Here is a 96,276-nt window from a genome sequence, read left to right as displayed (position 1 = left end):
AAGATCATCATCTCTTGTGTAATTCCCTGCGTAACAACCTATACAGTTTAAATTACATCTCATAGTAGGACTTATTAATATGGTATAGGGAACTGGGATTTGTAACTTTTTTTTGTTTAATTTATCAAAATTAACCCAAAAAAAGGCAACATTTATAAGAAGAATTTTCAATATTCTACCAGTATAAACAGGATCATAATAAGTAAAAATTTTATGAAGTAATCTTTGTACATCAGGATTGGTTTTAAACATATCTTCTACTGCAATTACAATATTTTTTGTTTCTTCATCGGGACTAAATCTCTTTGCTATATTTAAAAGTTTAGGAATTCTTTTCTCATAATCCTTAGCAGAATAATGAAAAACCCTCTCAAATATCCAACCTGCAAGATGCATCTTTGATTTGGTTAATTCATACATAATTTATACCCCCTAGTAAAAAATACTTAAGGGAATTATAATGCTTTTGATAGTTAATGTCAAAAAAGAGTATTTTTATCTTGGTGCAGGACCTGTAGAATTTCTAACTACTAAATACGTCTGTATATAACTTACCATTTTTTCTCCTTTTTCCATAAATCTCAAAAGAAGTTCTGCAGCTCTACTTCCTACTTCATGTTGAGGAAATACGACAGTAGTTAAGGGAGGATTAACATAAGAAGCTATAATTATATCATCTAAACCAACAATAGATATATCCTGCGGCACTTTTAATCCTTGGTTAATAGCTTCTCTTAGAGCTCCTATTGCCATCATATCATTTGATGCAAATACTGCGGTTGGTCTTGGATTCATATTTAGTATTTTTTTCATTGCTTCTTCTCCACTTCTCATTTTAAAATCTCCCTCAATAATCCTGTCTTTTCTTAGGGGAATATGATAGCGATTCAATGCAATTCTAAAGGCTCTTAATCTTGCTTGTGCTGTTTCAAGATCTTGAGGACCTGTTATTATAGCAATATCGGTATGCCCTAAATTCACAAGATGAGTTACCGCTTCTGAAATTCCTGATTGAAAATCTACAAGTAAACCACTTACATCCAAACCCTCAATACTTCTATCGAAAACCACAACAGGTATCTCATGAAGTTTAAGAAGATCTATAACAGAATCGTCTAATCTATTGGTCATTATTATTACTCCATCTACATGTCTATCAATAAATCTTTTGACTGATGTACATCCTAAATCAGGATCATAATCGGTATTACATAAAAATATACTGTATCCATGTTTTAGCATAACACTTTCAACACCTCTAATTACTGCTGGATAGAAGGGATTTGTAACATCACTTATTACTAATCCAATAGTATAAGATTTTTTTGAAAACCTCTTAGATTCAGGAATATATCCTAATTTTTGAGCAATTTTTAAAATTTTAGATTTTGTTTTTGGATTTAGAGCTCCTTTGTTATTGAGAGCAAAAGAAACAGCAGAAATAGAGACTCCTGCTTCTCTTGCAATATCTTTTAAAGTTACTCTCTTTTCAGTTTTTGTTTTTTCTTCTCTCATAGTTTATATCTCCTGTTAAATTAGATTTTTTACTAAATAGTATAAGAAGATTTTTTTAAAATTACAATATATATGATTGACTTTTTAGAGAAAATGGTTTAATATTTTAAGTAAAGATTTTAGTAAAAGGAGGCAATAAATAAGAGTATTATAATTCAAGCGATAATATTCTCCTTCTCAGGATTAACCTTTGTAACTACAAAATATTAAAATTATAAAATGGAGGTGCAAAATGGGAAAATATGCTATTGGTTTAGATTTTGGAACAAATTCGGTAAGAGCATTAGTAGTAGATATTTCAACTGGAGAAGAATTAGGGACTTATGTTTTTAATTATGAGCATGGAGAAGATGGGGTGATTTTGGATCCTAAAAATCCTAACGTAGCAAGACAACATCCGGCAGATTATGTAAAGGGCTTAGAGATTTCTATAGAAGAAGCCTTGAAAGAAGCAGAGAAAAAAGTAAAAGAATTTAATAGAAAAGATGTGATTGGAATAGGAGTAGATACTACAGGAAGTACTCCTATTCCTGTTGATAAAGAAGGAATACCTTTAGCTTTTCATGAAGAGTTTAAAGATAATATAAATGCATTGGCTTGGCTATGGAAGGATCATTCTAGTCATGAGGAAGCAGAAGAAATAACAGAACTTGCAAAAAAAAGAGGAGAACCTTATTTAAAAAAATATGGTGGGGTATATTCTTCTGAGTGGTTTTTTTCCAAAATTTTGCATTGCCTTCGAGTAGATCCTAAGGTATTTGAATCAGCATATAGTTGGGTGGAATTAGCAGATTATATTCCTGCTCTTTTAACTGGAAAAACGAAACCTGAAGAAATAAAAAGAAGTGTATGCGCTGCAGGACATAAAGCAATGTACAATCCAATTTGGGGAGGACTTCCTAGTAAGGAATTTTTAAGAGAATTAGATCCAAAACTTGCAGAATTAAGAGATCGACTTTATGATAAAGCATATACTGCTGATGTTCCTGCAGGAAAGATCTCTTCTTATTATGCAAAGAGATTTAATCTGTCAGAGGATGTAATTATAAGTGTTGGAGCCTTTGATGCTCATATGGGAGCAGTAGGTGCAGGAATAAAACCTGGAATATTAGTAAAAGTTATTGGCACATCTACATGTGATATGATGATAGTACCCAATACAGAAGATCTTCCTGATATTCCTGGATTATGCGGAATAGTAGACGGATCAATAACTCCAGGATACTTTGGATTAGAAGCAGGACAATCAGCAGTAGGAGATATATTTAATTGGTTTGTAAAATATTTCACTCCTATAGAATATAGTGATGAAATAACAAAGATCTCTGATGCTCACCAAATATTTACTGAAAAGGCTTCAAAATTAAAACCCGGAGAATCAGGTCTTCTTGCTTTAGATTGGAATAACGGAAATAGAACTATATTGGTAGATGCAAAATTAACAGGACTTCTAATAGGACAAACTCTTCATACAAAACCCGAAGAGATTTATAGAACATTAATAGAAGCAACTGCCTTTGGAGCAAGGGTAATTATGGAAAGATTTGAAGAATATGGAGTAAAAGTAAAAGAGATTATTGCTTGCGGAGGAATAGCAGAAAAGAATCCTTTTGTAATGCAAATTTATGCGGATATTCTTGGAAGAAACATTAAAATATCAAGATCTTCCCAAACTCCTGCCTTAGGTGCTGCAATTTTTGGAGCAGTAGCAGCAGGAAAAGAAAGAGGAGGCTATTCTAAAGTTGAAGAGGCTCAAGATATAATGTGTGGTGTAAAACCTTTTATATATAAACCTAATCCTCAAAATCATGAAATCTATAATAGACTTTATAAATTATACAGAGAATTACATGATATTTTTGGAACAAAAGAGGCAAGTTATAATTTATACCATATAATGAAAGAATTGATAAAAATAAGAGACGAAGTTAGAGATAAATATGCATAAACTACTCCTCTTGCCATAGAAATTAAAATATTTTATAATTAATGTTCAGAAAGGTTGGGCCCGTAGCTCAACGGCAGAGCAGCCGGCTCATAACCGGTTGGTTCTAGGTTCGAATCCTGGCGGGCCCACCATTTTTTTTATTAAGAAGGGGGCGGATAGCTCAGTGGTTAGAGCGCCTGCTTCACACGCAGGAGGTCGCAGGTTCAAATCCTGCTCCGCCCACCATAAACAAGATAAATTTTTAAAAATCCTTGACATAACATTAAATATATAGTATAAAATTTTACGTATTAAGTGAGCCGCTAGCTCAGTCGGTAGAGCACCTGACTTTTAATCAGGGGGTCACAGGTTCGATTCCTGTGCGGCTCACCAGAGAAAGGGCCCTCATCGTCTAGCCCGGCCTAGGACACCGCTCTTTCAAGGCGGTGACGGGGGTTCGAATCCCCCTGAGGGCGCCATGTGGGCGGATAGCTCAGTGGTTAGAGCGCCTGCCTTACAAGCAGGAGGTCGTAGGTTCAAGTCCTGCTCCGCCCACCATAAAATATGATATAATTATTAACAAGCGGGGTCGTGGTGTAGCCCGGTTTAACACACCTGCCTGTCACGCAGGAGATCGCGGGTTCGAATCCCGTCGACCCCGCCAAGTTTTTATATAAAGATTACCCCAAAAATTTTGTATTACCCCTTTTAAATTTGACTTACATAGTTTTTGAAAGTTATAATTTATTAAGAATTTTAAAGCCGGTGTAGCTCAGCAGGTTAGAGCAGCCGATTCGTAATCGGCAGGTCGCCGGTTCGAATCCGGCCTCCGGCTCCATAAAATTAAGAAAATGAAAGAAATAGGCAAAGTGATAGATAAAAAAGAAAACATAGTTGTTGTTGAATTGACTCCTTCATCGTTGTGTTCTTCATGCTCCTTATGTCAGAGAGGAAAGAACAGTAAATTTCTTTTAAATGCAATAGATGAATGTTCTGCTGAGATAGGAGATATAGTTTCTCTAGAAATTCCGAGAGCTTCCTACTATAAAGCTACTCTACTAATTTATATTATTCCTCTATTCTTTTTTCTTCTTGGTGTTTTTATTGGATATTTCATCTTTGGAAATAGCCTAAATAATGATCCTCAACTATCAGGTTTAATATTAGGAAGCTTTGGATTAATTCTTAGTTTCTTTATTGTTAAACATTTAGATAAAAAAATACAAAAAAAATCTCCTCATAAATATATTCCCATAGTGAGAGAAATTGTTCAAAGATAAGTTTGTTCCTCCTGATGGTTGGAGATTAGTTAAAGTTTTACCTAATTATATAATAGGTGAATTAGTAAAAGAATTTTTAAAATCTGAAGGATTTCATCCAAGACTTGTTTCTTCACCAATTCCATATACTGATCCTGTATATATGGGAAGAGGAGTTTCTGTTTATTTAATAGTTCCTGAGGAAGAATATATAGAAGTAATAAAAGTTTTGGAAGAATCTGAATTTGAATAAGTGAGGTGAGAGTTTATGGAAAATATTATAGAGAAATTAGTAAAAGCGAAATTAGCAAGTTATTCTTTAGGTTTAGCAAGTACCAAGGAAAAGAATAAAGCTTTAGAAAAAATTGCAGAAAACATAGAAAGAAATATCGATAAAATCCTCGAAGAGAATACAAAGGACATGGAAAGAGGAAAACAAAGAGGATTAAGTAAAGCTTTACTCGATAGAATCTTTCTAAATGAAAAAAGAATAAAGGATATAATTAGAAGTATTGAGGATGTTATTAGATTACCTGACCCTGTAGGAGAAATTATCTCAATACAAAAGAGACCTAATGGAATATTAGTAGGACAAATGAGAGTTCCTCTCGGAGTAATCGCTTTAATATATGAAGCAAGACCAAATGTAACTGTAGATGGGGCTATTTTGGCAATAAAATCTGGTAATTCTATAGTACTAAGAGGAAGTGCTGATGCACTATTTTCTAACATTATTCTTGGAAAGATAATGAGAGATGCCTTAAGAGAAACAACAATTTCTGAAGATGTAATTCAGATTATTGAATCACCTGAGCACGAAATTGTAGAGGAAATTCTTAAAATGCGAGATTATATTGATGTTGTTATTCCAAGAGGAAGTGCTAATTTTATTAAATACGTTATTGAGAAATCAAAGGTTCCTGTAATTGAAACTGGAGCAGGAAATAACCATATTTATGTAGATGATGAGGCAGATTTTAATATGGCAGAAGAAATAATATATAACGCAAAGGTTCAAAGACCCTCAGTTTGTAATGCTATAGAAAAAATTCTTGTCCATAAAAATATTGCTGAAAGTTTTCTTCCAAAGATATTTCATAGATTAAAGTCTGCAGGAGTAGAAATTAGAGGGTGTCCTGAAACAAGAAAAATATTACCTGAAGTCAAAGAAGCAACAGAAGAAGATTGGTATACTGAATATCTAGATCTTATTGTTGCTATAAAAATTGTCGATTCTATAGATTCTGCTATTGAGCATATAAATAAATACAATACTAAACATTCTGAAGGAATTATTACGAATAACTATCAAAAGGCTTTGACTTTCTTAAGAAAAGTAGATGCTGCTGCAGTCTATGTAAATGCCTCAACAAGATTTACCGATGGAGGAGAGTTTGGTTTAGGAGCAGAAATTGGAATTTCTACCCAGAAACTTCATGCGCGAGGACCCATGGGACTAAAGGAACTTACAACCACAAAATATATTATTTTTGGAGAAGGGCAAATAAGAGAATAAGAGGTGATTTTTATGCTAGGAATTATTGGCGGAGGCATGATGGGAGAAGCAATAATCTCTGGAATTCTAGATTCTCATATATATTCTTCTTCTCAAGTATTTGTTTCAGAACCAATTAAAGAAAGAAGAGAATATCTAAAAACTAAATATGGGATAAATACTACAGAAAATAATTTAGAGGTTATTAATAACTGTAGGATAATAATTCTTGCTGTCAAGCCTCAAAATATTGAAGAAGTTTTAAAAGAAATTTCCTTAAACGTAAGAGAAGATCAGATATACGTATCTATTGCTGCTGGGGTACCATTAAAGTATTTAGAAAAATATCTAAATAGAGCAAGAAGTATTTTTAGAATTATGCCTAATTTGCCTTTAATTGTGAAAAAAGGAATAATTACTATTACAAGTAATAAATATACAGAGGAAGATTTAAAAAGGGTTAAAGAAATTTTTGAAAATTTAGGGAAAATATGGGAGATTCCAGAAAAATACTTCAATATTATTACTGCCTTAACGGGTAGTGGACCTGCCTTTGCTTCATTAATACTTCAGGGTTTTACATTAGCTGGAGTTAAAAAAGGACTTTCTTATGATTTAGCTAAAGAATTAACTCTTCAACTTTTTTCAGGAATAGTTACACTTATCGAAGAGAAAAATTATTCTTTTGAAGATTTAATTAAAAAAACAAGTTCTCCTGGGGGTACAACTATAATGGGCTTAGAAAAATTTTATTCCGAAGGAATAATAGGAGTAATTATGGAGTCTATATCTAAAGCTGAAGAAAGATCAAAAGAAATAGAAGAAATTTTTAAGGAGGTGTAAATTATGAAAAGAGAGAAAGGAGTATGGCAAGTACTATTAGCAATATTTATTATTGGAGCATTATTAGGAGGGCTTATTGGTACCCTAGGAGGATATTATTTAATTAAAAAAGAGAATCCACAAGAAAAGTTATCTTCTAATTCTATACTACAAACTCAAGAAGTTTATATTCCCAAGAGTTTAGATGCTTTTGAAAGAGATATTGTTTCTATGGTAAATAAAGTAATGCCAGCAGTAGTGAATATAAGTACTGTAACATTAGTTGAAGACTTCTTCTTTGGAGTTACCCCTGTACCTGGGGTAGGATCAGGATTTATTATCGATCCAAAGGGGTATATAATAACTAATTACCATGTCGTAGAAAAAGCCCGAAAAATAGACGTAACCCTTGCTGAAGGAAAAAAATATCAAGGAAGATTAATAGGATATGATAAAAGATCAGATCTAGCAGTAATAAAGATTGAAGGAGAAAATTTTCCATATTTACCCCTTGGAAACTCGGATAATCTTCAACCAGGACAATTTGCTATTGCTATTGGAAATCCTTATGGACTTAATAGAACAGTAACTCTTGGAATAATAAGTGCTTTAAATAGAACAATAGTAGAGCCAAACGGAGTAAGATTGGAAAATCTAATTCAAACTGATGCAGCAATTAATCCAGGGAATAGTGGAGGTCCCTTGCTAAATATTAAAGGAGAAGTGATCGGAATAAATACTGCAATTCAAAGTAATGCACAAGGCATAGGATTTGCAATACCAATAAATAAGGCTAAAGAAATCGCAGATAAACTAATTAAAGAAGGAAAAGTTACCTATCCCTGGATTGGGATAAGAGGCTATGCTATAGAAAAAGAATATCTTAATTACATTAAATTTCCTGTAGATAAAGGAGTTGTAGTAGTAGAAGTTGTACCTGGAAGTCCTGCTGAAAAGGCAGGAATAAGAGGTGGTTATAGACAGATCTACATAGATAATACACCTTTAGTAGTGGGAGGCGATATTATTATTAAAATCGATGGAAAATCCGTGGAAACTATGGAAGAATTGAGAGCAGAGGTACAAAAAAGAAAAGTTGGAGATTGGGTAACTCTAACTTATATTAGAGATGGAAAAGAATATGTTGTAAGATTACAACTCGCTCCTATGCCTGAAAATATATATTGATGTGGTTATAAAAGTCTTATTAGTAGGTAAAATAAGAAATGATTTTATTATAAATGGGGTCCAAGAATATGTAAAAAGAATTAAAGCTTATTCTAAGATAGAGATTATAAATATTACAAATTTTACCAATCTTCCTCCCCCTCAAGCTCTATTGAGGGAGGAGGAATTAATTAAAAAACATATTAGGTCCTCCTATACTATAGTATTAGATAAAGATGGTATTTTATTAAACTCTTATGAATTAGCAGATAAATTAAAAGATTTTTACACGAATTTAAAAGACTCTTGTTTATCTTTTATAATTGGTGGTATCTTTGGTATTTCGGAAAATCTTAAGAAAAACGCAAATCTACTCTTATCTTTGTCAAAGCTTACCTTTACCCATGAATTTGCTCTTCTGATATTATTGGAGCAGATTTATAGAAGCTTTAAAATCATTAAGAATGAGCCCTATCATTATTAGAGTTTTCTTCTCAAGAATATAAGAGAAACAAATAAAAAAATAATATTTCCAAGCCATGCTCCTAAAATTGGAGAAAGAATTCCTCCTCGTGCTAATGATCTTCCAATAGAGAATATTATATAATAGATAAAAATTGTAATAACACTTAGACCAAAGCTTAAAGATCTTCCTCCTTTTTTAGTTTGTAATCCTAAGCCTAAAGCTAAAAGAGCAAAAATAGGACAAGTGAAAGGTAATGCAAACCTAATATATAATTCTGTCCAAAGGTTTATTAAATTTATACCACTTCCGTGAAATAGTCTTATTTGATCGATTATTTCCCATATAGACATTTCATTTATAGGTTTTGTTGAAGGAATAATTTGACTTGGATTTCTATTTAAAATTATCCTTTTTTCTTTAAATCCTCCCTGTAAAATCATATCTCCAAAAGAATTCAATACATAAATCTTTCCCTCATAAAATATCCATCCTTGATTAGGATACCATTTAGCTCTTTTTGCTGTAATAATTTCTTTTATATCATCCTTTATTATTTGAATTAAAAGAGCATCTTTAATTTCCTGATTTTGAGGAGAAAATTTTCTAAAAAAATAAAAATTATTATTATCTCTAAAGAATACATTTTCTCTATCAGGAATAGGAGCCGATTTTAATATTGCTCTTTGATAAAGATTTTTTTCTTGTTCTATAGCCTTGGGAGATATTATTTCATTAAAATAGAACATAATAAATAAAACCCCAAAAGAAAAAATAAGTAAAGAAGGAAGAAAATTGGACAGGCTTGCTCCTGAGGCTTTCATCGCTGTTATCTCTCCTCTTTCAATGAACTGTCCAATTATATAAATAACTGCTAAGAAAATTGCCATAGGAAAAGTATAAGTAAGATAAGGAGGTATTTTAAGAATAAAAATCCTTAATGCGATTCCTATGTCTATAGATCTACTTATAATAAGATCCATAATCTCAAATAGAGGAGAGACTATAAGAATAGAAGTGAATAAAAAAATTCCAAAAATAAAAACAGGTATAAAACTTTTAAGAAAATATTTATTTATAATTCTCAAATTATGAGGGCTTATCTAAAATAACAATAGTAGCCCCTTCACCTCCTTCTAAAAGATCAGCAGTATAGAATTCTTTAACATAATTAAGAGTAGATAGATATTCATGAACTGCTTTCTTTAATTTTCCAGTACCCTTACCATGAACAATCCTTACTCGAGGAAGACCTGCCAAGAAAGCATCTTCTAGATACTTTTTTAATATCTCTAATCCTTCATCTACATTTAATTGTCTAATGTTAATTTCCATAGGAACATATTTTTTTCTTTCTACTTTAATAAAGTTTGGAATTATGTCATCCTTCTCTTCAGTTATTTTTTCTAAATCTCTAAAAGCTATATTTAATCTTAGTATTCCTACTTGCACCAATGCAGTCTTTTTATCTGTATCTACATCTAATACAATTCCCTCTTTACTAGAATCTTTAATTTTAACTTTCTCACCAATATGAGGAATATATATTTCCTCCTTTTTCTCTCTTTTTTCTCGAACTTGTAAAGAAAGATCTCTAATTTCTCTTTGGATTTTTTGAGCAGTTTGCATAGATAAAGATTCTTCTTGAAGTTTTTTTATAATTTCTTTGACTCTTTCTTCTAACTGACTAAGTTCCTTTAATAATTTATTTGTCTCTTTATTTTTTAAGAGTTCTTTTTCTTCTAAAATTTTCCTCTTCTCTTCTTCTAATTTCTTCTTCTCAATCTCTAAATCTTTTTTTATTTTATTCAATTCCTCATATTCTCTTTGAAGTTTTTGTTTTTCTCTCTGAAGTTCGCCAATAAGATCTTCAACTTTTACCTCATTATCTGAGAGAAAACTATATGCTCTATCTATTATTTTTTGAGCTAATCCTAATCTCTTTGCAATTTTTAATGCATTACTTTTTCCAGGAATTCCTAAGCTAATTCTATATAAAGGTCTTAGACTTTCATCGTCAAAATCCATAGAAGCATTTTCCATTCCCTCATACTTGGTTGCAATGATTTTAAGTTGTGGATAATGAGTAGCAATAATATTTATTGTTCCCTTCAAATGAAAGTACTCAAGAAGTGCTAAGGCAAGAGCTGATCCTTCTTGAGGATCGGTACCTGCTCCAAGTTCATCCAAAAGAATTAGAATATTTTCATGTTTATCATTTTTTTCTAAATATTCTACCATTTCAATGATATTTGTGAGATGAGAAGAAAAAGTACTCAGATTTTGCTCAATACTTTGTTCATCTCCTATATCTAAAAAAATCTTATCGAATATTCCTAAAAGAGTCCCTTCCTTTGCAGGAACAGGAATTCCTGCCTGATTTAGAAGAGTAAAAAGTCCAATAGTTTTTAATGTAACAGTCTTTCCTCCTGTGTTTGGACCAGTAATTACTAAGGTATTAAATTTTCTGCCTATTTCCAAAGATATAGGGACTGCTCTTTCTCCTAAAAAAGGATGCCTTGCATCTCTTAGAATTATTACTGGTCTAGTTTCTAACTCAGGTATGATACATTTATATTTTTCCGCCCAATGAATTTTTGCATAAACGAAATCAAGATAAGATGTATTTTCAAGATTTTCTAAAATTTCTTTTTCATATGAAATCACTAAATTAGTTAATCTTTTTAAAATTCTTTCTATTTCTTTTTTTTCTTCTATTTCTAAAAGATTTAATTGATTATTAAGTTCCACTAAAGGTAAAGGTTCTATATAAAAAGTAAGTCCTGACGCAGATTGGTCATGAACAATTCCGTTAAGACGATTTCTAAATTCTTGTTTAACAGGAAGAACATATCTTCCATGCCTTACAGTGATTATTGGTTCTTGGAGAAAATTTTTCCATTCCTTTTGGAGAAAATGCTCTGCAGTTTCTTTTATTTTTTGATGAGTCTTAAATATTTTGTTTCTTATATTCTTCAATTCAGAAGAAGCACTATCTAATATCTCCCCATTTTGAATACATTTTTTTATTTCTAATAAAAGGTTAGAAAGAACATGTATATTTTTTCCCCACAAATCCTTTGCTATATTTTTAGCCTTTTCCTGATAGTCTCTTAACTTTTTCCATGCCTCCAAAGTAGATATAATCTCTTCGAATTCTTCTGGAAAAATTATTCCCCCAATTTTTCCTTTTTCAAGATATTTTCTTATATCTTTAATACCTGAAAAAGAAGGAAATCCTAATTCATAAATAGTCCTATATGCTTCTTTATTTTCTCTATGCCATTTTTCAATTAACAAATATTCATTCGTCGGCAAAAGAGAAAGAATTTTTTCCCTTCCAAGAGAAGTTTCGGCATATTCTGAAATTTCCTTAATTATTTTTTCCCATTCTAATATCTTTAGAGACTTTTTCATTTCATTCTTAAAAAGATTCCTATTTCTCTTAATTTTAGAAGTATCTTTTCAATTATTGAATCTACTTCTTCATCGGTAAGGGTATGATCTAGAGAGACAAAGAAAAGAGAAAATGCTAAACTTTTATATCCTTCTTCTATCTTTTCGCCTTTATATAAATCAAATAGTTTTATTGAATAAAGAAGTTCTCCTGAAGATTCTTTGATCAATTTCTCTACTTCTTTTGCTTGAATGTTTTCTGGAACTAGAAGAGCTAAATCTCTCTTTACTCCAGGATATAAAGGTAAAGGTTTAAATTTTGGTTTTTCTTTAATATTAGGTATTAGATCTAAATTAACTTCTCCGTAGTATATTCTTTCTCTTAAATCATAATTTTGCGTAATTAAAGGATTTACTTCTCCCATAAAACCAATAATTTTGTTTTCAAGAACAATAATCCCTTGTCTTACTGGATGTAAAAAGGGAAAATCGCTCTTTTCTAAATTTAGCTCCATTCCCCATATCTCCTCGAAAATATTTTCGAAAATTCCTTTTAAGTCATAAAAATCTGCTTTCAAAATATTCGAAGAAATATTCCACGAGGAGATAAACCACTCGCCACCTAAAAGAATTCCTAAATGTTTTTCTTCTCTGTATTTGTTATTATCCCTTAAGAAAATTTTTCCAATTTCGAATATAAAAACATCTTTCCTCTGTTTATTTGTATTTGTTTGAGCAACTTTTAAAAGACTTGGAAGTAGAGATGTCCTTAAAATACTAATTTCCTCACTTAATGGATTTGTAAGAGATATATAATTATTAAAAGGTTCCATAGTCATAATTCCTGAGTTTTCAAAATCTTTTCGAGAAATAAAACTGTAATTAATCACTTCCGTCAATCCAAGAGAAGTTAATATACTCTTTAGCTTTTTTTCAATTATCTCCTCTTCTAAAGGCGGTTCTACAACTATTCCTTTTTGCATCGGTAATGTGGGAATATTGTCATATCCAAAAAATCTTGCAATTTCTTCTATTAAATCAATCTCTTCTTTTATATCTTGCCTATAAGAGGGAATTTTTATTTCTAATATAGGATTATGAGAAATCACTTGGAATCCTATTCTTAAAAGTTGATTTACTATCTCTTCCTCTTTTAATTCTGTCCCTAAAATCTTATTTACTCTTGAAGGTCTTAAAAAGACCTTATTTTCTACAGGAAGTTCTTTATGTATATCAATTTTTCCCCCAATAAGTCTCCCACCTGCAACAGCATTAATAAGCTGCCCTGCCCTATCTAAAATTTTAGGGGTTTGGAGTATATCTACTCCTCTTTCAAATCTCAAAGATGCTTCTGTTCTTAATCCTAATTTTCTGGCACTTCTTCTTATATTTATAGGATTAAAATTAGCAGCTTCTAATAAAACATTTCTGGTTTCCTTTGAAATCTCAGTTTCCTTTCCCCCCATAATTCCGCCAATCCCTACTGGTCTCTCAGTATCTGCGATTACTAATATACTTTCATCGAGAACTTTCTCTTCATCATTTATTAACACAATTTTTTCTCCTGGTTTTGCTCTTCTTGCAATTAATTTATTTCCTTTTAATAAATCAAAATCATAAGCATGAAGTGGCTGTCCTGTTTCGAGCATGAGGAAATTTGTTACATCTACAACATTATTAATAGATCTAATCCCTACTCTTTCTAATCTCCACCTAAGCCAGAATGGTGATTTTTCAACTTTTACATCTTTAATGAGTCTTAAAGTTAATCTTGGACATAACTCGAAGTCTAAAATTTCTCCTTTAACAAAATTTTCAATATAATCCTTTTCCTCTTTTATTTCTATTTCTGGAATTTTCAGAGGAATATTAAAGTATGCTGATAACTCTCTTGCAATACCTAAATAACTTAAACAATCCCCTCTATTAGATGGGATTTCTACTTCTATAAGAAAATCACCATCTCCTAGATATTCGCTTAATTTTTTTCCAACCTCAAATTCTTCTGGTAAAATCATTATTCCTTCAGCATCATTAGATATTTCTAATTCCCATTCAGAACAAAGCATTCCTTGAGATGGAATATCATCAAAATATTTTAAAGTTATTTCTTCCCCCATAATTTTAGTTCCTATGGGAGCTACGGGAACTTTTGCTCCTATAAATAAATTCTTTGCACCAGTAACAATATTCAACACTTCTTTGCCATCAAAAACTTTACATATAATAAGTCCTTCTTTTGTAGGATGAGTTTTCAATTCTCTCACTTCTCCAATTAAAACTTTAGACCATACTTCCCCGATTTTTAATTTTCCATTCTTATACTGATAAGATGCGTATAAACCTAAATTTCTTAATGCTTTAATAACATCATCAGAATCTATAGGTTCTAGATAATCTATAAGCCATCTATATGAAATTAACATTGGATAATTCCTCCTTTAAAATTGTGTTAAAAATCTAAGATCATTTTCATAAAAAAGTCGTATGTCTTCTATTCCATAAATTTGCATAGCAATTCTGTCAGGTCCCATCCCAAAAGCAAAACCTGTGTATATTTCTGGATCTATTCCTACCTCCCTAAAAACTTGAGGATGTACCATACCACATCCTAAAATTTCTAAAACTCCTGAATTACCACAAGCCTTGCATCCTTCTCCTTTACAAATTCCACATTCTACATACATTTCCGCACTGGGTTCTGTAAAAGGAAAATAACTAGGGATAAAATATACTTTTCTATCTTTACCAAAAAGACGATGAGCAAAAATTGTTAGTACTCCTTTTAATTCCGCAAAAGAAACTTCATAATCAACAGCTAATCCTTCTATTTGAAAGAACATCGGACTATGAGTTGCATCAGGAAAATCTCTTCTATAACATTTTCCAGGAGCAACGATTCTTAAAGGAGGTTTTTTGTTTTCCATTACTCTTATTTGAACAGGAGAAGTTTGAGTTCTTAATAGATATTCCTTGTCAACATAAAAGGAATCATGAGATTCTCTAACAGGATGATCTTGTGGAATATTTAAAGCTGTGAAATTATAATAATCTGTTTCTAATTCAGGTCCATAAACTACTTGAAATCCCATTTCTTTAAAGACTGAGATTATCTCTTCAATAACTTGAGTCAAAGGATGATACTTTCCGATGGGTCTTCTTCTGCCAGGTAATGTTATATCGATTTCTTCTTCTCTTAATCTTTTTTGTATAGTATTAATTTTTATTCTCTTTTCTGCTTCCTCCCAAAGAGCTTCAAGTTCATCTTTCCACTGATTTGCCAATTTTCCCCAATAAACTCTTTCTTGGGGAGACATCTTACCTAAGGATCTTAGAATTTGAGCCAAAAAACTATTTTTTCCTAGATACTCTCTTTTTATTTCTTCTAATTCCTTCAAATTTTCGGCTTTTTTTAATCTTTCCTTTGCATGTTCAACTTTTAAGACATATTCCTCTTCTCTCATAATCTCTCCTCCATATATCTTTGTCGTTGGGCTTCAAAAAGAAAAGCAGAGCCTGCTATCGCAACATTCAATGATTCTACTTCTTTTTTTAATGGAATTCGAAGTTTTATAGGATTTAATTCTCTATATTTTTCTATATTTATTCCCCATGCTTCATTTCCTAATATCAATAGAAAAGCTTCTTTGTAATTATACTTAAAATAAACCTCTTCTCCATGTGGATCTGCAATAATTACTGGAAATCCTTTAAAAAATTCTATTATTTCTTTTATCGAAGATATCCATATAGGAAGACGAAAAATAGAACCTGATGATGCTCTAATAACTTTATAATTATAAGGATCTACAGTATTTTCAGATAAAATTAGGGCAGAAACATTTAAGCCTTCTGATAATCTGATAAGAGTCCCAAGATTTCCAGGATCTTGAATTCCATCAGAATAAATTACTATAGAATTCTTTTCTTTAGATATTACTTCCCATCTGGGTTCTAAAAATAAAGGTAACACCCCCAAAATTCCTGGGGGTGTTTCTAATAGAGAAATTTTATTCATTAATGAATCTTCAACAATAGCATAGGGAATAGTAGAAAGAAGATCTTCTACCTCTTTATCCTTTTTCTCCCAAAAAGATTTTGATATAAAAACCTTTTGTATATAAACCCCACTTTTCCACGCATCCTTTAATAATCGCCAACCTTCAACAATACATTTTCCTTTTTCTTTTCTTTGTCTTTTATCTTTAAGTTCTAATATTTCCTGTATATCAGCATTTCTACGACTTTGGATGATCTCCATTATACAACTTGCTGTACTATCTGTTTAAAAGTCTCTGGTTCCGAAACTGCAAGTTCTGCAAGAATCTTTCTGTTTAACTTAATATTATTCTTTTTGAGCTTAGAAATAAAATTACTATATGAAAGACCAAATTCTCTAACTGCAGCATTTATTCTTATAATCCAAAGACGTCTAAATTCTCTTTTCTTTCTTCTCCTATCTATATAAGCATCATATAGGGCTTTTATTACTGACTGATTAGCAATTTTAAAAATCTTGCTTCTTCTTCCTCTAAATCCTTTGGCTAATTTTAGAATTTTCTTATGTCTTCTTCTTGTTATATATCCACCTTTAACTCTCATTTTTCATCCTCTCCTACATTCATAAATTATAGGGAATCATTTTTTTAATGTGCCATTCTTCTTTAATACTTCCAGGAATACTAAGTCTTCTTTTTCTCGAACCACTCTTCTTTCCTAAATTATGTCTCATTCCTGCTTTTTTATGCAGAATTTTTCCTGTTGCAGTCACTTTAAATCTTTTAGCAGCTGATGATCTTGTTTTTAATTTATTACTCATTTTTAGCCTCCTCCAATACCACTTTTTTAATAAACTTTTTGGGAGCAAGCATTATAAGCATTGAAGTTCCTATTAATGGACCTTTCTTTTCTGCTCCTCCTAAATCCTCAATGTCTTTTAGAATTCTTTCTAAAAGTTTATCACCCCATTCTTTATATATCAACTGTCTTCCCCTAAAAAGAATTACCAATCTTACTTTATATCCTTTTTCGAGAAATTCTCTAATTTTTCTTAATTTCACTTGGTAATCATGTTCTTCAATATTTGGCCTTATTTTAATTTCTTTAACTTCTATTGCCTTTTGACTCTTTTTATTTTCTTTTTCCTTTCTTGCCTGTTCATATTTAAATTTTCCATAGTCCATAATTTTACAAACAGGTGGATTAGCATTTGGAGCTACCTCGACTAAATCTAAATTTCTTTCTCTTGCAATTCTTAATGCTTGTTCTATAGGCATAATTCCTAATTGTCTTCCATCTTCTCCTACAACTCTCACCTCTCTTACCCTTATTCTCTCATTAACCCTGTACTCCCTATCTATTTAAAACACCTCCCTAAAAATTTAGAATTAATCTTCTAAGTAATCCTTTATTTTCTTACTTCTGCTTGGATGACGTAACCTCCTTAAAGCTTTTGCTTCAATTTGCCTTATTCGTTCTCTAGTAACATTAAATAATTTACCTACTTCTTCAAGAGTTCTTGGTTGATTATCAACAAGACCAAATCTTAATTTTAAAATTTCTCTTTCTCTTTCAGACAACTCGTTTAGAATCTCATTTATGTCCTTCTTTAAAGAGTTCTGGACAGCAATATCTGCTGGACTAAGACCTTTATGCTCAACAAAATCTGCTAGTCTATTATCTTCGTCTTCCCCCACAGGCATTTCCAGAGAAAGAGGTTCCTGTCCCATAAGACTTATTTCTCTTACTCTTTCTACAGGTAATCCGACTCTTTCTGCAATTTCCTCATCAGTAGGTTTTCTTCCAAGTTCTTGAGTTAATTGTCTTGTTATTTTATGAATTTTATTCATAGTCTCAACCATATGAACAGGAATACGAATTGTTCTTGCCTGATCAGCAATTGCCCGTGTAATAGCTTGCCTTATCCACCAAGTTGCATATGTGCTAAATTTAAATCCTTTTCGATAATCAAATTTTTCAACTGCTTTAATCAAACCAAGATTACCTTCTTGAATAAGATCTAAAAATAAAAGACCTCTCCCAATGTATCTTTTTGCTACACTCACCACAAGTCTTAAATTTGCTTCTATTAACCTCTTCTTAGCTTCCTCATCCCCTTCCGATGCTCTTTTCGCAAGTTCTACTTCCTCCTCAGGAGTAAGAAGAGGTATTTTACCTATTTCTTTAAGATACATTTTTACGGGATCGTCTAACTCTATTTCCTCAGGAATTTCTAGCTCTTCTTCAATAGTCTCTGAAATTTCTTCTTGTCTATATTCTCTAAACTCACTTTCATCAACTAATTCGTGCTCTGCAAGAAGATCCTCTATTTCGTCTAAATTATCTTCTGGATAAGGATAATCCATTAGAACCTCTTCAGGAGTTATTTTCTCGGGATATTTTTTATTTTTCATAAAAATCCTCTCCTTTCATCGATAATCATACAGCCTTTTCTAATTGACTTTTTAGCCATTGAATTTCTTTCATTAACTCCTCAATTTTTTCTTTTTCGACCCCTTCTTTTTCTCTTAGAAATAGTTCTTCCTTTTTCAGTCTTATTTGTCTTCTTATTTTCTCTTTTCTATATTCCTCCCATAAGAAAGAAATTTCCTTTTCATTTATATGTCTTTCTCCCATTTTTATAGCTCTTTCTAAGAATATTCTCTTATCTTCCTCCCACGAATTGATAAACTCCTCTAAACCCTTTTCTTTATTCCATAATCTCCATTTCTTCAATACCTCTTGATAAAAGGGAAAGGTAAAGTCATCAGGACTCAAACTCTGAATATTTCTATTATCAACCCCTAAAAGTATTAAACCCAATAATATCTCTTCTAACTGTGAAGTGATAAAAATTTTCGTGATTCCAAGTTTTTTATTATTTAATCTATCTTTCCATTGGGAAACACGTATCTTTATTTCTCTTTGTAATCCTTCTTCAGGAATATTTAACTTTTTACTTACATATGGCAGAAAACTTTTCACCTTCTCTTGCTGAACAAGTATATTTTTACTACGAAGAATCGAAGATGTCAATATTTCCAAAATACCTTCTAGTTTTTCCTGAAAGTTTGTTTCTTGAGATAAAATATAATCAATTAAAAACTCTAAAGGATCTTTACTCTCTTCTACCAATTTTAAGAACTCTTCTTTTCCTTTTTCTCTTATGAACTCATCAGGATCCTTAAAAGATGAAGGGAGACTAAGCCACAAAACCTTAAAGTCTTCCAATTCTAAAATAGACAGAGCCCTCTTTCCCGCTTGTATTCCAGCAGGATCTTGATCATAACTAATTATAACATTTGAAGTAAAACTCCTAAGAAGTCTTGCCTGAGAAGAAGTGAGAGATGTACCTAAAGATGCTACTACAAAATCAATTCCTTCTTGATGAAGAGAAATTGCATCCATATAACCTTCAACTAATAAGACTTTGTTTTCTTTTTTAATTTTTTCCTTTCCATGATAAAGAGCATAAAGGATTTCTCTTTTATTAAAAATTTCACTTTCAGAAGAGTTTATATACTTAGGCTCTTCATTAGATAAAGTTCTTGCACCAAAACCTATAATTTTTCCTTTATGATTTATTATAGGAAAAATTAATCTTCCCGAGAAGGGATCTTTCCATTCTTGTTTAATTTTATATAAAACTTTGCTCTTTATGATATCTTCTTCAGAAAATCCCTTTTTTATAAGATATCTATATAAAAGCATAGGATTCTTTGGAGAAAGTCCCAAAAGAAATTTATCCTGAGTTTGAGGTTTTATATTTCTCTTTCTTAAATATTCTCTTCCTTCAATTCCATATTTACTTTTTAAATAAATTGAGTAAAAATTGGCTGTCTCTTTAATTATCTCCAAAAGGATATTAAATTCTTGGGTTTCTTTCTTACTAATCTTAGGTAACTCTAATCCTACTTCTTGAGCCAATTCTTCCAAAGCAGTCATAAAAGATATATTTCTATAATTCATTATGAAGGAAAAAACATCACCACTAGCTCCACATCCAAAACAATGATACAATCCTTTCTCAGGACTCACATAAAAAGATGGAGTTCTTTCCGAATGAAAAGGACAGAGACCAACAAAATTTTTACCAGATTTTTTAAGGTTTACATAGCGTCCTATTATATCAACAATATTTATTCTCTGCTTTACATCGTCAACAAACTCCTCTAAGGAGAAGACCATTAGAAAAACCTCCAAGGTTTTGGAATGTGAATTTCTTCAAATAATTCTATTGCATATCTATCTGTCATTCCTGCTATATAATCAATAATTCCAGTAATTTTATCCTCTTTTAAAAAAAGAGAAGGAATTTTTGAAGGATTTTTATAAAAGTATTCAAACAACCCTGTTATTAAAAATTCAACCCTTTGATTCTCTGATTTAACCTGCGGATTAATGTATAAAATTTCGTAAAGAAATTTCCTCAATTCTTCCATAGCCTCTAAAATTATAGCATCAAACTTTAAAACAGGAGAGTTTATGCTATTATATACTAAATTCTGTACCATAGTATTTATTCTCTCTCTATGAGTTTTCCCTAAGATTGATAAAACTTTTTCTGGAATTTCTTCTTCCCTTATTATTTTTGCTCTTAAAGCATCATCTAAATCATGATTAAGATAAGCAATTACATCAGAAATTCTAACAATTTCACCTTCAAGGGTTTCTGAAACTCTTTTGGAGTAACAAAATCTTAAGTCCACTTGTCCCTTTGTATGTTGAAGTATACCCTCTCTAACTTCATATGTTAAATTTAATCCTTTTCCCTCTCTTTCAATTTTATCTACAACCTTTAAACTTTGTTCTGCATGAGAGAAACCTTTTAATCCATAAGACTTTGCTAATTCATCTAATATTTTTTCTCCCATGTGTCCAAAAGGAGTATGACCTAAATCATGTCCCAAAGCTATAGCTTCTGTTAAATCTTCATTTAAAAATAAGGCTCTTGCAATAGTCCTTGCTATTTGTGACACTTCCAATGTATGGGTAAGTCTTGTTCTATAATGATCTCCCTCAGGAGCAAGAAAAACTTGAGTTTTATGTTTTAATCTTCTAAAAGCTTTGGAATGAATTATTCTATCTCTATCTCTTTGAAAACAAGTTCTTATAGAACATTCTTCTTCAGGAAATATTCTTCCTTTTGAATTGATACTTAGAGTAGCGTATGGGGAAAGAAAACTTTTTTCTCTCTCTTCTATTTGTTCACGAATTAACATCTTTAAGGGGGGAGAAAACTTTTCTCCCCCCTTTCTTTTCACCTCTTTAAACTGTTCTATCTACAAAAGCCATTTGTTTCTGATGTTTTAATGTAGCATGAGCAGCAGCAAGTCTTGCAATGGGAACTCTAAATGGTGAACAGCTCACATAATCTAATCCAATTAGATAACAAAATTCTATTGACTCTGGATCTCCTCCATGTTCTCCACATATACCGATTTTTAGATCTGGTCTTACTTTTCTCCCTCTTTCCACAGTCATTTTCATTAATTCTCCAACACCTTCTCTATCTAAGTGTTCAAAGGGATCATATTCCAAGTATCCTTTTTCTCTATAGAAACCTAAGAATTTTCCTTCTGCATCATCTCTACTGTAAGCAAAGGTCATTTGAGTTAAGTCATTGGTTCCAAAAGAGAAAAATTCTGCGGTTTTTGCTAATTTGTCTGCAATAATAGCTGCTCTTGGAACTTCTATCATTGTACCAACTTTATAATCTATCTTTATATTATTTTCCTCTAAAACTTTTCTTGCAACCCTATGAATAAGATCTGCTAATTTTTCCATTTCAGTTTCTAAACCAACAACAGGAATCATAATCTCTGGTTTTACAGGTAAACCTTCTTTTGCTACTGCTACTGCGGCCTCCATTATAGCTCTTGTTTGCATTTCAAATATCTCAGGATAAACTACTCCTAATCTGCATCCCCTAAATCCCATCATAGGATTGAATTCATGAAGTCTTCTTACTACAGAAAGTAGCTTCTCTTTTTCTTCTAATTCTTTTCCAGTAATACCCTTTGCCTTCATTAATTCTACTTCTACTGTAAGATCAATTAAAGGAGGTAAGAATTCATGAAGAGGTGGATCAATAAGTCTTATAGTAACTGGTTTTCCTTGCATTGCCCTGAATAGTCCTATAAAATCTTCTCTTTGTACGGGAAGAAGTTTATCAAGAGCTTTTCTTCTTTCTTCTTCTGTTTCCGCAAGAATCATCTCTTGAACTAATGGGAGTCTATTTCCTAAGAACATATGTTCTGTTCTTGCAAGTCCAATACCTTCCGCTCCATATTCAAAGGCTTTTTGAGCATCAGCAGGAGTATCTGCGTTAGCCCTTACTCCGATTTTTCTTATTTCATCAGCCCAAGAAAGTAATTCCTTTAATTCTTCACTTAGTGTGGGTGGAATCATTGGTACCTCTCCTAAAATTACCTCTCCTGTAGAACCATCAATAGTTATTATATCCTCTTTCTTTATTACCACATCTCCTACTCTGAATTCTTCCTTAGCAAGGTCAATTCTAATAACCTCACATCCAACTACTGCAGGTTTTCCCATACCCCTTGCTACCACTGCAGCATGACTCGTCATTCCTCCTCTGCTAGTTAAAACTCCTTGAGCAGCAGCCAATCCACCAATGTCATCAGGAGTTGTCTCAGGTCTTACAAGAATAATTTTTTCTCCTTCTTTTCCTCTTTTTTCTGCTTCTTTTGAAGAAAATACTACTTTCCCACAGGCAGCCCCAGGAGATGCAGGAAGTCCCTTAGCTATAACTTTTTTAGGAGCTTCAGGATCAATTTGAGCATGTAATAATTGATTTATTTGTTCTGGAGAAACTCTTAATATAGCTTCTTCTTTGGTTATTAATCCTTCTTTTGCCATATCCACAGCAATTTTCACTGCTGCCCTTGCCGTTCTCTTTCCATTTCTTGTTTGAAGCATATAAAGTTTGCCTCTCTCGATAGTAAATTCAATATCCTGCATATCTCTATAATATTTTTCTAATAAATCTCTAACCTCTAATAGTTGTTTATAAACTTCGGGCATTTCTTGTGCTAATTTGGAAATAGGCTGAGGAGTTCTAATACCAGCTACTACATCTTCTCCTTGAGCATTAGTTAAGTATTCTCCATAAAATTCTTTTTCTCCAGTAGAAGGATTTCTTGTAAAGGCTACTCCTGTTCCACTATCATCTCCCATATTTCCAAAAACCATAGTTACAATATTTACTGCAGTTCCAAGAGTATCCGGAATATTATGAATTTCTCGATATTTTATAGCTCTTTCATTATTCCAAGAATCGAATACTGCTCTTATAGCAAGCTCTAATTGAGTATATGGATCTTGAGGAAAATCTTTCCCCGTTTCTTTCTTTACCAAAGCCTTATAATCTTTTACAACCTTCTTTAAAGACTCAGCAGTAAGTTCACTGTCTAATTTAACTCCTTGTTCCTTCTTGTAATGATCTAAAATCTCCTCAAATTTTTCGTGAGGTATACCTAATACTACATTTCCAAACATTTGAATAAATCTACGATACGAGTCATAAGCAAATCTTTCATTATTACTAGCTTTTGCTAATCCCTCAACAGTCTCATCATTTAGTCCAAGATTAAGAATAGTATCCATCATTCCAGGCATAGAAATAGGAGCTCCAGAACGGACTGATACTAAGAGAGGATTAGAGGGATCAGCAAATTTCTTTCCAACTTTTTCTTCTATCTTTTTCATAGCCTGAAGAACTTCATCCATGAGACCAGCAGGTAAATTTCTACCAAGCTCTTGATACTCTTTACAAACTTCAGTGGTAATAATAAATCCAGGTGGAACAGGAAGTCCAGCTTTAGTCATGTCTGCAAGACCTGCACCTTTTCCACCAAAAAGATTTCTATTTTTACCATCTGCTTCTTCAAACAAATATACTCTCTTTTTTTCCATCCTTTCTCCTCCCAACATTTTAATTTTTTAATATCTCTTCAGATTATATCATAAAGATAGTTAATTTTACTTTAACAAAATTTTAAACTTTTACAATCTTACTCCAATCAACAAGTTCCCAAAAAAGATTTTTAAGATAAGAGATCAAAGATAGTCTATTATCTCTCTCTTCTTTTTTGGGAGACATAACTAATACTTTATCAAAAAAAACGTTAATATTTTCCACTAAATCTAATATCTCTTCACTCTTAAAAATCTTTAAATAATTTCCTTCTTTAAGGTCTTCTGCATATTTATCTTTAATATTTAAAAATTTATAGTAAAGTTTCTTCTCCTCATCTGTAATTAAATATTCTTCTTTAAGACTTTCTAAGGGAACAAAATTGCTAGGAATAATTCTTACTAATCTATTAGCAGAAGTATAGAGTTTAGAATATAATTCATTATCTTTTTGTAATTCTACTAATGTTTCTAACCTTTTCTTTACTTTCCAAATAGGGTCAAACCCTAGAGATAAAACTCCATTTATCAAATCTATAGGATAGTTCTTCTCTATGAGAAAGTTTCTCAATCTTTGAGATAAAAAATCTTCTGCTTTTTTCCATATATTGTCTTTATTATTTTTAAATCCATATATATTCCAAGAGTAATCAAATAGATCTTTAATCTTTATGTCATACTCTTTTTCCCAAAGAATTTTTAAAAGACCATTAGTTAACCTTCTGAGACCAATAGGATCTTCAGAACCTGTAGGAAAAAGCTCTAAACTGAAATATCCTGTTAAGCTATCAATTCTATCTGCAATTCCTAATATGTTAGATAATAAATTAGAAGAAACATTATCCTCTAAGGTTTTTGGTAAAAAATATTCACCTAAAATTTTTGCAACTTCCTCATCTTCTCCAGAATTTTTTGCATAGATTTCTCCTATAACTCCATGTAATTCTGGATATTCGCTAACCATGAGAGTTCCTAAATCTGCTTTATATAATTCTACCGCCCTTTCCAAAATAATTTTTCTTTCATCTTCTAGATTAAAATCTTGTTCTAATAAAAAGATAATTTTCTTGACCCTTTCTACCTTATCTCTCATTGATCCTAATTTTTCATGAAATATTATTCCATCAAGCTTTTTTAGGTAATTTTGTAAAGGTTCTTTTTTATCCTCATTATAGTAATACTCAGCATCAGACAATCTTGCTTTTAATACCTTTTCATTCCCTTCCCTAATTATATCTATATTTTTTTCTGTTCCATTTCTAATTCCAATAAAATAATTTACAAGTTTTCCTTTATTATCTCTTAGAGGAAAATATCTTTGTTTCTTTTCCATGGTGACTTTCAGTACTATTTCTGGAAGATTGAGATATCTTTTATCAAACTCCCCTAAGAAAGCGGTAGGATATTCTACAAGAAAGGTTAGTTCTTCCAATAATTCTGGAGAATAATCTAAATAAAAACCTCTCTCCATTGCTAGGTTTTCTGCTTGTCTTAAAATTTCATTTTTTCTTTCTTCTTGATCCAAGAGAATATAATTTTCTTTCATTGTATAAAAATATTCTTGAGAACTTTTTATTTGTAGCTTTTTTTCTGACAAGAATCTTGGAGCACAAGAAAAATTAGATGACTTTATCCTTGCTATTTCCAAATCAATAGATTCTTCTCCATAGAGAATTAATAACCATTTTATTGGTCTTCCAAAAACAAAGTCTACATCTCCCCATCTCATCATTTTAGGAAATTTAATTGTTGTTATAATTTCTTTAATTATATTAGGCAATAAGTCTTTTGTAAGTTTTCCTTGAATTTTTCTTTTTAAGAAAACATAAGACCCCTTCTCAGTATTCTTGATAAAAAGATCTTCAAGTTTCACACCATATTGTTGAGAAAATTTTATTGCAGGCTCAAGCCATTGACCATCTTTATACGCAATTTTTTCTGCAGGCCCTCTTATTTCTTCCTCCTGAGATCTTTGATATTCGTCTAAATCCTCAACATAAACTACTAATCTCCTTGGAGTAGCATATACTTTTATATCTTTATAAAAAAGAAAATTAGAATCTAAAACTTCTTTTGTTATTTCCTCCATTTGTAAAAGAGCAGGTCTTAAAAAACTTGCAGGCATCTCTTCTGTTCCAATCTCAACCAAAAGATCTTTACCCAACTTTTTCTTCCTCCCTCCAGAAAGTCTTTTTCATTAGAGGAAAACCTAACTTCTCTCGACTCTTTAAATAATTTTCTGCTGATTTATATGCAAGTTTTCTTATTCGTGATATATATTCTGTTCTTTGTACGACACTTATTGCTCCCCTTGCATCTAAAAGATTAAATACGTGAGAACATTTTAATACATAATCATATGCTGGAAAAACTAGAGAAAGATTTAGTAGTCTTTCTGCCTCTTTTTCGTATTCATTAAACAGTAATCTTAGTCTTTCTACATCTGCTAAAGAAAAATTGTAATGACAATGTTCTACCTCTCCTTGAAGATGTATATCTCCATAGGTAACATCTCCTTGCCATATGATATCTCTGAAATCATCTACTCCTTGAATATACATAGCAATTCTTTCAAGCCCATAGGTGATTTCTGCAGAGACTGGAAATAGATCATAACCTCCACACTGTTGAAAATATGTAAATTGTGTAATCTCCATTCCATCTAACCAAACCTCCCAACCAATACCCCAGGCTCCAAGAGTTGGAGACTCCCAATTATCTTCAACAAATCGAATATCATGTTTTTCAATATCTATTCCTAAATATCTTAAACTATCAAGATAAATTTCTTGAACATCATAAGGCGAGGGTTTTAATATTACTTGATATTGGTAATAATGTTGCCATCTATTAGGATTCTCTCCATATCTTCCATCGGTAGGTCTTCGAGAAGGTTCAACATAGGCTACTTTCCAAGGTTCTGGACCTAAAACTCTAAAAAAAGTTGCAGGATTCATAGTTCCAGCGCCTACCTCTATATCATAAGGTTGTTGAATTATACACCCTTGATTATGCCAGAACTCATTTAATTTAAAGATAATTTCTTGGAAGGTAAGCATAAAAAATCCTCCTTCTCTATTCTATAGTTTTTTCGTATTCTCTCATCAAATTTTCAAATTCAATTTTTGATAAATTTAAATTTATACTCTCCTCTAATGGCAGATCCAATATTTTATTAAGATTTTGCAAAGTCTCTAAGGAAATAGCTACTCCCGAAAAGGAACAATTTTTACAATAGACTTTGTTTTCTATGATATTTATTCTAACAATTTCATTCTTAAAAACCTTGCCACATTTATTACAACTTGTAGAAAATTTATCAATAAGTCCTTGAGATTGAATGTACCTTATAAAAAAAATTTCCTTAAAAAACTCAGAATTATTTTCTTTTATCAATTTTAATATATTTATGACTATATTAAACAAGTTTTCATCTGGATTTTCCCACGGAGTATTCCTTTCTACAATACTTATAATACTTAAAGCAGAATTTAACTTTTCAAAATTTGTTCTTATATTCCAAAAGATATCTTTGATTTCCCAATTAATCAACCAATCCAAACTTTTTCTTTTAATAAAATATCCTTTTCCCCAAGAGAAAAGTTCTATTTTACCTCTTAATCTATTTTTAAACTTTAAAGCTCCAGGAGCTATAACATTATATTTCCCCTTGCTTCTTCCATATATAGTTAGAAGAAGATCCGAATCTCTTATTCTTTGATTTTTTAAAACAATAGCTTCTTCAAAATAATATCTATTCATTTAACTCTTTTAAAATCTTAATACTTTGCGAAGTTCCTAGACGATCTGCACCAGCATTTATAAAAGAAAGAGCCTGTTCTAAGGTTCTAATACCCCCTGACGCTTTAATTTTTAATTTGTTTTCTGCAATTTTTTTAAGGAGTATTATGTCTCGTATTTCTGCACCTTTGGGACCAAAACCTGTAGAAGTTTTTACAAAATGAGCTCCTTCTTCTTTTATAATATTAGTAATATAAACCTTTTCATCATCGGTAAGATAACATGTTTCAATAATAATTTTAACGATTTTTCCCGAAGCAGTTTCTACTGCTTTTTTTATTTCCTCTCTCAATACTTTCTCATTTCTGTCTTTTATTGCTGAAATATTAACAACTATATCAAATTCTTCTGCTCCCTTCTTAAGAAGTTCTTCTATTTGAAACGCCTTTGCAGAAGGAGAATTTGATCCATGTGGAAAATCTATTACTGTACAAATTTTTATCTCCGAATCTTTCAGAAGTTTGTATACTAAAGGAACAAAATAAGGTTGAACACAAACTGACATAAAATTATATTCTAAAGCCTCTTTGCAGAATTCTTCGATATCCTTTGATGAAGCATCAGGTCTTAATAACGTATGATCGATCATTTTAGCTAAGGTTTTTTTATCCATTCAAAAATATTCCTCCTTTATTGGTATCCCAATTCTCTCAAAACCTCTGGTTTCTTTCGCCATTTTTCTTTAACTTTTACCCAGAGATCTAAATAAACTTGCTTTTTAAAATATTCTTCTAATTCCATACGTGCAAGAGTTCCAATTTTCTTTAACATACTCCCATCTTTTCCTATAATTATAGATTTTTGAGTAGGTTTTTCTACTAAGATTGTTGCTCGAATATAAATCAAGTTTCCGTTCTTTCTCTCTGCAATTTCATCTACATATACTGCCGTAGAGTGAGGTACTTCTTGATAGGTTAAATGTATTATTTTTTCTCTAATTATCTCAGAGATAAAGAATTTATCTGTTTGATCTGAAACCATATCAGGAGGATAAAGAAACTCTCCATATGGAGAAATCTCTATAATTTTATCTAAAAGCTCCTCTTTATTTGTTCCATATAGTGCAGAAATTTTGACTATTTTTTCTTCAGAAAAGCCAAATTCTTTCAATTCTTTTACTTTCTCTTCCAATTTTTCTTTTGACACTAAATCTATCTTGTTTAAGATAATTAAGTGAGGTTTTTCCTCTTTTTTTAAGATATTTAATAGAATCAAATCTTCTTTTTCCAAGTCTAAAGAAGAATCTAGAAGCATTAAAAGTACATCAGAATTTTTAATAGTATCCTTTATAACATTTAGCATGTATTCTCCTAAAAGATGTTTTGGTTCATACCAACCTGGAGTGTCAAGAAAAATTAGTTGAGCTTTATTCTCCAAAGTCAGTATTCCTAAAATTCTTTGTCTAGTAGTTTGAGGCTTCTCAGCAATAATTGAAACCTTTTCTCCCACCAAAAGATTAATAAGAGTTGATTTGCCTACATTTGGTTTTCCTATTATACCTACATATGCTAATTTTGTTAGAATCTTCATAATAATTTTAACCTCGCTTTAAGGTAAAATTTAATGGTAAAAGTTCTCTTACTTTCCAAGAGGCAAATTCTCCTTTCTTTAAATCATATAAAATAACTTCTAAATCTAAAGAAAATTCTGCCATTACTTGCCTACAACTCCCACAAGGAAAAAGACCTTGACCTTCTTTTCCAACTATTACAATTTTTAAAAATTCTCTTTCACCTTCACTAACTGCTTTGAAAATAGCAACCCTTTCTGCACAAATAGTTAATCCGTAAGAAGCATTCTCAATATTTGTACCTAAGTATACTTTACCTGATTTCGTTAGAAGAGCAGCCCCTACTGGAAAATTTGAGTAAGGTGAATAAGAAAACTCTAAAACTTTTCTGGCCATTTCCCAAAGCTCTCTATTATCCATATTTTTTCTCCTTTAAAATTGCTTTAACAAATCCTAAAAATAACGGATGGGGGTTTAAAGGTCTTGACTTATATTCAGGATGGAATTGGGTAGCTATAAAAAATGGGTGATCTTTGAGTTCTATAATTTCAATTAACTCACCATCAGGAGAAAGACCAGAAAATTTCAATCCATGTTTTTCAAGTATACCTCTAAAATTATTATTTACCTCATATCTATGTCTATGTCTTTCATAAACTAATTCCTTTTGATAACACTGATATGCTAAAGAATTTTTATCTATAACACATGGATATGCACCTAATCTCATAGTTCCACCTTTTGCTTTTACCTCTCTCTGATTAGGCATTAAATCAATCACAGGATATAAAGTATTCTCATCAAACTCTTTACTATTTGCATCTTTTAATCCAATACTTCTTGCAAATTCTATAACTGCACACTGAAGTCCGAGGCATAGTCCTAGAAATGGAATATTATTTTTTCTTGCCCATCTAATACCTTCAATCATACCCTCAATTCCTCTTGCTCCGAACCCACCAGGAACAAGTAAACCTTCGGTATCTCTTAGAATTTCATCTACATTATTAGAATTAACTCTATCAGATTCTACCCATTTAAGATTTAATTTAACTCCAAAATACCTTGTAGAATGCTTTAAAGCCTGAACAACACTAAGATAAGCATCAGGAAGAGTAGTATACTTACCTAAGATAGTAACATTTATCTCTCCCTCTAAAGGTTTATTTATCATCTTTTTCCACTCTTCCAAATCACTTTTTCTGTTGTCTAAACCTAATAGATTACAAACCAAATCTCCCATTCCTTCTTCTTCAAAATGTAAAGGAATACTATAAATATCATCCACATCTACCCCAGAAATTACTGCTTCAGGTTCTACATCAGTAAAAAGAGCTATTTTCTCTCTTATATTTTTAGGAAGTTTTTCCTTAGCTCTACAAAGTATGATATCTGGTTGAATACCAATACTTCTAAGTTCTTTAACACTATGTTGAGTTGGTTTTGTCTTAAGCTCACCAGTAGGAAATAAAGAAGGGACTAATGTAACGTGAATATATATTAAATTCTGTCTTCCAACATTTTTTCTAAATTGCCTTACTGCCTCCAAAAAAGGAAGTCCTTCTATATCTCCCACAGTACCCCCTATCTCTACTAACACAATATCTGCTTTAGTCTCTTCCGCCACTCTTAGGATGCTTAACTTAATTTCTTCAGTAATATGAGGGATAATCTGGACTGTAGAACCTAAGTATTTTCCTTCTCTTTCTTTATTTATAACATTAGAATAAATTTTTCCAGTAGTAACATTGTTAATAGAACTAAGATTAACATCTAAAAATCTCTCATAATGCCCCAAATCTAAATCTGTTTCTGCACCATCTTCAGTTACAAATACCTCACCATGTTGGTAAGGATTCATAGTTCCAGCATCAACATTTATATATGGATCAAATTTTAATGCGGTAACTGAAAATCCTTTACTTTTTAAAATCCTACCAAGGGAAGCAGTAGTTAAACCTTTACCTAAAGAAGATATAACTCCACCCGTAATAATAATATACTTAGTCATTCGTCACCTCAGAACTTTTATTTTCTTTTTCTTCATTATATGTAATTCTAACCTTTTCTATTCTTTGTCTTCTCATACTCTCTATTTTAATATTTAAATTTCCCAATTTTATTTCTTCTCCTCTTACAGGAACTCTTCCTAATATATCTAGAACTAAACCTCCAACGGTATCATATTCTGTCTCGGGAAGTCTTTCCTTCCAATATTCTTCTAGAAGTTCGTTTAACTCGTAGATATTCATTTTTGCATCTACCAAAATAGTATTATTATCTATAAAAGAAACCATTCTTTCTTCTCTATCATACTCATCTTCAATTTCTCCTACAAGCTCTTCTAAGAGATCTTCTAATGTCACCAGTCCTGCTGTTCCCCCATATTCATCTACAACAATAGCCATATGGGCTTTTCTCTTTCTCATCTCATTAAATAAGTCATTTATCTTCATATTCTCAGGAATATACATTACTTCTCTCATTATATCCTTTAAATTCTTATTACCTTCTTCAGCCAAAGCTTTTAGAACGTCTTTGGCATGAATTATCCCCACAATATTATCTATAGTCCCCTCGTAAACAGGCAATCTCGAATGTCCTTCTTCAATTATCTTTTTCCAAGCATTTTGTAAAGAGTCATCAATACTTACACATACCATGTCAATTCTTGGAACCATAACTTCATGAACTTCTGTATCTGTAAATTCTATTACATTATTAATAAATTCTTTTTCTTCCTTTTCAATTATACCTTCTTTTTCTCCCATATTTACTAGGGTTATAAATTCCTCGACAGTAGCAAAAGGAGAAATACTTTCTGATGTTTTTCCTAAGACATGATAAAAAATACTACTAAAAAATAGGAAAATACGAGTTATAGGTTTAAAAATAATATAGATAGGATAAAAAAGATAAAAAAAGGCTAATGAAAACCTTTCTTTATATTTAAGTCCGAAAGTTTTAGGAATCATTTCTCCAAATATTACAATAAAAAACGTAGAAAAACCAGTAGCAACTGAAATACCATAACTCTGAGTATAACTAAGGGTAATTTTTGTAACAATAGATGCAATAAGAATATTAACAAGATTATTAGCAATTAAGATAGTAGCTAAGACTTCTTGAGTGTTTTGAAGTAAATTAAGAAGCTTTTCTGCTCTCTTATTACCCTCAAGAGCTAAATGATGAAGTTTAATCTTTGTAGAAGAAACTAACGAGGTTTCTAAAGCAGAGAAAAAAGCTGAAAGAGATAGGAGAATCAAAAGGAGAATAAAATTCAGATACCTTCACACTCCTCTGAATATTATTATTTTTAAAAAAGAAATTAAACGAGGAAGAAAAATTATAAGTCCTGAAATTGTAGCAAACAAAGCTAGAATAAAAACTGCAGATGCACATAAATCTTTTATAATCTTTATAGATGGAGAAAAATTCTCATCATAAGAATCTAAAGCCTTTTCTATAGCAGTATTAAAAAATTCTGCACTTATTACTAATCCAGTCCATAATAAAATTAATAACAGTTCTAATTCTGTAAGTTTAAAAATTAATCCAGCAATTACAGTTAATAACCCTATAAAAAACTGAATCTTTATATTCCTTTCATATTTCAAACCCCAAATTATTCCCTCAATAGAAAATCTCAAACTTTCACTAAAATTTCTTGTCTTCATCTTTTATACCCAATACTTTAACAGATTTTGTGTTTCTTTATCCATTTTTTCTCTCTCAGATAAATTTTCATGATCATATCCTAATATGTGTAATAAACCGTGTAGCGAGAGAAAAGCTATTTCATCTAATAGAGATCTATTATTTTCCAAACATTGCTTCTCTGCTGTAGATATAGAGATATATATCTCTCCTATAATTCTACCTTTAGGATCTTTTCCCAAGTTAAAAGATAGAACATCAGTAGGTTTATCTTTATTTCTATATTTTTTGTTTAATTCCCTTATTTTTTCATCATCTACAAAAACGACAGAAATATCGTAATTTTTTGGTAACAACCCTTTTTTTCTTAAAATCTCTTTTAAGAACATTTTTAATTTATCATTATCCTTCTTAGTCAATCCCTCTTTAAGATTATAAATCTCTAAGCTCACCTTTCTCTTTCTCCCATTTATCATAGGCTTTAACTATCTTTTTTACTAAATCATGCCTTACAATATCCTCTTCGGTAAGTTCTACAAATCCTATATCATTGATATCTTTTAATATTTTCCATGCATGAAGTAATCCAGATTTTTGATTTTTTTCTAAATCGATCTGGGTTACGTCTCCTGTAATCACCATTTTGCTTCCAGACCCAAACCTTGTAAGAAACATTTTCATCTGTAAAGGAGTAGTATTCTGAGCCTCATCTAACAATATAAACGAATCCTTAAAAGTTCTCCCTCTCATATAGGCAAGAGGAACAACCTCTAACAATTTCTTTTCCATAAGCCTTTCTACTCTTTCATATCCTAGAAACTCTTCAAGAAAATCATATAAGGGCTTTAAATATGGATTTATTTTCTGCTGTAGATCACCTGGCAAAAAACCTAATTTTTCTCCCGCCTCTACAACAGGTCGAGTTAGAATTATTTTTTTAACTTTTCCCTCCTTTAAGAATATAAGTCCTGCTACAATTGCTAAATAACTTTTACCTGTTCCTGCTGGGCCAATAACAAATACAATATCTTTTTTCTCCAGCTCTTCAATGTATCTTTTTTGTCCTGGAGACGAAACTCTTATTAATTTTTTTTCTAATACTAAAACTTTACTTCTTGCTTTATTATCAGTCTTTGTATGATCACTAATATATTCTGTTATATAATCCACAACTTTATTAACTAATTCTGCAATTCCTTGAATTACTACTTTATCTTCATCCCAGAATATTTCTAACTCATATTCTCCTTGCCAAGCTTTTACTTCTTCTAATAATCTTTTTCCTCTTTCTATAATAAGGAAGCCCTTAGGTAAAATAATCTCCGCTCTTGTTAGAGGTTGTTCCATCTTAAATTTATTTTAGGCTTTATTTTTTCTTTTTTGCTTGAGCTCTTTTTCTATTTCTTTTCTCACTAGGTTTTTCATAATATTCATGTCTTCTAATATCTGCCAAAACTCCATCTTCTTGAAGTTTCTTTTTAAATCGCTTTAATGCACTATCTAAGCTTTCATCTTTTCCTACTCTTACTTCTGTCACAACTTTCCCTCCTTTCTTATAAATAATTAAGAATTAACATAAATCATATTCTTTACTTTCTCGCCAAGAATTTTTTCTTCGCAAATTTCTTTTAAAAAGACTTTTACAAAATCACCTTTATTAACTGAATTATCATTAAAAACCACTTTCAAATAATTATCTGTTAATCCATCTACCACTCCATTTTGAACTTCTTCTACTAAAACTTCCATTTCTTTTCCTAAGAACTTTTCTGCATACTTTTTCCATAAATCTTTACTTAAATTAATCAATATTCTTTTTCTTTCTTCAATTACAGAAGGAGGCAAAGGAGATAATTTTTCTGCAAAAGTTCCAGGTCTAGAAGAAAAGGGAAATACGTGTAGTTTCATAAAGCCTACTTTCTTTATAAAATTAACAGTATTTTCAAAATTAACATCTTTTTCTTCTGGATAACCCACAATAACATCTGTGGTAATTGCAATATCCCTCACTCTTTTTCTTAATTCTTGAATTATATCATAATAATAAGAGGTATCATATCTTCTATTCATCTTTCTCAATATTTCATCATCTCCACTCTGGAGAGGAATATGCCAATGTCTACATATCTTTTCTTCTCCTGCTAATTCTATCAGAGAAGGAGTAATATCCAAGGGTTCAATAGAACTTAAACGAATTCTTTTTATTTCAGGATATTTAATAATTCTTTTAAGAAGTTTAGAAAGAGCATCTTTATCCTGGAAATCATGTCCATAAGCTCCTAGCCTTATTCCAGTAAGAACAATTTCTTTATATCCTAATTTTATAAGGTTTTCTATCTCTTGTATAACTAATTCTTGAGGCTTACTCCTTTCCCTTCCTCTTAAGTAAGGAACAATACAATAATTACAAAACTGCCTACATCCATCTTGAATCTTTACTAAAGCCCTTGTTCTCTCTTGGGGAACAGAGAGAATAAAAGAAGTTTCTTCGCCTTTAAAAAACTCCCATTTCTCCTTATTATCCAAAAGAATATCTACATCAATAGAAAGATTATAATTTTTAAGTCTCTCTGGATAGCATCCTGCAAGGATTATCTTAGAGTTTGGAAATTTTTTTCTTAAAAATTTTATAAGTCTTCTTGCTTTTCTTTCTGCTATATGGGTAACAGCACAACTATGTATAAAAATATAATCAGTTTCTTCTTCTAAAGATTTTATCCTCCAGCCCTCTTTTTGAGCTAAACTTTTTAATTTTTCTGTTTCATATTGGTTTACTTTACATCCAAAAGTGTAAAAACTTATACTTCTAGTATCCAAGGATTTACTCTAAACCTAAACCTCCCTTCTCATATAAAACCAGAGAAAGGGCTACTATAGACGCAGTCTCTACCTTTAGTATTCTTGGTCCCATATTAAAAAAAATACCTCCATTTTTTTTCAGTATTTCAATTTCCTCTTCTGAAAAACTTCCTTCGGGTCCTATAAATAAATATATTTTCTCCCTAATATTACTAATTACCTTTTTTAGACTCAAATCTGCCTTTTCCCACGCCACCAAAATATTTCCTTTTTCCTTCATTATTATATCTAAACACTTTTCCAATCTCAAAATAGGAAATAAATCTGGAACTCTTTTCCTTTCACTCTGCTTCACTGCTTCATTTATGATCTTTCTCCATCTTTCATACTTTTTTTCTAATTTCTCCTTTTCTAAGTTTACAATACTTCTCTCTGTTTGTAAAGGAAAAAAGCCACTAACTCCTAATTCTGTTGCTTTTTCTAGAATCCATTCCCATTTATCAAGTTTTGGTAAACTTTGACACAAATAAATTTCGAAATTTATTTCAGGATTTCTTTCTATTTTTGTTATTATTTCAAATATTACTTGATTTCTTTGGATTTCAATTATTTTTGATAAATATAAGTTCCCATCTAAAGCTTTTAAAACTAAATCTTCTCCTTTTCTATATCTTAAGACTTTTATTAAATGAAAAATTTCTTCGGGTTTTTTAAGTATTAGGAATCTCGGAGGTTTAAATTCATCTGCAAAAAAAAGAGGAGACATCGATTATTTATCAAAAAATTCACTCAATTTCTCTGAAAGAACTTTACCCATTAACTCTACAAGAGTTAACATTCTCTCATACTTCATTCTCTTGGGTCCTATCATGCCAAGGGTACCAATAACATTATTTTTAAGAGAATAGACAGTAGTGATAATACTGCAATCACTTAACTCAGAAATTCCAATTTCATTCCCAATAAGAATTGTCAATCCATGATTTAAAAAGGCAGAGAATAATAAAGAAGTTAAGGTTTTCTCTTCTTCTAAGACACTTAATAAATCCTTAACCTTATTTATATCTTGAAACTCCAAGTGTCTAAATATACGAGAAATTCCTGCTATAAATACCCCTTCTTCTTTTTCTTTCTCTAAAACTTCCCATAATAATTGCTCTAAGCCTTGGTATATTTCTACAGGTATATCTTTAGGAATTTTCTTATCTAATAATAACCAGTAGACTTTTTGAAGCTCTTCATTTGAAAAACTTCTATTAAGACTTTCTTTAATAGAGTAAAGTTCAAATTCTTGAAGAGGATCAGATAACTTGATTATTCTTTCTTTAACTATACCAGTAGATGTGGTCATAATTAAAGAAATTACATTTTCATTCAATTCAACTAATTCTATTTTCTTAAGAAAAGAAGAATTTAATTGTGGAAATAGTACTACTCCAATAAAAGCAGTTCTTTGAGATAATACCTCAGCTACTTGCTGAAGTAGATTTTCCCAGCTTAATGGGCAAAGAAAGGAATAATTTATGTATTCAACATCTTCTTGAGTTGGTGGTTCTAAGTCCATAAGAAAATCCACATAAAACCTATAACCTCTATCTGAGGGAATTCTTCCTGCAGAAGTATGAGGTTGTATTAGATATCCTGCTTCTTCTAAATCTGCCATTTCATTACGAATAGTAGCAGGACTCCATCCTAAATGATATTTTTTTGCCAATACTCTAGAACTCACAGGCTGAGCAGATTCTATATAGTCTTTAACTGTTATCCTTAAAATTTTCTGTTTCCTTTCATCTAACATTTTTTAGCACTCCTTATTAGGGACTGCTAAACCGTTTATAGATTATCACTTAAAAATTTTTATGTCAAGTTTGTTTACTCCTATAAGGAACAGGGATATATTGAACTGATGGTCTTCCTACATGAGTTTGGGGATACAAACTCATTAGTGCATAAATCTCAGGAGGTAATCCAACCCTCACAGGAAGTCCAATTTTTTGAGCTTCCTCTACAGTTATAGGATAATCATGGGTCCATTTACCACTTGCTAATGTTTCAGCTATTTCCATTGCCTTGTCTTCAGGCATGTTATCTTTTAAAAGCTCAAAAACTGCGTTTTTTACTTGTTGAACTGCTTTTTTAGCAATATCTCCTAAAATTAATGTTTTATCATCTACCTTTTCTACCCCTTTTCTTTCAATAGCTGCTAAAATAGAAACAGCAGGATATTCTCCAATCTGGGGATCTACCGGTCCTAAAACTGCATTCTCATCCATAACGATTTCGTCTGCTGCAAGAGCAATGAAAGTTCCACCAGACATAGCATAATGAGGGATAAAAACTGTAACTTTTCCTTTGTGTTGATTAAGAGCATGGGCAATTTGTTCAGCAGCTAAGACCAATCCTCCAGGAGTATGTAAGACCAAATCTATAGGCATGTCATCAGGGGTAAGCCTAATAGCACGAAGTACTTCTTCAGAGTCTTCAATATTTATGTATCTTGCAATAGGGACTCCTAAAAAATTCATTGCTTCTTGTCTATGAATTAAAGTAATTACTCGTGATCCTCTCTTTTTTTCTAAAGATTGAATAATCCTATATCTTTCTGCTTCAATAATTTTCTGTCTAATCACAGGAGAAATTGCTGAGATTAGGAATATTAGCAAAAAGATATCCCAAAAACTCATAAATATTCCTCCTTTTAAAAATAGTAAAAGTAATACCTTCTATATTTTCTTAAAAAGGGAGCAATAATTATTCCAAAAAGAAAACCACCAATATGAGCCCACCAAGCTATACCACCAGTTATTTCATAAAGAGCCAAAGAAGCCATTCCTGAGAAAAATTGTACTAAGAACCAAAGAACTAGAAAAAAACTTGCTGGAATATAGATGAATTCAATAAAAAACCCTAAAAAAACTAAAGTAAGAATTTTAGCTCCTGGAAAGTAAACTAAGTATGCTCCCAAAACCCCTGCTATTGCCCCACTGGCCCCAATTGTAGGAATAAGTTTATTGAAACTAAAAAATCCTTGAATAATATTAGCAACTATACCTGCACTTAGATAAAATAATAAGTATCTGAAATGCCCCATACTCCCTTCCACATTATCTCCAAAAATCCATAAAAAAAGCATATTTCCTAAAATATGTGCCCAACCACCATGAAGAAATAACGAAGAAATCAAAGTAAAAAGATTTGAAGGAAGAAAATTTAATTCTAAGAATCTTTGAGGAATAAATCCAAATTTCCAAAATATATACTCTCGATAATTTCCTGGTAATCCTAACTCCCAAAAGAATATAATAAAGTTAATAATAATTAAAGTTTTATTTACTAATGGATATCTTTTTGGAGGAATATTATCCCTTAAAGGAATCATCTTTTCCTCTAGATTATAGCAATAGCTTCAATTTCTATGCTTACTCCTTTTGGAAGTTTTGATACCTCAATAGTTGATCTTGCAGGTGGATTTTCAGGAAAATAAGTTGCATATATTTCGTTCATAGCAGAGAAATCATCAAGATTTTTAAGAAAAACTGTGGTTTTAACCACATTATTTAAAGAACAGGAAACACTTTCTAATATTCCTTTTATATTTTCTAACACTCTTTTTGTTTGTTCTTTTATATCCCCATCTATAACCTCTCCAGTATCTGGATCTATAGGAATCTGTCCTGATATAAAGATAAAATTTCCCACTTTGACAGCTTGAGAGTAAGGACCAATAGCTTTTGGAGCTTTATTAGTAATAAGAACTTCTTTTGTCATTTAAATTTCCCCCTTTACAATTTTTTTTAAAATATCTCCTGCTTTCAGAAAGGCCTTTGCTCTATGACTAATTTTGTTCTTTTCTTGTAATGTTAATTCTCCAAAGGTACATTTATATTCTGGATAATAAAATATGGGATCATATCCAAATCCATTATCTCCTTTTGGTTCCCAATATATATATCCCTTTACTCTACCTTCTATAAAGATTGGTTCTTTTTTCTTTTCTGGAAGAACAATAGCTAGAGTACAAACAAATTCAGCAGTTCTTTCCTCCCAAGGGACATTTTTCATTTTTTCTAAGATAATTTTCATTTTCTCTGAAAAAGAAATGTTTCCACCAAATCTTGCAGAATATATACCTGGGGCTCCTCCCAGAAAATCAATTTCAAGTCCTGAATCTTCTCCTATAGAAGGAAGATTTGTTTTTTCACAAACAAATAAGGCTTTTATATAGGCATTTTCTTTATAATCTTTTCCTGTTTCTTCTGGAAAAGAAAATATAGAAAATTCTTGTGGAGAAACAAAAAAATCCTTTAAATCAGGTAAAATTTCTTTTATCTCCTTTATTTTATTTTCATTTAATGTAGCTAAAATAATCTTTTTCATTGTATGCCTAAAGCCTTCTTTTGTATCTCAATAATTTGAGATATTCCTTTTTGTGCTAATTTTAACATTTTTTGTAATTGTTCCATAGTAAAAGGAACTTTTTCTGCCGTACCCTGAATTTCCACAATTTTAAAACTTTCAGTCATAACAACATTAAAATCAACTTCTGCTCTCATATCTTCCTGAGCAACAAGATCTAAAAGTATCTCCCCATTAACAATTCCCACAGAAACAGCAGCCAAGAACTCTTTTATGGGAATTTCTTTAATAATGCCATCTTTCTTTAATTTACTTAAGGCATCAACCAAAGCCACAAAAGCTCCTGAAATTGCAGCAGTTCTTGTTCCTCCATCTGCTTGAATTACATCTGCATCAATCCAAAGGGTTCTTTCACCAATTTTTGTTAAATCTACAACAGCTCTTAAGGCTCTACCAATAAGTCTCTGAATTTCTTGAGATCTTCCATTAAGAACACCCTTTGTTATATCTCTAACCTTTCTTTCAGGTGTTGACCCAGGAAGCATTCCATACTCTGCTGTAAGCCATCCTTGATTTGTTCCTTTTAAAAATGGTGGAACTTTATCTTCTAAAGACACAGAACATATAACTTTTGTTTCTCCCATTTCTATTAAAACAGACCCTAAGGGATATTTAAGATAATTTCTTATAATTTTAATAGGTCTTAAATCTTCATTTGTTCTCTTATCTGCCCTTATCATAGTTCTTCCTTTTTCTTATTGAATTTAATAAGTATTTTATTATACTCTTCTCTATTTACAAAACCAACTAATAAATAACAATTCTCAGAAGAAGAATATATGTATTCTGGAAATAGATAAAATTCTTTAATTTCTTCAGTATTTTTCACGTGAAGTCTTGGTCCTGTGCATTTAACTATTTTTTCTCCAATTTTAATATGCTGATGATCATGATAAGAGACATCTAAATTTTTTCTTAGGTATTTTCTAACTTCTTCCTCAATGAAGGGAATATCTAATAAAGGTTTTTCTTTTAGAGTAATAACAAAACCATGTTTAATATCACTATGGGCCTCTATTAACCTTGAATATCCATATTCTTCTAAAACTAAGCCAGTTATATCTTCTGCAGTATGGGCTTGTAAGCGGTAAGGCAAGGATTTAAAAACAATTTCTACAATTTCTTGAGGTTCGGGGCCAAATATATTAGGACGAACCACTATAACTTCTTCTCCTATTCCAATTAAAATATCTGCATTTCTTTTTATATAGGGATAAATAATCTCAAAGTGCTCCACTACAACTTTCTTATCTCTTTCTAAAGCCTTTAAAATTGCCTCTCCTAAAAGATAAATAGGAGTAAAAGCCATTTCAAAGCGTATATCTACATGATATATATACTCATAAAAATTATTTCTCTCAAAATCTTCAAGTAAAGGTAAAGGTCTTCTATAAATACCTTCATCATCGTTAGTCAAATTCAACCCTGGAAAAATTCCCTTTATAAGTAAAGATTTTCCCGAACCGCTATCTCCAACTATTCCAATTAACTTGTCAAAAGGAGAAAGAAAATTATGAGAAATAACATTTCCTAATAGAATTAATCTTACTTCCCCTCTTGGTGCATAGTATATAGCCTTATTTAGAAGGACTTTTTCTAGTTTCATTTGTCAAAGAAATCTCTCCCATAAGAATCTATTGCTACCATCACAGGAAAATGAAAAAGCTCAAGATAATATATTGCTTCAGGTCCTAAATCCTCGTAAGCTACTAACTCTATTTTTTTAATTTTTTCTGAAAGATACGCACCTGCTCCACCTATAGTTACAAAATAAATACCTTTAAAATTTTTAATAGCATCTCTTACTTCTATATTTCTTTTCCCTTTTCCTATAAATCCTTTAACTCCAAGGGAGAGAAGCTTCGGAGTAAAAGGATCCATCCTTTTGCTCGTTGTAGGCCCACAAGAACCAATAATTCTTCCAGGAGGTGCAGGTGAAGGTCCCATATAGTAAATAGTGATTCCTTTTAAATCTATAGGAAGCTTCTCCCCCTTTTCTAATGCTTCACAAATTCTTCTATGAGCAGAATCTCTTGCAGAATAGCAAGGACCATTTAATTCGACCCATTCTCCTACTTTTAAATTTAAAATATCCTCTTCTTTTAAAGGTAATTCTATTTTTTTCATATCTCTATTTCCTTAAATCTTACAGCATAACATTGAAGATTAATGGCTAAAGGCAAACCTGCAATATGAGTAGGATACTCTTCAATATGAACATCTAGAGCTGTAGTTTTTCCTCCTAATCCTCCTGGTCCAATATTTAAAGCGTTAACTTTATAAAGAAGCTCCTCTTCAAGTTCCCTTAGATGAGATTTTTTGTTTCTACTATATATAGGTCTTAATATAGCCTTCTTAGAAAGATAAATAGCTTTTTCCATAGTCCCACCAATTCCTAAACCTACAATTAATGGAGGACAAGTATTTGGTCCATATTCTTTAACATGATCTACAACTTCACTTATTATCTCATCTTTACTTAAAGTAGGATTTAGCATTTTTACTGTACTTGCATTTTCGCTTCCAAATCCTTTTATCATAACTGATATTCTAATTTTTTTTCCAGGAACACAGTTCCAATGAATAATTGGTGGAGTATTATCTTTAGTATTTTCCCTTAGAAGGGGATCTTTAACTACAGAACTTCTAAGATAGTTATCTAAATAAGCTTCACTCACCGCTTTATTTAGGAATTCTTCTATAGGGCCATCTATAAAGACTTCCTCTCCCTTTTCTATGAATATTACAACCATTCCACAATCTTGACATATAGGAATTCTTTTTTCTTTAGCTATCTTTGCGTTTTCTATTAAAATATCTAAAGCTATTCTGGCATTTATATTTTCTTCTAATTCTTTTGCCCTCATTAGAGCAGTAAGAACATCTGAAGGTAATTCAAAATTAGCATCTTCTATAAGTTTTTTTACTAATTTGTATATCTCCTCTCCTTTAACAATTCTCATCTATTTCCACCTCTAATAAAGGAGCATGCTGTTGAGCTCCATACACATCAGTATCTCCAAAATCTCCCGAGGATACAAATCTTCTTATATTTGCTTTTACTGCACAAACTGGATCAAAATAAACTATAGATAATACATCTTCTATATCTATATTATAAGTTTTTGCCCACCATTCTCTAGAAAAATAGTTTTTCTTTTTTAATCTTTCATAGATTTCCTTGTCTTTTAAAATTATATCAATGGTTAAAACAAAAGGCCCACTATTTTTTGTTCTTATAATTTTTGCTAAATTAATAAGTTTACTCATATTTTAAAGACTTCCATAGGAAATTCTAATTCTTCATTAATTAGATGATAAACACTAAATCTATAAGCCTCTCCCCATATACTTTCTGCTGGAGAGAAGGGAAAGGCTAAATTTCCTGCAGTAGAAATTCTTCCTTCATACCCAAAATGAAGAAGAGAAGATCTTATAAATCCCAATATAGTTTTTGTTATTTTCCTATTTTTACTTAAAACTTCTATTACCAATCCAAGTTCATGGGAAGTTCTCTTTTCCTTTTCCCATGGTCCCATTACTCCATTTTTACCATATATATGAAAACTTATTTTATATTGTCCTAACAATTTAGGAAAATTCTCTTCCAGAATCTTATACTGAGCTTTTAATATTTCATCTATTTTAGAAATCATAATAGGATCCCTTATACCAGCTATGCAAACCCCCCTATAACCTAAAAATTCCGCACCTTCAATCTTTATCCATTTTTTGACCGATGGAATAAATTTTGAACCTTTAACTATTACTGTTCTTTCATCTTTTTGTAAAAATACTGTATCTTCTAGATTAATCATCCCATCAGGACCATACAAATGATAAGGATCACTTTTTTCATACAAAGTATGAGATGCAACAGATAAAACAGTACATTTTTTTCTTTCATCTAAAGGAAAAACTTCAAATCGGTCTTCAAAGATTACTCCCATTAAACCATCCCTTCCACTTCCAGGTTCACAAGCTATAGCACCACATTCTAAAATCTTTCCCAAATGAAAAGAAAGGCCTCTATCATATCCCTTCATTAAAGGCAAAGCTGAGAATGGATTGGGATCATAACTTCTTCCTGCTATGATTATTTGACTATTTTTTTCTAAAGCATCGATAAAAGGTTTTACTCCTATTTGAGCAACGATATTTGTTGAATTTAATACATCATTTTCTTTTAATTCATGAGAACCGTCTAAACTTTTAATTTTTCCCTTCCTTAATGCTTGCAATACCCTTTCTTTTGAAACATCAGAAAAAATAAGAGCTATATTAAAATGCATTTTTTCCTTTTTACAAATTTCCTTTACAATATTTAAAGTCCATTCTACTGAAGTTTTTGTGCCACAGCCTCCAGCGCTTCCAATAATTAGGGGAATATCTTTCTTTTTTGCCATTTCCAATAATAAAGAAAGATCTCTTTTAGTTGCTTCTTTTTCTACAAAAGAAATTCCCTTTCCAAGATAATATGGACCTGGATCTGTAGAGCCTGCATCCACTGCAATAACATCTGGATTTAACTCTAAAGCTTTTTTATAACTTTCTATTGGAAAGCCATATCCCAAAATTGCAGTGGGAGAATATATCTTTAACATCTATTAATATCCTTTTGCTTTAAGAATACTTAAAGTCCTCTGCATTTCATTATAGACAATCATTAATCCTTCATCTACTCCCATGCCAGGTTTTGCTAAAATTTGGTCTGCTTGAGTTGCTAGAGCAATATGAACTGAAATTTGTGCTGACCTATCAGTTTCGTTACATGTTCCTCCCACATAAGCTCCTACATTATTATTCTTACAAAACAAAACTGCTTCTATAGACTTATGTACACTTCCTAAAACAGGAGTTTTTATTTGAATCATATCTACAGCTTCTGCATTAACAAATTCTTCTATATCTTCTAAACTATTGCACCATTCATCTGCAACTATGTCTACATTTATACCTTTTTCTTTCAACTTTTTCCTTAATTTTGTTAGATATTCAATTTGTTTTTCTTTACTCTCCAAATCTACAGGTCCCTCAATTCTTAACTTATTGGGATAAACTATTTTTTCTAATTTATACAAATATTCTACTATTTCATCTAGATTATACTGAAAAGCTAAACCTATAGTCCCATAAACATCAATATGAAATATGGGTTTATAATCTTCCCCTGCTAAAATTTTTATTCTTTCTTTTAACCAACCTAAGTATTCTATTAATTTTTCTCCTCTCCAACCTAATTTAGTTTCCACATTATTTATTAATGCATGAGGTAAAACATCAACCCTTTTTATAATCATTTTATCTGCATTGATATACCTATCATCTCCTGATTGGCAAAATATAGGAATAGACTTTACAATAATAGGAAGATTATATTCTTCAGCAATAATTTCTGTCATAGTTTTTTTTGTAGATTTTGCAAAAGCATCAAGAATAGCTTGCGTTATTCCATATCTTAACGCGGAATGCAATTTTTTACCATTTTCTTCCCAATTTTCAATAATTTCTGATAACTCTTTGAAGCTATTCCACTCTTTTCCCAAAAGAAAAGGAAAGATTTTTTTGTCTAAAATCTCGAAGAAATCTTTTGCTCTAAATAATGGTTCTCTTCCTCCTGCACCAGAATATTGAATGGCAGAACAATCTCCATAAGCTATACATCCATTTTCTAGTATGAAAATTATGGATAAACTTTCTCCTTTTTGTCTTACTGATTCATAACCAGGAGTTAATGGAGTACCCCTGTATGCAAAGCCATCTTCTCGAGCACCTGCTTTTATAGCTCTTTGATCATCAAAATAAAATCCTGATAATCCTATAGAATATAATGCAGAATTTATTCTCATTATTAGGTTCCCTTTTTAAATCTTCCTATAAGTCTTCCTTTACTTATTGCATATATGTCATCAAGAACCATCTGAAAACTCACAGGTCTTCCCTCAAACTTAGATCTTTCCTCAATTTTCTCTTTATGAAAATCCTTTATTTCAGTAGGAATAGGTAAATTTCCAAAATCAAAAAATCTGATAGCACCGTTATTATCTCTTATTGGCATAACTCTTCCATGGGCAAATCTACTAGGAGCAAAAGGTACATCTAAAACTCCAGAAGAAAAAGCTCTTACAGTACCAATTAAAAAATCTCCTTCTCCAAGCGTATAAACTTTATCTAAAATACTTTTTACTTCTTCCTCAATAATTTTTTCTTCTTCCTCAACAAGTTTTTGATCTAGAAAATATTGATTTTCTAACATCTGAAGAGTTTGTCGAGTATTTCTTAGGGCTTGAGCATTTGCTTCTTTAGTAGGAATTCCAATAGCTTCTTGCGGAGTTTTAACAATAATCTTTGATACAGAACCCAAAAATCCTGCAATGGTACCATAAGTTATCACAGCAAAAGCTCTTGCTTCATCTTCTGGAAACCCTCCCATCCAATGATGTAAAACTGTAGTAATATGAACATCATAATATCCAAAATCTTTAAGATATTTCTCTGTTAGTCTCTTCATAACTTTTATTGCAGCCACATCTTGAACAATATTTCCACCTTCCCCATATCCTACACTGAAACTTTTGACTCCTTGTTCTACTGCTAAAAGAGCTTCAATAATTCCTATGCTTATTGATATACACGGAGGAACCAAGGTTCCAGTTAATGGGCCAAAAGATTCTCGGTTTATAATTACTCCATTTTCTGCATAATAACCCACTAAGTAATCCACATATTGCCAATAAATAAGAGAATTCTCTAAAGGAACATCTTTTGCATAGGGTATATTATAGGTTATTCCTCCTCCTTCGAAAGACGTAAAACCAGAACATAAGGTTATCTCTGCCAAAAGTCTTGCATCAGGAGAACCATGTCTCACCTCTACTGGAATTTTAACATTTTCTATAATTTCTCTGCATCCTCTAACCCCATAATTTACTGCTGGAAAACCATTTAGCAAAGATCTTCCTTCTTTTAAGCTTTCATCTAATCCCAATTGTGCTTCTCTATATCTATTTTGACGAGTATAACTATCAATAGTTGTAGGTAAAAGATCAGCTTCATTATCTTGAAGATATTTTAATAATTCAATATGTTCCTTAAGAATTGGAACTCCTGCTCTAGGCTGTAGGAGTATTTTATTCTCCTTTTCTCCATTTCTTAGAACATAGTCAAATTGTTTTTCTAGAGGAAGAGATTTATGATATTCAATACCCGATTTCAAATCTACTTCTTTTCCTGTGTGCCATGTATTCAGAACCTCTTCTCTCATTCTAAAAAAATATTTTTCATCCCATTTCTTATTCTTTAAAACCATAGTATTTCATCTCCTTAGTATTGATCTATTTTTATCACATATTTTTTTAATATATTTATAGCTTTTTCAGGAAAGATTTCTGAGAGAAGTCCTATAGCAAAAAAGATGTATTCTTTATCTAGATAAATCTTTGGATTCCTAGGTTTCAATACAAATGGGTTTTTTTCATCAAATAATGCTGATTTTAATGCAGAGACATTATAAGGATTATAAACCAACGGACCTCCTGTTCCTATTAAATTTTCTACTCCTGTCAAATCCTTTCCATACTGAAGATATGTTACACCCATGGGAGTATAAAGCGGTTCTAAGTATCCACAATGTCTTTCTACTGCAATTCTTATAGCATGATAAGATAGTACATAATCTAAAAAGAAATCCTCTTCTTTTTCCGGTAAAAAGTCTGTATTCTCACTTAAAAATTTTACTTTTTCTTTATATGAATTTAATTCTCCTAAAAATTCTTTCCATTTTTCTTCTTCTACTATTTCCCATAAAGACAAAGCACTTACCCTTACACCTAAATCTCCTTCTACAGTTCTTTTAACATAAGGCTCAGGTAATCCCTTCCATATTACTCCAATTCCAGTTGGTCTTCCATGAGCTATAGAGCAAACATCAGTAGTTGCTCCACCTATATCTACCAAGATTGTTTCTCCCCAAATCTTCGAGAAACTTTCACAGGCCTTTAAAACTGCGAGGGGAGTTGGCATTATAACGCCTTCTAAAAAATTTTTAACTTTTTCTAAACCCTTCGCATGTATTAAACGGGAGATAAAAATTTCCCTAATCAAATTTTGTACAGGACTAATGTTTAGCTTTCCAAATTCTGGCATAACATTTTCAGTGATCCATATTTCTTTTCCTGATTTTTCAAATATTTTCTCTATTTCGTCTGATATTGTTCTATTTCCAGCATAAATTATAGGAATATTTATAGGAATTTCTGAAAGCTTTCGTGCATTAATTAAAGGATAATATCTATTTCCACCATCAGTGCCACCCGCTAAAATTATCAAATCAGGCTTTAAATCTTCTATTTCTTTTAGATCATTATCAGTTAATTCGAAACTATAAGTTTTGATTACTTTTCCTCCAGCCCCCAAAGCAGCTCTTTTTGCAGCTTCTGCAGTTAAATCGGGAACAAGACCAACTGCCACTATTTTTAGTCCACCCTTGGCACTACTACATGCTCTCTTAATTTCGAATCCTTCTAATTTCTTTCCCGTTTGTCTATATATTTCATCTAAGACATATTTTACACCAATCGTTACATCAATATTTACAGTAGATGGTACTTTTGCTTTACCTATAATCTCCTCTTTTTCTAAATCAAAAGCAATAGCTTTGGTAAAGGTACTTCCTAAATCCAAAAACAATCCTAACATTTTTTATTTTAAACCCAAATCTTTCTTTAAATCTTCAATAACCTCATCAGGAGTTGTTTTAGGAGGATAAACTCTATGAAATCCTAACTCCTTAAATCTTTTTACAACTTCTTCCCAATTCTTTTTTCCAATTCCTAAATTTCCTCCTATATAAAGAAGGATATCTCCTAAACCTGCTTCTATAAGTTTTTCTTTAAATCCTTGACAATCTAATTCTGCATGCCCATAAAGAGATGACACTAATATTGCTCTTGCACCTGTCTCAAGAGAAGCTTTTATAAAATCTTCTTGAGAGGATAAAACCCCAATATTTATAACTTCAAATCCTGCAGATCTTAGAGCATAATCTAAAACTCTAAGACCTACTGCATGTACATCAGAACCTATAACTCCAAGGACAATAGTTTTTTCTCCCATATATCCTATTCCTCAATTTTTAATTAAATAATATACAATTTTAGAAAGTCCAAAGAGATGATCTATCTTAATTCTTTCATCAACAGAATGAGGGTTTTCAACAGCAATTCCAATATTTAAAGCTTTTAACCCTCTCTCATTAAAAATGTTTGCATCGCTTCCTCCCTTTGTAGATCTAAAGGTTAATTTGTAGTTAAGATTCTCAAAAATAGGTTTAAGTCTTTCAATAATCGGATCTTTTTCATTAAAGGAATAACCTTTATAAAGATCCTCTTTTTTCAAATTCCACTTACCACCTTTTATTTCTATTATTTTTAATTGTTCCTCGAAATTTTTAAAACATAAATTAAGTTTTTCTAAATCCAAACTTCTAAATTCTCCTTCTAAATACACTTCATCGGGTATAATATTTGTTGCTCTTCCTCCTCTTATTATTCCAACATTTCCTGTAGTATCTTCGTCAATCTTTCCCCAAGGCAAATTTAATATAAATTCACTAGAAAGAAGAATAGCACTTAATCCTTTTTCAGGTTCTGCTCCTGCATGGGAGGCCTTTCCATAAATGTTTAGAAAAAAACGGGAATGATAAGGCGCTCTAAGAATCACAGAACCCAATTCCCCATCAGAATCTAATACGTATCCTTCATTAGATTTAATTAAGGAAAAATCTAAATTTTTTGCACCAAGAAGACCTATTTCTTCAGCAACAGTAAATATTATTTCTATATTTCTATGCTCCAGATTATCCTCTATTATTGCTTCCACAGCTTCTAATATTGCAGCGATTGCAGATTTATTGTCTGCTCCTAATATAGTGTTTCCACTACTTTTTATATATTCCCCGTTAATATTAGGAATAATATTCTCACATGGTGAAACTGTATCCATATGAGCAACTAAAAATATAGGATCCCCTTTTCCTTCAAAATTTATAATTAAATTACCTGAATTTCCTCCAATTTTTTCTCCTGCATTATCTTCTTTGTATGGTAAATTCAATCTTTCAAGTTCTTTTTTTAAATAATCACAAAAATTTTTCTCTTTGAGAGAAGGACTTGAAATTTTAACCATTTCTTCAAATCTTTTTATTAATCTCTCCTTTGAAAGCACCAACCTCACTCCTTTCCCAATCAATTTTATTAACATTCCAATCGACCTTCAACAATTTCTTCAAAATTTCCTTAAACTCTAGTTCATTTTTTGTCACAAAAATATCAATTTTTATTTCTTCTACATTTTCTTCATCCTTCTCTACAATATTTACAATTTCTTCTGAAGGATCAATTACTGTTATATTAGAATAATTTCTTTTTATAACAGGAGCAATAAAGGGAAGATGAGTACAACCTAATATAAGCCCTTCAATATTCTTTTCCATTAGTGGAATCATACATTTATGAAGTTCTTCTTCTATAATCTCTCCTTCAATTATTCCTTTTTCTATTGTTTCTAATAAAATCCCCTCACTACAGGACTCGACAAAAACTTTTATTTCTGGATTAATTCTTTTTATTAATTGAGGATAAAGTCCGCTTTCTAAAGTTCTTCTAGTAGCTAAAACTCCAAGTATCTTTCCGTTAAATCTAGAAAGTCCCGATAAAGCTGAATTTACTATACTATGGATAGGAAGAGAAAATTTATTTCTTAAATAATCATAGGCAGTAGAAGATGCGGTATTACAGGCAATAATTACTTCTTCTACTCCTTCTTCAAGAAAAAAGTTGATAATCTCATCTACTCTTTTCTGAATAAAATCTACAGGTTTTGTACCATAAGGAAAATATTTTGTATCTGCAAAATAAATAACTTTTGATATTTTTTTTGTTTCAATTAAACTTTTAAGAACAGTTAATCCTCCAACTCCAGAGTCCAAAATACCAAGTTTTTTCATGCCTCTGTCACCTTTCTATATTATATTTTTCTATTGCCTCCTTTATTTTTTCCACAAGACTATTTTGAAACTCTTCAGAGATTAATAGGAGTCTTTCTTCATTATTACTCAAAAACCCCATTTCAATAATAACTCCTGGAATAGGTATTCGAGACAAGACATAAAATTTTCCTTGTCTTAAAGTTCTAACAGAATAATATTTCGACAGAGTATCAGAAAAAGTTTTAGCTAAATCAAACGAAAAATCAGTAGAGTAAAAAATTTCTATACCTCTAACATCTGGAGAAAGAGCTGCATTAGCATGAATACTTAAATAAATAACTTTCTCTGTTAAATTATTATTTTGTAAGAAATTTTTAACAAAACTCACCCTATCATCTAAACTTATTGTTTCATCCTTCTCTCTAATAAGTATAACTTTATATCCATTTTCTTTTAATATCTTTGAAAGCTTAAGAGAAACCTGAAGATTTAAATCCTTTTCTAATATATTTGAATATATAGCTCCAGGATCACTTCCTCCATGTCCGGGATCAATAATAACTAAAAGATTCTTTGTTTTTTCTTCTATTCTAGGATCTTCTATTTCTCTAGGAAAATTTATTTTCAAAGTATCTGTAAAGACTTCCTCATTAAAAATAGTAGCAGTGTAAAGATCAAAAACGATTCTTAATATTTTAGGATTAATACTCTGGAATCCAAATCTTATTTTTTCTACAGGATTTTCGTTTACAAAAATAGTATTTGTATTAGAGGTTGTAGCATTAGGAAAGTCAAAAAAAATTCTTTCTGGGTTTTTCAGAATACCTTTAGAGTAAGTAAAAGCTGAATTAAAAAGAAGATTAATAGAGAGATTTTTTTCATCCTTTATCCATTTTATGTCTACAAGTTTTATCTCTAAAGATTCTTCACTTTTTTCCTTAGAAAAATTTAAAACTACTTGTCCGTTATCTGAAGTTATTTTAGGTTCTAAAAAGTCTTTATAGAATTCTAAAACTATTCTAACCACATAAGGTGCGGTAGAATATTGAGAATATCTAATATTTTTAATTCCAGAAATTTTAGGATAAATCTCACCCTTCTCTATTAAAATACAGTTATATAGATCAAAAACTAATCTATTTGGATCTTTTAGTTTAAAACTCTTATACTCTATCTTATCCTCAGATTTTATCTTGAAAAATACCTTTTCCTCTTTCCAGCTAATCTCATCTATAATTTGAACTATATAAATAGCCTTTTCTTTAATAATCACTCGATATCCCAATAAAGAAAAAAGAGACTTAATGGGGAGAAAAATATCACTATCTATAGATAAAACAGGATCTAAAAGCTTATAAGACTTTTCATTAATAATACATTCTTTTCTTCCAATATTTCCCACGAAAAGTTCCTTTGAGTTTTTAAAAATAAAAACTTTCTCTTTTTCTATTTTGAAAGAAGAACTTAAAAGAGAAGAGATCAATGTAATAGGAAGATAAATTTCTTGTCCTTTAAAGTGTGGAGTAACAATAATTTTATCTTTTATGTTAGGAAAATATAAAGAAAAAATTTCTTCTCCATATACGGAGAAGAACAAATTAAAAAGAGCAAAAACTATTAAAAACATCAAAATTTTTTTTAAAATCTTAAGTCCTCCAATAAAAAAATTGGTGGAGGCGGCGGGAATCGAACCCGCGTCCAAAGAGTAGGAGCCAAAAACCTCTACAGGCTTAGCGGAAGTTTTAATTTTTTCGGAATCTATAGACTCCCTTCCGCAGGATTCTATAGATTCCTATCCCAAATTATTTTCCCCCTCTCTTATGGGAGTCAAGAGGGGTAGCTGGCTTATCTTACGCCCTTCTTAACCCTGCCAGCCTAGGTTAAGAGGACGTAGCTGCTAAATTAAGCAGCTAAAGCTAAATTTGTGTTGGCAGTTCTTTTTTGCCGTTGTTTTATGAGGTAACGGCACCTCAGCCTGCAGTCTTTGACCCCCAAACTCCTTGTCGAAACCATTCGCCCCCTTAATATTTTATTTTATAAGCTCTTTCTAATTCTCTTTTTTCAGCTTTTTCTGCTAAATCTCTTCTTTTATCGTATAATTTTTTACCCTTTGCAAGTCCTAACTCAACCTTTGCCCATCCTCTTTCATTAAAATATATAGAAAGAGGTATCAATGTCAAGCCCTTTTCCTTAATCTTTCCTATAAGACGAGATATTTCATCTTTATGCATTAAAAGTTTTCTCGGCCTTTTAGGATCATGATTATATATATTTCCTTTATCATAGGGACTTATATGAAGATCAAATAGCCACAATTCTCCTTTGTCAATATCTGCATAACTATCAACAATGCTTACTTTTCCCTCACGAAGAGACTTAACCTCGGTACCTGTCAGAGCAATTCCTGCCTCATAAGTCTCTAGTATGTAGTAATCATGTTTTGCTTTTCTATTAATAGTTACATATTTTTTTACCTGTCTCATATTTTAATTATATCATAGGATTAATCAGGATAACCATTGGGATGATTTTTCAACCATTTCCAGTGAGATTCAATGATCTTCTCTAAATCACTATACTGAGGATTCCATCCTAAGTCTTTTTTAATTTTCTCAGAACTTGCTATTAAAATTGCAGGATCTCCTGCCCTTCTTCCTACTTCTTTTACAGGAATTCTTTCTCCTACAACCTTTTCAGCAGTTTTTATGACTTCTCTAACTGAAAAACCTCGAGAATTTCCCAAATTATATATATTAGAACTTTCTCCAGATAATAAAGCTTCCAATGCTAATATGTGTGCAAAAGATAGATCTGATATATGAATATAATCCCGAATACATGTTCCATCGGGAGTAGGATAATCAGTTCCATAAATTTCTACATAATTTCTTTGTCCAAGGGCAGTTTTTAAAATTAATGGTATAAGATGAGTCTCGGGATTATGATCTTCTCCTAGCTCTCCCTCAGGATCACAGCCTGCTGCGTTAAAATATCTTAAAGACATATATTTAATACCAAAAATTTTTTCATACCATTTCAGAATTTCTTCGAACATTAGTTTTGAGGAACCATAAACATTTGTAGGAATTGTAGGATGATCTTCAGGAATAGGAATAACTTTAGGTTCACCATATACTGCAGCAGTGGATGAAAATATTAAAAACTTAACATCATATTTGACCATACATTCTAAAAGATTTAATCCTCCTAAGATATTATTTTCAAAATATTTTCCTGGATTGGTCATAGATTCTCCAACCAGACTTGCTGCAGCAAAATGTAAAATTCCCTTAATATTAAAGCTTTCAAAAATTTTCTCTAAAGAATCTTTATCCTTTAAATCTATTTTATAAAAATATTTTGACTTTACTGCGGACCTATGTCCTTTTTCTAAATTATCAATTACAATTACATCATAACCTTTCTTAATTAAATCTTTAACCACATGACTCCCAATGTACCCTGCACCACCAGTTACTAATAATTTTTCCATTTATTTTTCCTCCAATTTTCTTAACTCTTCCCTAAAATTTCCCCAAAAATTTAAGAAAAAGGCTAAAAAGATACCTAAAAATATACTGCTTACTCCCGCAATAAGAACATTTAAAGTAGTTGAAGGCTTACTCTTTTTGACTGGTGGGACAGCGTAATCTACCACTTGAACAACTATATTTTCTTTTGCTTCGTTAACTTTTGCTTGTTCATATTGAGAAGTTAATAAAGTATAAATAGTCTCCTGAACTTTTACTTCCCTCATCAATCTTCCCAATTCAAGACCCAAGGAAGGGAGTTGAGAAAGTTTTTTCTCATATTTTTCTATAACACTATCTAAGGCTTTCTTTTTTGCCTCATTAAACACTATTTCTAATTGTAAAGAAAAGAGTTTATCCAAAGAATAATTCCCAATAGCCTTTGATATTCTCTCAATTTCATCCTTCATTACCTTTTTTGTCATATCTACTGCTGCTTTTGCAGCAACAACTTTGGGATGCTCAGGTCCATATTCCAATGATAATAAAGCTAAATCAACTTCTTGAGAAATAAGTTTTTCTCTCCATTCATTTAAAGAGGAAGTATAAGTTAAGGATGTTATTGCTAAAATATCTTTCCTTTGAAGATTAGTCTGTTCTATTAATATATTTTGAAGATCCTCAAGATTTCTCTTAGCAAGTTTTATGGACATATCACAGGATTCCCTCTGAGAATAAAGATTTGCTAAATTATCAATTAATACCTTTGCTTCACTACTAACATCAATTAATAAATGTCTTTCTTGAAAGTTTTTTAACTTTTCCTCTGCTATTTTTAGATCTCTTTCAACCCTTTTTAATTGTTCCTCAATGAACATTCTTTCTCTCTTTGCAGAACTAATATTTAAAGAAGCAATAATTTTCTCTAAAGCTTCTACATATGCATTTGCTATATCTGCGGAAAGTTTTGGATCTTTTGCTTCTGCAGTGATAGTTATAGTATTTTCTTTCTCATTTTGAGTTATTTTAACTATTTTTCTTAAAGCCTCAATTTTTTCCTCTCTGAATTTATGTTCAAAGTAATTATCAAGTTTTAATTTATCAAAAACATACTCTGCAGCACTTCTACTTTTTAAAATAGCTACATAATTAGCAGCAGGAGTAGTTATTCCAAGAATTCCAATATTTACTGGTAAACTTGAGATAAGACTACTTAAACCTGATGTTCCCTTTTCAGATGGGATAAGAATTACTGAAGATGCGGAATATATTTTAGGAGATAAAAGACTGTAAACAAGGGCTAAAATTACTGAAATAATAAAAAGAGCTATAATCAAATTTTTTCTTCTCCAAATTATATGAAATAATTCCACTAAACTTATTTCTTCAGTACCTATATCTTCTTTCATATTTTTCCTCCTACCATCCAAGAAGAGGTCCTATAGTAGATCTTAATATCCCTATTCCCATCAGTATTTGAACAATATCTTGCCATCCCTTAATAAAGACTTCTGGAACAAAAATTATATCATTTTCTTTAATTTCTATATCCAAGTTAACTTTGCCTTTATTTATAATATCAGAAAGATTAACAGGAATAATCCTTGATTCTCCATTTTCTTCTCTTATTACAGCTACTTTACCAAGGTCTGCTCTATCTTTTAATCCTCCCGCTAAACTTATATACTCTGTTAATTTTCTTCCTTCTTTATAATCAAAGGCACCAGGCATATTAACTTGTCCTAATACATAAACTAATCTTCTTAATTCCGAAACATAAACAGTATCTCCGTCTTGTAAAATTAAATTATCTTTTTCTTTTCCTTGAATTGCTTCTGCAATATTAAAGGTGTATATTACCTTTTTTCCATTGATTACTCTTTCTAATTGCCCATTTTCTCTTCCTGCCTTCTCAGTTATTCCTCCTGCTCTTAAAATTGCATCTCTTATTCTATCTCCTGGATTTATTTCATAAACCCCTGGAAACCTTACCTGTCCCAATATTTTTACTGTCATAGTTATTGGAGGAACATAAATTACATCTCCAGGATATATTTTAATCTCCTCTTCTGCTACCTCTCCTAAGACTAAAATCTTATATAGATCTACAACAATCTTGTTATTAGGATTTCCTTTTCTTCTTATTTCTATATTTCTAAGACTTCCATTAGGAAGTATTCCTCCTGCGTTATTTATAATCTCGCTTATTCTTGCTCCTTCCATAGCTTGACCTGAAATTACTGCTCCTTCAGGAGTAGTTCCCAATTTTTCCACTAATTGTACTGGTCCTGGATTTTTCACAAATCCTAAAACATAAACCCTTTTAATTTCTGGAATAATATTAATAGTATCTCCACTTTGTAAAAATAAATTTACTTCATCCCTTTCCTTTTCTTTTCCATAAAACAATTTATAAAGATCTAAATCAATTCTTTCACCCGATACTCGATCTAAAGTTGCGCCAAAAAGAGAAGCCCTTTCATTAAGCCCTCCAGCCATGTTTAATACATCTAACAATCTTTCTCCTTCCTTTATCTCGTAAATCCCTGGATTCTTTACTTGCCCTAATACTCTTACACTTTTCTTCATAAGAGGAACATATACTAAATCTCCTTCCTCAATAAAGGGATTTTGACTTAAGTCTCCTTCTTTTAAAAATTTTAAATAATCAACCTCTATTATTCTATTACCTCTTTTTATTTGTATCCCTCTTGTGGATGCAGAAGACTTCAATCCTCCTGCTGTCTTTATTAAATCATCTAATCTACTTAATGCAAGCATATTATAAGTTCCTGGATTTACTACTTCCCCACTGATAAATACCTTTATTCTCCTTGGATATACCAAATCTAAAGAAATTATACTTTTAGGATACAGTCTTATTAACTGTCTTGAAATTTCCCTATTTGCATTATTTATAGTTAAATCGGACACTTTTATACTTCCAATCATTGGTAAAGAGACAGAACCAGTAGGAGAAACAATTAAATCGTATATTTCTGGGGCTTCTTTTTCTTTTATCAAATATAACCTTAATCTATCACCAGGACCTAATATATATTTATCAGGATCAACAGGAGGACCAATATAAATATCTTCTTGTGTACCCCATCTTTGTAATTCTTGAGAATAGCTAAGAGTTATAAATATAAACAATATAATTACTAAAAATAATAACTTCTTCAAGTTTACAACTCCCTTCTATAAAGTTAGGTAAAAAACATCTAAATTATTTAACTCTACTTTCTCCCTATCTTTCCCAAAACCAATTGCATTATTCCTTTTAAAGTTTCCATTACTCCAATACCCTCAATAGCTACCGCTTCAAAATATGGATATTTACCATCTACATTAAGATGTATATTTAACTCCTCCACAGAGGATATATTAGGTAAATCTCTCTTATTATATTGAAAAACAAAAGGAATTTCCTCAAATTTATAACCTACCATCGATAGTTCCTTTTTTAATGCCTCAAAAATTTTTATATTCTCTTCTAATCTTTCTTTTTGAGAATCTACAACATAAACCAAACCATCAGCACCTCTTAATATCAACTTTCTGCTTGCTTCATACAAGGCTTGTCCTGGAGTTGTATAAAGTTGAAATCTTAATTTAAATCCATGAACAGTACCAATCTCTAAAGGCAAAAAGTCGAAAAATAAAGTTCTTTCTGTTTCAGTTGCTAAAGAAACTAATTCTCCTCTTCTTTCTGGAGAAACAGTTTTATATATCTGCTGAAGATTTACTGTCTTTCCTGAGAGTCCAGGTCCACAATATACAATCTTACATGTTATTTCCTTTTCTGCATAATTTACTATTGCCATAAATCTTAATTCCTCCTAAATTTTTCTACTTTTTAAAGAAATCCTCCACATCTCCAAAAGATATTTCAACTTGGGGTAATTCTTTTTGTCTTTCTCTAATTTTCCTAATTATTTGAGCAAGATTCTGACATGCTTTTTGAGCAAAGAGTCTTACCATACCAAGAGTTGTAGAGTCATCAAAAATCACTAAGAGAAGAACTTGTTTTTCAATATGAGAGATATGAAGATGATTTCTTTTTCCTTGATGGAAGATTAAAGAAAATTCTTCTTCCCCTAATAATTTAGCTAATTCCTGAGTTGCAGAGAAAGCACCAGCAGCCAAAGCAGAGATCGTTACAAAATCAAATTGTGAGGCAGTTCCTTTACCTCCAATAACTGTACCACTTTTATCCACCAGTAAAGCTGCTTTTGCTTTAGATTCCCCTAAAAATTGGCTTAAATACCTTTCTATCTCCTCTTGATCTTCGAGGGAGATAATAAGTGATAGTAATTGCTCTCTCTCATCCATTTATAGCCCTCCTAATTAATAAATTTGGAAAATTCTTTACAAAAAATTAAAGAAAAATAACATTCTTTTAAAAAAATTATAAAACAGTAAATAGGAATAGTCAATTAACTTTCCTCCCTAAGACTTAAAGATCTAAAAGCAGTAGGACCCTTTAAGAAAAGTAATTTAACGGTTCCTGTAGGACCATTTCTTTGTTTTGCAATAATTACCTCTACCTCTTCAGGAATATTAGATTCTTCTTCAGAAGTTTGAGCAGATTTATAGTAGTTTTCTCTATACAAAAAGATAACAACATCTGCATCCTGCTCTAATCCCCCAGAACCTCTTAGATCGGAAAGCTGAGGTCTCCTTTCTGCTCTTGTCTCTACTGCTCTTGAGAGTTGAGATATGGCAATTACAGGAATATTAAGTTCTCTAGCCAAAGACTTTAATCCTCTAGATATTTCTGATATTTCTTGATGTTCTGTTTTATTTTTCTCTAATAATCTAATAAGTTGTAAATAGTCTACAATAATTAGAGATAAACCTCTTTCAGCCTTTAAACGTCTTGCCCGTGCTCTCATTTCCATTACTGTTAAATTAGGGGTATCATCAATATAAATAGGAGCTTCTGCCAATTTACCAAAGGCCTTTGCTAATTTAGGCCATTCATTTTCTCTTACCTGACCTGTCCTTAATCTATGAATATCAATACTTGCTTCAGACCCAAGCATACGTAAAGCCAGTTGAAAACTAGACATTTCTAAACTAAATATTACCACAGGAAGTCTTTCTTCTATTGCTACATGCTGAGCAATATTTAAACAGAAAGAAGTCTTTCCCATACCAGGACGAGCTGCAACTAAAATTAAATCGGAAGGTTGTAGTCCCCCTGTTTTTCTATCCAAGTCCCAAAAACCTGTAGGAATACCAGTATAAGGCCTTCCAGTTTGATGAAGTTTTTCTATTTCTTTAAAGCTCTTTGCCAAGAGATCTCTTAAAGGAACAGGCCCACTTAATCTATGGGTCTCTGCAATTTCAAAGATTAACTGTTCTGCTTTATCAACCAGATATTCTGGGGATTCATTTTCTCTATATCCAAAGGAAACAATTTCTGTTCCAACACTGATAAGTCTTCTTAAAAGAGCCTTTTCTGCAACTATTTGAGAGTAATACTCAACATTTGCTGCCGTAGGAACCACTTCTAACAAAGATGCCAAATAAACACTTCCCCCCACCCTTTCTAAAAGCTGTTTACTTCTTAACTCTTCTGTCACAGACACTAGATCTACAGGAAGTCCCTTTTCAAAAAGATCGATGATTGTTCTAAAAATGATAGCATTATGTTCATAATAGAAACTCTCTGGTCTTAATACTTCTACAACCTTTGCAATAGCGTCCCTTGATAAAAGCATAGCTCCTAATACAGCCTGTTCTGCTTCTTCATTATGAGGAGGAACTCTTCCTAATATTTCTTCTTTATTTTTCATTTTTACTCTGGAACAACTTCCAATTTAATCTTAGCTATAATTTGGGGATGAAGTTTAATACTAACATCATATTTCCCAATATTTTTTATAGGTTCTTCTAGTAAAATTTGTTTCTTATCTATAAAAATTTTACATTTTTTATGTATTTCCTCCGCAATGTCTTTAGAAGTAATTGCTCCAAATAACTTACCTTTCTCTCCTACTTTCGTTCTTATTACAAACACTTCTTTTTCTAATAACTCCTTATCTTTTCTAAACTTTATTATAGCTCTTTCTTCTTTTTTTTGCTGTAATAATTTCTGTTCTTCTATACTTTTGAGCATTTTATCTGTAACTTCCTGAGCTAGCCCCCGAGGAAACAAGTAATTACGTGCATAACCATCACTAACTTCTACTATTTCACCTTTCTTTCCTAACCCAGTTACATCCTTTAAAAGTAATACCTTATATTTTTTCATATTTTTTCCCTCATTAAAAACTTTTCTCGTATAGGATAAAAAATATCAATAGTTCCCACGATAAAAAGAAGGAATGTCAAAAGAGGATTGAATATAAAAAGAAAAATTATAAGAATTCTTATAATCTTTGAATAAATAAAATTTTTTAAAAAACTCCAGAGAACAAAAAAACCCTCCGTGATTAACAAAAATTGTAATAAAAACACAAAGTTATTAAAAATATTAACCCCAAGAGGCAAAAAATAGGATATAAAAAAAGAGATAAGAAGCATAATAAGTAAGATATTTAAAAGTTTTATAGGAATTTTAAGAGTCTCTAGAGAAGGAATAGGTCTTATATTTACTTTAAATCTTTGTAGTATTTTCTGAGCAATCCAGTAATTAAATATAACTTGAAAAAATGAAGAGATGATTAATATTGATGGAATTACAATATTCAAGAAATTAAATATTTGATTATAATTTTCTGATAGATCTTTAATAGAATTTTCGTCTAAAAAGGATTTTAAAAAACTTAAAGAGTTTCTCCAACTATCCTTCATAATGTCAATACCTAAAGCCTTTTCAAAGGGAATATTAAGTAAAAACATTCCCCCTAAGATGGTCAAAATTTCCAAAATTAGATTTATACTTCCTCCTAAGAAAAATAATCTTCCTAAACTTAAGTTATTTCTAATTCCAAAACCTAATATTATTCCTAAGACTCCTGAGGGGAAAAAAAGAAAAAAGACATTTAATGGAGTAAGAAAAAGAATTGAGATTATTAAAGAAATTATAAGTGAAATAAAACTTATTCTTAAACCCCATCTATAACTTAAAAACAAAAAAGGTAAAGAACATAGAAAGAAAAAAGGAAAAATAAAATATGACAACCAAAAAATAATTACTGCAATTCCAACTAATAAACTTCCTTCAACTATTGCTTGGGTTTTTTTATTCACTATTTAAACCTCCTTGGGGAGTTCGCACTCCCCAAAGGTTTATTTTACTATATATGGCAATAATCCCATATATCTTGCCCTTTTTATAGCACGACTTAATTGTCTTTGATGTTTAGCACAGTTTCCACTTACTCTTCTTGGATATATTTTACCCTTTTCTGTCATAAATTTCCTTAATCTTTCAATATTCTTATAGTCAATTTCTTCTATTTTTTCACTACAAAATACACAATACTTCTTTTTAAGCACTGGTCTTCTAAATTCTTGAGTTTTGACATTTTTAGAATTACTCATCTCTTTCCTCCTCACCTTCTTCGAGAATTTCCTCTAGAATTTCCTCCTCACTGATTTCCTCAAGAGATTCAGGAATTTCCTCAGTTATTACTTCTGGAGCTTCTTCTTTCCTTCCAAGGAAGTGAACACTCGTAGCGACAACTTCTACTACTCTTCTTCTCTGCCCATCAATAGTTTGATAAGAACGGGTTCTTAAACTTCCCTCAATTGCTACGAGTCTTCCCTTTTTTAAATAATCTCCACAAACCTCTGCAAGCTTTCTCCAAGTTACAATATCAATAAAATCAGCATTTTGTTCTCCTTTACTATTTTTTGGTCTATTTACAGCTATTCTAAATGTAGTAACAGGAATACCACTTGGAGTGTATCTCATTTCTGGATCTCTTGTTAAATGACCTATAAGAAGAACTTTATTTAACATTATTCTAATCTCCCTTATCTTTAAGAATTAACAAATATCTTAAAATATTCTCTTTTAATTTTAATCTTCTTTCTAATTCTTTTAGTTGAGTCGTAGGAAAAAGAAAATTATAAACTACGTAGTAGCCCTCCTTCTTCTTTTTTATGGGGTAAGCTAAACTCTTTTTCCCCCATAGATTTACATTCTTTACTTCTCCTCCTAAACTCTGCATCTCGTTTTGTATCTCCTGAGATAAACCTTGTATCTCATCTTCTGTTAACTCTGGACGAATTAAACACATCAATTCATAACTTCGCATTCTTTACCTCCCTTTGGACAATTTTGGCCCCAAGTCAAGCTTGGAGCAGGTTTTTTATACATTAAAAAATTATATCATTTTCCTGCTAATTTTTCCAAAAAAATTTATTGAAATTTTATTTCAACAGTTATATAATTTTACCTCAAAAAAGGGAGTGAGTAAAATGGGGTTAGTATACATAAACGGAAAATTTCTTCCTACTGAAGAAGCGAAAATTTCTGTATACGACAGGGGACTACTCTATGGAGATGGTGTTTTTGAGGGAATTAGGTGTTATGATGGAAGAATTTTTAAATTAGATGAACATCTTGAGAGATTATATGCTTCTGCTCAAGCTATATGGTTAAAAATTCCCCTTACCTTTGACGAAATGAAAAAAGCAGTTATTGAAACGGTAAGAGTAAATAATCTTAGAGATAGCTATATAAGACTTATAGTTACTCGAGGGTCCTTGGGGCTTGGAATTGATCCATGGGAAGTTGATAACCCAACAGTAATAATTATTGCTGATAAAATAAGAGTTTTTCCTCAAGAAGTCTATGAAAAAGGTTTAATAGCAGTAACTGTAGCCACAAGAAGATCTCCAACTGATGTTTTAGATCCAAGAATAAAATCCTTAAATTACTTGCATAATATTCTAGCAAGAATAGAAGCAAGAATTGCAGGTGCATCAGAAGGTATAATGCTAAATCATCAAGGTTTTGTAACAGAAGCAACAGTGGATAATGTTTTCATTGTTAAAAAGGGTATAATTAAAACTCCTCCAGTAAACATAGGAGCATTAGCTGGAATAACCAGAGCAGTAGTTATAGAATTAGCAACAAAGTATTTGGAAATTCCAGTAAAAGAAGAGTTACTAACTCGATATGATCTTTACAATGCAGATGAAGTATTTTTAACAGGAACTGCAGTGGAAATTGTTCCTGTCGTAAAAATTGATGAAAGAATTATAGGAGATGGAAAACCTGGCAAAATAACAAAAGAATTAAGAAAAGTGTTTTATGATTATGTAAAGCAAGAAGATGTAGGGAGTCCTGTTTATGCTAATGAATAATGACTTCTTACTACCAATAACTATGAAAAAGAAAAATGGAATTTGGGAAATCGGGGGGGTATCAATTTCCTATTTAGCGGAGAAATATGGTACCCCTCTATACGTTTTAGATAAAGAAACATTAACAAATCAGGCTCAAAATTATATAAATTCCTGGAAAAAATATTCCCATATTCCTTTTAAGGTTCTATTTGCTGTAAAAGCATTACCTGTATTAGAAGTAATAAGAATTTTTGATAAAGAAGGATTAGGTTTTTTAGTATCAACAGGTGGAGAACTCTTTATTACAAGGAAAGCAGGAGTAAATCCAAAGAAGATATATTTCCATGGGAATGCTAAAAGTTTCAAAGAATTAGAATATGCAATTGATGAGGATATATATGCTATTATCGTTGATAATTTTGATGAAATTGAAAAGATAAAATTTATAACAAATAAAAAAAATAAAGAGATAAATATATTAGTAAGAATTATTCCAAATATTGAGGCGGACACTCACAAATCTATTAGAACAGGACAGAGGGATACCAAATTTGGTTTACCAATAGAAGACGCTTTATCATTAATTATTTCTCTTAAAAATGATCCTTTTATAAAACTTAGAGGTATTCATTCCCATATTGGTTCTCAAATCTTTGATTTAAATGTTTATGTAAAATTATCTGATGTCTTAATTGAGTTTGGATTAGAGCTTAAAAAATTGGGAATTCTTTTAGAAGAAATAAGTATTGGGGGTGGATTAGGAATAGCATATACCCCTCAAGATTTGCCACCCTCTATTGAAGATCTTGCTAAATATGTATCTGAAAACTTTAAAGAAAAATTTCCTCACTTCTTTACTCTTATATGTGAGCCAGGAAGATCTTTAGTAGGAAGAGCAGGAGTGACTCTATACAGAGTTGAGAGTAGGAAGTCTATAGCCAACACAAGAAATTATATTGCGGTAGACGGAGGAATGTCTGACAATATTCGACCTTCTCTATATGGGGCAAAATACACAGCATTGTTAATAAGTAACAATGAAGAAAAGAAGTTATTTAGGCTTGTAGGAAAACATTGTGAATCAGGAGATATTCTTATCCAGGAGCTTGAAGCTATCTGGCCTAATCTTGGAGATCTTGTAGTAATTTTTTCCACAGGAGCATATAATTTTTCAATGTTTAATTGGTATAACGCTGTTTTGAGACCTGCAGTAATAATGGTAGAAAATGGAAAGGATTATGTGGTTGTAGAAAGAGAAAAACTAGAAGACTTAATTAGAGGACAAAAATGAAAATTGGAATCTTAGGCGGTGGACAAGTAGGTCAAGCTCTCTGGGAAGTAATACAAAAAGAAAATGAAAATATTTTAAATCTATTAGGAGAACCTTTAGATATTGTAAGGGTCTTAGTAAGAAATCTTTCAAGACCGAGAATAATTCCTAATTTTTATTTAACAACTAAGGTAGAAGAAATAATTGATAATCCTGAAATAAAATTAGTTATTGAAGTTATGGGGGGAGAAGAACCTGCGTATACTTTTATTAAAAGAGCCATAGAAAATGGAAAATATGTGGTCACTGCAAACAAAGAAATAATTGCATTATACGGAGATGAATTATTCAAGCTTGCAAGAAAAAAAGGAGTAGATTTAGGTTTTGAAGCAAGCGTAGGGGGAGGTATTCCAGTAATAAAGGCAATAAAAGAGGGTTTAGTTGTAGATAAAATAAAAGAAATTTGGTCTATTCTAAATGGAACTACAAATTATATATTAACTAAAATGGAGGAAAACAAATCAGATTTTTCTGTAGTTCTTAAAGAAGCACAAGAAAAAGGATATGCTGAGCCAGATCCTTATAAAGATATTTCGGGTTTAGATAGTGTATACAAAATTGCTATTTTAAGCTCTTTAGCTTTTCATACTACTATAAAACCAATGGATATATTTAGAGAAGGAATAGAAAAGATCACCTTAAGAGATATAGAATATGCTAAATCTCTCGGCTATTCCATAAAACTTTTAGCATTAGCAAGAGAGGATAATGGAACTTTAGAAATAAGAGTTCATCCTACTATGATTCCACAAAATCATATGTTATCAGCGGTCAGAGGAGTAAATAACGCAGTTTTATTTAAAGAAGAAAGAAGAGGAAATATAATATTATATGGACCTGGCGCTGGACCAAAGCCTACTGCTATGGCCTTGTTATCAGATATTTTAGAACTAAGCTACAGTATAATTCATTCACATCCAAGATATTACAACTTTGCATATTTATATCCATCAAACTTGAAACCTTGGGGAGAAATTAAGACAAGATACTACTTAAGATTTTGGGTTCAAGATAAACCTGGTGTTTTAGCTCAAATAGCTAAAGTTTTAGGAGAAAATAATATAAGTATTGCTTCTGTTATTCAAAAGGAAACAAATATAGAAAATGAAAAAGCAGAAATTGTCATTTTAACTCATGTTACCTATGAAAAAGATATTCAAAAAGCAATCTCTGAAATTCAGAAATTACCAATTTTAGAAGAATGGAATTCTTTAATAAGAATTGAGGTTTAAAATGAGAAAGGGTGTAATTTTAAAATATAGAGATTATTTACCTATAAATGAAAAAACTCCAATTATAACTCTTTGTGAGGGTGATACTCCCCTAATATATGCTGAAAATTTAAGTAAAGAATATAAAATCAATCTCTTTTTAAAATATGAAGGTATGAATCCAACGGGATCATTTAAAGACAGAGGTATGGTTGTTGCTGTAGCAAAAGCTTTAGAGAACAACGCTAAAGCTATAATATGTGCTTCAACGGGAAATACAGCAGCCTCAGCTGCAGCCTATGCAAGTATATCAAGAATAAAATCCTATGTTCTTTTACCTAAAAACGCCATTGCTTTAGGAAAATTAGCTCAAGCAATAATGTATGGTGCAGAAGTGATAAGTGTAAACGGAAATTTTGACTCTGCTCTAAATTTGGTAAAAGAAATATCTCAATTTTATCCTATAGAGATAGTAAATTCCATAAATCCCTTTAGAATAGAAGGACAAAAGACTGCAGCTTTTGAAATATGTGATGTTTTAGAAGATTCTCCTGAATTTTTAGCAATTCCTGTAGGAAATGCTGGAAATATTACTTCTTATTGGAAAGGATTTAAAGAATATTATTCCTTAGGAAAAATAAAAAAATTACCAAAACTTCTTGGTTTTCAGGCAGAAGGATCCGCACCTTTAGTTTTAGGACGTCCTATAGAAAATCCCCAAACTATTGCTACTGCGATAAGAATTGGAAATCCTGCAAGTGGAGAAAAGGCTTTGAATGCTATAAGAGAATCTCAAGGTATTATAGATATGGTTTCTGATAAAGAAATACTTCTAGCTCAAAAGGAATTAGCAAGCAAAGAAGGAATATTTGTTGAACCTGCTTCTGCAGCTTCCTGGGCAGGTGTGAAAAAGATATTAAGAGAAAAGAAATTAACTTTATACGGAAATATAGTTTGTATATTAACAGGAAATGGGCTTAAAGATCCTGATTCTGCATTAAAAAATGCCAAAATATCCTACGAAATAGATCCTAAAATTGAAGAGTTGCTTAGAATATTAAACTCATGAAAGTGAAAATAAAAATTCCAGCAACTTCTGCAAATTTAGGACCAGGATTTGACACCTTAGCTATAGCATGGAATCTTTTTTTAGAAATTTATGTTGATACAGAGTATTTTGAAAAAAGAATAATTTATCTTGGTGAAGATATAGAGAAATTGGATAAAAATAATAATCTTTTCTTAAAAACTCTTTCAAAAACTTTCAAAATATTAGGTTTTGAACCTAATAATTATTTAATTCAACTAAATTCCCAAATACCAATAGGAAAAGGTTTAGGAAGTAGCGCTGCAGTCATATGGGGAGGAATTTATTCTGCAGAAATTATCTCTGGAAAAAGTCTTTCAAAAGAAGAAAAATTTAAACTAGCTTTTTCCTTAGAAGGACATTTTGATAATTTAGCAGGAGCCTATAATGGAGGACTGACAATTTGTAACATAGAAAATGGTATGCTTAATATATCAAGTTTTCCATATCCTGAAGATCTTTGTGGACTTATTTTTATACCCTCTTATTCATTATCAACAGATAAATCAAGAAGTATTCTGCCTAAATTATATTCAAGAGAGGATATAGTTAAAAATCTTCAAAGTCTAGCTTTTCTTCTTGCTGGATTTGTATATAAAGATGAGAAACTAATAAAATTGGGACTCAAAGATTATCTCCATCAACCCTATAGATTTCCTTTAATTCCTGAATCAAAATTCTTTTTGAATAAAGCAATTAAAGAAGAAACTCTAGGAGTTGTTTTAAGTGGTGCAGGACCATCTCTTTTAATTTTAGTATTTAGAGATAAAGCAGAATCTATGAAGAAATTTTTCGAGGAAGAGCTTAATCGAGAAAGAATTGATGGAAAAATTTTGATTCTTGACATTTGTGATAAAGGAATTATACTTGAGAAAATTTCTATGGAGGGAGAAGCATGAGCTATAAAATAGCTGTTGTTGGAGCTACAGGTTTGGTAGGTCAGGAAATGTTAAAAATTCTTTATGAAAGAAGAGTTCCTATAAAAGAATTATATGCTTTTGCTTCTTCTCGTTCTGAAGGAACCTTTGTAGAGTTTGGAGAAGAAAAGATAAAAGTAGAAGAGGCAAGACCTGAAAAAATTGCAAAAGCTGATTTTGCTTTATTTTCTATTGGAGAAGAAATAAGTCTAGAAATTTCTCCAGAGGTAGCTAAGAGAGGAACGATAATTATAGATAATAGCAATGCTTTTAGAATGCATCCTGATGTACCCCTTGTTGTTCCTGAGGTAAATCCTGAGGATTTGAAAGAACATAAGAATATAATTGCAAATCCTAATTGTTCTACAATACAAATGGTTGTTGCTCTTTTTCCTCTTCATAAAAAATTTAACTTAGAAAAAATTGTTGTTTCTACATATCAGTCAGTATCAGGTAAAGGTAAAGACGCTGTTTTAGAACTTTTAAATCAAACAAGAGAATTCTTAAATGGTGATAAAATAGAGCCAAAAGTTTTCCCATATCAGATAGCTTTCAATATTATTCCTCAAATAGATAATTTTGAGGATAATAATTATACTCGAGAAGAGATGAAAATGGTTAGAGAAAGCAGAAAAATTCTTCATCTTCCTAATCTAAAAATTTCAGTAACTTGCGTGAGAATTCCAGTTATTAGAGGACATTCTGAGTCAATAACTGCTACATTTTCTCGAGAATTCACTCTTCAAGAAGTTTATAATATTTTGAATAATGCACCTGGGGTAAAAGTTTTAGACTCTCCAAAGGACAAAATATATCCTTATCCCCTTCTTTGTGATGGAAAAGATGAAGTTTTTGTGGGAAGAATAAGAAAAGATCTTTTTGAAGAAAACACTTTAAATCTTTGGGTAGTATCTGATAATATAAGAAAGGGTGCAGCTCTTAATGCTGTTCAAATATTAGAAGAAATTATTAAGGGAGGTTAAAATTGAGGTTAATTGTTCAGAAATTTGGAGGATCTTCTGTTGGTAGTATAGAGAGAATTAAGAATGTTGCAAAAAGAATAAAGAAATATTACGAAGAGGGATATAAGGTTGTTGTAGTAGTATCTGCCATGGGTGATACTACTGATGAGTTAATATCTATGGCAGAAGAGATAACTAAAAATCCTAATCCTAGAGAAATGGATGTTTTATTATCTGCAGGAGAAAGAATTTCATCTGCACTCTTAACAATGGCTCTACAAGAAATCGGAGTTCCAGCAATTTCTCTCTCTGGAAGACAGGCAGGAATATATACTAACTCTATTCATACAAAGGCACAAATCACATCTATAAAACCTGAAAGAATTTTAAAGGAATTAAGCTTAGGAAAAGTTGTAGTTGTAGCAGGGTTTCAGGGTTATGATTTAGATAACAATAATATAACTACCCTTGGAAGAGGAGGTTCTGACGCAACTGCTGTAGCATTAGCTTATGCCTTGAAAGCAGATCTCTGTGAAATCTATACTGATGTTGACGGAATATTTACCGCAGATCCAAGAATTGTAGCAAACGCTAGAAAACTAAATTATATTTCCTATGAAGAAATGTTAGAGCTTGCAAGTCAAGGAGCCCAAGTTATGCAATTAAGAGCTATGGATTTAGCAGCTAATTATAAGGTACCAATTGTGGTAAGGTCAAGCTTTAATGAAAATTCTGGGACCTTTATTGGGGAGGTTGAAAGAGTGGAGTCAAAGAAAAAAATAACGGGAATTGCTCATAATAAGAATATAGCTAAAATAACCATTCTTGGAGTGCCTGATAAACCAGGTATTGCCTATAAAATTTTTGCACCTTTAGGAGAAGCAGCAATTAATGTAGATGATATTGTACAAAACGTAAGCAAAGATGGAATTACTGATCTATCTTTCACTGTTCCTGAAAAGGAGTTGTCAAATGCTATAAAAATTGTAAAAGAAATTATACCTCAGATAAATGCGCAGGATGTCATCTACGATGATCAAGTAGGAAAAGTATCCATAGTAGGCTGGGGTATGCAGGCAACTCCAGGAATCGCGGCAAAAATGTTTGGAATATTAGCAGAAAACGGCATAAATATTGAAATGATTACAACCTCAGAGATAAAGATCACTTGTATAATCAGGAGAAATTTAGTAGAAAAGGCTGTTCAAGCTTTACATGATGGATTTAAATTAGGGGAAGAGTAAGCCCTCTTCCCCTTTTTTATTTAATTTCTACAACTGCACCCTCTGCTTCTAATTTTTTCTTGATATCTTCTGCTTCCTCTTTACTTACTCCCTCTTTCACAGGTTTAGGTGTTGAATCAACTAAATCCTTAGCCTCTTTTAATCCTAAACCTGTAATTTCACGAACTACTTTTAATACCTTAATCTTATTAGCACCTGCATCTTTTAATATAACATCAAAAGTTGTCTTTTCTTCTACTGGTGCAGCTGCTGGTCCAGCAGAAACTGCAGCTGTAGCAACAGGTACTGCTGCACTAACTCCAAATTCTTCTTCTAAGGCTTTTACTAATTCTACTAATTCTAAAACCTTCATCTCTTTTATTGCTTGAATAATCTCCTCTTTATTCATTTTAAATCCTCCTCTTTATTGTTCTAGATTTTTCTCTTTTTCTTTTTTAATAGCTTCTAAAGTCCAAACCAATTGATTGATTGGCCATTTTAATCCAAAAACTAATCTTGTTAATGGATTATTTATACTACCTATAAGTTTTGACAACAATACATCTTTTGGTGGTAAATTGGCTAATTCTTTTATTTCCTTTTGATTATATAACTCACCCTCAACAATACCACCCTTTAATTTCAAATTCTCGTGATCCTTTGAAAAATCTACAAGAATCTTTAGAACTCCAAAGGGATCCCCATAACAATAAGTAAATGCAGTAGGCCCTCTCAAGTATTCTTCAACATTTTTATTAGGAAGATACTTTTGAAAGGCTCTTAAAGCTAAGGTATTTTTTACTACTCTATACTCTGCTCCTACCTCTCTTAATTTTGTTCTTAGTTGAGAGAGATCTGCTACTGTTAACCCTTTGAAGTCGGTAAATATAACACTATTTGCCTGTAGTAGTTTTTGATAAATTTCTTCTACTTTTTGCTTTTTTTCTTCTTTTGGCAATTTTTCACCTCCTTATTTATTGTTATCTAAAACAAAGGAAAGCCTTCTGGCTTTCCTTTGTTATTCTACATATTTTTTAAAACCAGTAAGGCCTACGTAGGAATTTAAAAACCTACGGTCTTGGGCCTTTTAATTTTTTATAAAATAAACTTCTTAAGCAACTTCCTCCCTTCGTAAAATTTCTGCTAAGTTCTTTACTTCAATGGGAACACTGGGTCCCATTGATGGAGAAATATAAACACTTCTAAAATATTGACCTTTCACAGTAGCAGGTCTTAATTTTAAAATTGCGTAAAGAGCTGTGATAAGATTTTTCAATAGTGCTTCTTCTGAAAAAGAAGCTTTTCCAATAGGTAAATGGATTATTCCGTATCTATCAGTTCTGAATTCTACTTTTCCACTTTTATATTCTTTTACAGTTTTAAATATGTCTTGGGTAACAGTTCCTGCCTTTGGATTTGGCATTAATCCCCTTGGACCTAAGATCTTACCTAATCTTGATGGTATTTTCAAGGTTCCCATAATATCAGGAGTGGCTATAGCAACATCAAAATCTAGCCATCCTCCTTCAATTTTCTTTACCAAATCCTCTCCACCAACATAATCTGCTCCTGCTTCTCTTGCCTCTTGAGCTTTTTCTCCTTCTGCAAAAACTAAAACTCTTTTCTCCTTTCCCGTCCCATAAGGTAAAACAACTGTTCCCCTTACCTGTTGATCTGCATGCCTTGGATCTACTCCTAATTTTACAGAAAGATTTATAGTCTCATCAAATTTAGCAGTAGCTAATTTTTTTACCAAAATTACCGCTTCATTTAAACTATAAAATTTATTTGGTTCAATTAAAGTCAAGAGTTGTAAATATCTTTTTCCATGTTTTGCCATTTTCTTAAGCCTCCTTAATCCTCAACAATTTCAATTCCCATACTCCGTGCTGTTCCCTCAATTATTTTCATAGCTGCAAAAATATCTTTAGCATTTAAGTCTTTCATTTTTATCTCAGCTATCTCTTTAAGCTTACTTCTTTTAATTCGACCAACCTTATTTCTATTTGGTTCTCCTGAACCCTTTTCAACTCCTGCAGCTCTTTTTAGCAGTTCAGAAGCAGGTGGAGTTTTTGTAATAAAGGTAAAACTTCTGTCTTCATAAATTGTAATTTCAACAGGAATTATTCCCTCTTGGCCTGCTGTGGCTGCATTATAAGCCTTGCAAAACTCCATAATATTTACACCGTACTGTCCCAATGCAGGACCTACTGGTGGCGCAGGTGTTGCTTTTCCTGCAGTTAAATTTAATTTTACCTTACCAACTATTTTCTTTGGCACTTTATTTCCCTCCTCAACTTGTCTTTTCAACTTGAGTATGATCAATTTCAGTAGGAGTCTCTCTTCCAAAAATTGATAGCAAAACCCTCACAGTACCTTTTTCTGGAAAGACCTCATCAACTTGTCCTTCGTATCCCATAAAAGGCCCACTCTTTATGTACACTCTATCACCTTTTTTGACTTTTAATTCGGGTTTTATCTCTTTTTGCTCAATAAATTTCTTTATCCAATATTCCTCGTCTGGGTTAAGAGGACTTGGCTTACCTTGAGCTCCAACAAAACCTGTTACTCCAGAAGTAGTTCTAATAAGTCTTTTAGCTTCTTCATCTTCTACCATTCTAATAAAAAGATATCCTGGAAATACTTTTTTTGTTTGAATACTTTTACGTCCTCCTTTAACCCTCATAACCTTTTCCTCAGGAACAACAATTTCGAATATTTTATCTTCTAAATGTAAAAGCTTAACTTGCCTTTCAATAATGGCTTTAACTTTATGTTCGTGTCCTGCTAAAGTATGTATTACGTACCATTTTCCTTCAGCCATATGAGCTTCCCTTCTATCCTCCAGAACTTCTTAATATTAAGGATGTTATAAAATTAAAAATAAAATCATAAAGTGCAATCAAGGTAATAAGAAAAAAAAGCATTACTCCTAAAGCCAGAGAAAGTTTTAAAACTTTCTCTCTATCTGGCCAGAGAACTTTTTTTAGCTCCATTTTCTCCTCAAGCCAAAAATTTTTAATCTTTTCTCTTATTGTAAATTTATTTTTTACTACCATTCCAAAAACCTCTTTTATAAATAATTTTGGCAGGCCCGGCAGGCCTCGAACCTGCAACCCCCGGATTTGGAGTCCGGTGCTCTTCCTATTAGAGCTACGGGCCTACCTTATTTCTCTATGGGCTGTATGTTTTTTACATTTGGGACAATATTTTTTTAATTCTAGTCTATCAGGATCGTTCTTTTTATTTTTTTCTGTTATATAATTTCTATTTTTACATTCGGTACACGCCAGTATTACATGTACTCTCATTATATTTCCCTTCTTTCATCTACTCAATAATTTTAGTTACGACTCCGGCTCCAACAGTCTTGCCACCTTCTCTTATGGCAAATCTTAACCCCTCTTCTAGAGCTATAGGCTTTATTAATTTTATCTCCATCTCTAAATTGTCCCCTGGCATCACCATCTGTACCCCCTCGGGCAACCTTATCTCCCCTGTTACGTCAGTAGTCCTAAAGTAAAATTGTGGCTTGTATCCACTGAAAAAGGGTGTGTGTCTTCCTCCTTCTTCCTTCTTTAATACATATACCTGCGCCTTGAAGTGTGTATGAGGCTTTATACTCCCAGGAGCAGCTATCACTTGCCCCCTCTCTACTTCGTCTTTGTCTACTCCCCTTAATAGTATCCCTATGTTGTCCCCTGCTATCCCTTCGTCTAATTGCTTCCTAAACATCTCTACCCCTGTCACTACTGTCTTCCTTATTTCATCAGTTAGTCCTACTATCTCTACTTCATCACCTACCTTAACCTTACCCCTCTCTACTTTCCCTGTTACTACTGTCCCCCTACCTGTTATACTGAATATGTCCTCTACAGGCATCAAAAATGGCTTGTCTATATCTCTCTCCGGTAATGGTATATAACTGTCTACAGCATCTATTAGATTCCATATCGCATCTACCCACTCGTTCTCCCCTCTCTTCGTATTCGGATTCTTGTCCATTACCTCTACCGCCCTCAACGCTGAACCCCTTATCACGGGTATCTCGTCCCCTGGATATCCATACTTCGTTAATAAGTCCCTAACTTCCATCTCTACTAAGTCTATTATCTCAGGATCATCTACCATGTCTATCTTGTTTAAAAATACTACCATGTATGGCACGTTTACTTGCCTCGCTAATAATATGTGCTCCCTCGTCTGTGGCATGGGCCCATCAGCAGCTGATACTACAAGTATAGCTCCATCCATCTGCGCAGCACCTGTTATCATATTCTTTATGTAGTCCGCATGACCAGGCGCATCTATATGAGCATAATGCCTATTCTTACTCTCATACTCCGCATGATATAAGTTTATAGTGAGCCCTCTCGCCCTCTCCTCTGGCGCTTTGTCTATGTCTTCATACCTTAAAGGCTTCGCTAAACCCTCCGCCGCTAATACCTTCGTTATGGCGGACGTTAACGTAGTCTTACCATGATCTACGTGTCCTATGGTCCCTATATTCACATGTGGCTTTGTCCTTACAAATTTCTCCTTCGCCATACCCTCTTTTCCTCCTAAATGTTTAATTTTTTATATAATAATTAAAATATTTAAAACTCTAAAGTGGAGCCCACGACCGGTATCGAACCGGTGACCTTACCCTTACCAAGGGTACGCTCTACCAACTGAGCTACGTGGGCTTTTTTTAATGGTTGCGGGGGAGGGATTTGAACCCTCGACCTCCGGGTTATGAGCCCGGTGAGCTACCTGGCTGCTCCACCCCGCGATCTAATGGTGGGGAGGGAGGGATTCGAACCCCCGAAGGCCTCCGCCAGCAGATTTACAGTCTGCCCCCTTTATCCACTTGGGTACCTCCCCATGGAGCCGAGGGAGGGATTCGAACCCACGACCCGCTGATTACAAATCAGCTGCTCTGCCAGCTGAGCTACCTCGGCTTTAACAAAAAAAGTATATCTTTAGATAAGATTAAAGTCAAGTCCTATGTTATAATAAATAAAAAAATTTGGGAGGTCAAGAAAATTATGGAAGAAATAATGGATATTAACTTAGAAGAGATCTCTCTTGAAAATCTAGAGATAGGAAATATTGTCTATGGAAACATATTGATGATTGAAAAACAAGGAATCTGGTTAGATATTGGGGGTAAATACAATGCATATTTAGATCTTTCAGAAACAACTTTAAGCTTCCGTAAGAAACTAGAAAAGGGTCAAATTAAAGATTCTGTTCCTTTGCTGATACAATATATTAACCATAAAGAAGGTGTAATTCATACATCCCAGAGAAAAGCTATAGAAAAGCAAGGATGGGAAAACTTGATATGGGCTTTTGAGAATGATGAGACTGTAGAAGGAAGAATTAAAGATTTCAATGGAAAGGGATTTATTGTAGAAGTAGGAGAGGAAATATATGGATTTATTCCCCATAATCTTATTGATATTTATCGCCCAAGAAATCCTAATACTTATATAAATAGGAAGGTAAATGCAAGGATAATTAAACTTAATCCTGAAAGAAAGCAGATTATCCTCTCTGTCAGAAGTGTTTTAGAAGAAAAATTAGAAGAAAAAAGACAGAAACTTTGGGAGAAAATTAAAAAATCAGATATTATAAGAGGAAGAATAAAAGAAGTCAATGATGATGGTTTAAAAGTAGATTTAGGTTTTGGAATTTTAGGAGTTATTCCTTATGAAGAATTATCTTGGTTCCCTATTAAAAATTTATATAGAAATTTTCAAAGGGGAGATATTGTAAAAGCAAAAATTTTAAACATTAATGAAGAAAAGAAAGAAGTTCAACTCAGTATTAAATTAGCTCAGCCAAATCCTTGGGAAGTCTTTTTAGAAAAATACCCAAAAGGAACAATTCAGGAAGGAGAAATTATAAAGATAACTTCAGGACTTGTAGTTAAAATAAATAATCTAGTAGGTTTTGTTCCTCCAGGAGAAATCTCGTGGGGAAGGGTTGGAAATTTAAAGGATAATTTTAGCGTTGGTGATAAAGTAAAAGTTAAAATATTAGATGTAAAACCTGAAGACAGACGAATACTTCTAAGTGTAAAACAAGTAGAACCAAATCCCTGGGAAGTTGTAGATAGAATTCTTAAAGAAGGAGAAAAAGTTAAAGGAAAAATTATAAATATAACTGATTTTGGAATTTTCTTAGAAATAAAACCTGGATTAGAAGGATTAATACCAAAAAGATTATTAAGTTGGGAAAGAATTGAGAATATTGAGGAGATGTTTAAAATCGGAGACACATTAGAAGTCCAGGTGGTAGAAATTGATAAAGAAAACAAAAGACTTCTTTTAAGTAGAAAGGCATTGCTAAAAGATCCATGGGAAGAAATAAAGAAAAAATACTACGAAGGAATGAATGTTATTGGAAGAGTAATTAGCCTAAATAATCAAGGTGCAATTTTAGAGTTAGAACCTGGAATTGAAGGTTTCCTTCCCAATTCTCAAAAAGGCACAAAGGAAGATGATATTGAGTTAAATATAAATCAAAAAATAGAAGTTAAGATAATCTCTATAGACATGATCTCAAGGAGAATAATTCTATCAAGAAAAGCTTTATTGAAAGAAAGAGAAGAAAAAGAATTAGAAAATTATCTAATAAAAAATCTTCCTCCTAAAATAACTCTTGGAGAGATTATAAATATAAAGCTTAGAAAAAGAGAGGAGGATATAATTGACTTCTAAAACTCATCAAAGTTTTAGTTTTGTGATAGCTCAAATTTTTTATCCTAATTTTATAAAGAATATTTTTCAAAACCAAATTTGTTGGAGTATAGGATTTGTATTGGGAGTTGTATGGGGAACATTAATCCCTGATATAGATTCACCTCATTCGCAATTTTCTAAGAGATTACTTTCCCAAAATACTCTCATTGATTTCTTAAGTCTCTTTATAATTTTATTATTAGGAATAAAAATTTTTTCATCTATAAATAGAAGTAATCTTTTTTATTTTCTATTTTCCGTTTTTATCGGATTCAATTTTCTAAAAGTATTTCTGAAAAATTTTTTTAAAAGATATTTTATCCATAGAGGTTTCATTCATAGTATTTGGAGTTTAATAATACTTAATATTCTTTTAGTTATTCCTCAAAAAAATTTTGAACATTTTCCTTCCTTTGTTTTTTCAGCATATAACGGTATTTTTTGGGGTATAAATATAGGTTATCTCAGTCATTTACTAGGTGATGCTTTTACTTTTTCAGGAATAAGACCTTTTTTCCCTTTTAATTTAAAAATAAGTTTTAATCTTTTTAGAACTAATAGTTTTACTGAAACAATTTTGCTTTACTTTTTTAACATAGTAAACATTCTCTTATTACTAAGATTTTTTACTATAGGAGGTTAAATATGATAGACATTAAAACGTTAAGGGAAAGAGCTCAGGAAATGAAAGAAAATATACTATTAAGAAATTTAAGTTTAGAAAAATACAATGTAGATTTAATTCTAGAACTAGATAGAAAAAGGAGAGAAAAACAAAAAGTATTAGATGAGTTAAAAAAAGAAAGAAATAGAATTTCTCAAGAAATAGGTAAAAAAACAGACGAAGAAAGAAATGAATTAATAAGGAAAGCAAAAGAATTGAAAGAAGAGATAGAAAAGCTTGAAAAAGAATTCGAAAATCTAGACAAAGAAATGCATAAATACTTATGGCAGCTTCCTAACTTTCTTCTTCCTGAAACTCCACGGGGTAAAGATGAAAAAGATAATATTGAGCTAAAAAGATGGAGTAGTCCTAAAACTTTCTCTTTTCCTCCTAAAGACCATTTAGAATTAGCTTTAATAAACGATCTTATAGATTTTGAAAGAGGAAGTAAAGTTACAGGAAGTAACTTTTATTATTTAAAAAATGAAGCAGTTATATTAGAATTTGCACTTTTTCAATTCGTGATAGATCAGCTTTTACCAGAAGGATTTAAACTCTTTATTACACCTGATTTAGCTAGAAATGAAATTCTAGACGGAATAGGATTTCAGCCTAGAGGACCTGAGGCCCAAATATATAGGATCGAAGAAACAAATTTAGGATTAATAGCGACAGCTGAAATTACCTTGGGTGGTTATCATAAAGATGAAATCATAGATGAAATTGAATTACCTCTAAAATATTTAGGATTTTCTCATTGTTTTAGAACTGAAGCAGGAGCGTATGGAAGATATAGCAGAGGTTTATATAGAGTTCATCAATTTAGTAAAGCAGAAATTTTTATCATTTGTAAACCCGAAGATTCAAAGAGTATGCATGAATATATTTTAAGCCTTGAAGAGAGAATTTTTCAAAAATTAGATATTCCTTACAGAATATTAGATATATGCTCTGGAGATCTAGGGGCTCCAGCAGCAAGAAAATTTGATATTGAGGCATGGATGCCAGGAAGAGGAGAATATGGAGAAGTTACTAGTTGTTCTAATTGTACTGATTATCAGGCGAGAAGACTAAATATTAGATTTAGAAGACTAACGGGTGAGGTAGAATATGTTCATATGCTAAATGGTACTGCAATAGCAATTTCAAGAGCGTTAATTGCATTATTGGAGAATTATCAACAAGAGGATGGCTCCATTTTAATCCCCGAGGCTCTTCATCCTTATACCCTTGGAATTAAAGAAATAAGACCTAAGAGAAAGATTTTAAAGAATCTTACTTAAAAAAGATATTGTTCTTTCTTCACGAGGAGAGAAGAAAATTTGGGAAGGAGGTCCTTGTTCTACTATTTGTCCCTGATCTAAGAAAATGACCCAATCTGCAACTTCTCTTGCAAAACCCATTTCGTGAGTCGCTACTATCATGGTCATTCCTTCAAAAGCTAACTGTTTAATAACGTCTAAAACTTCTTTTGTCATCTCAGGATCAATAGATGAGGTAGGCTCATCAAATAACATAACTTCAGGTTCCATTGCTAAAGCTCTCGCAATTGCAACTCTTTGTTGCTGTCCTCCAGAAAGTTGAGAGGGAAAACTTTTAGCTTTATCAGATAATCCGACTCTTTTTAATAATTCATATGCTTTTTCCTCTGCTAATTTTGGATTCATCTTTTTTACTTTTATTGGTGCTAAAGTAATATTATCTAAAACCGAAAGATGAGGAAATAAGTTAAACAATTGAAAAACCATACCTACTTTTTGTCTTATTTTGTTAATGTCAACCTTAGGATCTGTTATTAAAACCCCATTAATATATATTTCTCCGCTAGTAGGTTCCTCTAAACGATTTATACATCTTAACAAAGTACTTTTTCCTCCACCACTAGGACCGATTAAGACTAATACTTCTCCCTTATTAACCTCCAAATTAATGCCTTTTAAAACATGTAAATTTTTAAATTTTTTATGTAAATCAATAACCTTAATCACCCTTCTTTAGCCTCTTTTCTAAATAACTTGATAATCTCGTTAAAGGAATAGTCATAATTAAGTAAAAAAGAGTAACCCCTATAAAAGGACTAAAGACATTTGCCTTCCAAGCAACTAATTCTCTACCAGATCTTAAAAGTTCTGTGACTGCCAAAGTTGAAGCTAAGGAACTCTCTTTGAGCATTGATGCGAACTCATTAGTTAATGGAGGTAAAATTCTTCTAAAGGCTTGAGGAAGAATTACATACCTCATTGCTTGAAAATATGTCATTCCAAGAGAACGAGCTGCCTCCATTTGTCCTTTTTCAATTGATTGAATTCCTCCTCTAAATATCTCACCTACATAAGCAGCTGAATTTAGAGAAAGTCCAGTGATAGCTGCAGTTATAGCAGGAAGATTCAACCCAATAGAAGGTAAAGCATAATATATAATCAACAATTGCATAAGAAGAGGAGTTCCTCTTATGACTTCTACATATATACTTGCAGGATATCTAAATAATGGATTTTTCGAGATTCTTCCAAGGCTTATGATTAAACCTAGAATAATACCTATACTAACAGAAATTAAAGTAAGGCGCAGTGTCATAGCTGCGCCTTTTAATAAGTATGGAATGCTTTCGATAAATAACTCAAAATTAAAATCCAACTTATCACTCCTTTATTTAAGAGGCAAAGTTCCAAACCACTTTTTATAGATTTCATCGTATTTTCCACTTTTTTTCAATTGATCAAGAATTTTATTTATCTTTATCAATAAATCAGTATCTTCTTTTCTTACTGCAATCCCATATCTTTCTATAGTAAAGGGCTTTCCAATACACTTAATTTTGGGATGGTTCTTAGCATAATAGAGAGAAACAGGCATATCATTTATTACTGCATCTATTCTTCCTAGTTCTAAATCCATAAAAGCCTCAGGAATTGTTTCGTAGCTTCTAATTTCTTTAATACCTACCTTATCCTTTAATTTTCTCGCAGTAATTTCTCCAGTAGTTCCCAACTGAACCCCTACAATTTTTCCTTTTAAATCCTTTTCAGACTTTATTGAGTTATCATCAGCTCTTATTGCAATAATTTGGCCTGAATCAAAATAAGGTTTAGAAAAACTAATTTCTTTTTTTCTCTCCTCAGTAATTGTCATAGCAGAGATAATAATATCAAATTTCTTTGCCTTTAAAGCAGCAATAATACCGTCAAAAGAAGTATTTATTACCTCTAATTTTACTCCTAAAGCATTTGCTATCTCTTGTGCAATATCAATATCAAACCCTACAGGCTTGTCGCCTTCCATAAATTCAAAGGGTGCATAAGCAACATCACTTCCCACTTTTAGAACTCCTGCTTTTTTAATTCTTTCCACAGCACTAGCAGAAAGAGCAGGTAAACTCAAAATGATAACAAAAATTAATAATAATGATAAAATTTTTTTCATTTTTTCTCTAGCCTCCCTTTAAAACTTTTACTCATTATAAAAACACTAATTTAAAAAGTCAAATAAAGAATCTCTATTGAAGCTTTACAAATTTTGAGTTATTCTTCTATAGATTCCTAAGGAGGAGAAACTTATGGACTATTTGGTAAGAGGTATAGGAGAAAAAGGTAAAATAATGGTATATGTAGCAAGAACTACTGACCTAGTAGAAAAAGCAAGAAAAATACATAACGCTACTCCCACAGCAATAGCAGCCTTAGGTAGAGCATTAACGTTAGTTGCAATTATGGGAAAAATGCTTAAAGGAAAGGAAACTATAAGCCTTCAAATATTAGGTAATGGTCCTTTAGGTGGAATTTTCGTGGATGCAGATGCCCACGGAAACGTCAGAGGATATGTGAAAAGACCATATATAGATCTTCCTCCTACATCCGATGGAAAATTAGATGTGTCAGGAGCTGTAGGGCAAAAGGGAATAATAAGTATTGTAAGAGACTTAGGGTTAAAGGAACCTTATAGAGGCTCAACAAATCTAGTTTCAGGTAGCATCGCCAAAGATTTAGCCTATTATTTTAGTCATTCTGAGCAACAACCTTCTGCAGTAGCTGCGGGAGTATATATAGATAAATCAGGAAAAGTTTCTTCAGCAGGAGGATATATTGTACAAATTTTTCAAGATACTTCTTTAAAAATAATCGAAAAACTTGAAAATAATATAGCTTCCATGGATCCTCCAAGTAAGCTTATATTAGATGGTGTTACTCCTGAGGAAATAGTAGAGAAAATATTGAAAGATTTAGACAGAAAAATATTTACTCCTGAAAAGATCAGTTATTCTTGCAGGTGTAGTAGAGTCAAAGCAGAAAATGTGTTATTAGCTTTAGGTATTAATGAAATAAGAGAATTACTCAACAAGCAGGAAACCACAGAAGTGAGATGTGAATTTTGTGGTAATATATATCAGTTTACTTCTAGAGATTTAATTGAGTTGATTAACTTACTAGAAAACACACAATAGTATTAATTTTCTAATAGCTCCTCTAGTGGTGTATAAGGCAAATTAAAGGCTTCAGATACAGCCTTATAGGTAATTTTACCTTTCACTAAATTAACTCCTAGTCGTAATGCTGAATTTTCCTTTATAGCTTTTTTCCAACCTTTATCAGCTAATTCTAAAACATAGGGTAAAGTATTTAATGTTAAAGCCCGAGTTGCAGTGCGAGGTACAGCTCCAGGCATATTAGAAACAGAGTAATGTATAATTCCCTCCTCCTCATAAATAGGATTGGAATGGGTCGTTGGTTTCGAGGTCTCAGAACACCCTCCCTGATCAATTGCAACATCAATAAATACTGCTCCTGGTTTCATACTTCTAAGCATATCTCGATTAATAATTTTGGGAGCTTTTGCGCCAGGAATTAAAACCGCTCCAATAAGTAAATCAGCATATCTCACCACCATTTTTATGTTAAAACTATCAGCAATCATGGTTGTAACTCTTCCATGGAAAAATTCATCTAAAAATCTTAATCTTCTAGGATTAATATCCAATATTGTTACTTGAGCTCCCATTCCAAGGGCTATCCTTGCAGCATTAAAACCGACAGTTCCACCTCCAAGAATCACTACAGTAGCAGGAGGGACTCCAGCAACTCCAGAAAGAAGAATACCTCTACCTCCATAGGGTTTTTCTAGATATTTTGCTCCTTCTAAAGGTGCCATTCTGCCAGCAATTTCGCTCATTGGAGCAAGTAAAGGCAGAAAACCATCCTCGTTTTGAACTGTTTCATAAGCTATTCCAATTATTTTCTTTTCTAAAAGATTTATAGTTAACTCTTGAGAAGCAGCAAGATGTAGATATGTAAATAAGATCTGTCCCTCTTTTAACAATGAATATTCTTCAGGCAATGGTTCCTTTACTTTTAATATCAATTCTGCCTCATAAAAAACATCTTCATGTCTTTGTACAATTTTTGCACCTGCCCATTTGTACTCTTCATCAGAAAAACCACTACCAATACCTGCTCCTTTTTCTATAATAACCTTATGTCCCCTTTGAACTAAGGTCTCTACTCCTCCTGGCACAATAGCAACCCGATTTTCTTCAGGTTTAATCTCTTTTGGAACTCCAATGATCATATTTTAAAAATCCTCCTTTGTAAGATAATAATAAAGAGCTATTAGTGTCTTTGCGTCCTTAATTTTATTTTCCTTAATTAACTTTTTTAAGTTTTCTCTTTTTATAATAATAATTTCTAAGAACTCATCTTCATCAGGATTTATTTGAGTTTTTTCAAGATCTTTTGCCTCAAAGAGATATAAAATTTCATTACTTATACCAGGCGATGTAAAGAAGGCATGTATCAATTTCAAATCTTTTGCCTTATAGCCAATTTCTTCCTCTAACTCTCTTATAGCACATTGATATGGGTCCTCTCCATAATTTAACTTTCCTGCTGGAATTTCTAATAATATCTCTCCTGTGCACATTCTATATTGTTTTACAAAAAAAATACCACCTTCCTGATCTATAGGGAGAATAGCAACAGCACCAGGATGCTCTACAATCTCTCTCTTTCCAATTTTGCCATTTGGTAATTCTACCTCTACTTCTTTTATATTTACAATCTTACCCTTATATACTAGCTTTTCCCTTAATATTTTCTCTATCATGGATTTTCTCCTTTATTAATAGAAAGCGATTCTAGTATCTCTTTATCTTTTAAACTTCTTTTTATCTCATTGGCTCTTTGTAACATCTCCTTTGCGTGTTGTTGACTAACTTCAGATACAATACTTCCCCCAAACATTCTTGATAACTCAATTATTCTTGATTTTTCTTCTAACATACTTACTTTTACACGAGCCTGTTCATTTATTATTTTCTTTTCTACATAAAAATGTGCATCTGCCCATGCTGCAATCTGTGGTAAATGAGTAACGCAAAATACTTGTTTACCTATTGATATATTCCAAAGTTTTTGAGCTAACAGATATGAAGTTTCCCCTCCAATTCCAGTGTCTATTTCATCAAAAATTAAAATAGGTGTCTGATCAATCTTATTAATAATAGTTCTTAAAGCTAACATAATTCTTGAGATCTCTCCCCCAGAAGCAACATTTCTAAGAGGTTTTAAATCCTCACCAGGATTTGTAGAAAGTAAAAACTCTACTTCCTCTAAACCTTTACTACTTAATTTCATATCTTTTACCAAAAGAAAATGAGAACCTGTGGGTTCTAAAAATCTTACAGAGAATTTGGCATTCTCCATTCCTAAATCCTTAAGTTCTTTTTCTATATTTTTTTCTAGATTTTTAGAAACTTCTCTTCTAATTTCCGATAACTTTTTAGCTTCTAAAACAATTCTTTCTTCTAATATTTGTATCTCATTCTCAATTTCTTCAAGTTTTTCTTCACTGCTTAATAACTCTCTTAATTCTTCTTCAATTTTTTTCCTATATTCAAGAATTTCCTCTATAGTTCTTCCATATTTTCTTTTAAGATTGGAAATTCTATATAATCTTTCTTCAACTTCTTCCAATCTTGAAGATTCTATATTTAATCCATCTCTAAAACGGATTAAAGAATCTACAGCTTCTTCTAAATATAATTTTGAAGTAGATAATAATTCACATATATGCTCAATATTCTTATCCAGGGAAGATAGAGACAATAAGAAGTTAAGACTCTTACTTATTTGGTCTAAAGCAGAAATTCTAGGATCTTGGGTTTCGTAAAGTAAAAAGTAAGCTTCTTCTAAGCTATTTTTTATCTTTTCAAGATTCTGAAGAAATTTCCTCTCTTCAAGTAATGCCTCTTCTTCTCCTTTTACTAACTTAGCCCTATCTATTTCTTCTATTTGAAATCTAAGAAGATCTATTCTCTGTTGACGTTCTTTTTCTTTTTCATAGATATTTTCTCTTTCAGAATATAATTCTCTTAGAGTTTCAAATAATTCCTTTACAATTTGTTTTTGCTTCAAACATTCCTCTCCTCCAAAAAGATCTAATAACTCCAATTGAGTATCTCTGCGAAGAATTTTTTGGTGCTCGTATTGTCCATGTATTTCCATTATGTTAGAAAGTAATCTTTCTAACATACCTACTGTAACTAACTCCCCATTTACTCTACACTTACTTCTGCCAGTTTTATTGACTTCTCTATATACTAAAAGAGTTTTATCTTCTTCCTTTGGAATGCCCCATTCATCTAAAATACTTTCGATAAATGGATTAACTAAAAAAAGAGCTTCAACTATAGCTTTATTACTTCCTGTTCTAATAATATCAGTAGACGCCTTCTCTCCCAATAAAAATGACAAAGCGTCTATTAAAAGAGATTTACCTGCACCTGTTTCTCCAGTAATTACATTTAAACCCTCATGAAAATCGATGGTTATCTCATCTATAATAGCAAAATCCTTCACATGTAAAGCTAAAAGCATTTTCACTCTACCTCCAATGGAGCTTTTTCTTTAATCTTTTGAAGAAATTCCAGTCCTTTAGAAATAGTAATTCTGCACTAAATGGAGCCTTTTTAACAATAACATTTTCATTTTTACCTATCAAATCCACTTGTTTTCCATCAATCCATACTTCCACTTGCCATTTTCTTCGTGGTAGAGAAAATGTAATTTCTCTATCAAAAGAAAGAATCAAAGGACGAGAAGAAAGAGAGTGTGCACAAATTGGAAGAATCTCTACTACACTCAACTCTGGGAAAATAACTGGACCACCTGCAGAAAGAGCATAAGCAGTAGAACCCGAGGCAGATGCTACAATTAAACCATCTGCAGGAGGTGTTATAATACTATCATTCCCAAAGGAAAGTTCAAAGGATATAAGAGGAGTATTCTCCGCTTTTAATAGGACTACTTCATTAAATACATAATATGACACATTTTTAGGATTAATATTTAATTCTATTACAGGATGTTTTTCTATAAAAAATTCTCCTTTCTCTAAAATATGAATTTTTCTTTCAAAATCCTTAGCCTCCATAGTTGTCAAAAACCCTAATCTTCCTGTATTTATTCCTAAAACAGGAATATTATGTTTTGCAACTTTTTGAAGAGCATACAGAACCGTACCATCTCCGCCTATAGCAAAAACTAGATCTATATTTTCAATAAACTGTTCTTTGTTTAGAAAATATATTTCTTTTGAATTATTTTTTCCCCACTTTTGTAATTCTAAAATTAATTTTTTTGCCTCTCTTTTTCTTGGGTTATAAATAACTCCTACTCTTTGGAGTAAAGTCTTAAGTTCCAGAGATTCCATGCCTCCTTTATAATCTTTTCAAAGTCTATCTCTTTATTCTCTTTTCCAAAAAGAGAAGGATATTCAATATTTCCCTTCCCTTTTTTACTAAAAAAGTAAGTAAGATTTTCTAGAAAAAAATTCAAAGATTTAACCTCGTTGACAATTTTTTTTACTATTTCAACGTGTACTTCTAAGTCCCTAACTATACCCCCTCTTTTTACTTTATCGGGACCAGCTTCAAATTGAGGTTTAATTAGTGCAATTATCTTTCCACATTCTTTTAAAAGATTAGGAAGCCTTGGAAATATCTTTAATAATGAAATGAAAGATACATCTATAGTTATTAGATCAAACTTTTCCTGAAAATCCTCACTTTTTATATATCTTGCATTTACTCCCTCCATAACAACAACTCTTGGATCATTTCTTAGACTTTCATGAAGTATTCCCTTTCCTACATCTAAAGCATAGACTTTTTTTGCTCCTTCTTTAAGAAGACAATCGGTAAAACCTCCTGTGCTTGCGCCAATATCTAAAACTACAAAATCTTTTACATTAAGCTTAAAAATTTCTAATGCTTTTTTTAATTTAAATCCTCCTTTACTAACATAGGGGAGAGATTTTTTAATCTCAATTTTTACCTCTGTAGGAAATCTCATATCAGGTTTATCTATTAATCTCCCATTAACTATTACTAAACCTGCCATTAAAGCTCTTTTAGCTTTTTCTCTGCTTTCGAAAAATCCTTTTTTTACTAATAATATATCTATTCTTTCCTTCATAAGTTCTTAACTTTTAATAGCAATATTTCTTCTAAAATTTTTGAAATCTTATGTGGTGTAAGATTATAAATTTCCTTTAAAAAATCTGCATCTCCTTGTTCCAAAAATTTCTCAGGTAAAGCAAAGGGAATAAGTCTAACAAAAATATCATTTTTACTAATCCACTCAGAAATTGCTGTAAATAAGCCTCCTGTTATAATATTTTCTTCAAAGGTAACTACTATAGAATGAAATTTTATAAGATCTTCAAGTAAAACAAAATCTAATGGTTTTAAAAATCTCATATTCACAACAGTGGGATTTATACCCTTTTCCAAAAGAAGTTCTGCAGTTTTTAAAGCAGGATAAACCATAGATCCTATTGCGCAAAATAATATATCTTTACCTTCTCTTAGAATCTCTCCCTTTCCTATCTCAATTTTTTCATAAGGCTTATTTATATCGACACCATATCCCTTACCTTTAGGAAAGCGTATAGCAATAGGGCCCTTATAATTTATAGCAGTATAAAGCATAGATTTAAGTTCCATTTCATCCTTTGGGGCCATTATAACCATATTAGGAATTATCCTAAGATAAGAAAAATCATAAATACCTTGATGAGTTGGACCATCATCACTTACAATTCCTGCTCTATCTAAAACAAAGACTACATGTAATTTTTGTAGACAAACATCATGGATTATTTGATCAAAAGCTCTTTGTAAAAAAGTAGAATAGATCGCAACAACAGGTTTAAATCCTGAAATAGCAAGACCAGCAGCAAAGGTTACTGCATGCTCCTCTGCAATACCTACATCAAAGAATCTTTCTGGAAATTCTTTTGCAAAATATATCAATCCAGTCCCTTCAGGCATAGCTGCAGTTATTCCGACTATTTTATCATCTCTTTTGGCCAAATCTACTAATGTTTTCCCAAATACTTCAGTATATGTAAGACATTTACTTACTCTTTCAGATTGTGCAGAAACACTATGATATTTTGGAGGATAAGCTTCTGCTTCATTGTGTCCACTACCCTTTTTAGTTACTACATGAATTAATACAGGTGTATTAAAATTTCTCTTCACACTATTTAAGACTGAAACTAGAAGAGGAATATCATGTCCATCAAAAGGACCAAAGTACTTAAAACCCAAATCCTCAAAAATAGGTTTTGCTATTAGTAAACTTTTTAATCCTCTTTCAAATTTCAAATCTAAATCTAATAAGAATTTTCCAAAAGAGGAAGATCGTAAAATATTTTGAGTTGTTTGCTTAAAAAATCTAAATAAAGGATGATTCCTTAACTTTGCTAAGTAAACTGCCAAAGCACCTACATTTGGAGATATAGAGTGTTCGTTGTCATTTAAAATTACAATTAAATCTGTCTTTAAAAAACCAATTTGATTCAATGCCTCCCATACCATCCCCGAAGTTAAAGCCCCATCTCCTATAATAACAATTATTTTATATTTTTCTCCTTTCAAATCTCTTGCCTTTGCTAAACCAAGAGCAGAAGATAGAGATGTTCCTGCATGCCCAACAGCAAAAGTATCATAAACACTTTCCCATGGAGCAATAAAACCGCTTATTCCTCCGTATTTTCTTATTGTGTGAAATCTATTAGCTCTTCCTGTAATTAATTTATGAGTATAACACTGGTGTCCAACATCCCACACTATTTTATCTTCGGGAGCATTAAAAACATAATGAACTGCGAGGGTTAACTCAACAACTCCTAAATTTGAGGCTAAATGCCCACCATTTCGCTCTACGGTTTCAATAATAATTTTTCTTATTTCTGAAGATAGTTTTTTAAGTTGTAGAAGGGATAATTTTTTAATATCTTTAGGTTCTCTTATCTTTTCCAACAACATATTCTTCTTTTGTTTTTAACTCCAAAACTTTATCCCAATTTCTTAAAATATTTCTCAAAACTCCATTTACAAATCTACTTGCAGAAACTCCTACATATTTCTTAGTTAGTTCTACAGCCTCATTTACAGAAACTCCTACAGGGATATCATTAAAACATAAAATCTCGCAAATAGCCATTCTTAATGCGTTTCTTTCAATAATTCCTAGTCTCTCAATTCTCCAGTTATAACTAAATTCTGATATTATTTTATCTGCAAAATCTTTATATTTTAAACAAGACTCCCATAGTTTCAAAGCAAAAATTTGAGCATAAGGAGAAAAATCTCGAAAATCTACCTCTATTTCTTGTCCCATGTCTTTCTGAAATAAATAAGTAAGTATTTTTTCTCTACATCTTGTTCTTTCTTTACTCATTTTTCCCTTCCTAAATTTATAAATATTTCTTTTAATCTATCCCAAAATTCATAGAAACTTTCTTTATTATCAAAAAGAGAACCGAAAATAAAACCAAGAACAGTTAAACTAACCCAAAATAAGGTTTTCCAAAAACCTATTGTTAAAAAAGATATGGCCAAAATAATCCCTATTATCGTTCCAATTATTCTTCCTCTATATTTTTTCCAGTTCATCATTTACCTCTCTTAACAGGTATAATTATATCTTCAACAACTACCTCTATTTTTTCTAAATTAATATTCAAAACCTTTTCAAAATAGACTTTCACTCTTTGCTGAAGTTCATTCACAATCCTAGTCACATCAACACCTACAGGTATTTTTATTCTAAGTACTAAATCTACCTTATTTCTTGTAATTCTAATTTCAGGTTTAATCTCATGAATTTCACTAAAATATTGAGCAATATCCTTAATAGAGTTCCTAAGACCTTGTAATGAGATTTTTATATTTCCCAAACCTAGAGTATCTCCAATACTTAACATGGAATTTTCTTTATATATCAGAGAAGAAACAAAAGCAATAAAACCAAAAATAAAGAAGATTATTAGGAGTAAAAGAGAAAAAATAATTCCTCCCTTTGTAGACCAATTAATAATCTTAAGAATCGGCTCCCATTGTAATATACCAAAAATAGAAATTAATGAAAGAAAAGATAAACCTAAACCTAAGATAAAAAAGAAAAATCTTTGATACCAATTAATTCTCACTTCTTCTCCTCCTTTTTGTTCTTTTCTCCTAAATATATACCTTTTATCAAAATGTTAACTTCTTGAACATTAAGTCCCGTCATACTTTCCACAACTTCTTTTACATGAGCTTGTACTTCTCTCGAAACTTCTGGAAAAGAATAATTTGGTAACAAGTAAATAGGAATAAAAATATATACATCCTTATCCTTAAGCTCAACTTTTATTCCTCTTCCTATGGGAATTCCTGAAACTAATCTTTCAAAAGCAGAAGGAAGACTATCTCCTATTCTTGAAACACCTTTTACTTCCTGAGCAGCAATTCCTGCTATAATTGAGATTACTTCCTTAGAAATTTTAACAGATCCATAGGAGAGTTCTTCTTTCATCTTATCACTCCTCAACTAAGATTCTTCTTTGTAAGAAATTTGTAGAAAATTGTCCTTTAATAAAGAAATTATTTTCAAGAATTTTCAAATAAAGAGGAATAGTAGTTTTTACACCTACAATTACAAACTCTTTTAGTGCTCTTTTCATTCTTTCTATAGCTTCTTCTCTATCTTTACCCCAAACTATAACCTTTGCTAAGAGAGAATCATAAAAAGGAGGGACAGTATAACCTTCGTATAAATGAGTATCGACCCTTACAAAAGGACCACCTGGTGGTATAAATTTCACTATCTTACCTGAGGATGGTGTAAAGTCATCAAAAGGATCTTCTGCGTTTATTCTACACTCAATAGTATGTCCTCGCAGGGAAACATCTTTAAAGTTTATTTTTTCTCCTGCGGATACCAGTATTTGCCATTTTACGATATCAATCCCTGTTGCCATCTCAGTAACGGTGTGCTCGACTTGAATTCTCGTATTTACTTCCATAAAATAAAAATGTCCATTTTTATCTAAAAGAAACTCAAAAGTTCCTGGTCCTACGTAACCAACCCTATAAGCTCCTCTTATAGCTGCTCTACTCATGGCTTCTCTTAATTTATGATCTACAGCAGGAGAAGGTGATTCCTCTATTAATTTTTGATGTCTCCTTTGGATAGAACAATCTCTTTCTCCTAGGGAAATGATATTTCCATATTTATCTCCTAAAATTTGAATTTCTACGTGCCTTGGCTCTTCTATGTATTTTTCAATATAAACTCCTGGATTTCCAAAGGCTTTTTCTGCTTCCATTTTAGCTATTCTTAAGTTTTGAATCAAATCTTCAGGATGGTAAGCAATTCTCATTCCTTTTCCACCGCCACCTGCAGTTGCCTTAATTAATACTGGAAATCCAATTTCCTTTGCTATTCTTAGAGCCTGTTTTTCATCTTCTACTAATCCATTTGATCCTGGAATCAAAGGAACACCTGCTTCTCTCATTATTTTTTTTGCTCCTGCTTTATCTCCAAGTTTTTCTATTGTTTCTTTATTTGGCCCAATAAATATTAGACCATGATCCTCACATATTTCTGCAAACCTTGCAGATTCTGCTAAAAATCCATATCCAGGATGAATCGCCTCTGCATTTGTTATCAAGGCTGCACTAATTATATTAGGAATATTTAAATAACTTTGAGAAGCTGGTGGAGGCCCAATACAAATTGCCTCATCTGCCATCTGAACATGTAATGACTCTCTATCTGCTTCTGAATATACAGCAACAGTTTTTATCCCTAATTCCTGACAAGCCCTAATTATTCTAACTGCTATTTCTCCTCTATTAGCAATTAAAATTTTCTTGAACATAGTCTATTCAGGTTCTATAATAAATAATTTTTGACCATATTCTACTGCTTGCCCATTCTCTACTAAGATTTTCTTAACTCTGCCACGAATATCAGATTTTATTTCATTCATTAACTTCATAGCTTCTATTATACAAAGAGTCTGTCCTACTTCTACTAAATCTCCCTCATTTACAAAAGGAGGAGCTCCAGGCGCAGGAGCCCTGTAAAAAACTCCAACTAAAGGAGCACTAATATAATGACCATCTTCGACTTCTTCAATCTTTTTTTCTACCACACTTGAGGAAACAGAAGTAGATATGTTTGTAGTGATATTGTTTGATCTTTTGAGTACTAATTTTATAGTTCCATTTTCTAATACCAGCTCTGCAAGATTGGTCTGTGTGAAAAGATGAATAATTTCTTTAATATCCTCAAGACTCCATTCCCTCATAATTCTTTCTCCTTAATTTTATTTTATGCTCTTTCCACATACTTAGCATTTCGAGTATCAACAACAACTTTATCTCCTACTTGGACAAATAAAGGCACTTGAATCACTAAACCTGTTTCCAACTTTGCGGGTTTTGATCCTCCAGAAACAGTATCTCCTCTTAATCCAGGATCTGTCTCTACTACTTCTAAAATTACAGTAGTAGGTAGTTCAATTCCTATCGGAGCATTGTCATAAAACAGTATGTTTACCACTACTCCTTCTTTTAAGTAATTTAAAGCTTCTCCTATTTGTTCGGAAGTTAACATGTATTGTTCATAAGTTTCATGATCTATGAAATAATATTCTTCACCATTATTATATAAATATTCTGCTTCTTTTTTATCTACAAATGCTTGAGGAACTAATTCTTCAGATTTAAAGGTTTTCCTCAATACATTTCCAGTCTTAATATTTTTAAGTTTTACTTTGACTGTTGCCTGACCTTGAGCCATATGGACATGTTGAGCTTCTAAGACCATATATATTTCTCCATCTAATTCAATAGTAAGACCTGGATAAAAATCATTTGTTGATATCATCCTTTATACCTCCCTTATAATATTATTAGCTCCTTGGGGAAAGAATTCAAAATTTCCCCTTTTTCTTTTTTTACTACAACTAAATCTTCTATTCTAATCCCAAATTTTTTTGGAATATATATTCCAGGTTCTATAGTAATTACCATATTTTCCTTTAACGTACCTTCTACCTTAGGAGCAATTCTTGGATTTTCATGAACCTCTAAACCTAAACCATGACCTAGTCCATGCCCAAAATATTCTCCAAATCCATTTTCTTGGATTATATCACGAGCAGATCTGTCTAAAAATTCAATATTAACACCATCTTTTATAAATTTTTCTGCCTTATTTTGAGCTTCTAGAACTATATTATAAACTAAAAGCTCTTCTTCTTTAGGATTTCCCAAAAAGACAGTTCTTGTTATATCAGAGTTATATCCATTATAAAAAGCCCCAAAATCGATAACAATAAATTCTTGAGGGAGAATTTCTTTATTACTTGCTTTTCCGTGAGGAAGAGCAGATCTCCATCCAGAAGCTACAATAGTATCAAAAGCAGGTTTTTCTGCACCTAACTTTAACATTTGATATTCTAATTCTATAGCAATATCCTTTTCTTTTACTCTTGGTTTTATTAATTCTAAAGTCTTTTCGAGAGCTTTCTCTGCAATTTCTAGTGCCTTTTTTATAATTTCTATTTCCCCTTCAGTCTTTATCATCCTTAAGTCTTCTACCCAGCCATTTAATGAGATGAAATCACAATCATTAAAAACTTCTTTCCATTTTATCCAATCATTATATGATATATGATTTCCCTCAAAACCAATTCTTCTCCATTTTCTCTGATCTTTTTTCTCTTTAATAAAGTCAACTGAGCTTTTATCTTTAGTTACTAATATTGGCTCAGCATTTACTACTTCAGTTTTTACTTGCTCTAAATATCTTGAGTCTACAAAAATATAGGAATTTTCCGGCTCAACCAAAAGAAGAGCGGTAGAACCAGAAAAACCAGTAAGGTAACGAATATTCTTTAAACTTGTTATTAATATAGCATCAAACTCTTCCTTTTTCATTCTTTCCTGAATTTTCGTTAAATTCATTCGTTTAATCCTTTATTGTAAGATCTTTAAGGTAATAAGTATTACTAATTCTTTATCAGTTTGCTTTATACTCTTAGATTTAAATAGTTCTCCAATAATGGGAATATCTCCTAATATAGGCACTTTATTAACGCTCTCTATATCTTCAGTGCGAATGAGTCCACCTATTGCTAATGTCTGACCGTCCAATAAGGTAACTGTAGTTTGAGCCTCCCTCGTACTTATTTGTGGAACTCCTTGTACAAAACCTGATAGAGTACTTACTTGAGGTCTAATTAATGCAGTTATAGTCCTATCAGGATTTACTTTTGGTGTTACCTCTAGAATTATGCCTGCATCTATATATGTGACCTCCCTTGTCCCATCAGGCCTTGTAGTTACTAAAGGTACTCTATCTCCAATCATTATTTTTGTTTGTTTATCGCTTAAAGTAGTCATACTAGGCTGAGCTAAAATTTTTGCATCTTGTTGGGTCTCTAATGCTTTTAAGATTGCAGGAATAGAAACTTCAGTAGATATCATGCTTACTCTTAGACTAGACCAATCTGCAGGAGCTGAAATCTTTATGCCTGAACTTATAGCTCCAGTACTCCAATCAATACCTAAATCTTTTGTTTTACCCCTTGTAACCTCAAGAACATTTACATCTACTCGGACTTGTGGCGTGGGTTTATCTATCTCTTTTATAACCCTTAATACTTCATCTATTTGATCTGATGGTCCTTCCATAAATAATATACTTGTTCTTGGATCATATCTAAAGGAAACATCTTTTGCTTTTTCAGAAACTAAAGGCTTTAGAATATCAAAAGTAATATAATTAAGTTCTTTCTTTTCTGTTCTTATTTGAGGTTTTACCTCAGCAACAGTAACAATTTTTTCTTCTATAGGAGAAACAATATAGTATGCTTGATTATCTTTCTTCTCAATATTTACTCTTCCTGCTTTACTTATTAGCTCTAATGCTCTTTCCCATTCAACCTTGACTAAGTATAAATCTATCTCTCCACTAACTCTTGAATCTATTATGAAACTTATATTACCAATTTTTGCTAATTCTCTTATTACTTCTCTAATATCTGCTTTTCTTAGATCTCCTGAGATCAATAATTTTCCGTTTTCTTTCTCAACTTTTAAAAGAGGCTTACTGACCTCCACAATATCTCCAGCTTTTATCCTTATAACATCTTCTCTATCTATTTTTGAGATTAATTCTTCAAGGCTTCTTAGATCTGAGTCACTACCTCTTGCTAATAAAAGTTTTGTATCTTTATCGTAACTTAGTTTTAATCTTTCTACTAAATCATTCCAAACTCTCTTTATATCTTCTACAGTAATATATTTTAAAACAAATAGACGAATACTCTCCGCTACCATAGTAGCTTCTTCTTTCTTGGGAATATCTATTTTACTTATTAACTCCTCTAATACCTTTAGGTCTTCTTCTTTACCTTGGACTATTAATAAGCCTGTCTTCTCATCGTAGGATAAGCTTAGATTCTTTATTAGTCCTCCACCTGCTCTCTGAATGTCCCCTAACCCTATGTACCTTAATCCATATATCTTTGTCTTTACTACTTCAGCTGGTATCACTACCTTCTCTTCCTTCGGCTTTACATAGGTTATTCTATCCCTCTCCTCTATGCTTACATTGCTTATTCCACTTAGTATCTTTAATACCTCAGATAACTCTACCCTGTTTAGGTATAGCTCTACTTCGCCACTTACCTTAGGATCTATTACAAAGTTTATTCCTGTCTTCTTTCCTATCTCTCTTATCACTTCTTTTATGTCTACCTTCTTTATGTCTCCACTTATCAGGTACTTGTCTCTATCTTTCTCTACCTTTATTAGCTCCCTCTCTACTTGTGCTACTTCCTCTTTCCTTGGTACATCTATCCTCACTATTAACTCCTCTAATACCTTTAGGTCTTCTTCTTTACCTTGAGCTATTAATAAGCCTGTCTTCTCATCA

General features: G+C 31.6%; 102 protein-coding genes, 12 tRNA genes and 1 other RNA gene. 25 read left to right on the top strand and 90 right to left on the bottom strand.

All coding sequences use genetic code 11. The features are described from left to right. Both NZ841_02775 and NZ841_02770 read right to left on the bottom strand, forming a co-directional pair. The coding region (locus NZ841_02775) for a radical SAM protein (GenBank protein ID MCS7201680.1) at positions 1 to 420 on the bottom strand (420 nt) is incomplete at its 3' end. 75 nt (positions 421 to 495) lie between these two features. Then, a complete protein-coding gene (locus NZ841_02770) occupies positions 496 to 1,515 on the bottom strand; it encodes a LacI family transcriptional regulator (GenBank protein MCS7201679.1) in 1,020 nt (339 codons plus the stop codon). A 232-nt stretch (positions 1,516 to 1,747) separates the two neighbouring features. On the opposite strand from NZ841_02770, the gene NZ841_02765 reads away from it, so the two are divergent. The 14 genes from NZ841_02765 to NZ841_02700 all read left to right on the top strand — a co-directional run bounded on the left by NZ841_02765 (position 1,748) and on the right by NZ841_02700 (position 8,669). Next, positions 1,748 to 3,463, top strand: a complete 1,716-nt coding sequence (locus NZ841_02765; protein ID MCS7201678.1) for a ribulokinase — start codon at positions 1,748 to 1,750, stop codon at positions 3,461 to 3,463. 56 nt (positions 3,464 to 3,519) lie between these two features. Beyond that, positions 3,520 to 3,594, top strand: a tRNA-Ile gene (locus tag NZ841_02760). An 18-nt stretch (positions 3,595 to 3,612) separates the two neighbouring features. Then, positions 3,613 to 3,688, top strand: a tRNA-Val gene (locus NZ841_02755). A 71-nt stretch (positions 3,689 to 3,759) separates the two neighbouring features. Beyond that, positions 3,760 to 3,835, top strand: a tRNA-Lys gene (locus NZ841_02750). Between the two features lie 8 nt (positions 3,836 to 3,843). Continuing rightward, positions 3,844 to 3,921: transfer RNA gene (locus NZ841_02745), tRNA-Glu, on the top strand. 3 nt (positions 3,922 to 3,924) lie between these two features. Next, positions 3,925 to 4,000: transfer RNA gene (locus NZ841_02740), tRNA-Val, on the top strand. 27 nt (positions 4,001 to 4,027) lie between these two features. Next, positions 4,028 to 4,106: transfer RNA gene (locus NZ841_02735), tRNA-Asp, on the top strand. Positions 4,107 to 4,203: 97 nt separating this feature from the next. Beyond that, a tRNA-Thr gene (locus NZ841_02730) sits at positions 4,204 to 4,280 on the top strand. Between the two features lie 13 nt (positions 4,281 to 4,293). Then, positions 4,294 to 4,722, top strand: a complete 429-nt coding sequence (locus NZ841_02725) for a SoxR reducing system RseC family protein (GenBank protein ID MCS7201677.1) — start codon at positions 4,294 to 4,296, stop codon at positions 4,720 to 4,722. Then, on the top strand, positions 4,709 to 4,954 hold the full coding sequence (locus NZ841_02720; protein ID MCS7201676.1) for a 2-oxoglutarate:ferredoxin oxidoreductase: 246 nt from the start codon (positions 4,709 to 4,711) through the stop codon (positions 4,952 to 4,954). Before NZ841_02725 ends, NZ841_02720 begins: the two co-directional genes overlap by 14 nt. A gap of 15 nt (positions 4,955 to 4,969) precedes the next feature. Further along, positions 4,970 to 6,217 carry a glutamate-5-semialdehyde dehydrogenase gene (locus tag NZ841_02715; protein MCS7201675.1) on the top strand — a complete coding sequence of 416 codons (1,248 nt, stop codon included), beginning with the start codon at positions 4,970 to 4,972 and terminating at the stop codon, positions 6,215 to 6,217. 12 nt (positions 6,218 to 6,229) lie between these two features. Then, positions 6,230 to 7,039 carry a pyrroline-5-carboxylate reductase gene (gene proC / locus NZ841_02710; GenBank protein MCS7201674.1) on the top strand — a complete coding sequence of 270 codons (810 nt, stop codon included), beginning with the start codon at positions 6,230 to 6,232 and terminating at the stop codon, positions 7,037 to 7,039. Between the two features lie 3 nt (positions 7,040 to 7,042). Beyond that, on the top strand, positions 7,043 to 8,206 hold the full coding sequence (locus NZ841_02705; GenBank protein MCS7201673.1) for a trypsin-like peptidase domain-containing protein: 1,164 nt from the start codon (positions 7,043 to 7,045) through the stop codon (positions 8,204 to 8,206). A 1-nt stretch (position 8,207) separates the two neighbouring features. After that, positions 8,208 to 8,669 carry a 23S rRNA (pseudouridine(1915)-N(3))-methyltransferase RlmH gene (locus NZ841_02700; GenBank protein ID MCS7201672.1) on the top strand — a complete coding sequence of 154 codons (462 nt, stop codon included), beginning with the start codon at positions 8,208 to 8,210 and terminating at the stop codon, positions 8,667 to 8,669. On the opposite strand, the gene NZ841_02695 is transcribed toward NZ841_02700, so the two are convergent. From NZ841_02695 to rpsF, 57 genes are all read right to left on the bottom strand, one after another. Further along, on the bottom strand, positions 8,666 to 9,736 hold the full coding sequence (locus NZ841_02695) for an LptF/LptG family permease (GenBank protein MCS7201671.1): 1,071 nt from the start codon (positions 9,734 to 9,736) through the stop codon (positions 8,666 to 8,668). The genes NZ841_02700 and NZ841_02695 overlap by 4 nt on opposite strands. Position 9,737: 1 nt before the next feature. Beyond that, positions 9,738 to 12,065, bottom strand: a complete 2,328-nt coding sequence (locus NZ841_02690; protein MCS7201670.1) for an endonuclease MutS2 — start codon at positions 12,063 to 12,065, stop codon at positions 9,738 to 9,740. Next, positions 12,062 to 14,470 (bottom strand): phenylalanine--tRNA ligase subunit beta, encoded by a 2,409-nt coding sequence (gene pheT / locus NZ841_02685; protein ID MCS7201669.1) that lies wholly within the window; start codon positions 14,468 to 14,470, stop codon positions 12,062 to 12,064. Before pheT ends, NZ841_02690 begins: the two co-directional genes overlap by 4 nt. Positions 14,471 to 14,485: 15 nt before the next feature. Beyond that, entirely contained in the window at positions 14,486 to 15,508 is a 1,023-nt protein-coding gene (gene pheS, locus NZ841_02680; protein ID MCS7201668.1) for a phenylalanine--tRNA ligase subunit alpha, read from the bottom strand. Continuing rightward, positions 15,505 to 16,305 carry an RNA methyltransferase gene (locus tag NZ841_02675; GenBank protein ID MCS7201667.1) on the bottom strand — a complete coding sequence of 267 codons (801 nt, stop codon included), beginning with the start codon at positions 16,303 to 16,305 and terminating at the stop codon, positions 15,505 to 15,507. The genes pheS and NZ841_02675 overlap by 4 nt, the downstream gene beginning before the upstream one ends. Further along, positions 16,305 to 16,646, bottom strand: a complete 342-nt coding sequence (gene rplT, locus NZ841_02670) for a 50S ribosomal protein L20 (GenBank protein ID MCS7201666.1) — start codon at positions 16,644 to 16,646, stop codon at positions 16,305 to 16,307. Before rplT ends, NZ841_02675 begins: the two co-directional genes overlap by 1 nt. 19 nt (positions 16,647 to 16,665) lie before the next feature. After that, positions 16,666 to 16,863, bottom strand: a complete 198-nt coding sequence (rpmI, locus tag NZ841_02665; protein ID MCS7201665.1) for a 50S ribosomal protein L35 — start codon at positions 16,861 to 16,863, stop codon at positions 16,666 to 16,668. After that, the gene (gene infC / locus NZ841_02660) at positions 16,856 to 17,404 is read right to left on the bottom strand and encodes a translation initiation factor IF-3 (GenBank protein MCS7201664.1); all 549 of its coding nucleotides are present in this window, start codon (positions 17,402 to 17,404) and stop codon (positions 16,856 to 16,858) included. Before infC ends, rpmI begins: the two co-directional genes overlap by 8 nt. Positions 17,405 to 17,431: 27 nt before the next feature. After that, a complete protein-coding gene (gene rpoD, locus NZ841_02655; GenBank protein MCS7201663.1) occupies positions 17,432 to 18,409 on the bottom strand; it encodes an RNA polymerase sigma factor RpoD in 978 nt (325 codons plus the stop codon). 73 nt (positions 18,410 to 18,482) lie between these two features. Continuing rightward, complete coding sequence (gene dnaG / locus NZ841_02650) at positions 18,483 to 20,231, bottom strand: DNA primase (protein MCS7201662.1); 1,749 nt, start codon at positions 20,229 to 20,231, stop codon at positions 18,483 to 18,485. Continuing rightward, positions 20,231 to 21,265 carry a deoxyguanosinetriphosphate triphosphohydrolase gene (locus NZ841_02645; protein ID MCS7201661.1) on the bottom strand — a complete coding sequence of 345 codons (1,035 nt, stop codon included), beginning with the start codon at positions 21,263 to 21,265 and terminating at the stop codon, positions 20,231 to 20,233. Before NZ841_02645 ends, dnaG begins: the two co-directional genes overlap by 1 nt. 46 nt (positions 21,266 to 21,311) lie before the next feature. Further along, positions 21,312 to 23,981 (bottom strand): pyruvate, phosphate dikinase, encoded by a 2,670-nt coding sequence (gene ppdK / locus NZ841_02640; GenBank protein MCS7201660.1) that lies wholly within the window; start codon positions 23,979 to 23,981, stop codon positions 21,312 to 21,314. Positions 23,982 to 24,063: 82 nt separating this feature from the next. Then, the gene (gene glyS, locus NZ841_02635) at positions 24,064 to 26,145 is read right to left on the bottom strand and encodes a glycine--tRNA ligase subunit beta (protein MCS7201659.1); all 2,082 of its coding nucleotides are present in this window, start codon (positions 26,143 to 26,145) and stop codon (positions 24,064 to 24,066) included. Further along, the gene (gene glyQ, locus NZ841_02630; GenBank protein ID MCS7201658.1) at positions 26,138 to 27,040 is read right to left on the bottom strand and encodes a glycine--tRNA ligase subunit alpha; all 903 of its coding nucleotides are present in this window, start codon (positions 27,038 to 27,040) and stop codon (positions 26,138 to 26,140) included. The genes glyS and glyQ overlap by 8 nt, the downstream gene beginning before the upstream one ends. Positions 27,041 to 27,056: 16 nt before the next feature. After that, positions 27,057 to 27,743, bottom strand: a complete 687-nt coding sequence (recO, locus tag NZ841_02625) for a DNA repair protein RecO (protein ID MCS7201657.1) — start codon at positions 27,741 to 27,743, stop codon at positions 27,057 to 27,059. Beyond that, the gene (gene deoC / locus NZ841_02620) at positions 27,736 to 28,395 is read right to left on the bottom strand and encodes a deoxyribose-phosphate aldolase (protein ID MCS7201656.1); all 660 of its coding nucleotides are present in this window, start codon (positions 28,393 to 28,395) and stop codon (positions 27,736 to 27,738) included. The genes recO and deoC overlap by 8 nt, the downstream gene beginning before the upstream one ends. 17 nt (positions 28,396 to 28,412) lie before the next feature. Continuing rightward, the gene (era, locus tag NZ841_02615; GenBank protein ID MCS7201655.1) at positions 28,413 to 29,312 is read right to left on the bottom strand and encodes a GTPase Era; all 900 of its coding nucleotides are present in this window, start codon (positions 29,310 to 29,312) and stop codon (positions 28,413 to 28,415) included. Positions 29,313 to 29,319: 7 nt separating this feature from the next. Further along, positions 29,320 to 29,712, bottom strand: coding sequence for a cytidine deaminase (gene cdd, locus NZ841_02610; GenBank protein ID MCS7201654.1), 393 nt, complete (start codon positions 29,710 to 29,712; stop codon positions 29,320 to 29,322). Further along, the gene (locus NZ841_02605; protein MCS7201653.1) at positions 29,705 to 31,303 is read right to left on the bottom strand and encodes a CTP synthase; all 1,599 of its coding nucleotides are present in this window, start codon (positions 31,301 to 31,303) and stop codon (positions 29,705 to 29,707) included. Before NZ841_02605 ends, cdd begins: the two co-directional genes overlap by 8 nt. Next, a complete protein-coding gene (locus NZ841_02600; protein ID MCS7201652.1) occupies positions 31,296 to 32,558 on the bottom strand; it encodes a hemolysin family protein in 1,263 nt (420 codons plus the stop codon). Before NZ841_02600 ends, NZ841_02605 begins: the two co-directional genes overlap by 8 nt. A 24-nt stretch (positions 32,559 to 32,582) precedes the next feature. After that, complete coding sequence (locus NZ841_02595; GenBank protein ID MCS7201651.1) at positions 32,583 to 32,969, bottom strand: diacylglycerol kinase family protein; 387 nt, start codon at positions 32,967 to 32,969, stop codon at positions 32,583 to 32,585. 3 nt (positions 32,970 to 32,972) lie between these two features. Beyond that, positions 32,973 to 33,401 carry an rRNA maturation RNase YbeY gene (ybeY, locus tag NZ841_02590; GenBank protein MCS7201650.1) on the bottom strand — a complete coding sequence of 143 codons (429 nt, stop codon included), beginning with the start codon at positions 33,399 to 33,401 and terminating at the stop codon, positions 32,973 to 32,975. After that, complete coding sequence (locus NZ841_02585; GenBank protein ID MCS7201649.1) at positions 33,382 to 34,296, bottom strand: PhoH family protein; 915 nt, start codon at positions 34,294 to 34,296, stop codon at positions 33,382 to 33,384. Before NZ841_02585 ends, ybeY begins: the two co-directional genes overlap by 20 nt. 19 nt (positions 34,297 to 34,315) lie before the next feature. Continuing rightward, positions 34,316 to 34,486 carry a 30S ribosomal protein S21 gene (gene rpsU, locus NZ841_02580; GenBank protein MCS7201648.1) on the bottom strand — a complete coding sequence of 57 codons (171 nt, stop codon included), beginning with the start codon at positions 34,484 to 34,486 and terminating at the stop codon, positions 34,316 to 34,318. 26 nt (positions 34,487 to 34,512) lie between these two features. Next, on the bottom strand, positions 34,513 to 35,766 hold the full coding sequence (gene mtaB, locus NZ841_02575; GenBank protein MCS7201647.1) for a tRNA (N(6)-L-threonylcarbamoyladenosine(37)-C(2))-methylthiotransferase MtaB: 1,254 nt from the start codon (positions 35,764 to 35,766) through the stop codon (positions 34,513 to 34,515). 4 nt (positions 35,767 to 35,770) lie between these two features. After that, positions 35,771 to 36,514 carry a 16S rRNA (uracil(1498)-N(3))-methyltransferase gene (locus NZ841_02570; protein MCS7201646.1) on the bottom strand — a complete coding sequence of 248 codons (744 nt, stop codon included), beginning with the start codon at positions 36,512 to 36,514 and terminating at the stop codon, positions 35,771 to 35,773. Between the two features lie 3 nt (positions 36,515 to 36,517). Further along, positions 36,518 to 37,546, bottom strand: coding sequence for a heat-inducible transcriptional repressor HrcA (gene hrcA / locus NZ841_02565; GenBank protein ID MCS7201645.1), 1,029 nt, complete (start codon positions 37,544 to 37,546; stop codon positions 36,518 to 36,520). 64 nt (positions 37,547 to 37,610) lie between these two features. Next, positions 37,611 to 38,432 (bottom strand): ATP-dependent Clp protease proteolytic subunit, encoded by an 822-nt coding sequence (locus tag NZ841_02560; GenBank protein ID MCS7201644.1) that lies wholly within the window; start codon positions 38,430 to 38,432, stop codon positions 37,611 to 37,613. Between the two features lie 14 nt (positions 38,433 to 38,446). Beyond that, a complete protein-coding gene (locus tag NZ841_02555; GenBank protein ID MCS7201643.1) occupies positions 38,447 to 39,127 on the bottom strand; it encodes a rhomboid family intramembrane serine protease in 681 nt (226 codons plus the stop codon). Positions 39,128 to 39,135: 8 nt separating this feature from the next. After that, positions 39,136 to 39,516, bottom strand: a complete 381-nt coding sequence (locus NZ841_02550; protein MCS7201642.1) for a RidA family protein — start codon at positions 39,514 to 39,516, stop codon at positions 39,136 to 39,138. Continuing rightward, positions 39,517 to 40,125 (bottom strand): RdgB/HAM1 family non-canonical purine NTP pyrophosphatase, encoded by a 609-nt coding sequence (rdgB, locus tag NZ841_02545; GenBank protein MCS7201641.1) that lies wholly within the window; start codon positions 40,123 to 40,125, stop codon positions 39,517 to 39,519. After that, positions 40,122 to 40,844 (bottom strand): ribonuclease PH, encoded by a 723-nt coding sequence (gene rph, locus NZ841_02540; GenBank protein ID MCS7201640.1) that lies wholly within the window; start codon positions 40,842 to 40,844, stop codon positions 40,122 to 40,124. Before rph ends, rdgB begins: the two co-directional genes overlap by 4 nt. Further along, complete coding sequence (locus NZ841_02535) at positions 40,841 to 41,770, bottom strand: alanine-tRNA synthetase second additional domain-containing protein (GenBank protein ID MCS7201639.1); 930 nt, start codon at positions 41,768 to 41,770, stop codon at positions 40,841 to 40,843. Before NZ841_02535 ends, rph begins: the two co-directional genes overlap by 4 nt. Further along, a complete protein-coding gene (locus NZ841_02530; GenBank protein MCS7201638.1) occupies positions 41,767 to 42,291 on the bottom strand; it encodes a FumA C-terminus/TtdB family hydratase beta subunit in 525 nt (174 codons plus the stop codon). The genes NZ841_02535 and NZ841_02530 overlap by 4 nt, the downstream gene beginning before the upstream one ends. Beyond that, positions 42,288 to 43,127, bottom strand: a complete 840-nt coding sequence (locus NZ841_02525) for a fumarate hydratase (protein MCS7201637.1) — start codon at positions 43,125 to 43,127, stop codon at positions 42,288 to 42,290. The genes NZ841_02530 and NZ841_02525 overlap by 4 nt, the downstream gene beginning before the upstream one ends. Next, complete coding sequence (locus NZ841_02520) at positions 43,114 to 43,434, bottom strand: DUF4387 domain-containing protein (protein ID MCS7201636.1); 321 nt, start codon at positions 43,432 to 43,434, stop codon at positions 43,114 to 43,116. The genes NZ841_02525 and NZ841_02520 overlap by 14 nt, the downstream gene beginning before the upstream one ends. Next, entirely contained in the window at positions 43,431 to 44,768 is a 1,338-nt protein-coding gene (locus NZ841_02515; protein ID MCS7201635.1) for a DUF1446 domain-containing protein, read from the bottom strand. Before NZ841_02515 ends, NZ841_02520 begins: the two co-directional genes overlap by 4 nt. 3 nt (positions 44,769 to 44,771) lie before the next feature. Further along, positions 44,772 to 46,013: a methylaspartate ammonia-lyase gene (locus NZ841_02510; protein ID MCS7201634.1), complete on the bottom strand. Its 1,242-nt coding sequence runs from the start codon at positions 46,011 to 46,013 to the stop codon at positions 44,772 to 44,774. A gap of 2 nt (positions 46,014 to 46,015) precedes the next feature. Further along, the gene (locus tag NZ841_02505; protein ID MCS7201633.1) at positions 46,016 to 47,473 is read right to left on the bottom strand and encodes a methylaspartate mutase subunit E; all 1,458 of its coding nucleotides are present in this window, start codon (positions 47,471 to 47,473) and stop codon (positions 46,016 to 46,018) included. Between the two features lie 14 nt (positions 47,474 to 47,487). Continuing rightward, a complete protein-coding gene (glmL, locus tag NZ841_02500) occupies positions 47,488 to 48,861 on the bottom strand; it encodes a methylaspartate mutase accessory protein GlmL (protein ID MCS7201632.1) in 1,374 nt (457 codons plus the stop codon). A gap of 3 nt (positions 48,862 to 48,864) precedes the next feature. Further along, positions 48,865 to 49,278 carry a methylaspartate mutase subunit S gene (glmS, locus tag NZ841_02495; GenBank protein ID MCS7201631.1) on the bottom strand — a complete coding sequence of 138 codons (414 nt, stop codon included), beginning with the start codon at positions 49,276 to 49,278 and terminating at the stop codon, positions 48,865 to 48,867. Between the two features lie 12 nt (positions 49,279 to 49,290). Continuing rightward, positions 49,291 to 50,388, bottom strand: a complete 1,098-nt coding sequence (locus NZ841_02490; protein MCS7201630.1) for a M20/M25/M40 family metallo-hydrolase — start codon at positions 50,386 to 50,388, stop codon at positions 49,291 to 49,293. Beyond that, positions 50,354 to 51,169, bottom strand: coding sequence for a glutamate racemase (murI, locus tag NZ841_02485; protein MCS7201629.1), 816 nt, complete (start codon positions 51,167 to 51,169; stop codon positions 50,354 to 50,356). Before murI ends, NZ841_02490 begins: the two co-directional genes overlap by 35 nt. Before the next feature lie 7 nt (positions 51,170 to 51,176). Further along, the gene (locus tag NZ841_02480) at positions 51,177 to 52,778 is read right to left on the bottom strand and encodes an N-acetylmuramoyl-L-alanine amidase family protein (protein MCS7201628.1); all 1,602 of its coding nucleotides are present in this window, start codon (positions 52,776 to 52,778) and stop codon (positions 51,177 to 51,179) included. A gap of 41 nt (positions 52,779 to 52,819) precedes the next feature. Continuing rightward, positions 52,820 to 53,172, bottom strand: a transfer-messenger RNA (tmRNA) gene (ssrA, locus tag NZ841_02475). Beyond that, positions 53,173 to 53,634, bottom strand: a complete 462-nt coding sequence (gene smpB / locus NZ841_02470) for an SsrA-binding protein SmpB (protein ID MCS7201627.1) — start codon at positions 53,632 to 53,634, stop codon at positions 53,173 to 53,175. A 20-nt stretch (positions 53,635 to 53,654) separates the two neighbouring features. After that, a complete protein-coding gene (gene galE, locus NZ841_02465; GenBank protein MCS7201626.1) occupies positions 53,655 to 54,644 on the bottom strand; it encodes a UDP-glucose 4-epimerase GalE in 990 nt (329 codons plus the stop codon). After that, positions 54,645 to 56,030, bottom strand: a complete 1,386-nt coding sequence (locus NZ841_02460) for a GumC family protein (protein ID MCS7201625.1) — start codon at positions 56,028 to 56,030, stop codon at positions 54,645 to 54,647. Positions 56,031 to 56,040: 10 nt separating this feature from the next. Then, positions 56,041 to 57,807 (bottom strand): SLBB domain-containing protein, encoded by a 1,767-nt coding sequence (locus NZ841_02455; protein ID MCS7201624.1) that lies wholly within the window; start codon positions 57,805 to 57,807, stop codon positions 56,041 to 56,043. A 53-nt stretch (positions 57,808 to 57,860) separates the two neighbouring features. Further along, a complete protein-coding gene (locus NZ841_02450; protein ID MCS7201623.1) occupies positions 57,861 to 58,448 on the bottom strand; it encodes an ADP-ribosylation factor-like protein in 588 nt (195 codons plus the stop codon). Positions 58,449 to 58,473: 25 nt separating this feature from the next. Next, the gene (locus tag NZ841_02445) at positions 58,474 to 58,956 is read right to left on the bottom strand and encodes a roadblock/LC7 domain-containing protein (GenBank protein ID MCS7201622.1); all 483 of its coding nucleotides are present in this window, start codon (positions 58,954 to 58,956) and stop codon (positions 58,474 to 58,476) included. Positions 58,957 to 59,060: 104 nt separating this feature from the next. Continuing rightward, positions 59,061 to 60,425 carry a replicative DNA helicase gene (gene dnaB, locus NZ841_02440; GenBank protein ID MCS7201621.1) on the bottom strand — a complete coding sequence of 455 codons (1,365 nt, stop codon included), beginning with the start codon at positions 60,423 to 60,425 and terminating at the stop codon, positions 59,061 to 59,063. 2 nt (positions 60,426 to 60,427) lie between these two features. After that, positions 60,428 to 60,883, bottom strand: coding sequence for a 50S ribosomal protein L9 (gene rplI, locus NZ841_02435; protein ID MCS7201620.1), 456 nt, complete (start codon positions 60,881 to 60,883; stop codon positions 60,428 to 60,430). Next, a complete protein-coding gene (locus NZ841_02430; protein ID MCS7201619.1) occupies positions 60,880 to 61,824 on the bottom strand; it encodes a YybS family protein in 945 nt (314 codons plus the stop codon). Before NZ841_02430 ends, rplI begins: the two co-directional genes overlap by 4 nt. Positions 61,825 to 61,863: 39 nt before the next feature. Further along, entirely contained in the window at positions 61,864 to 62,118 is a 255-nt protein-coding gene (gene rpsR, locus NZ841_02425) for a 30S ribosomal protein S18 (protein ID MCS7201618.1), read from the bottom strand. Then, complete coding sequence (gene ssb / locus NZ841_02420) at positions 62,111 to 62,539, bottom strand: single-stranded DNA-binding protein (GenBank protein ID MCS7201617.1); 429 nt, start codon at positions 62,537 to 62,539, stop codon at positions 62,111 to 62,113. Before ssb ends, rpsR begins: the two co-directional genes overlap by 8 nt. Before the next feature lie 4 nt (positions 62,540 to 62,543). Next, positions 62,544 to 62,837, bottom strand: coding sequence for a 30S ribosomal protein S6 (gene rpsF, locus NZ841_02415; protein ID MCS7201616.1), 294 nt, complete (start codon positions 62,835 to 62,837; stop codon positions 62,544 to 62,546). A gap of 163 nt (positions 62,838 to 63,000) precedes the next feature. On the opposite strand from rpsF, the gene ilvE reads away from it, so the two are divergent. From ilvE to NZ841_02380, 7 genes are read left to right on the top strand one after another with little or no spacing between them, the layout of a single operon-like run. Next, the gene (gene ilvE, locus NZ841_02410) at positions 63,001 to 63,891 is read left to right on the top strand and encodes a branched-chain-amino-acid transaminase (GenBank protein MCS7201615.1); all 891 of its coding nucleotides are present in this window, start codon (positions 63,001 to 63,003) and stop codon (positions 63,889 to 63,891) included. Further along, positions 63,878 to 65,164 (top strand): diaminopimelate decarboxylase, encoded by a 1,287-nt coding sequence (gene lysA, locus NZ841_02405; GenBank protein ID MCS7201614.1) that lies wholly within the window; start codon positions 63,878 to 63,880, stop codon positions 65,162 to 65,164. The genes ilvE and lysA overlap by 14 nt, the downstream gene beginning before the upstream one ends. Beyond that, complete coding sequence (locus NZ841_02400) at positions 65,161 to 66,435, top strand: homoserine dehydrogenase (GenBank protein MCS7201613.1); 1,275 nt, start codon at positions 65,161 to 65,163, stop codon at positions 66,433 to 66,435. Before lysA ends, NZ841_02400 begins: the two co-directional genes overlap by 4 nt. A gap of 1 nt (position 66,436) precedes the next feature. Beyond that, the gene (gene thrC, locus NZ841_02395) at positions 66,437 to 67,483 is read left to right on the top strand and encodes a threonine synthase (protein ID MCS7201612.1); all 1,047 of its coding nucleotides are present in this window, start codon (positions 66,437 to 66,439) and stop codon (positions 67,481 to 67,483) included. Continuing rightward, a complete protein-coding gene (gene thrB / locus NZ841_02390) occupies positions 67,480 to 68,400 on the top strand; it encodes a homoserine kinase (protein ID MCS7201611.1) in 921 nt (306 codons plus the stop codon). Before thrC ends, thrB begins: the two co-directional genes overlap by 4 nt. Next, positions 68,397 to 69,401 carry an aspartate-semialdehyde dehydrogenase gene (locus NZ841_02385; GenBank protein MCS7201610.1) on the top strand — a complete coding sequence of 335 codons (1,005 nt, stop codon included), beginning with the start codon at positions 68,397 to 68,399 and terminating at the stop codon, positions 69,399 to 69,401. The genes thrB and NZ841_02385 overlap by 4 nt, the downstream gene beginning before the upstream one ends. Before the next feature lie 2 nt (positions 69,402 to 69,403). After that, positions 69,404 to 70,624: an aspartate kinase gene (locus tag NZ841_02380; GenBank protein ID MCS7201609.1), complete on the top strand. Its 1,221-nt coding sequence runs from the start codon at positions 69,404 to 69,406 to the stop codon at positions 70,622 to 70,624. 16 nt (positions 70,625 to 70,640) lie between these two features. Here the strand turns inward: NZ841_02380 and rplL are convergent, their stop codons facing one another. The 13 genes from rplL to NZ841_02315 all read right to left on the bottom strand — a co-directional run bounded on the left by rplL (position 70,641) and on the right by NZ841_02315 (position 75,546). Continuing rightward, a complete protein-coding gene (gene rplL, locus NZ841_02375; protein MCS7201608.1) occupies positions 70,641 to 71,012 on the bottom strand; it encodes a 50S ribosomal protein L7/L12 in 372 nt (123 codons plus the stop codon). Positions 71,013 to 71,027: 15 nt separating this feature from the next. Then, entirely contained in the window at positions 71,028 to 71,561 is a 534-nt protein-coding gene (gene rplJ, locus NZ841_02370) for a 50S ribosomal protein L10 (GenBank protein MCS7201607.1), read from the bottom strand. 153 nt (positions 71,562 to 71,714) lie between these two features. Continuing rightward, positions 71,715 to 72,443: a 50S ribosomal protein L1 gene (gene rplA, locus NZ841_02365; protein MCS7201606.1), complete on the bottom strand. Its 729-nt coding sequence runs from the start codon at positions 72,441 to 72,443 to the stop codon at positions 71,715 to 71,717. A gap of 14 nt (positions 72,444 to 72,457) precedes the next feature. After that, positions 72,458 to 72,883 (bottom strand): 50S ribosomal protein L11, encoded by a 426-nt coding sequence (rplK, locus tag NZ841_02360; GenBank protein ID MCS7201605.1) that lies wholly within the window; start codon positions 72,881 to 72,883, stop codon positions 72,458 to 72,460. A 13-nt stretch (positions 72,884 to 72,896) separates the two neighbouring features. Then, positions 72,897 to 73,427 (bottom strand): transcription termination/antitermination protein NusG, encoded by a 531-nt coding sequence (gene nusG / locus NZ841_02355; protein MCS7201604.1) that lies wholly within the window; start codon positions 73,425 to 73,427, stop codon positions 72,897 to 72,899. Between the two features lie 13 nt (positions 73,428 to 73,440). Continuing rightward, positions 73,441 to 73,662, bottom strand: a complete 222-nt coding sequence (secE, locus tag NZ841_02350; GenBank protein ID MCS7201603.1) for a preprotein translocase subunit SecE — start codon at positions 73,660 to 73,662, stop codon at positions 73,441 to 73,443. Positions 73,663 to 73,689: 27 nt separating this feature from the next. Continuing rightward, positions 73,690 to 73,766: transfer RNA gene (locus tag NZ841_02345), tRNA-Trp, on the bottom strand. Further along, on the bottom strand, positions 73,765 to 73,914 hold the full coding sequence (gene rpmG / locus NZ841_02340) for a 50S ribosomal protein L33 (GenBank protein MCS7201602.1): 150 nt from the start codon (positions 73,912 to 73,914) through the stop codon (positions 73,765 to 73,767). Before rpmG ends, NZ841_02345 begins: the two co-directional genes overlap by 2 nt. Before the next feature lie 19 nt (positions 73,915 to 73,933). After that, positions 73,934 to 75,151, bottom strand: a complete 1,218-nt coding sequence (gene tuf / locus NZ841_02335) for an elongation factor Tu (protein ID MCS7201601.1) — start codon at positions 75,149 to 75,151, stop codon at positions 73,934 to 73,936. Between the two features lie 64 nt (positions 75,152 to 75,215). After that, a tRNA-Thr gene (locus tag NZ841_02330) sits at positions 75,216 to 75,291 on the bottom strand. 9 nt (positions 75,292 to 75,300) lie between these two features. Then, positions 75,301 to 75,377: transfer RNA gene (locus tag NZ841_02325), tRNA-Met, on the bottom strand. 6 nt (positions 75,378 to 75,383) lie between these two features. After that, a tRNA-Tyr gene (locus NZ841_02320) sits at positions 75,384 to 75,469 on the bottom strand. Between the two features lies 1 nt (position 75,470). Then, positions 75,471 to 75,546 (bottom strand) — tRNA-Thr (locus tag NZ841_02315). Positions 75,547 to 75,633: 87 nt separating this feature from the next. On the opposite strand from NZ841_02315, the gene NZ841_02310 reads away from it, so the two are divergent. Genes NZ841_02310 through serS form a run of 3 tightly spaced genes read left to right on the top strand, consistent with a single transcriptional unit; the run spans position 75,634 to position 79,281 of the window. Then, on the top strand, positions 75,634 to 77,313 hold the full coding sequence (locus NZ841_02310) for a 30S ribosomal protein S1 (protein MCS7201600.1): 1,680 nt from the start codon (positions 75,634 to 75,636) through the stop codon (positions 77,311 to 77,313). Next, entirely contained in the window at positions 77,303 to 77,977 is a 675-nt protein-coding gene (locus NZ841_02305; GenBank protein ID MCS7201599.1) for a metal-dependent hydrolase, read from the top strand. The genes NZ841_02310 and NZ841_02305 overlap by 11 nt, the downstream gene beginning before the upstream one ends. Positions 77,978 to 77,979: 2 nt before the next feature. Next, entirely contained in the window at positions 77,980 to 79,281 is a 1,302-nt protein-coding gene (serS, locus tag NZ841_02300) for a serine--tRNA ligase (protein ID MCS7201598.1), read from the top strand. On the opposite strand, the gene NZ841_02295 is transcribed toward serS, so the two are convergent. The 3 genes from NZ841_02295 to NZ841_02285 are packed head-to-tail and all read right to left on the bottom strand — an operon-like array spanning position 79,264 to position 81,421. Beyond that, the gene (locus NZ841_02295; GenBank protein MCS7201597.1) at positions 79,264 to 79,986 is read right to left on the bottom strand and encodes an amino acid ABC transporter ATP-binding protein; all 723 of its coding nucleotides are present in this window, start codon (positions 79,984 to 79,986) and stop codon (positions 79,264 to 79,266) included. The two genes, serS and NZ841_02295, sit on opposite strands and share 18 nt — an antisense overlap. After that, positions 79,979 to 80,635, bottom strand: coding sequence for an amino acid ABC transporter permease (locus tag NZ841_02290; GenBank protein ID MCS7201596.1), 657 nt, complete (start codon positions 80,633 to 80,635; stop codon positions 79,979 to 79,981). The genes NZ841_02295 and NZ841_02290 overlap by 8 nt, the downstream gene beginning before the upstream one ends. Positions 80,636 to 80,647: 12 nt before the next feature. Further along, the gene (locus NZ841_02285) at positions 80,648 to 81,421 is read right to left on the bottom strand and encodes a basic amino acid ABC transporter substrate-binding protein (GenBank protein ID MCS7201595.1); all 774 of its coding nucleotides are present in this window, start codon (positions 81,419 to 81,421) and stop codon (positions 80,648 to 80,650) included. Between the two features lie 133 nt (positions 81,422 to 81,554). On the opposite strand from NZ841_02285, the gene hslO reads away from it, so the two are divergent. Continuing rightward, complete coding sequence (gene hslO / locus NZ841_02280) at positions 81,555 to 82,439, top strand: Hsp33 family molecular chaperone HslO (GenBank protein MCS7201594.1); 885 nt, start codon at positions 81,555 to 81,557, stop codon at positions 82,437 to 82,439. A gap of 2 nt (positions 82,440 to 82,441) precedes the next feature. Here hslO and ald read toward each other — a convergent pair whose 3' ends face one another. From ald to NZ841_02205, 15 genes are all read right to left on the bottom strand, one after another. After that, on the bottom strand, positions 82,442 to 83,560 hold the full coding sequence (gene ald, locus NZ841_02275) for an alanine dehydrogenase (protein ID MCS7201593.1): 1,119 nt from the start codon (positions 83,558 to 83,560) through the stop codon (positions 82,442 to 82,444). A 3-nt stretch (positions 83,561 to 83,563) separates the two neighbouring features. Next, the gene (locus NZ841_02270; protein ID MCS7201592.1) at positions 83,564 to 84,094 is read right to left on the bottom strand and encodes an NUDIX hydrolase; all 531 of its coding nucleotides are present in this window, start codon (positions 84,092 to 84,094) and stop codon (positions 83,564 to 83,566) included. Further along, a complete protein-coding gene (gene recN, locus NZ841_02265) occupies positions 84,091 to 85,866 on the bottom strand; it encodes a DNA repair protein RecN (GenBank protein MCS7201591.1) in 1,776 nt (591 codons plus the stop codon). Before recN ends, NZ841_02270 begins: the two co-directional genes overlap by 4 nt. 7 nt (positions 85,867 to 85,873) lie before the next feature. Further along, positions 85,874 to 86,701 carry an NAD(+)/NADH kinase gene (locus NZ841_02260; protein MCS7201590.1) on the bottom strand — a complete coding sequence of 276 codons (828 nt, stop codon included), beginning with the start codon at positions 86,699 to 86,701 and terminating at the stop codon, positions 85,874 to 85,876. Beyond that, entirely contained in the window at positions 86,662 to 87,465 is an 804-nt protein-coding gene (locus tag NZ841_02255) for a TlyA family RNA methyltransferase (protein MCS7201589.1), read from the bottom strand. Before NZ841_02255 ends, NZ841_02260 begins: the two co-directional genes overlap by 40 nt. After that, the gene (dxs, locus tag NZ841_02250; protein MCS7201588.1) at positions 87,462 to 89,324 is read right to left on the bottom strand and encodes a 1-deoxy-D-xylulose-5-phosphate synthase; all 1,863 of its coding nucleotides are present in this window, start codon (positions 89,322 to 89,324) and stop codon (positions 87,462 to 87,464) included. Before dxs ends, NZ841_02255 begins: the two co-directional genes overlap by 4 nt. Beyond that, complete coding sequence (gene nusB / locus NZ841_02245; GenBank protein MCS7201587.1) at positions 89,296 to 89,739, bottom strand: transcription antitermination factor NusB; 444 nt, start codon at positions 89,737 to 89,739, stop codon at positions 89,296 to 89,298. Before nusB ends, dxs begins: the two co-directional genes overlap by 29 nt. Beyond that, complete coding sequence (locus tag NZ841_02240; GenBank protein MCS7201586.1) at positions 89,736 to 89,957, bottom strand: DUF2273 domain-containing protein; 222 nt, start codon at positions 89,955 to 89,957, stop codon at positions 89,736 to 89,738. The genes nusB and NZ841_02240 overlap by 4 nt, the downstream gene beginning before the upstream one ends. Further along, complete coding sequence (locus NZ841_02235; protein MCS7201585.1) at positions 89,954 to 90,490, bottom strand: alkaline shock response membrane anchor protein AmaP; 537 nt, start codon at positions 90,488 to 90,490, stop codon at positions 89,954 to 89,956. The genes NZ841_02240 and NZ841_02235 overlap by 4 nt, the downstream gene beginning before the upstream one ends. Then, positions 90,487 to 90,858 (bottom strand): Asp23/Gls24 family envelope stress response protein, encoded by a 372-nt coding sequence (locus NZ841_02230; protein MCS7201584.1) that lies wholly within the window; start codon positions 90,856 to 90,858, stop codon positions 90,487 to 90,489. The genes NZ841_02235 and NZ841_02230 overlap by 4 nt, the downstream gene beginning before the upstream one ends. Positions 90,859 to 90,862: 4 nt before the next feature. Next, positions 90,863 to 92,206, bottom strand: a complete 1,344-nt coding sequence (accC, locus tag NZ841_02225) for an acetyl-CoA carboxylase biotin carboxylase subunit (GenBank protein MCS7201583.1) — start codon at positions 92,204 to 92,206, stop codon at positions 90,863 to 90,865. Between the two features lie 3 nt (positions 92,207 to 92,209). Continuing rightward, a complete protein-coding gene (gene accB, locus NZ841_02220; protein MCS7201582.1) occupies positions 92,210 to 92,638 on the bottom strand; it encodes an acetyl-CoA carboxylase biotin carboxyl carrier protein in 429 nt (142 codons plus the stop codon). 23 nt (positions 92,639 to 92,661) lie between these two features. Beyond that, positions 92,662 to 93,219: an elongation factor P gene (efp, locus tag NZ841_02215; protein ID MCS7201581.1), complete on the bottom strand. Its 558-nt coding sequence runs from the start codon at positions 93,217 to 93,219 to the stop codon at positions 92,662 to 92,664. Between the two features lie 14 nt (positions 93,220 to 93,233). After that, positions 93,234 to 94,301, bottom strand: coding sequence for a Xaa-Pro peptidase family protein (locus tag NZ841_02210; protein MCS7201580.1), 1,068 nt, complete (start codon positions 94,299 to 94,301; stop codon positions 93,234 to 93,236). Positions 94,302 to 94,313: 12 nt separating this feature from the next. Then, the coding region (locus NZ841_02205) for a type II and III secretion system protein (protein ID MCS7201579.1) at positions 94,314 to 96,276 on the bottom strand (1,963 nt) is incomplete at its 5' end.

The sequence above is a fragment of the Dictyoglomus sp. genome, from assembly GCA_025060475.1.
Lineage (GTDB): Bacteria > Dictyoglomota > Dictyoglomia > Dictyoglomales > Dictyoglomaceae > NZ13-RE01.
This window is presented reverse-complemented; position numbering and strand designations above follow the sequence as displayed.

What these genes read in the sequence shown, in the direction of transcription:
- NZ841_02525 (MCS7201637.1), bottom strand. Translation starts at nt 43,127, where the DNA reads ATGAGAATTGTTAAAGGAGAGGAGATATACAAATTAGTAAAAAAACTT.
- NZ841_02530 (MCS7201638.1), bottom strand. Translation starts at nt 42,291, where the DNA reads ATGAAAAAAATAGAATTACCTTTAAAAGAAGAGGATATTTTAAATTTA.
- galE (MCS7201626.1), bottom strand. Translation starts at nt 54,644, where the DNA reads ATGGAAAAATTATTAGTAACTGGTGGTGCAGGGTACATTGGGAGTCAT.
- NZ841_02605 (MCS7201653.1), bottom strand. Translation starts at nt 31,303, where the DNA reads ATGACTAAGTATATTATTATTACGGGTGGAGTTATATCTTCTTTAGGT.
- tuf (MCS7201601.1), bottom strand. Translation starts at nt 75,151, where the DNA reads ATGGCGAAGGAGAAATTTGTAAGGACAAAGCCACATGTGAATATAGGG.
- serS (MCS7201598.1), top strand. Translation starts at nt 77,980, where the DNA reads ATGATAGACATTAAAACGTTAAGGGAAAGAGCTCAGGAAATGAAAGAA.
- glmL (MCS7201632.1), bottom strand. Translation starts at nt 48,861, where the DNA reads ATGTTAGGATTGTTTTTGGATTTAGGAAGTACCTTTACCAAAGCTATT.
- NZ841_02450 (MCS7201623.1), bottom strand. Translation starts at nt 58,448, where the DNA reads ATGGCAATAGTAAATTATGCAGAAAAGGAAATAACATGTAAGATTGTA.
- cdd (MCS7201654.1), bottom strand. Translation starts at nt 29,712, where the DNA reads ATGGATAATAGAGAGCTTTGGGAAATGGCCAGAAAAGTTTTAGAGTTT.
- NZ841_02510 (MCS7201634.1), bottom strand. Translation starts at nt 46,013, where the DNA reads ATGAGAATAAATTCTGCATTATATTCTATAGGATTATCAGGATTTTAT.
- NZ841_02645 (MCS7201661.1), bottom strand. Translation starts at nt 21,265, where the DNA reads ATGTTAATTCGTGAACAAATAGAAGAGAGAGAAAAAAGTTTTCTTTCC.
- accB (MCS7201582.1), bottom strand. Translation starts at nt 92,638, where the DNA reads ATGAGGGAATGGAGTCTTGAGGATATTAAAGAAATTATTCATCTTTTC.
- dxs (MCS7201588.1), bottom strand. Translation starts at nt 89,324, where the DNA reads ATGTTGTTGGAAAAGATAAGAGAACCTAAAGATATTAAAAAATTATCC.
- NZ841_02675 (MCS7201667.1), bottom strand. Translation starts at nt 16,305, where the DNA reads ATGGAGATCATCCAAAGTCGTAGAAATGCTGATATACAGGAAATATTA.
- NZ841_02690 (MCS7201670.1), bottom strand. Translation starts at nt 12,065, where the DNA reads ATGAAAAAGTCTCTAAAGATATTAGAATGGGAAAAAATAATTAAGGAA.
- rpmG (MCS7201602.1), bottom strand. Translation starts at nt 73,914, where the DNA reads ATGAGAGTACATGTAATACTGGCGTGTACCGAATGTAAAAATAGAAAT.
- NZ841_02535 (MCS7201639.1), bottom strand. Translation starts at nt 41,770, where the DNA reads ATGAAACTAGAAAAAGTCCTTCTAAATAAGGCTATATACTATGCACCA.
- NZ841_02585 (MCS7201649.1), bottom strand. Translation starts at nt 34,296, where the DNA reads ATGGAACAACCTCTAACAAGAGCGGAGATTATTTTACCTAAGGGCTTC.
- NZ841_02445 (MCS7201622.1), bottom strand. Translation starts at nt 58,956, where the DNA reads ATGGATGAGAGAGAGCAATTACTATCACTTATTATCTCCCTCGAAGAT.
- NZ841_02460 (MCS7201625.1), bottom strand. Translation starts at nt 56,030, where the DNA reads ATGAAAGAAGATATAGGTACTGAAGAAATAAGTTTAGTGGAATTATTT.
- rplA (MCS7201606.1), bottom strand. Translation starts at nt 72,443, where the DNA reads ATGGCAAAACATGGAAAAAGATATTTACAACTCTTGACTTTAATTGAA.
- rph (MCS7201640.1), bottom strand. Translation starts at nt 40,844, where the DNA reads ATGATAAGGGCAGATAAGAGAACAAATGAAGATTTAAGACCTATTAAA.
- NZ841_02560 (MCS7201644.1), bottom strand. Translation starts at nt 38,432, where the DNA reads ATGAGTTTTTGGGATATCTTTTTGCTAATATTCCTAATCTCAGCAATT.
- rplT (MCS7201666.1), bottom strand. Translation starts at nt 16,646, where the DNA reads ATGAGAGTTAAAGGTGGATATATAACAAGAAGAAGACATAAGAAAATT.
- NZ841_02515 (MCS7201635.1), bottom strand. Translation starts at nt 44,768, where the DNA reads ATGTTAAAGATATATTCTCCCACTGCAATTTTGGGATATGGCTTTCCA.
- hslO (MCS7201594.1), top strand. Translation starts at nt 81,555, where the DNA reads ATGGACTATTTGGTAAGAGGTATAGGAGAAAAAGGTAAAATAATGGTA.
- rplL (MCS7201608.1), bottom strand. Translation starts at nt 71,012, where the DNA reads ATGAATAAAGAGGAGATTATTCAAGCAATAAAAGAGATGAAGGTTTTA.
- NZ841_02725 (MCS7201677.1), top strand. Translation starts at nt 4,294, where the DNA reads ATGAAAGAAATAGGCAAAGTGATAGATAAAAAAGAAAACATAGTTGTT.
- glyQ (MCS7201658.1), bottom strand. Translation starts at nt 27,040, where the DNA reads ATGCTTACCTTCCAAGAAATTATCTTTAAATTAAATGAGTTCTGGCAT.
- glmS (MCS7201631.1), bottom strand. Translation starts at nt 49,278, where the DNA reads ATGGGAGAAAAAACTATTGTCCTTGGAGTTATAGGTTCTGATGTACAT.
- NZ841_02270 (MCS7201592.1), bottom strand. Translation starts at nt 84,094, where the DNA reads ATGATAGAGAAAATATTAAGGGAAAAGCTAGTATATAAGGGTAAGATT.
- ald (MCS7201593.1), bottom strand. Translation starts at nt 83,560, where the DNA reads ATGATCATTGGAGTTCCAAAAGAGATTAAACCTGAAGAAAATCGGGTT.
- pheT (MCS7201669.1), bottom strand. Translation starts at nt 14,470, where the DNA reads ATGTTAATTTCATATAGATGGCTTATAGATTATCTAGAACCTATAGAT.
- dnaB (MCS7201621.1), bottom strand. Translation starts at nt 60,425, where the DNA reads ATGAAAAATAAAGAAGAAATATTAGGAAGAGTTCCTCCTCATAATGAA.
- recN (MCS7201591.1), bottom strand. Translation starts at nt 85,866, where the DNA reads ATGCTTTTAGCTTTACATGTGAAGGATTTTGCTATTATAGATGAGATA.
- NZ841_02570 (MCS7201646.1), bottom strand. Translation starts at nt 36,514, where the DNA reads ATGTCTCCTCTTTTTTTTGCAGATGAATTTAAACCTCCGAGATTCCTA.
- NZ841_02255 (MCS7201589.1), bottom strand. Translation starts at nt 87,465, where the DNA reads ATGAAGGAAAGAATAGATATATTATTAGTAAAAAAAGGATTTTTCGAA.
- hrcA (MCS7201645.1), bottom strand. Translation starts at nt 37,546, where the DNA reads ATGTTAGATGAAAGGAAACAGAAAATTTTAAGGATAACAGTTAAAGAC.
- proC (MCS7201674.1), top strand. Translation starts at nt 6,230, where the DNA reads ATGCTAGGAATTATTGGCGGAGGCATGATGGGAGAAGCAATAATCTCT.
- NZ841_02285 (MCS7201595.1), bottom strand. Translation starts at nt 81,421, where the DNA reads ATGAAAAAAATTTTATCATTATTATTAATTTTTGTTATCATTTTGAGT.
- NZ841_02480 (MCS7201628.1), bottom strand. Translation starts at nt 52,778, where the DNA reads ATGTTTTTAATAGTTTTTGCTCTTTTTAATTTGTTCTTCTCCGTATAT.
- NZ841_02550 (MCS7201642.1), bottom strand. Translation starts at nt 39,516, where the DNA reads ATGACAAAAGAAGTTCTTATTACTAATAAAGCTCCAAAAGCTATTGGT.
- thrB (MCS7201611.1), top strand. Translation starts at nt 67,480, where the DNA reads ATGAAAGTGAAAATAAAAATTCCAGCAACTTCTGCAAATTTAGGACCA.
- smpB (MCS7201627.1), bottom strand. Translation starts at nt 53,634, where the DNA reads ATGAGACAGGTAAAAAAATATGTAACTATTAATAGAAAAGCAAAACAT.
- NZ841_02310 (MCS7201600.1), top strand. Translation starts at nt 75,634, where the DNA reads ATGGAAGAAATAATGGATATTAACTTAGAAGAGATCTCTCTTGAAAAT.
- pheS (MCS7201668.1), bottom strand. Translation starts at nt 15,508, where the DNA reads ATGAGAGAAGAGGAATATGTCTTAAAAGTTGAACATGCAAAGGAAAGA.
- rpmI (MCS7201665.1), bottom strand. Translation starts at nt 16,863, where the DNA reads ATGAGTAATAAATTAAAAACAAGATCATCAGCTGCTAAAAGATTTAAA.
- nusG (MCS7201604.1), bottom strand. Translation starts at nt 73,427, where the DNA reads ATGGCTGAAGGAAAATGGTACGTAATACATACTTTAGCAGGACACGAA.
- NZ841_02385 (MCS7201610.1), top strand. Translation starts at nt 68,397, where the DNA reads ATGAGCTATAAAATAGCTGTTGTTGGAGCTACAGGTTTGGTAGGTCAG.
- murI (MCS7201629.1), bottom strand. Translation starts at nt 51,169, where the DNA reads ATGAAAAAACTTGGTATTTTGGACTCTGGAGTTGGAGGATTAACTGTT.
- accC (MCS7201583.1), bottom strand. Translation starts at nt 92,206, where the DNA reads ATGTTCAAGAAAATTTTAATTGCTAATAGAGGAGAAATAGCAGTTAGA.
- rpsR (MCS7201618.1), bottom strand. Translation starts at nt 62,118, where the DNA reads ATGAGTAATTCTAAAAATGTCAAAACTCAAGAATTTAGAAGACCAGTG.
- NZ841_02400 (MCS7201613.1), top strand. Translation starts at nt 65,161, where the DNA reads ATGAAAATTGGAATCTTAGGCGGTGGACAAGTAGGTCAAGCTCTCTGG.
- NZ841_02705 (MCS7201673.1), top strand. Translation starts at nt 7,043, where the DNA reads ATGAAAAGAGAGAAAGGAGTATGGCAAGTACTATTAGCAATATTTATT.
- lysA (MCS7201614.1), top strand. Translation starts at nt 63,878, where the DNA reads ATGCTAATGAATAATGACTTCTTACTACCAATAACTATGAAAAAGAAA.
- ilvE (MCS7201615.1), top strand. Translation starts at nt 63,001, where the DNA reads ATGGGGTTAGTATACATAAACGGAAAATTTCTTCCTACTGAAGAAGCG.
- NZ841_02505 (MCS7201633.1), bottom strand. Translation starts at nt 47,473, where the DNA reads ATGGTTTTAAAGAATAAGAAATGGGATGAAAAATATTTTTTTAGAATG.
- rplI (MCS7201620.1), bottom strand. Translation starts at nt 60,883, where the DNA reads ATGAAAAAATATAAGGTATTACTTTTAAAGGATGTAACTGGGTTAGGA.
- NZ841_02765 (MCS7201678.1), top strand. Translation starts at nt 1,748, where the DNA reads ATGGGAAAATATGCTATTGGTTTAGATTTTGGAACAAATTCGGTAAGA.
- era (MCS7201655.1), bottom strand. Translation starts at nt 29,312, where the DNA reads ATGAAGATTCTAACAAAATTAGCATATGTAGGTATAATAGGAAAACCA.
- rpoD (MCS7201663.1), bottom strand. Translation starts at nt 18,409, where the DNA reads ATGGATTATCCTTATCCAGAAGATAATTTAGACGAAATAGAGGATCTT.
- recO (MCS7201657.1), bottom strand. Translation starts at nt 27,743, where the DNA reads ATGAATAGATATTATTTTGAAGAAGCTATTGTTTTAAAAAATCAAAGA.
- efp (MCS7201581.1), bottom strand. Translation starts at nt 93,219, where the DNA reads ATGATATCAACAAATGATTTTTATCCAGGTCTTACTATTGAATTAGAT.
- NZ841_02210 (MCS7201580.1), bottom strand. Translation starts at nt 94,301, where the DNA reads ATGAATTTAACGAAAATTCAGGAAAGAATGAAAAAGGAAGAGTTTGAT.
- NZ841_02260 (MCS7201590.1), bottom strand. Translation starts at nt 86,701, where the DNA reads ATGGAATCTCTGGAACTTAAGACTTTACTCCAAAGAGTAGGAGTTATT.
- ppdK (MCS7201660.1), bottom strand. Translation starts at nt 23,981, where the DNA reads ATGGAAAAAAAGAGAGTATATTTGTTTGAAGAAGCAGATGGTAAAAAT.
- NZ841_02555 (MCS7201643.1), bottom strand. Translation starts at nt 39,127, where the DNA reads ATGATTCCTTTAAGGGATAATATTCCTCCAAAAAGATATCCATTAGTA.
- NZ841_02770 (MCS7201679.1), bottom strand. Translation starts at nt 1,515, where the DNA reads ATGAGAGAAGAAAAAACAAAAACTGAAAAGAGAGTAACTTTAAAAGAT.
- rpsF (MCS7201616.1), bottom strand. Translation starts at nt 62,837, where the DNA reads ATGCGAAGTTATGAATTGATGTGTTTAATTCGTCCAGAGTTAACAGAA.
- thrC (MCS7201612.1), top strand. Translation starts at nt 66,437, where the DNA reads ATGAGAAAGGGTGTAATTTTAAAATATAGAGATTATTTACCTATAAAT.
- NZ841_02240 (MCS7201586.1), bottom strand. Translation starts at nt 89,957, where the DNA reads ATGATGAACTGGAAAAAATATAGAGGAAGAATAATTGGAACGATAATA.
- NZ841_02595 (MCS7201651.1), bottom strand. Translation starts at nt 32,969, where the DNA reads ATGAAGACAAGAAATTTTAGTGAAAGTTTGAGATTTTCTATTGAGGGA.
- dnaG (MCS7201662.1), bottom strand. Translation starts at nt 20,231, where the DNA reads ATGGTCTTCTCCTTAGAGGAGTTTGTTGACGATGTAAAGCAGAGAATA.
- deoC (MCS7201656.1), bottom strand. Translation starts at nt 28,395, where the DNA reads ATGGATAAAAAAACCTTAGCTAAAATGATCGATCATACGTTATTAAGA.
- rdgB (MCS7201641.1), bottom strand. Translation starts at nt 40,125, where the DNA reads ATGAAAAAGATTATTTTAGCTACATTAAATGAAAATAAAATAAAGGAG.
- nusB (MCS7201587.1), bottom strand. Translation starts at nt 89,739, where the DNA reads ATGAGTAAAGAAAGAACAAGATGTAGAGAAAAAATACTTACTTATTTA.
- NZ841_02230 (MCS7201584.1), bottom strand. Translation starts at nt 90,858, where the DNA reads ATGAAAGAAGAACTCTCCTATGGATCTGTTAAAATTTCTAAGGAAGTA.
- NZ841_02520 (MCS7201636.1), bottom strand. Translation starts at nt 43,434, where the DNA reads ATGAGTAAACTTATTAATTTAGCAAAAATTATAAGAACAAAAAATAGT.
- NZ841_02715 (MCS7201675.1), top strand. Translation starts at nt 4,970, where the DNA reads ATGGAAAATATTATAGAGAAATTAGTAAAAGCGAAATTAGCAAGTTAT.
- secE (MCS7201603.1), bottom strand. Translation starts at nt 73,662, where the DNA reads ATGGTAGTAAAAAATAAATTTACAATAAGAGAAAAGATTAAAAATTTT.
- ssb (MCS7201617.1), bottom strand. Translation starts at nt 62,539, where the DNA reads ATGTTAAATAAAGTTCTTCTTATAGGTCATTTAACAAGAGATCCAGAA.